The 108,881-nt window shown below is 63.6% G+C and carries 111 protein-coding genes, 1 tRNA gene, 2 pseudogenes and 1 riboswitch (1 of these 115 running past the window's edge); of the genes and pseudogenes, 49 read left to right on the plus strand and 65 right to left on the minus strand.

Annotated elements, in window-relative coordinates; all coding sequences use genetic code 11:
• Positions 1-13: 13 nt before the first annotated feature.
• Positions 14-493 carry a MarR family winged helix-turn-helix transcriptional regulator gene (locus OVA00_RS24775; RefSeq protein WP_268089778.1) on the minus strand — a complete coding sequence of 160 codons (480 nt, stop codon included), beginning with the start codon at positions 491-493 and terminating at the stop codon, positions 14-16.
• Between the two features lie 268 nt (positions 494-761).
• Between OVA00_RS24775 and OVA00_RS24780 the strand changes: the two genes are divergently transcribed.
• Positions 762-1,652 (plus strand): branched-chain amino acid aminotransferase, encoded by an 891-nt coding sequence (locus OVA00_RS24780; RefSeq protein ID WP_034788707.1) that lies wholly within the window; start codon positions 762-764, stop codon positions 1,650-1,652.
• 79 nt (positions 1,653-1,731) lie between these two features.
• Here the strand turns inward: OVA00_RS24780 and OVA00_RS24785 are convergent, their stop codons facing one another.
• Together OVA00_RS24785 and OVA00_RS24790 are read right to left on the minus strand one after the other, a co-directional pair.
• Positions 1,732-1,998, minus strand: a complete 267-nt coding sequence (locus tag OVA00_RS24785) for a hypothetical protein (protein ID WP_034788698.1) — start codon at positions 1,996-1,998, stop codon at positions 1,732-1,734.
• A 321-nt stretch (positions 1,999-2,319) separates the two neighbouring features.
• On the minus strand, positions 2,320-2,943 hold the full coding sequence (locus OVA00_RS24790) for a DUF1236 domain-containing protein (protein WP_090298497.1): 624 nt from the start codon (positions 2,941-2,943) through the stop codon (positions 2,320-2,322).
• A gap of 149 nt (positions 2,944-3,092) precedes the next feature.
• On the opposite strand from OVA00_RS24790, the gene OVA00_RS24795 reads away from it, so the two are divergent.
• Positions 3,093-3,260 (plus strand): hypothetical protein, encoded by a 168-nt coding sequence (locus OVA00_RS24795; protein WP_192357202.1) that lies wholly within the window; start codon positions 3,093-3,095, stop codon positions 3,258-3,260.
• A gap of 172 nt (positions 3,261-3,432) precedes the next feature.
• Positions 3,433-4,074 (plus strand): MBL fold metallo-hydrolase, encoded by a 642-nt coding sequence (locus OVA00_RS24800; protein WP_060581775.1) that lies wholly within the window; start codon positions 3,433-3,435, stop codon positions 4,072-4,074.
• Between the two features lie 76 nt (positions 4,075-4,150).
• Here the strand turns inward: OVA00_RS24800 and OVA00_RS24805 are convergent, their stop codons facing one another.
• Together OVA00_RS24805 and OVA00_RS24810 are read right to left on the minus strand one after the other, a co-directional pair.
• Complete coding sequence (locus OVA00_RS24805; protein WP_034788692.1) at positions 4,151-4,597, minus strand: BA14K family protein; 447 nt, start codon at positions 4,595-4,597, stop codon at positions 4,151-4,153.
• A gap of 144 nt (positions 4,598-4,741) precedes the next feature.
• Entirely contained in the window at positions 4,742-4,957 is a 216-nt protein-coding gene (locus OVA00_RS24810; protein WP_034788690.1) for a cold-shock protein, read from the minus strand.
• A 207-nt stretch (positions 4,958-5,164) separates the two neighbouring features.
• Here OVA00_RS24810 and OVA00_RS24815 point away from each other — a divergent pair, with 207 nt between their 5' ends.
• A complete protein-coding gene (locus OVA00_RS24815) occupies positions 5,165-5,437 on the plus strand; it encodes a hypothetical protein (RefSeq protein WP_127889314.1) in 273 nt (90 codons plus the stop codon).
• A gap of 198 nt (positions 5,438-5,635) precedes the next feature.
• Here OVA00_RS24815 and OVA00_RS24820 read toward each other — a convergent pair whose 3' ends face one another.
• Entirely contained in the window at positions 5,636-6,532 is an 897-nt protein-coding gene (locus OVA00_RS24820; protein WP_192438496.1) for a DMT family transporter, read from the minus strand.
• A 172-nt stretch (positions 6,533-6,704) separates the two neighbouring features.
• On the opposite strand from OVA00_RS24820, the gene OVA00_RS24825 reads away from it, so the two are divergent.
• A complete protein-coding gene (locus OVA00_RS24825) occupies positions 6,705-7,136 on the plus strand; it encodes a hypothetical protein (protein WP_268089779.1) in 432 nt (143 codons plus the stop codon).
• A gap of 18 nt (positions 7,137-7,154) precedes the next feature.
• Here OVA00_RS24825 and OVA00_RS24830 read toward each other — a convergent pair whose 3' ends face one another.
• From OVA00_RS24830 to OVA00_RS24840, 3 genes are all read right to left on the minus strand, one after another.
• The gene (locus OVA00_RS24830; RefSeq protein WP_268089780.1) at positions 7,155-8,342 is read right to left on the minus strand and encodes a PQQ-dependent sugar dehydrogenase; all 1,188 of its coding nucleotides are present in this window, start codon (positions 8,340-8,342) and stop codon (positions 7,155-7,157) included.
• Positions 8,343-8,426: 84 nt separating this feature from the next.
• Positions 8,427-9,095 carry a class GN sortase gene (locus OVA00_RS24835; RefSeq protein WP_442780558.1) on the minus strand — a complete coding sequence of 223 codons (669 nt, stop codon included), beginning with the start codon at positions 9,093-9,095 and terminating at the stop codon, positions 8,427-8,429.
• The gene (locus tag OVA00_RS24840) at positions 9,085-11,439 is read right to left on the minus strand and encodes a marine proteobacterial sortase target protein (protein WP_442780559.1); all 2,355 of its coding nucleotides are present in this window, start codon (positions 11,437-11,439) and stop codon (positions 9,085-9,087) included. The genes OVA00_RS24835 and OVA00_RS24840 overlap by 11 nt, the downstream gene beginning before the upstream one ends.
• A 458-nt stretch (positions 11,440-11,897) precedes the next feature.
• Between OVA00_RS24840 and OVA00_RS24845 the strand changes: the two genes are divergently transcribed.
• A complete protein-coding gene (locus OVA00_RS24845) occupies positions 11,898-13,100 on the plus strand; it encodes a pyridoxal phosphate-dependent aminotransferase (RefSeq protein ID WP_034788681.1) in 1,203 nt (400 codons plus the stop codon).
• 129 nt (positions 13,101-13,229) lie between these two features.
• Here OVA00_RS24845 and OVA00_RS24850 read toward each other — a convergent pair whose 3' ends face one another.
• The 3 genes from OVA00_RS24850 to OVA00_RS24860 form a co-directional block, all read right to left on the minus strand.
• Complete coding sequence (locus OVA00_RS24850; protein WP_060518687.1) at positions 13,230-13,535, minus strand: hypothetical protein; 306 nt, start codon at positions 13,533-13,535, stop codon at positions 13,230-13,232.
• 165 nt (positions 13,536-13,700) lie between these two features.
• Positions 13,701-14,567: an NAD(P)-dependent oxidoreductase gene (locus OVA00_RS24855; RefSeq protein WP_134886441.1), complete on the minus strand. Its 867-nt coding sequence runs from the start codon at positions 14,565-14,567 to the stop codon at positions 13,701-13,703.
• A gap of 38 nt (positions 14,568-14,605) precedes the next feature.
• Positions 14,606-15,367: an SDR family oxidoreductase gene (locus tag OVA00_RS24860; RefSeq protein WP_134886440.1), complete on the minus strand. Its 762-nt coding sequence runs from the start codon at positions 15,365-15,367 to the stop codon at positions 14,606-14,608.
• Between the two features lie 116 nt (positions 15,368-15,483).
• Here OVA00_RS24860 and OVA00_RS24865 point away from each other — a divergent pair, with 116 nt between their 5' ends.
• On the plus strand, positions 15,484-16,374 hold the full coding sequence (locus OVA00_RS24865; protein WP_060606786.1) for a LysR substrate-binding domain-containing protein: 891 nt from the start codon (positions 15,484-15,486) through the stop codon (positions 16,372-16,374).
• Positions 16,375-16,456: 82 nt separating this feature from the next.
• Here the strand turns inward: OVA00_RS24865 and carA are convergent, their stop codons facing one another.
• On the minus strand, positions 16,457-17,662 hold the full coding sequence (carA, locus tag OVA00_RS24870) for a glutamine-hydrolyzing carbamoyl-phosphate synthase small subunit (RefSeq protein WP_034788670.1): 1,206 nt from the start codon (positions 17,660-17,662) through the stop codon (positions 16,457-16,459).
• A 5-nt stretch (positions 17,663-17,667) separates the two neighbouring features.
• Complete coding sequence (locus OVA00_RS24875; protein ID WP_268089781.1) at positions 17,668-17,868, minus strand: hypothetical protein; 201 nt, start codon at positions 17,866-17,868, stop codon at positions 17,668-17,670.
• A 120-nt stretch (positions 17,869-17,988) separates the two neighbouring features.
• On the opposite strand from OVA00_RS24875, the gene OVA00_RS24880 reads away from it, so the two are divergent.
• Positions 17,989-18,438, plus strand: coding sequence for a GatB/YqeY domain-containing protein (locus tag OVA00_RS24880; RefSeq protein WP_034789028.1), 450 nt, complete (start codon positions 17,989-17,991; stop codon positions 18,436-18,438).
• Positions 18,439-18,444: 6 nt separating this feature from the next.
• Here OVA00_RS24880 and OVA00_RS24885 read toward each other — a convergent pair whose 3' ends face one another.
• Positions 18,445-19,350, minus strand: coding sequence for a hypothetical protein (locus tag OVA00_RS24885; RefSeq protein ID WP_268089782.1), 906 nt, complete (start codon positions 19,348-19,350; stop codon positions 18,445-18,447).
• Between the two features lie 215 nt (positions 19,351-19,565).
• Here OVA00_RS24885 and dnaG point away from each other — a divergent pair, with 215 nt between their 5' ends.
• On the plus strand, positions 19,566-21,578 hold the full coding sequence (gene dnaG, locus OVA00_RS24890; protein WP_268089783.1) for a DNA primase: 2,013 nt from the start codon (positions 19,566-19,568) through the stop codon (positions 21,576-21,578).
• Positions 21,579-21,630: 52 nt separating this feature from the next.
• Here the strand turns inward: dnaG and OVA00_RS24895 are convergent, their stop codons facing one another.
• Positions 21,631-22,470: a glycosyl transferase gene (locus OVA00_RS24895; RefSeq protein WP_442780560.1), complete on the minus strand. Its 840-nt coding sequence runs from the start codon at positions 22,468-22,470 to the stop codon at positions 21,631-21,633.
• Between the two features lie 194 nt (positions 22,471-22,664).
• Here OVA00_RS24895 and recQ point away from each other — a divergent pair, with 194 nt between their 5' ends.
• The 3 genes from recQ to tdh all read left to right on the plus strand — a co-directional run bounded on the left by recQ (position 22,665) and on the right by tdh (position 26,978).
• Positions 22,665-24,542 (plus strand): DNA helicase RecQ, encoded by a 1,878-nt coding sequence (gene recQ / locus OVA00_RS24900; protein WP_268089784.1) that lies wholly within the window; start codon positions 22,665-22,667, stop codon positions 24,540-24,542.
• Between the two features lie 202 nt (positions 24,543-24,744).
• Positions 24,745-25,932, plus strand: a complete 1,188-nt coding sequence (locus tag OVA00_RS24905; RefSeq protein ID WP_268089785.1) for a glycine C-acetyltransferase — start codon at positions 24,745-24,747, stop codon at positions 25,930-25,932.
• 11 nt (positions 25,933-25,943) lie between these two features.
• Complete coding sequence (gene tdh / locus OVA00_RS24910) at positions 25,944-26,978, plus strand: L-threonine 3-dehydrogenase (protein ID WP_060611193.1); 1,035 nt, start codon at positions 25,944-25,946, stop codon at positions 26,976-26,978.
• Positions 26,979-27,015: 37 nt separating this feature from the next.
• Here the strand turns inward: tdh and OVA00_RS24915 are convergent, their stop codons facing one another.
• Positions 27,016-27,474, minus strand: coding sequence for a hypothetical protein (locus OVA00_RS24915; protein WP_060516152.1), 459 nt, complete (start codon positions 27,472-27,474; stop codon positions 27,016-27,018).
• Between the two features lie 217 nt (positions 27,475-27,691).
• On the opposite strand from OVA00_RS24915, the gene OVA00_RS24920 reads away from it, so the two are divergent.
• From OVA00_RS24920 to OVA00_RS24930, 3 genes are all read left to right on the plus strand, one after another.
• Positions 27,692-28,036, plus strand: coding sequence for a GFA family protein (locus OVA00_RS24920; RefSeq protein WP_034803441.1), 345 nt, complete (start codon positions 27,692-27,694; stop codon positions 28,034-28,036).
• Positions 28,037-28,498: 462 nt separating this feature from the next.
• Positions 28,499-30,556, plus strand: a complete 2,058-nt coding sequence (rpoD, locus tag OVA00_RS24925; protein WP_034803439.1) for an RNA polymerase sigma factor RpoD — start codon at positions 28,499-28,501, stop codon at positions 30,554-30,556.
• Between the two features lie 193 nt (positions 30,557-30,749).
• Positions 30,750-31,043, plus strand: coding sequence for a GYD domain-containing protein (locus OVA00_RS24930; protein ID WP_034803438.1), 294 nt, complete (start codon positions 30,750-30,752; stop codon positions 31,041-31,043).
• 55 nt (positions 31,044-31,098) lie between these two features.
• Here the strand turns inward: OVA00_RS24930 and OVA00_RS24935 are convergent, their stop codons facing one another.
• A complete protein-coding gene (locus OVA00_RS24935; protein ID WP_268089786.1) occupies positions 31,099-31,944 on the minus strand; it encodes a DUF2066 domain-containing protein in 846 nt (281 codons plus the stop codon).
• Positions 31,920-32,333 (minus strand): lysozyme inhibitor LprI family protein, encoded by a 414-nt coding sequence (locus OVA00_RS24940; RefSeq protein WP_082566223.1) that lies wholly within the window; start codon positions 32,331-32,333, stop codon positions 31,920-31,922. Before OVA00_RS24940 ends, OVA00_RS24935 begins: the two co-directional genes overlap by 25 nt.
• Positions 32,334-32,584: 251 nt before the next feature.
• Here OVA00_RS24940 and OVA00_RS24945 point away from each other — a divergent pair, with 251 nt between their 5' ends.
• Positions 32,585-33,154: a transglycosylase SLT domain-containing protein gene (locus OVA00_RS24945; RefSeq protein WP_034803436.1), complete on the plus strand. Its 570-nt coding sequence runs from the start codon at positions 32,585-32,587 to the stop codon at positions 33,152-33,154.
• 44 nt (positions 33,155-33,198) lie between these two features.
• On the opposite strand, the gene OVA00_RS24950 is transcribed toward OVA00_RS24945, so the two are convergent.
• A complete protein-coding gene (locus tag OVA00_RS24950) occupies positions 33,199-33,651 on the minus strand; it encodes a VOC family protein (RefSeq protein ID WP_090294405.1) in 453 nt (150 codons plus the stop codon).
• Between the two features lie 159 nt (positions 33,652-33,810).
• Here OVA00_RS24950 and OVA00_RS24955 point away from each other — a divergent pair, with 159 nt between their 5' ends.
• From OVA00_RS24955 to OVA00_RS24970, 4 genes are all read left to right on the plus strand, one after another.
• The gene (locus OVA00_RS24955; protein ID WP_090294485.1) at positions 33,811-34,164 is read left to right on the plus strand and encodes a DUF1428 domain-containing protein; all 354 of its coding nucleotides are present in this window, start codon (positions 33,811-33,813) and stop codon (positions 34,162-34,164) included.
• A 127-nt stretch (positions 34,165-34,291) separates the two neighbouring features.
• Positions 34,292-34,714 (plus strand): secondary thiamine-phosphate synthase enzyme YjbQ, encoded by a 423-nt coding sequence (locus OVA00_RS24960; protein WP_112977233.1) that lies wholly within the window; start codon positions 34,292-34,294, stop codon positions 34,712-34,714.
• Between the two features lie 100 nt (positions 34,715-34,814).
• The gene (locus OVA00_RS24965; protein WP_034803432.1) at positions 34,815-35,219 is read left to right on the plus strand and encodes a ketosteroid isomerase-related protein; all 405 of its coding nucleotides are present in this window, start codon (positions 34,815-34,817) and stop codon (positions 35,217-35,219) included.
• 407 nt (positions 35,220-35,626) lie between these two features.
• Complete coding sequence (locus OVA00_RS24970) at positions 35,627-36,013, plus strand: hypothetical protein (protein WP_034803430.1); 387 nt, start codon at positions 35,627-35,629, stop codon at positions 36,011-36,013.
• A gap of 749 nt (positions 36,014-36,762) precedes the next feature.
• Here the strand turns inward: OVA00_RS24970 and OVA00_RS24975 are convergent.
• Positions 36,763-37,503 (minus strand): SIMPL domain-containing protein, encoded by a 741-nt coding sequence (locus tag OVA00_RS24975; RefSeq protein ID WP_034803426.1) that lies wholly within the window; start codon positions 37,501-37,503, stop codon positions 36,763-36,765.
• 259 nt (positions 37,504-37,762) lie between these two features.
• Here OVA00_RS24975 and OVA00_RS24980 point away from each other — a divergent pair.
• The 3 genes from OVA00_RS24980 to OVA00_RS24990 all read left to right on the plus strand — a co-directional run bounded on the left by OVA00_RS24980 (position 37,763) and on the right by OVA00_RS24990 (position 38,884).
• Positions 37,763-37,838: transfer RNA gene (locus OVA00_RS24980), tRNA-Ile, on the plus strand.
• 5 nt (positions 37,839-37,843) lie between these two features.
• A complete protein-coding gene (locus OVA00_RS24985) occupies positions 37,844-38,365 on the plus strand; it encodes an ATPase inhibitor subunit zeta (RefSeq protein ID WP_268089787.1) in 522 nt (173 codons plus the stop codon).
• A 120-nt stretch (positions 38,366-38,485) separates the two neighbouring features.
• A complete protein-coding gene (locus tag OVA00_RS24990) occupies positions 38,486-38,884 on the plus strand; it encodes a hypothetical protein (protein ID WP_268089788.1) in 399 nt (132 codons plus the stop codon).
• Here the strand turns inward: OVA00_RS24990 and OVA00_RS24995 are convergent.
• Together OVA00_RS24995 and OVA00_RS25000 are read right to left on the minus strand one after the other, a co-directional pair.
• Positions 38,881-40,071: a glycosyltransferase family 4 protein gene (locus OVA00_RS24995; protein WP_192339248.1), complete on the minus strand. Its 1,191-nt coding sequence runs from the start codon at positions 40,069-40,071 to the stop codon at positions 38,881-38,883. The genes OVA00_RS24990 and OVA00_RS24995 overlap by 4 nt on opposite strands.
• A 364-nt stretch (positions 40,072-40,435) precedes the next feature.
• Positions 40,436-40,858 (minus strand): hypothetical protein, encoded by a 423-nt coding sequence (locus OVA00_RS25000; protein WP_268089789.1) that lies wholly within the window; start codon positions 40,856-40,858, stop codon positions 40,436-40,438.
• 42 nt (positions 40,859-40,900) lie between these two features.
• On the opposite strand from OVA00_RS25000, the gene OVA00_RS25005 reads away from it, so the two are divergent.
• Together OVA00_RS25005 and OVA00_RS25010 are read left to right on the plus strand one after the other, a co-directional pair.
• Positions 40,901-41,254, plus strand: coding sequence for a hypothetical protein (locus OVA00_RS25005; RefSeq protein ID WP_034791958.1), 354 nt, complete (start codon positions 40,901-40,903; stop codon positions 41,252-41,254).
• A 186-nt stretch (positions 41,255-41,440) separates the two neighbouring features.
• Positions 41,441-42,457, plus strand: coding sequence for a glycoside hydrolase family 26 protein (locus OVA00_RS25010; RefSeq protein ID WP_268089790.1), 1,017 nt, complete (start codon positions 41,441-41,443; stop codon positions 42,455-42,457).
• A gap of 158 nt (positions 42,458-42,615) precedes the next feature.
• Here OVA00_RS25010 and OVA00_RS25015 read toward each other — a convergent pair whose 3' ends face one another.
• From OVA00_RS25015 to OVA00_RS25025, 3 genes are all read right to left on the minus strand, one after another.
• Positions 42,616-42,855 carry a DUF982 domain-containing protein gene (locus OVA00_RS25015; RefSeq protein ID WP_034791960.1) on the minus strand — a complete coding sequence of 80 codons (240 nt, stop codon included), beginning with the start codon at positions 42,853-42,855 and terminating at the stop codon, positions 42,616-42,618.
• A gap of 245 nt (positions 42,856-43,100) precedes the next feature.
• Positions 43,101-43,823: a GntR family transcriptional regulator gene (locus tag OVA00_RS25020; protein ID WP_090294484.1), complete on the minus strand. Its 723-nt coding sequence runs from the start codon at positions 43,821-43,823 to the stop codon at positions 43,101-43,103.
• 103 nt (positions 43,824-43,926) lie between these two features.
• A complete protein-coding gene (locus OVA00_RS25025; protein ID WP_268089791.1) occupies positions 43,927-44,721 on the minus strand; it encodes a DUF1194 domain-containing protein in 795 nt (264 codons plus the stop codon).
• Between the two features lie 147 nt (positions 44,722-44,868).
• Between OVA00_RS25025 and OVA00_RS25030 the strand changes: the two genes are divergently transcribed.
• Both OVA00_RS25030 and OVA00_RS25035 read left to right on the plus strand, forming a co-directional pair.
• Positions 44,869-46,215, plus strand: a complete 1,347-nt coding sequence (locus OVA00_RS25030; protein ID WP_268089792.1) for a glucoamylase family protein — start codon at positions 44,869-44,871, stop codon at positions 46,213-46,215.
• Between the two features lie 20 nt (positions 46,216-46,235).
• On the plus strand, positions 46,236-47,084 hold the full coding sequence (locus tag OVA00_RS25035) for a ferric iron reductase (RefSeq protein ID WP_268089793.1): 849 nt from the start codon (positions 46,236-46,238) through the stop codon (positions 47,082-47,084).
• 38 nt (positions 47,085-47,122) lie between these two features.
• Here the strand turns inward: OVA00_RS25035 and OVA00_RS25040 are convergent, their stop codons facing one another.
• From OVA00_RS25040 to OVA00_RS25050, 3 genes are all read right to left on the minus strand, one after another.
• Positions 47,123-47,920, minus strand: coding sequence for a CbtA family protein (locus OVA00_RS25040; RefSeq protein ID WP_110818702.1), 798 nt, complete (start codon positions 47,918-47,920; stop codon positions 47,123-47,125).
• A 197-nt stretch (positions 47,921-48,117) separates the two neighbouring features.
• A complete protein-coding gene (locus OVA00_RS25045; RefSeq protein WP_034791966.1) occupies positions 48,118-48,294 on the minus strand; it encodes a CbtB domain-containing protein in 177 nt (58 codons plus the stop codon).
• A gap of 41 nt (positions 48,295-48,335) precedes the next feature.
• Positions 48,336-48,597, minus strand: a riboswitch (cobalamin riboswitch).
• Positions 48,596-49,288, minus strand: coding sequence for a TetR/AcrR family transcriptional regulator (locus tag OVA00_RS25050; protein ID WP_268089794.1), 693 nt, complete (start codon positions 49,286-49,288; stop codon positions 48,596-48,598). (Overlaps the previous riboswitch by 2 nt.)
• 104 nt (positions 49,289-49,392) lie before the next feature.
• Between OVA00_RS25050 and OVA00_RS25055 the strand changes: the two genes are divergently transcribed.
• Both OVA00_RS25055 and OVA00_RS25060 read left to right on the plus strand, forming a co-directional pair.
• A complete protein-coding gene (locus tag OVA00_RS25055) occupies positions 49,393-50,223 on the plus strand; it encodes an NAD(P)H-binding protein (protein WP_060515857.1) in 831 nt (276 codons plus the stop codon).
• Positions 50,220-50,699, plus strand: a complete 480-nt coding sequence (locus OVA00_RS25060; protein ID WP_060582594.1) for an anthrone oxygenase family protein — start codon at positions 50,220-50,222, stop codon at positions 50,697-50,699. Before OVA00_RS25055 ends, OVA00_RS25060 begins: the two co-directional genes overlap by 4 nt.
• 69 nt (positions 50,700-50,768) lie before the next feature.
• Here the strand turns inward: OVA00_RS25060 and OVA00_RS25065 are convergent, their stop codons facing one another.
• The 3 genes from OVA00_RS25065 to OVA00_RS25075 are packed head-to-tail and all read right to left on the minus strand — an operon-like array spanning position 50,769 to position 52,560.
• Positions 50,769-51,335, minus strand: coding sequence for an SRPBCC family protein (locus OVA00_RS25065; RefSeq protein ID WP_090294387.1), 567 nt, complete (start codon positions 51,333-51,335; stop codon positions 50,769-50,771).
• Complete coding sequence (locus OVA00_RS25070) at positions 51,332-51,694, minus strand: ArsR/SmtB family transcription factor (RefSeq protein WP_268089795.1); 363 nt, start codon at positions 51,692-51,694, stop codon at positions 51,332-51,334. The genes OVA00_RS25065 and OVA00_RS25070 overlap by 4 nt, the downstream gene beginning before the upstream one ends.
• 50 nt (positions 51,695-51,744) lie before the next feature.
• Positions 51,745-52,560, minus strand: a complete 816-nt coding sequence (locus tag OVA00_RS25075) for a crotonase/enoyl-CoA hydratase family protein (RefSeq protein ID WP_268089796.1) — start codon at positions 52,558-52,560, stop codon at positions 51,745-51,747.
• Between the two features lie 83 nt (positions 52,561-52,643).
• Between OVA00_RS25075 and OVA00_RS25080 the strand changes: the two genes are divergently transcribed.
• Together OVA00_RS25080 and OVA00_RS25085 are read left to right on the plus strand one after the other, a co-directional pair.
• Complete coding sequence (locus tag OVA00_RS25080) at positions 52,644-53,243, plus strand: TetR/AcrR family transcriptional regulator (protein WP_127889295.1); 600 nt, start codon at positions 52,644-52,646, stop codon at positions 53,241-53,243.
• Between the two features lie 122 nt (positions 53,244-53,365).
• The gene (locus OVA00_RS25085) at positions 53,366-53,716 is read left to right on the plus strand and encodes a VOC family protein (RefSeq protein ID WP_034792008.1); all 351 of its coding nucleotides are present in this window, start codon (positions 53,366-53,368) and stop codon (positions 53,714-53,716) included.
• A gap of 328 nt (positions 53,717-54,044) precedes the next feature.
• Here the strand turns inward: OVA00_RS25085 and OVA00_RS25090 are convergent, their stop codons facing one another.
• The gene (locus tag OVA00_RS25090; protein ID WP_034792023.1) at positions 54,045-55,328 is read right to left on the minus strand and encodes a cystathionine gamma-synthase family protein; all 1,284 of its coding nucleotides are present in this window, start codon (positions 55,326-55,328) and stop codon (positions 54,045-54,047) included.
• Between the two features lie 126 nt (positions 55,329-55,454).
• On the opposite strand from OVA00_RS25090, the gene OVA00_RS25095 reads away from it, so the two are divergent.
• The 3 genes from OVA00_RS25095 (at position 55,455) to OVA00_RS25105 (ending at position 59,175) form a co-directional block, all read left to right on the plus strand.
• A complete protein-coding gene (locus tag OVA00_RS25095) occupies positions 55,455-55,913 on the plus strand; it encodes an Lrp/AsnC family transcriptional regulator (protein ID WP_034792047.1) in 459 nt (152 codons plus the stop codon).
• 137 nt (positions 55,914-56,050) lie between these two features.
• Positions 56,051-57,340: a mechanosensitive ion channel family protein gene (locus OVA00_RS25100; protein WP_060515860.1), complete on the plus strand. Its 1,290-nt coding sequence runs from the start codon at positions 56,051-56,053 to the stop codon at positions 57,338-57,340.
• Positions 57,341-57,489: 149 nt separating this feature from the next.
• Complete coding sequence (locus tag OVA00_RS25105) at positions 57,490-59,175, plus strand: alpha/beta hydrolase (protein ID WP_060515861.1); 1,686 nt, start codon at positions 57,490-57,492, stop codon at positions 59,173-59,175.
• On the opposite strand, the gene OVA00_RS25110 is transcribed toward OVA00_RS25105, so the two are convergent.
• Complete coding sequence (locus tag OVA00_RS25110; RefSeq protein ID WP_268089797.1) at positions 59,169-60,083, minus strand: LysR substrate-binding domain-containing protein; 915 nt, start codon at positions 60,081-60,083, stop codon at positions 59,169-59,171. The genes OVA00_RS25105 and OVA00_RS25110 overlap by 7 nt on opposite strands.
• Positions 60,084-60,219: 136 nt before the next feature.
• Here OVA00_RS25110 and OVA00_RS25115 point away from each other — a divergent pair, with 136 nt between their 5' ends.
• The 4 genes from OVA00_RS25115 to OVA00_RS25130 all read left to right on the plus strand — a co-directional run bounded on the left by OVA00_RS25115 (position 60,220) and on the right by OVA00_RS25130 (position 62,823).
• The gene (locus OVA00_RS25115) at positions 60,220-60,885 is read left to right on the plus strand and encodes a cysteine hydrolase family protein (protein ID WP_268089798.1); all 666 of its coding nucleotides are present in this window, start codon (positions 60,220-60,222) and stop codon (positions 60,883-60,885) included.
• 119 nt (positions 60,886-61,004) lie between these two features.
• A complete protein-coding gene (locus OVA00_RS25120) occupies positions 61,005-61,307 on the plus strand; it encodes a GYD domain-containing protein (RefSeq protein ID WP_034792064.1) in 303 nt (100 codons plus the stop codon).
• 11 nt (positions 61,308-61,318) lie between these two features.
• Positions 61,319-62,134, plus strand: a complete 816-nt coding sequence (locus OVA00_RS25125) for a transporter substrate-binding domain-containing protein (protein ID WP_268089799.1) — start codon at positions 61,319-61,321, stop codon at positions 62,132-62,134.
• A 17-nt stretch (positions 62,135-62,151) separates the two neighbouring features.
• A complete protein-coding gene (locus OVA00_RS25130) occupies positions 62,152-62,823 on the plus strand; it encodes an amino acid ABC transporter permease (protein ID WP_268089800.1) in 672 nt (223 codons plus the stop codon).
• Here OVA00_RS25130 and OVA00_RS25135 read toward each other — a convergent pair.
• Entirely contained in the window at positions 62,820-63,695 is an 876-nt protein-coding gene (locus OVA00_RS25135; RefSeq protein WP_268089801.1) for a LysR family transcriptional regulator, read from the minus strand. The two genes, OVA00_RS25130 and OVA00_RS25135, sit on opposite strands and share 4 nt — an antisense overlap.
• 123 nt (positions 63,696-63,818) lie before the next feature.
• Here OVA00_RS25135 and OVA00_RS25140 point away from each other — a divergent pair, with 123 nt between their 5' ends.
• The 3 genes from OVA00_RS25140 to OVA00_RS25150 all read left to right on the plus strand — a co-directional run bounded on the left by OVA00_RS25140 (position 63,819) and on the right by OVA00_RS25150 (position 70,072).
• The gene (locus OVA00_RS25140) at positions 63,819-66,266 is read left to right on the plus strand and encodes a GcvT family protein (protein WP_268089802.1); all 2,448 of its coding nucleotides are present in this window, start codon (positions 63,819-63,821) and stop codon (positions 66,264-66,266) included.
• Positions 66,263-68,710, plus strand: a complete 2,448-nt coding sequence (locus OVA00_RS25145) for a GcvT family protein (protein ID WP_268089803.1) — start codon at positions 66,263-66,265, stop codon at positions 68,708-68,710. The genes OVA00_RS25140 and OVA00_RS25145 overlap by 4 nt, the downstream gene beginning before the upstream one ends.
• Before the next feature lie 129 nt (positions 68,711-68,839).
• Positions 68,840-70,072 (plus strand): aromatic ring-hydroxylating oxygenase subunit alpha, encoded by a 1,233-nt coding sequence (locus tag OVA00_RS25150; protein WP_268089804.1) that lies wholly within the window; start codon positions 68,840-68,842, stop codon positions 70,070-70,072.
• A gap of 62 nt (positions 70,073-70,134) precedes the next feature.
• On the opposite strand, the gene OVA00_RS25155 is transcribed toward OVA00_RS25150, so the two are convergent.
• Positions 70,135-70,578: an Lrp/AsnC family transcriptional regulator gene (locus OVA00_RS25155; protein WP_226020607.1), complete on the minus strand. Its 444-nt coding sequence runs from the start codon at positions 70,576-70,578 to the stop codon at positions 70,135-70,137.
• A gap of 113 nt (positions 70,579-70,691) precedes the next feature.
• Between OVA00_RS25155 and OVA00_RS25160 the strand changes: the two genes are divergently transcribed.
• The gene (locus OVA00_RS25160; RefSeq protein ID WP_268089805.1) at positions 70,692-71,276 is read left to right on the plus strand and encodes a cysteine hydrolase family protein; all 585 of its coding nucleotides are present in this window, start codon (positions 70,692-70,694) and stop codon (positions 71,274-71,276) included.
• Between the two features lie 58 nt (positions 71,277-71,334).
• Here OVA00_RS25160 and OVA00_RS25165 read toward each other — a convergent pair whose 3' ends face one another.
• From OVA00_RS25165 to OVA00_RS25210, 10 genes are all read right to left on the minus strand, one after another.
• Positions 71,335-71,859, minus strand: coding sequence for a hypothetical protein (locus OVA00_RS25165; RefSeq protein WP_060515871.1), 525 nt, complete (start codon positions 71,857-71,859; stop codon positions 71,335-71,337).
• Between the two features lie 250 nt (positions 71,860-72,109).
• Positions 72,110-73,219 (minus strand): ABC transporter substrate-binding protein, encoded by a 1,110-nt coding sequence (locus tag OVA00_RS25170; protein ID WP_268090367.1) that lies wholly within the window; start codon positions 73,217-73,219, stop codon positions 72,110-72,112.
• Positions 73,220-73,252: 33 nt separating this feature from the next.
• Complete coding sequence (fhuF, locus tag OVA00_RS25175; RefSeq protein ID WP_112771210.1) at positions 73,253-73,912, minus strand: siderophore-iron reductase FhuF; 660 nt, start codon at positions 73,910-73,912, stop codon at positions 73,253-73,255.
• 333 nt (positions 73,913-74,245) lie between these two features.
• Positions 74,246-74,740: an ester cyclase gene (locus OVA00_RS25180; protein ID WP_268089806.1), complete on the minus strand. Its 495-nt coding sequence runs from the start codon at positions 74,738-74,740 to the stop codon at positions 74,246-74,248.
• A gap of 59 nt (positions 74,741-74,799) precedes the next feature.
• On the minus strand, positions 74,800-76,227 hold the full coding sequence (locus OVA00_RS25185) for a gamma-aminobutyraldehyde dehydrogenase (protein WP_268089807.1): 1,428 nt from the start codon (positions 76,225-76,227) through the stop codon (positions 74,800-74,802).
• Positions 76,228-76,251: 24 nt separating this feature from the next.
• Positions 76,252-77,064 carry an ABC transporter permease gene (locus OVA00_RS25190; RefSeq protein WP_034792091.1) on the minus strand — a complete coding sequence of 271 codons (813 nt, stop codon included), beginning with the start codon at positions 77,062-77,064 and terminating at the stop codon, positions 76,252-76,254.
• Positions 77,054-78,004 carry an ABC transporter permease gene (locus OVA00_RS25195; RefSeq protein WP_060515874.1) on the minus strand — a complete coding sequence of 317 codons (951 nt, stop codon included), beginning with the start codon at positions 78,002-78,004 and terminating at the stop codon, positions 77,054-77,056. Before OVA00_RS25195 ends, OVA00_RS25190 begins: the two co-directional genes overlap by 11 nt.
• Positions 78,001-78,999: an ABC transporter ATP-binding protein gene (locus tag OVA00_RS25200; RefSeq protein ID WP_029742593.1), complete on the minus strand. Its 999-nt coding sequence runs from the start codon at positions 78,997-78,999 to the stop codon at positions 78,001-78,003. Before OVA00_RS25200 ends, OVA00_RS25195 begins: the two co-directional genes overlap by 4 nt.
• 193 nt (positions 79,000-79,192) lie before the next feature.
• On the minus strand, positions 79,193-80,353 hold the full coding sequence (locus OVA00_RS25205; RefSeq protein ID WP_029742594.1) for an ABC transporter substrate-binding protein: 1,161 nt from the start codon (positions 80,351-80,353) through the stop codon (positions 79,193-79,195).
• Between the two features lie 183 nt (positions 80,354-80,536).
• Entirely contained in the window at positions 80,537-81,445 is a 909-nt protein-coding gene (locus tag OVA00_RS25210; RefSeq protein ID WP_029742595.1) for a LysR family transcriptional regulator, read from the minus strand.
• A gap of 179 nt (positions 81,446-81,624) precedes the next feature.
• Here OVA00_RS25210 and OVA00_RS25215 point away from each other — a divergent pair.
• Positions 81,625-82,525, plus strand: a pseudogene (locus tag OVA00_RS25215) (alpha/beta hydrolase).
• Positions 82,526-82,555: 30 nt separating this feature from the next.
• Here OVA00_RS25215 and msrA read toward each other — a convergent pair.
• On the minus strand, positions 82,556-83,275 hold the full coding sequence (msrA, locus tag OVA00_RS25220) for a peptide-methionine (S)-S-oxide reductase MsrA (RefSeq protein WP_268089808.1): 720 nt from the start codon (positions 83,273-83,275) through the stop codon (positions 82,556-82,558).
• 156 nt (positions 83,276-83,431) lie between these two features.
• On the opposite strand from msrA, the gene OVA00_RS25225 reads away from it, so the two are divergent.
• Both OVA00_RS25225 and OVA00_RS25230 read left to right on the plus strand, forming a co-directional pair.
• Positions 83,432-83,833, plus strand: a complete 402-nt coding sequence (locus tag OVA00_RS25225) for an ACT domain-containing protein (protein WP_029742599.1) — start codon at positions 83,432-83,434, stop codon at positions 83,831-83,833.
• A gap of 47 nt (positions 83,834-83,880) precedes the next feature.
• Positions 83,881-84,045, plus strand: coding sequence for a hypothetical protein (locus OVA00_RS25230; RefSeq protein WP_268089809.1), 165 nt, complete (start codon positions 83,881-83,883; stop codon positions 84,043-84,045).
• Between the two features lie 80 nt (positions 84,046-84,125).
• Here OVA00_RS25230 and OVA00_RS40070 read toward each other — a convergent pair.
• The 7 genes and pseudogenes from OVA00_RS40070 to OVA00_RS25260 form a co-directional block, all read right to left on the minus strand.
• Positions 84,126-84,266: pseudogene (locus tag OVA00_RS40070) on the minus strand (GFA family protein); the annotation flags it as partial.
• Between the two features lie 119 nt (positions 84,267-84,385).
• Positions 84,386-85,984 carry an MFS transporter gene (locus OVA00_RS25235; protein WP_049810956.1) on the minus strand — a complete coding sequence of 533 codons (1,599 nt, stop codon included), beginning with the start codon at positions 85,982-85,984 and terminating at the stop codon, positions 84,386-84,388.
• A complete protein-coding gene (locus OVA00_RS25240) occupies positions 85,977-86,441 on the minus strand; it encodes an SRPBCC family protein (RefSeq protein WP_268089810.1) in 465 nt (154 codons plus the stop codon). The genes OVA00_RS25235 and OVA00_RS25240 overlap by 8 nt, the downstream gene beginning before the upstream one ends.
• 162 nt (positions 86,442-86,603) lie before the next feature.
• Positions 86,604-87,167 carry a TetR/AcrR family transcriptional regulator gene (locus OVA00_RS25245; RefSeq protein ID WP_110818691.1) on the minus strand — a complete coding sequence of 188 codons (564 nt, stop codon included), beginning with the start codon at positions 87,165-87,167 and terminating at the stop codon, positions 86,604-86,606.
• A complete protein-coding gene (locus OVA00_RS25250) occupies positions 87,164-87,658 on the minus strand; it encodes an HPP family protein (protein ID WP_034792117.1) in 495 nt (164 codons plus the stop codon). The genes OVA00_RS25245 and OVA00_RS25250 overlap by 4 nt, the downstream gene beginning before the upstream one ends.
• 102 nt (positions 87,659-87,760) lie before the next feature.
• On the minus strand, positions 87,761-89,755 hold the full coding sequence (locus OVA00_RS25255) for a CocE/NonD family hydrolase (RefSeq protein ID WP_268089811.1): 1,995 nt from the start codon (positions 89,753-89,755) through the stop codon (positions 87,761-87,763).
• A gap of 74 nt (positions 89,756-89,829) precedes the next feature.
• Entirely contained in the window at positions 89,830-91,434 is a 1,605-nt protein-coding gene (locus OVA00_RS25260) for an ABC transporter substrate-binding protein (RefSeq protein ID WP_051659243.1), read from the minus strand.
• A gap of 162 nt (positions 91,435-91,596) precedes the next feature.
• On the opposite strand from OVA00_RS25260, the gene OVA00_RS25265 reads away from it, so the two are divergent.
• On the plus strand, positions 91,597-92,391 hold the full coding sequence (locus tag OVA00_RS25265) for a helix-turn-helix domain-containing protein (RefSeq protein WP_029742607.1): 795 nt from the start codon (positions 91,597-91,599) through the stop codon (positions 92,389-92,391).
• A 54-nt stretch (positions 92,392-92,445) separates the two neighbouring features.
• The gene (locus tag OVA00_RS25270; protein WP_268089812.1) at positions 92,446-92,787 is read left to right on the plus strand and encodes a hypothetical protein; all 342 of its coding nucleotides are present in this window, start codon (positions 92,446-92,448) and stop codon (positions 92,785-92,787) included.
• Positions 92,788-92,796: 9 nt separating this feature from the next.
• On the opposite strand, the gene OVA00_RS25275 is transcribed toward OVA00_RS25270, so the two are convergent.
• Entirely contained in the window at positions 92,797-94,248 is a 1,452-nt protein-coding gene (locus OVA00_RS25275; RefSeq protein ID WP_268089813.1) for a LuxR C-terminal-related transcriptional regulator, read from the minus strand.
• A 222-nt stretch (positions 94,249-94,470) separates the two neighbouring features.
• On the opposite strand from OVA00_RS25275, the gene OVA00_RS25280 reads away from it, so the two are divergent.
• A complete protein-coding gene (locus OVA00_RS25280; RefSeq protein ID WP_029742610.1) occupies positions 94,471-94,725 on the plus strand; it encodes a DUF1127 domain-containing protein in 255 nt (84 codons plus the stop codon).
• Between the two features lie 56 nt (positions 94,726-94,781).
• Here the strand turns inward: OVA00_RS25280 and OVA00_RS25285 are convergent, their stop codons facing one another.
• The 9 genes from OVA00_RS25285 to OVA00_RS25325 all read right to left on the minus strand — a co-directional run bounded on the left by OVA00_RS25285 (position 94,782) and on the right by OVA00_RS25325 (position 106,892).
• Entirely contained in the window at positions 94,782-96,413 is a 1,632-nt protein-coding gene (locus OVA00_RS25285; RefSeq protein WP_029742611.1) for an ABC transporter ATP-binding protein, read from the minus strand.
• On the minus strand, positions 96,406-97,233 hold the full coding sequence (locus OVA00_RS25290; protein WP_029742612.1) for an ABC transporter permease: 828 nt from the start codon (positions 97,231-97,233) through the stop codon (positions 96,406-96,408). Before OVA00_RS25290 ends, OVA00_RS25285 begins: the two co-directional genes overlap by 8 nt.
• Positions 97,230-98,366, minus strand: a complete 1,137-nt coding sequence (locus tag OVA00_RS25295) for an ABC transporter permease (RefSeq protein WP_029742613.1) — start codon at positions 98,364-98,366, stop codon at positions 97,230-97,232. The genes OVA00_RS25290 and OVA00_RS25295 overlap by 4 nt, the downstream gene beginning before the upstream one ends.
• Complete coding sequence (locus OVA00_RS25300) at positions 98,351-99,940, minus strand: ABC transporter substrate-binding protein (RefSeq protein ID WP_029742614.1); 1,590 nt, start codon at positions 99,938-99,940, stop codon at positions 98,351-98,353. Before OVA00_RS25300 ends, OVA00_RS25295 begins: the two co-directional genes overlap by 16 nt.
• A gap of 386 nt (positions 99,941-100,326) precedes the next feature.
• Entirely contained in the window at positions 100,327-101,109 is a 783-nt protein-coding gene (locus OVA00_RS25305) for a carnitinyl-CoA dehydratase (protein ID WP_029742615.1), read from the minus strand.
• Between the two features lie 5 nt (positions 101,110-101,114).
• A complete protein-coding gene (locus OVA00_RS25310; protein WP_268089814.1) occupies positions 101,115-103,172 on the minus strand; it encodes an acetate--CoA ligase family protein in 2,058 nt (685 codons plus the stop codon).
• Positions 103,173-103,179: 7 nt separating this feature from the next.
• Positions 103,180-104,340 carry an acyl-CoA dehydrogenase family protein gene (locus OVA00_RS25315; RefSeq protein WP_029742617.1) on the minus strand — a complete coding sequence of 387 codons (1,161 nt, stop codon included), beginning with the start codon at positions 104,338-104,340 and terminating at the stop codon, positions 103,180-103,182.
• Between the two features lie 139 nt (positions 104,341-104,479).
• Complete coding sequence (locus OVA00_RS25320) at positions 104,480-105,973, minus strand: carnitine 3-dehydrogenase (protein WP_192493349.1); 1,494 nt, start codon at positions 105,971-105,973, stop codon at positions 104,480-104,482.
• A gap of 16 nt (positions 105,974-105,989) precedes the next feature.
• Complete coding sequence (locus OVA00_RS25325) at positions 105,990-106,892, minus strand: 3-keto-5-aminohexanoate cleavage protein (protein WP_029742619.1); 903 nt, start codon at positions 106,890-106,892, stop codon at positions 105,990-105,992.
• Between the two features lie 108 nt (positions 106,893-107,000).
• Between OVA00_RS25325 and OVA00_RS25330 the strand changes: the two genes are divergently transcribed.
• Positions 107,001-107,972 carry a GlxA family transcriptional regulator gene (locus tag OVA00_RS25330; RefSeq protein ID WP_112771145.1) on the plus strand — a complete coding sequence of 324 codons (972 nt, stop codon included), beginning with the start codon at positions 107,001-107,003 and terminating at the stop codon, positions 107,970-107,972.
• A 45-nt stretch (positions 107,973-108,017) separates the two neighbouring features.
• Here OVA00_RS25330 and OVA00_RS25335 read toward each other — a convergent pair whose 3' ends face one another.
• Positions 108,018-108,881 carry the 3' portion of a LysR family transcriptional regulator gene (locus tag OVA00_RS25335; protein ID WP_268089815.1) on the minus strand. The gene runs 354 nt beyond the window's last position, so the window shows 864 of its 1,218 coding nt (coding positions 355-1,218); its start codon lies off the right edge, out of view; it ends in the stop codon at positions 108,018-108,020.

The raw sequence follows: 108,881 nt of genomic DNA on the forward strand, positions 1-108,881 counted from the left end.
GCTACGGCGGGCGTCAGTCTGCGGCGTTGTTCTTCATCCCGGCGAGAAAGCGCTTGACCGTTTCGCGCGCGCCCGGACCGGTTCTTGCCAATGCATCGGCTATGCGGCGGGACTGTGGCTCGGCAAGCGCACGCGCCAGTGCCTGGCCTTCTTCCGTCGTGTAGAGCATCCGCTGGCGCCGGTCTTCAGGGCCGGTTTCCTGGCGAATATACCCGGAGCCGATCAGTTGCTTCAGCACCCGGGCAAGGCTCTGCTTGGTAATCTTCAGCGTGTCCAGGAGGTCGGCGACTGTCATGCCCGGCTCGCGGTCGACAAAGTGCACGACGCGGTGGTGCGCCCGTCCGAAGCCGCTCTTTTCCAGGATCGCATCCGGGTCGGAGGTGAAGTCGCGATAGGCGAAGAAGAGCAGCTCGATGATCTCGAAATCGATCGTATCGTCATCGGCGGCGGCATCGTTCAGATACCGGGTGTTCTCTTTGGATTGGCCGGCCACGCGGTCATTTCCTTTCAGCCTGATTGCAACTTGCGAAACATTCGAAAAAATATGTCAGCTTTGTTGACATATTTTTACCATAGCATTAGCGTCCATGCTCGGTAAGCGAGACATTTGGCGTTGGCAACATCTGAAAGGATATGCCGTGCCGTTCCGATCGCAAATCCAAAATCACGAAATTGAATTTTCCCTCAATCAGTTTGCCGATAGACTGAAAGCAGGGCGATAATCAACTAAGAATGGCGCGCATGCGCCGGAGGATGACACCATGGCAGCGGTTCCTTTTGATCAGTTGGACGGACAGATCTGGTTCAACGGCGAGTTCGTCGCGTGGAAGGATGCCAAGATTCACGTGCTGACCCACGGCCTGCACTATGCCAGCGCGGTCTTTGAGGGCGAGCGCGCCTATGGCGGGCGCATCTTCAAGCTGACCGAGCACAACCAGCGCCTGCATCAGTCCGCCGAAATCCTCGGCTTCAAGATCCCTTATTCGGTGGAAGAACTGGACGCAGCCAGCGTCGAGCTTCTGAAGCGTCAGGGCTTCTCCGAGGCCTATGTGCGGCCGATCGCCTGGCGCGGCAGCGAGAGCATGGGCGTTTCGGCGCAGAACAACCGCATCAACGTCGCCATCGCCATCTGGCAGTGGGGCAGCTATTTCAACCCGGCCGAAAAGCTCAAGGGCATCCGGCTCGATATCGCAGAATATCGCCGCCCGGATCCGCAGACGGCACCTTCGAAGTCGAAAGCCGCCGGCCTCTACATGATCTGCACCATCTCCAAGCATGCGGCCGAGGCCAAGGGCTATGCGGACGCGATGATGCTGGATTACCGCGGCCGCGTGGCCGAAGCGACCGGTGCCAACATCTTCTTCGTCAAGGACGGCGTCATCCACACGCCGGTGCCGGATTGCTTCCTCGACGGCATCACCCGTCGCACGGTGATCGAGCTTGCCAAGCGCCGCGGCTATGAAGTGGTCGAGCGGGCGATCATGCCGGAGGAACTGTCCGGTTTCAGCGAATGCTTCCTCACCGGCTCGGCCGCCGAAGTGACGCCGGTTTCCGAAATCGGTCCTTACCGCTTCACGCCGGCGACGATCTGCGAAACGCTGATGAACGACTACATGAAGGAAGTCTATCCGGTTGCCGCGGCAGCCGAGTAACGGCATCCGGAATGCTCTCGAAAGCAGAAAAGGCGGCCCCCGGGCCGCCTTTTGTCTTGCTACGGATATGGTCGCAGAATTAGGCGGTCTTCCCCAAGAATTGCCCGACGATTCCGCTCAGTACGCCGCCGCCGACAAGGCCGCCGATGGCTTGCATGGCGAGACCGGTCGCGGCTGCTTCTCCGCCGAGCATCTGAATGAGGAACCCGCCGCCAAGGCCTCCAATGGCGCCGACGATGGTCCGTGCGACGACACCGAATGCCTGCTGCTTCAACACTGCGCTGGCCGCGTTCCCGCCGGCGGCCCCCGCGATCAATTGGGTAATGATAGGCATTAATGCTTCCATTGATCCCTCCGTGTCGTGGCTCGTCGTGGACGCGCCACTAAAAGCCGATGAGCCGGCATCAATAGGTTGAAGCCTATTCCGGATTATTGTCAATTTGAGTGAAATGACGTTGCGGCGCCCGCTTCGTAGCCAATTGAAATGGCTCGATTTTAGGCAGAGGCAACCTCTTACAGGCAAAGCGGGAAAACGAAGCCGGCGGCGGGGGCGGCTGGAGGGAATGACCTTGCCGCGCATGATTCGTGCCGTCGGGAGAGCGAGGGAGGGTAATGCAGGCACGTCGGGAACCCCCGGCAACCGAACGATTGCCGGGGGTCTCGATTGTTAGCGATAGACGTAGACGATGCGTCGCGTTGCCGGCTCGACCAGAACGGGCTGGCCGTTGATGCTGACATAGTCGTAGCTGTAGTCGGGAACGCGTTGAACGGCCACGGTCTGTGGCAGTTCGGCACCGACGACGACTTCACCATCGAGATAGACGGTCTCGCCGGGGTTGGACGTGACGTAGGTCCGCACATTTTCCGGCGGCACGATCGGGTCGATCTGTTCGACCGGGCCGATCAATTCGTCGCCGCTGCTGACGATCACGGGGTCATTGGGCTGCACTTCGTAGGTGACGGCCGGAATGGCCAGGTCGGACCGGCGCTCCTGGACCACGACGGCAGAACCGCCAAGATCCGTCGTCAGATACTGGGAATAGACCCAGCCGCGCACGCCGCCGACGTCAATGCGGCACCACTTGCTGCCTTCGATGCAGCCGTCGATAACCGCGGTGCTACCGCGGGTCGCAAGGCCGACTGTCGGATATTGAGGGCCCGGACCTGTGCGGATGTTAAGGTCCGTCACCGTGGTCGCGGTCATGGCTGCAAAGGCGGACGGCGTACCGATCGCCAACACCAAACCCGCGGCCGCAGCGGCTCGCAACAGGGGGCGGGTAAGCTTCACCATCGTGTTTCTCCTTATATTGACGAGGGCCAAACGCCAGCAAGCGCGCGGATGTTCCCCCGGGAACGTCACGAAATGTGACGCTGTGACATTCTCCAGCCGTTGCCGAGGGCAGGACACGCCAGGAGAACAGGCAACGGGAGAGGGACAAAATGCAGAATGCTCAGCCGAATCAGAACAACGTCGCCGCGCGCAGCCTGAAGCCGGTCGTTCGGATCGTCGTCGCCGCGGAGATCGCGATTTCGGCGCTGCTGATGACCACCGTGCAGTGGCCGGCACCCCAGCAGCTGTCTGCACCGCAAATAGCCTCGCTTCGCTGATTGGCGCTGTCACCGCCGCCAATTGCCGCTATAGGAAGATGACGAGATCCTAGAGCGCGTTGCGATCTTCCAGATTCGCTTCCTACGCTTTAGGTTCTGGATTTGTCGCATGTCGTTATCGCAATACCGCTCCCAAATTTTTGCGCGACATGCTCTAGAGAGGCACACGCGCATGTTACAGGCGGGCATCATCCCGGTTACCCATTTCGAGCAGAACTGCACCGTGCTGTTCGACAGCGAGACCAAGGAAGGCGTGATCGTCGATCCCGGCGGCGACGTCGATCTCATCCTGCAGACCATCCGCGAAAACGGCATCACGCTGAAGGCGATCTGGATCACCCACGGCCATATCGACCATGCCGGCGGCGCCAAGGAACTGAAGGACGCCCTCGGGCTCGAAATCATCGGTCCGCACAAGGACGACCTGCCGCTGCTCGAAAGGCTCGAAAGCCAGGCGGAGCGCTTCGGTCTGGCGATGAAGGTTCAGAACGTCATTCCCGATCGCTGGCTCGAAGAAGGCGACACGGTCTCCTTCGGCGACCATGTCTTCGAAGTCCTGCATTGCCCGGGCCATGCGCCGGGACACGTCGTCTATTTCAACCGGGCGCAGAACTTCGCCCATGTCGGCGACGTGCTCTTCCACGGCTCGATCGGCCGCACGGACCTGCCCGGCGGCAATCACCAGCAATTGCTCGATTCGATCCGCGACAAGATCCTGCCGCTCGGCGATAGCGTCGGCTTCATCTGCGGACATGGCCCGGGTGGTCAGATCGGCGAGGAGCGCCGCACCAATCCTTATCTGCGCGGGCTCTGAGCCACCACACACGCTCACGAAAAAAGCCCATGTCTCTATCAAGACATGGGCTTTTCGATTCTTACGCCGAACCTGATTAGCCGGCGGTGCAGAAGTAGCTGCGGCCGTCGTAGCCGCGGAAGGTGCCGCTATCCGGGTTGAACGAGCGGTAACGCTGCGCGCAGTAACGGTACCAGGACGGGGTCCAGGGCTCGAGCGAGCGGTAACCGCCACCATAGCTGTCGACGACGACAGGGCGTGCCTGGTAGACCGGGCGAGGGCGGTAGGCCGGACGCGGCTCGTAATAGTCGTATTCCGGTTCCGGATCGATGTAGACGCGCTCGTTGTAGCCGCCGTTGTAACGCGGCTGCGAAGCGATCGCGCCGCCGATCAGAGCGCCGGCAACGAGACCTGCTGCACCAGCTGCCCATGCATCGTCATTATTGTGGTGATGCCTGCCGCCTGCCTCGGCGGCGCCAAAGGTCGGGATGACCATAGCGGCTGCGGCGATCGAGAGAACGGCGGCTTTGATGAACTTGTTCATTTGGCTTCAATCCTTCGCATGGACCGGATCAACCCGGCCTTCATGATGGAGGAAGGTTAACGCGGCCAAACTGAACCGAGCCTGAACAAAAAAACCCGGCAAGAATGCCGGGCTTCAACTGGAATCTGTCAGCAGATAACGGCGTTAGCCGGCGATCTGCAGGTTGACCGCCTTCGGGCCTTTGCCGCGGCGATCCGGTTCGGTGTCGAAGCTTACCTTCTGGTTTTCCGTCAGACCGGTCAGGCCGGAAGCCTGGACCGCGGAAATGTGTACGAAGATATCTGCACCACCGTTGTCAGGCTTGATGAAACCAAAGCCCTTGTCGGTGTTGAAGAATTTTACAGTGCCAGTTTCGGCCATGCGTCAGGTCCTTTTCTCTCCACCCGTTTGACGGACGGGTAGCATTGCAATGTGCCCGGATGGGCGTTGGCAGGCAGTTCTCGACGTTTGAGGAAAGGGTCCTGGTTACCGCAGCCAGCCATTGGAAGGGCCGCATCTCTGCTTCCCATCGGTCTGGCCGCCCGGAGTTTTTGCGTCTCCGGCCCGCTTTTATTTCAAGATCTTCCCATGTTCGCAGATTGCCCGAACGAAAGTAAGATTGATGGGTTTATTTTGAATTGGCAAGCAAAACTTTTCGGGATTGGTATTGCGTCTTGTCATTGCTCAAAAATCGGTCATTTGCGGCTTTGTGGGGCGCTGCGCAAAATATATCGCAAGCTGTTGAAATCACAGCTTTTTGAAAACAATTGCTGCAAAATTGAGTGGTTTTCGCCGATTTCTCGTGCGCGGCGCGTAAAGCAGGCCAATCGCTTGGGATGCGTGCCGTCAGCAACTCCCTGATATGTTTGAGGCTTCTCACGTCGGCGGTTTCTTACGTAGATTTCTTGCAGAAAATCTAGAGCTCTCGGGCCGGGTCGAAAACGCAGGGCAAAGCTACGCCTTCGTTGCGAAGCAACGGGCCTATTGCCTGAACAACAGCAAGTAAAGCCTCAGTCCAGCGTCTTGGCGGTGGCGTGCCTATAGTTTCTTGAGGAGCCCTCAGGCAGGTGCTGCGGCGCGGCGGCCCTTCGTCAGTTCAGGCACGATCTCCACCGTCAGCATGGCGGCAAAGATGATGGCGCAGCCGGCATAACCGATCGGGGTGATGACTTCGCCAAGCAGGAGAACGCCGAAGAGGGCGGCAAAGAGTGCTTCGCTCGACAGGAAGATCGCAGCCTGCGGCGCCGTGGTGTAGCGCTGCCCGACGACCTGAAGAATGAAGGCAAGGCCGCTCGAAAAGATGCCGGCATAGAGGATCTCGAAGAGCGCGCCCTCTATGGCAGCGAAGCTCAGGGGCTCGGTCGTGACGGCGAGGGCGAAGCCGAGCACGGCGCAGACGGCGAACTGCGTCATCGACAGCAGCATCGGCCGGCCGCTGCTTGGGGCAAACAGGCCGATGAGCAGCAGTTGTACCGCCCAGAACAGGGCGCAGACCACGGTCAGGTAGTCGCCACCCGTCAGCGTCGACAGCGTGCCGCCGCTCAAGAGGAAAATGCCGAACAGCGCCATCAACGCCCCCGGCCAGATCACCCAATGCGGCTTGCGGCGCAAGAAGATCACCGTCAAGACCGGGACGAAGACGACGTAGAGACCGGTGAGGAAGCCGGAATTGGTGACGCTGGTGTCGAGCAGGCCGAATTGCTGCGTCACGGCGCCGGCAAAGAGCGCCAGGCCGATGAAGATGAAATTGCGCACGGTCGTCAGCTTGATCGGTTCGGCCGCGCGTTTCGTTTCGATGATGGCCAAGGGCATGGCGACCAGTGTCGCGATCGCAAAACGAAGCGCGATGAACCACAGCGGGCTGATCGCATCCATCGCCGTCGACTGTGCAACGAAGCCGGCGCCCCAGATGGCGCCTGAAATCAAAAGCAGCAGATTGGCCTGAATGCGCGACATGTCGTTCTCTCCTCGGACAGGCGCGTCTAGCAGTTGCGTTTTCGCCGGGCAAGGCTCATCGTCGCCACGGTTGGGCGGAGTTGTTGTCGATGGAAACGGCCGGAGACACGGTGCCGGGAGAGGGCGCCGAGGAGGGGGCTCAGCTCCTATCACCCATCGGAGATCGGCGACCATGAGCGATGCCGGCTATTCAGGCACGCCGCTCGGGCGCAAGCTGGGGCTGAAAGACGGGCAGCGGGCCCTGCTTCTTCGGGTTCCAGCCGGGCTCGATGCGATCAGCGGTTTTTCCGGCTTTCGCGCCAGCGAGACCGAGATCGGCACCGTGGCCGCGCGCGACATTGACTATGCGCATGTGTTTGAAACGGAGCGATCGGTTTTGGAAGAGCTCGCGCCGAAGCTGGCTGCGAGATTGAAGCCGGACGGCATGCTGTGGGTCTCCTGGCCAAAGAAGGCGTCGAAGCGGCCGACGACACTGACCGAGGACGTTTTGCGTGAAATCTTCCTGCCGCTCGGCCTTGTCGACGTGAAGGTTTGCGCGGTCGATGCCGTCTGGTCCGGGCTGAAATTCATGTTCCGGCGCGAGGTTCGCGATCGGCTATCGTGAACGTGCGGCGCGCACCGGCTATTGCGTCGCCGCCCGGGAGACCCTGAGCACGGCGCCGTCTTCCTCGTCCGTCACCATCAGCAAGGCGCCGTCGGGTGCCACCACGACGTCGCGGATGCGGCCGAATTCGCCGTCGAACAGCCGCTCCTCGGAGCCGATCGCGCCGCTGTCGTCGCGTTCGAGCCGGGCGAGCAATTGGTACTTCAGCGCCGCCACCAGAAGATCGCCATCCCATTCGGGAAACATCTCGCCGCGATAGACGGCAAGCGCGCCAGGCGCGATCGAGGGATCCCAATAGAAGAGCGGCTGATCGAGGCCTTCTTTCGCCGTACCTTCGCCGATCTCGGCGCCGGAATAGTCCTTGCCGTAGGTAATGACGGGCCAGCCGTAATTGTGGCCGGGCTTCGGATTGTTGATCTCGTCGCCGCCGCGCGCGCCGTGCTCGACCGTCAGAAGCGTGCCGTCCTTCGGATCGAAGGCGATGCCTTGAGGATTGCGGTGGCCCTTCGACCAGATCTCCGGCAGGCCGCCGGTGCCGCCGCGATAAGGATTCGATCCGGGAACGCTGCCGTCGGCATTGATATGCAGGATGGCGCCGGCATGATCGCGCGGGTCTTGCGCCCGGTCGCCTTCGCCGCGATCGCCGATGCCGAAGAAAAGGCTGCCATCGGGAGCGATTGCGATGCGCGAGCCGAAATGCTGGCCCTTGCCGGTAAACTTGCTCATCCGGAAGAGCTCCTTGACGTCGGTAAGCCCGGTTCCGTCGGCGGCGAGCTTTGCCCGTAGGACGACGGTGCCGTAGCCGCCTTTGCCGTTGGCGGCCATCGTCAAGTAGAGCGTCCGGGTTTCTGCAAAACGGGGATCGAGCGCGATGTCGAGCAGGCCGCCCTGGCCACGCTCGGCGACCTCGGGCACGCCCGTCAGCGGTTTCGAGAGCTTGCCGTCGCGCAGGATCCGCAGCCGACCCGGCCGCTCGCTGACGATCAGGCCGCCATCGGGGAGTGCCTCGACGGACCAGGGGTGTTCAAGCCCGGTCGCGAGCGTCTCGACACGCACGGTACCGTGCTCGCTCGGAAACTCGCGGGCATCCTGTGCCCCGGCGCTCGGAGGAGCAAACGTTGCCAGCGCAACGGACACGGCCAGGATTCCGACCGCACGCGACCGTTTGCCCGCCCGTCCCGATGTTCCAGCGCCCGTATGCCCCATTCCGTTTCTCCCGCACCGACTCGTTCAGCAGGCAAGCTGGGGCGATCGACGGAGCGGTTCAAGTCACATCCGATCAAAAGCGGTTTATTTCGAGATCGAGCCCGTGGTCAGCGGTACCGGACGCTGTTCGCCGATAAGTTCTGCATCGACGATGTAGCGCATCGGTCCCTGCTCGATCGCGTCGAAGGGCCAGCAGGTGGCGAGCGCCAGATGGTGGCCGCTGGCGGACGCGTTGATGCCGCTTTCGTCCCAGCGGGCAACCCGGCTTTCGCCGGCCCTAAACAGGAAGCGGCGGCCGTCCTTGCGGGTCAGCACCAGAAGGTCGCCGGGGTTGACGTCCTTCAGCCAGCGAAAATGCGTGTCGCGATGGGCGGCGATGACCGAGGTACCTTCGTCGCCGGGGAGCGGCGTCGTCGTCAACCAGGCGGGGCCGAAGGCCAGCGCTTCGCCGCTTGCGCCTTGGAGCACGATCGCCGAGCGGTTGATCCGAGGCGCCGAGATTTCCGCGGCCGTCTGGAAATCGGCCCAGGGCCAGGGCTTGCCATCCGGGTTGCCGTGCAGCTGCGCCTCGAAGGTACGCTTCAGAAGCACCTGCGAGACCTCGGCCTTGGCCTTCATGTAGAAGCCCTTGCCGATCAGAAGCAGACCGGCAAGGGCAATGAGCGAGATGATCGCGAGCACGATCGTTTCGACCGCCGAGAGGCGGGCGAGAAAGCCCGGCCGTGGCTCGGACTGATCCTTGTCAGCGGCCACGGCGGCGCACTCCGGCAAGCACGACGGCGGCGATCGGCGCCCGCCAGTAGACAAAGGTCGTGCCGGCAAGCAGAGCGAAGACGAGCAGCATCAGGCCGATCAGGATCTGCTTGTCGGCCTCCGTTGCCGTCTGCGGCAGGGCGACCTGGTTGTTGGCTTCCGCGAGCAGACCTGCCGCCCGCGCCGTCGGTGCGGCCAGCATGCGGTCGGCCGTGACCATCGCAAGCTTGGTTCGGCTTTCGAGCGCGGCGTCACGTTCGTTGACTTTGCCGGGGACAGTCTCGACAGGGGCTTCGCCGAAGACCTTTCCGAAGTCCCAGCCGGCGGGGAGATTGAGCGGCAGCTTCGTTTCGCTCAGGTTCTCGCTGGCGGGCCGCGACGGCGTCGCGTCGACGGCAACGAGGCTGGTCACGCGGGAGACCAGATGGTGGGCAAGTGCCACCGTCTCGATCCGCTTGTCGAGGGTCGCGGGGTCGGCGATCGTCGACGCGCTCGCTTCGAGGTCGTCGATCTTGCGGCGCGCCCAGAGCTTGGCGATGCCTTCGCCGGTCGAGGCCTTGGCGATGTCCATCTCCACCCGCCAGGGCTGGTCGCCGGCCTTGCCGAGGATCTGCATCTTGCCTTCGGGTGCGGTGCCGCCGAGTTCGGCCGTCAGCACCACGGGCTCGCCGCGATAAAGATCGGGCATCGGGTTGGGGGTGATGTCGCTCGCCGAGGCGCCCTCGAAGCTCGCGGCGATATCGGTCATTGCGGGGCTTTCGAGCTTGGTGAAAAGCTCGCCCATGCGCGCGGCGACCTCGCTCTCCGAGCCGATCAGCGTGAAGGTGCCGCGGCCATATTCGGCCGCCTTGGTCATGAAGTGGCTGTTCGGAGCAGAGCCGATGCCGACGGTGAAGACGCGAGCCTCGCCGCGGTTCTTCTGGATCTCCTCGAAAAGCTGCGTCTCGTTGCCGATCGCGCCGTCGGTCAGGAAGACCACCTGGCGAAGTGCGCCGGCCTGGACCGGTCCTTGCGTGCGAAGGGCCGCTTCCAGCGCCGGCAGCATCTCGGTGCCGCCATCGGCTGTCAGGCCGCGCACATAGGCGATTGCGTCCTCCCGCTTATCCGGTGTCGCTTCGACCAGCTCGGGGAAGTGTACCGACATGGTGTCGTCGAAGCGGATGACGTTGAAACGGTCCTCGGGCTTCAGCCTCGAGATCGCGAGCGCCAGGCTCTCCTTGGCTTGCTCCATCGACGGGCCGGCCATCGAGCCGGAATTGTCGATGACGAAGACGATCTCCCGCTTGACCGGCTTGGCGCCGGCCTCGTTTGCTGCTGCCGGCGGCGTGACGAAGGAAAGCAGATAGGTCTTGCCGCCGACCGTTTCGCGGAACAGGCCGGCATAGGGGCTCTTGCCCTCGATCGCCTTCCAGGTGAGCTCGAAGTCGCGATCGGCAGGCACGCTGTCGCCCTTCAGCGTCACGCGGCGGCTGAGATCGTCAAGATTGGCGATATCGACGTCGTGGTAGCCTGATTTCACTTCGCCGAGCGGGAAGCCGGCCTTGAGGTTCACCGTCAGTGTGACGGGGTTGATCCTGGCGTTCTCTTTGGGGTCGAGGACCGGCGCTTCGATCTTCTCGCGGTCGGGGACCGGGTCGCTGACGGCATAGCCGGTGCGGCTGTCGAGATCGACGGTCTGAACGATCGGCTGCGGGTTGTAGCGCGGCGCCACGACCATGGGGAAACGCAGCGAATAGAGGCCGTTCGATTGGCGGACCGCGCTCTGGTACTCGATCTGCACGACGACCGTTTCGCCGGGACCGATATTGGCGACCTGGTTGGTGAAGATGTTCGGGCGCTGCTGTTCGAGAAGCGCTGCCTTCTTGCCCTCGGCCTTTGCCTGCTCGTAAATCTCCCTGGCCGCCTCACGCGCCTTGATCTCACCCTCGATGAAGCGGTCGCCGATCTGCATCTTCAGCGTGTCGACGGCCGAATCCTCGGGCAGGGGAAAGACATAGGTGCCCTCAACCCAGCCCTTGCTCGGGTTCTCGAAGCGCTGGGTGACGCGGGTGCGCATGATCGGGCCGTTGACGTCGATCTGAACGTCGGTCGCAAGGCGCGGCGCCTCGACGAAATAGCCCGGCTCCTTCGACGGAAAGAGCAGGGCGCCGGTGCCGATGTCGTTGGGGCGAACGTAGCCCGCCAGCTGCCGCGGCTTGGCATCAGCAGTTTGCGCGGTCGCCTGGGTCATCAGGCCGATGAACATCAGGATGCAGGCGGCAAGGGCTGCGAGCGCCAGGTACATGCCCCAGCGCGCTTCGCTCTGCCGTGTCTTCATGGAAGCGATTTCGTCGTCGAGAAACATTGCATAACCCCCGTAATGCGAATGTGTTCGGATCATCGAAGGAAAAGCCCGGAAACCGGCTGTTGCTGGACGGAATTGCGGCGTTCCGCGACAGTTGTGGTGGCTAAATTATGGCATTTGAAAAATTGCGGGATTGCGCTGATTTTTTTGAATAAATCGCGATCACCAACCGTTTCTGGCCGTTACGTTTCGTGGCCGTTCGAACGGGTGCCACAATCCGTTTTGTCGGCGCTCGACGGACGGTGATGCATCGCTCGGTATCGCGACCTCCGATCGACGATGCTGATCGCATTCATGAAACTTTGTCATGGTGACGCTTTTTGCCCGCGTTTCCGGCGTTTTTGCCTATCCGGCGCTTGCAAGACCGGGCGTCTTTCGACATAGACCTAACCGCTATGGAGCCTGCCTTTTCGTTCCGTAGCGATCACCTCGTCTCGAAACGATCAGGACCTTCACCCATGGCCTTCCTTGCCGATGCCCTTTCCCGTGTAAAGCCTTCCGCCACCATCGCCGTTTCGCAGAAAGCCCGTGAGCTGAAAGCGAAAGGCCGCGATGTCATCGGCCTTGGCGCCGGTGAGCCGGACTTCGACACGCCCGACAATATCAAGAAGGCCGCCATCGACGCGATCAATCGCGGCGAGACGAAGTACACGCCGGTCTCCGGCATCCCGGAACTGCGCGAAGCGATCGCCAAGAAGTTCAAGCGCGAGAACAACCTCGACTACACCGCCGCCCAGACGATCGTCGGCACCGGCGGAAAGCAGATTCTTTTCAACGCCTTCATGGCGACGCTGAACGCTGGCGATGAAGTCGTCATCCCGGCGCCCTACTGGGTTTCCTACCCGGAGATGGTGGCGCTGTGCGGCGGCACGCCGGTGACGGTTTCGACCAAGCAGGAAAACAACTTCAAGCTCAAGGCCGAAGATCTGGACAAGGCGATCACGCCGAAGACCAAGTGGTTCATCTTCAACTCGCCGTCAAACCCGTCGGGTGCCGCCTACAGCCATGCCGAGCTGAAGGCGCTGACCGACGTGCTGATGAAGCACCCGCATGTCTGGATCCTCACCGACGACATGTACGAGCACCTGACCTATGGCGACTTCAAGTTCGCGACCCCGGTCGAGGTCGAGCCCGGTCTCTATGACCGCACGCTGACGATGAACGGCGTCTCCAAGGCCTATGCCATGACCGGCTGGCGCATCGGCTACGCCGCCGGCCCGCTGCAGCTGATCAAGGCCATGGACATGATCCAGGGCCAGCAGACCTCGGGCGCCACCTCGATCGCCCAGTGGGCGGCCGTCGAGGCGCTGAACGGCACGCAGGACTTCATTCCCGAAAACAAGAAGATCTTCGAAGGCCGCCGCGATCTCGTCGTGTCGATGCTGAACCAGGCCAAGGGCATTTCGTGCCCGACGCCCGAAGGCGCCTTCTACGTCTATCCGTCCTGCGCCGGCTTGATCGGCAAGACCGCGCCGTCGGGCAAGGTGATCGAGACGGACGAAGACTTCGTCTCCGAGCTGCTCGAATCCGAAGGCGTCGCCGTCGTCCACGGTTCGGCCTTCGGCCTCGGCCCGAACTTCCGCATCTCCTATGCGACCTCGGAAGCCCAGCTCGAGGAAGCCTGCCGCCGCATCCAGCGTTTCTGCGCCGCCTGCAAGTAAGCGCGGGCGACCGTCTTTCAAAAAAAGAACCCGCCGGCAACGGCGGGTTTTTTCGTTCGTAAACCGATTCAACCGTTGGCCATACTGATTCAAGTCAGCCGGCTAAGGCCTTGAAATCAGGTTTCATTCTCAGGCGCCGGGAACCTCGTCGTCGCCAACGATGCCACCCTCGCTTTCGAGGATCGAGAGGCGGCGGGCCTCTGAGCGGGTGAACTTCAGCCGTACGCCGATGCCGCGTTCGCCCTCCGGCAGAAACACCGCGCCGGCATTTTCGAGCGCATGCTTCAACGAGAGGATCACGGCGTCGCCGGGTTTCTCCAGCTTGCGCTCGAACTTGAGGATCGTCTCCTCGTCGACGCCGGAAAAGCTTGAAAGCATTTCGCGCGAAATTTCGATCAGCGCCCTGGCGGCGCGGCACTGTGGACCTGTAATCATCGTCACCTCCAGTTGCGGTGAGGATGCGCGAAGGGTGGCCGAGGGTCAACAACAAGCAGATGGCCCGCGGCGTTTCGACCGCGGGCCATCTGCTTGTTGTTTGCTTGCGGCGCGTTGGCGAGCATCATCGGCGTGCGCTTGCATCCGGACCGCTGGGGCCGCCCTCTATTTGCCCCGCATCGCCTCGATGAGGCCGGAGGCCTCGTCGCTGCCAAAGCCGGCGGCGAGGCGCTTTTTTGCCAGCCTTTCGATCGGCTCCATGAAGGCCGGATCGATGCCCAGGCTGCGGCTTGCGGCAACGATGTTGGTGATCGCCACCGACTGCATTGAGAGGTTCGACATCACGTCGCGGCCGTGGTCGCCGCTGTCGATCCGTTCGGCATAATCAGGCAGCGCCGTCATCATCGCGGCAAGCCAGGGCTCGACCAGCGGCAGGAACTGCTTCGCGGTGAAGCCGACGCTGCCGGCGAGCGCCGTTGCGTGCAGATAGCCGCCGAAGAGACCGTACATCGCCGACAGCAAGGCGAGGTCGCTGACCGCGGCGAGAACAGGATCCTCGCCGAGATAGTGGCTCTGGCCGAAGGCGGCCAATTGCTCCCTGGTTTTTTCGAAAGCATCGGCGCTGCCACTACAGAGAATGAAGGCATCCGGTGTGCCGATCATCGGCGGCGTCGCCATGATTCCTCCGTCGAGATAGCGTGCGCCGAACGCTTCAAGGCGGGCCGCGACCGCCCGGACTTCATCCGGGCGACCGTTGGTGAGGTTGATGACGGTCTTGCCTGCGAGCATGGGGCCGACATCTGCCAGCGTCGTTTCGACGGCGGCGTAGTCGGTGAGGCATAGGATGAGGATATCGCTGGCCGCAATGGCTTCGGTGACCGTTGCTGCCCGGCGAGCGCCGCGGGCAACCAGCGCGTCGGCCCGCGCGGACGTACGGTTCCAGACGGTGGCGGTGTTGCCCGCGTCGATGAGGGTTTTGGCAAGTGCCGTGCCCATGGCGCCGAGGCCGATGATGGCGATGGATTTGGACATCGTGATTCTCCGCTCCTGGTTCCCCGCTCTGGCCCGCTTCAGGCCGCCGGCGACAATTGCTGGCCGAGGCCACCGTCGACGGTGAGGCGTGCGCCGGTGGTGAAGGTGGCATCGAAGGCGAGGAACAGCACGGCGCGGGCGACTTCGTCCGCCGTGCCGTTGCGGCCCATCGGGGTGATCGCATCGCCGAGCGCCTTGAACTCGGCACGTTCGGCGTCGGTGACGCCCGCCACGCCCTTGGTCGGCGTATCGATGAAGCCGGGGCTGACCGAGTTGACCCTTATGCCGCGCGGCAGAAGCTCGGCGGCAAAGACGGAGGCAAACGAGATCAGCGCCGCCTTGCTGCCGCTATAGACCGCCATTCCCGGATGGCCGCCGACATCAGCAACCGACGAGGTAAAGACGATCGAGCCGCCGTCGCGGATCAGCGGCGCCAGCCGCTGGACGGTGAAAAAGGCACCCTTGGTGTTGATGGTGAACTGGCGATCGTAGGAGGCCTCCGTCACCTGGTCGAATGGCTCGAGCAGCGATGTGCCGGCGTTGACGTGCAGGAGATCGATCGAACCCAGCTTCTGCCCGACCGTCGCCCCGAGCACAGCGATCTCGCCGAGATCGGCGACATCTGACTTTACCGCATGAACGCGGTCGCCGAAGCGCTGCTGGATCCGGGCGAGGTTCTCTTCGTTGTTTCCGGTCAGAAGCACCTCGGCGCCGCCGTCGACGAGCCGCTCGACCGTCGCCAGACCCATGCCATGCGTGCCGCCGATGACGACGGCTTTCTTGTCTTGATAGATACCCATTGTCTTTTCCTTCGATATCAGGCCTCGATGAGGAAGAGATAATTTCGTGGACGATATTGCGTAAGACGGGCAAACGTGGATGTATCGTCCACGCTTGTAGACATTGGAGGCCCGCGATGCGCAATCTCAACGACTTCATCGTCTTTGCCCATGTGGTCGATCACAAGGGGTTCGCGCCGGCGGCGCGGGCGCTGAACGTGCCGAAATCGACGCTGAGCAAGCGCGTGGCCGAGTTGGAAAAGACGCTTGGTGTCCGGCTGATCAACCGAACTTCGCGTCGCTTCACCGTGACGGAGATAGGCGAGGATTTCTACCGGCATGCCTCGGCGATGTTGATAGAGGCGGAGGCGGCCGAAGCCATCGTCAAGGGGCGCCTTGCCGAACCGAGCGGAACGGTGAGGATCACCGCCTCTGTGCCGACGGCTCAGATGATGCTGGCGGGGCTGCTGCCGCCGCTGGCGCAGGCCTATCCCAAGATGCGGGTGATGCTGCACGCGACGGACCGTTTCGTCGATGTGGTGCAGGAGGGCTTCGACATCGCAGTGCGCGATCACTTCGCACCGTTGCCCGATTCCGGCATGGTGCAGCGGCGGGTGGCAAACGATGCCATCCTGCTCGTGGCAGCGCCCGCCTACCTGGAAAATCGCGGGCACCCGCGCGAACCGAGCGACCTTTCGCGCCACGACGGGCTGCTGGCCTCCCTGACCTCGGAGGGATGGACGATGCGCAACGACGCGGGCGTGGTCGTCAGGGTGCGCCCCATGCCGCGGTTCCTCGCAGACGAATCCAACGTGTTGCTCGAGGCCGCCGTCTCCGGTCTTGGCATCACCGCGCTACCGAGAAAGATCTGTCGGGCGGCAATCGAGGCTGGAAGTCTTGTGCGTGTGCTTGCCGATTGGGAGGCAGGCAGCGTGACGACGACGCTGTTGATGCCGCATCGGCGCGGGCAATTGCCGTCGGTTCGCGCCGTCGTCGACTTCATCGTCACGCATCTGCCAGGAGAGTGAGGCCGGGCGGCAGCGAAGGCGCATGCTCGAAAAGAAAAGGCCCGCTCGGAGCGGGCCTTCGAAGCTTGTCTCGGTCGGTCGCTTAGCGCTCTGCGAGCGCCGGTTCGCCCTTCTTCTCGCGCACGAGGTTCATGAAGCGGCGGAAGAGATAGTGGCTGTCCTGCGGGCCGGGGGAGGCTTCCGGGTGGTGCTGGACCGAGAACACCGGCTTGCCGGCGACGCGCAGGCCGCAATTGGTGCCGTCGAAGAGCGAAATGTGAGTCTCATCAACACCCTGCGGCAGCGACTTCGAATCCACCGCGAAGCCGTGGTTCATCGAGACGATCTCGACCTTGCCGGTGGTGTGGTCCTTGACCGGATGGTTGGCGCCGTGGTGGCCCTGGTGCATCTTTTCGGTCTTGCCGCCGAGTGCCAGCGCCAGCATCTGGTGGCCGAGGCAGATGCCGAAGACCGGGATGTCGGTCTTGAGCAGGTCCTGGATGACCGGCACGGCGTATTTTCCGGTTGCTGCCGGGTCGCCGGGGCCGTTCGACAGGAAGATGCCGTCCGGCTTCTGCGCCAGCACTTCGTCGGCGCTGGTCGTGGCCGGCATGACCGTGACGCGGGCGTTGAGGCCGGCAAAGAGGCGCAGGATGTTGCGCTTCACGCCGTAGTCGAGCGCGACGATATGGTAGGCGGCATCGGTTTCGCCGAGCGTCGAATAACCTTCGTTCCAGACCCACGGCTGCTCGTCCCAGCGCGACGACTGGCCGGAGGTCGCGACCTTGGCAAGGTCGAGGCCCTCAAGGCCGCTCCAGGCCTTGGCTTCCTTCTTCAGCGTCTCGATATCGAAGACGCCCGAGGGGTCGTGGGCGATGACGGCGTTCGGCATGCCGTTTTCTCGGATCCAGGCAGTAAGCGCGCGGGTGTCGATGCCGCAAAGGCCGATGATGCCGCGGGCCTTCAGCCAGGCGTCGAGGTGCTTGGCGGCGCGGTAGTTGGACGGCTCGGTGATGTCGGCCTTGAAGATGACGCCGACCGCGCCGTGGCGTGCTGCCGGCGTCAGGTCTTCGATGTCTTCGTCATTGGCGCCGATGTTGCCGATGTGCGGGAAGGTGAAGGTGACGATCTGGCCGAGATAGGAGGGGTCCGTCAGAATTTCCTGGTAGCCCGTCAGCGCCGTGTTGAAGCAGACCTCCGCCTGCACTTTGCCGGTCGCGCCGATGCCCTTGCCCTCGATCACGGTGCCGTCGGCCAGAACGAGCAGTGCGGTTGGTTTTTCAGTGGTCCATGCGGGTGTCGCGGTCATCGTTCCTATCCCGTTGCGGCGCGAAGCGGGGGCTTGAAAGCCCGGCAGTCGATCGCCATTTCTTTGCTCAGGCATGGACGCGCGGAAACCCCGCGGAAAAGTGCTCTCATGCCGATGTTGTGCAGGTGCGGGAAAATACCCAAAGCGCTTAGCCGGGTCAACCGGCCGCTGTGAATTGTCGGGAAATAAAATTCCTTGTAATTCAAGCGGTTGCGTATTCCGTTTGATTGCGCCTGTCACACTGGTTTAAGACGACGACAACAATGATGGTTTCGAACCGGTTCCGGGCAGAGCACCGCGGGCCGGTTTTGACATGGAGTATGGACATGCGCGACCTGTTCGCTAACGCACTGAAGGAAGCCCTCAAAGCCAAGGACGCACGGCGTACCTCGACCGTGCGGCTGATCCAGGCGGCGATCAAGGATCGGGACATTGCCAATCGGGGCCTCGGCAAGGACCCGGTCAGCGATGACGACATCCTGCAGATCCTCGCCAAGATGATCAAGCAGCGCGAAGAATCGGCTCGTATCTACGACGACGCCGGCCGGCCGGAGCTTGCCGCGCAGGAGCGTGAGGAAATCGTCATCATCAACCAGTTCCTGCCGGCCCAGCTTCCGGAGGCAAAGGTGAAGGAACTCTGCGCCTCGGTCATCGCCGAAACCGGCGCACATGGCCTGCGTGATATGGGCAAGTGCATGAACGTGCTCAAGGAGCGCTATCCCGGCCAGATGGACTTCGCCAAGGCCTCCGGCCTGGTGAAGGAACTGCTCAAGTAGCTCCGCTCAAGTCAGTGCCGCCGCCCGTTGCGATAAGACGGGCGTCGCCACCTCGGCTTTCGCCGGAAACGTCGCTTCGAATGCGCGATCGATGAGCGCGAACTTCTCCGCCTGATAATCCCAGTATTCACGGATGAAGGCTTTGGACAGCCAGACCGCGCCGCGTCCGGGCGACCGCTCCCACCCCATATTGCCCAAAAGGGCTGCCTTGTCGAAGATCCGCTTGAGGTGGGTCTTGGAGATGATGAAGCGTTCGCTGAGATCGCTCGGCGAAACCGGCCCGATGGCGAGGCGCTCTGCCTCGGGGTCGAAGGCGCCGATGCGGGAAAAGAGATCGTCCATCACCACGCCCCCGGAATTGACCCAGGTGAAGAGGTCGAAGGTCGGGCCTGGACGACGGACCGTGTCGTTGCCGACAAGCGCGTGGGCGACGGCGGCCTGCAGCCGGCCGAACTGGGCCTGCTCTTCGCTTAGCCGTGCCAGCCGCGACTGGCCATCGAAGGCGTCGAGGATGGCCAGATGGGACTGCATCCATTTCCAGACATAGTCGAGTGCTGCCTCGGTAGGCTCCAGCGGCCGGCTGCGCTTGTCTGGCTGCACCGTGATGTAGCGGGCGAAGCGGTAGGTAACCATTTCCTGCACGAAGGATGCCGCGGTGTTGCGGCTGGCGATCCCGTGCATGACGGCATAGTTGATGAAACGGCCGCTGTAGAGGCCGCTCGAGGGATCATCCGGATCGCGGTCGTGATAAAGTGCAAGCCCGGATTGGGCCATCAGCCAGCGCTGCTGCGAGGCAAAGATCGAGGCGAGCCGCGGGTTTGCCGCATACATCTCCACCATGCCGCGCGCATAGCTCAGCACCGCGCCGAAGAAAGCCGGACTGGAGGCGAGCACTTTGACGGAAATGGCCATGGCAAGTGATCCAATTCGAGACGGCGAATTGATCCTTTTCGTCAAAGGGGTGTCAAGTGCTACTTTTGGTCTTCAGAAAATATTCATACACAACTTTTGATTGGCCGTCCGGCGTGCGATTCCCGTTTCGCTCCTGTGAATAGCGTGCAAGCAGGATCACTGTTGTAGCGCCCGCCGGCCATGCCGCCTATATGGAGGATCGACCAGAGGTATCCATGCGCTTTTCACAGTCCTTTCTTGACGAGATACGCGATCGCGTTCCGATTTCGGACGTGATTGCCAAGCGCGTTAGCTGGGACCGGCGCAAGACCAACGTCTCGCGCGGCGACTATTGGGCCTGCTGCCCCTTTCACGGCGAGAAGTCGCCGAGCTTTCACTGCGAGGACCGCAAGGGCCGCTACCATTGCTTCGGCTGCGGTGTCTCGGGTGACCACTTCCGCTTTCTCACCGATCTCGAAGGCCTGAGCTTTCCCGAAGCCGTGCAGCAGATCGCTGACATGGCGGGCGTTGCCATGCCGCAACCGGATCCGCAGGCAGAGCGCCGGGAGAAGGAACGTACAAGCCTGCTCGACGTGATGGAGCTGGCGACCGCGTACTTCGAGGACCAACTCCAGACGGCCAACGGCGCCAAGGCGCGCGCCTATCTGCGCGAGCGCGGGCTGACGGGGCGCACGATCGAGACCTTTCGTTTGGGCTACGCGCCCGACAGCCGCAACGCGCTCAAGGAACATCTCGCCGGCAAGGGCGTCGGCAAGGAACAGATCGAGGCCTGCGGCCTCGTTGTGCACGGGCCGGACGTGCCGGTTTCCTACGACCGGTTCCGCGACCGCATCATGTTCCCGATCCTGTCGTCGCGCGAGAAGGTCATCGCGTTTGGCGGCCGCGCCATGTCGCCGGACGCGCCGGCCAAGTATCTGAACTCGAACGAGACCGAGCTCTTCCACAAGGGCAACGTGCTCTACAATTTCGCCCGCGCGCGCCGTGCTTCGCAAGGAGCCGCACGTGACGTCGGGCAGGACGATGCGGCCGGAACGATCATCGCCGTCGAAGGCTACATGGACGTGATCGCGCTGCATCAGGCGGGCGTCGAAAACGCCGTTGCGCCGCTCGGCACGGCGCTCACCGAAAACCAGCTCGATCTCTTGTGGAAGATGACGTCGCAGCCGGTGCTCTGCTTCGACGGCGATGGGGCGGGCATTCGTGCCGCAAACCGCGGCGTCGACCTGGCGCTGCCGCATCTGAAGCCCGGCCGTTCGGTCCGCTTCGCCATGCTTCCGGACGGGAAGGATCCCGACGACCTCGTGCGTCAGGAGGGCCGTGGACCCTTCGACAAGGTGCTCGCCAACGCCCGTTCGCTCGCCGAGATGGTCTGGCAGCGCGAGATCCAGGGCGGCGCTTTCGACACGCCGGAAAAGCGCGCCGAGCTCGAAGCACGGCTGAAGCAGGTGACATCCGTGATCGCCGACGAAAGCGTGCGCCGGCACTATGGCCAGGACATGCGCGACCGGCTTCACGCCTTCCTGCCATCCTCAGGGGCAGGGCGGGGCGAGCGGCGTCCGTTTGAACGCGGCGGCCGGCAGGGCGGTGGCGGCGGAGCACGCGGCGCTGGTCAGCCACGGGGGCCGAATGCGAGCGGGCCGACGGCAATCTCCGACCGGCTGGCGCGCTCGACACTGGTCAGCGGACAGCAGGTGGCGCCGCTTCTGAGAGAGAGCGTTCTGGCACTCACCATCGTCAACCATCCGCAATTGCTGTTCGACGAATATGACGAGATCTCGACGATCGAGTTCGACCACCGCGAGCTGCAGCGCTGCTGGGCGGCGGTGCTGAACGCTGCGGCTGCGCAGGGGCCGCGGTTGAACCGCGAGGATCTGCTCGAACAATTGCAGGCGGAGGGTTTTGGTGCGCTGATTGCCGCGATCGACCAGCAGATCCGCTATGCGCGGCTCTGGACCGCGACAACGGCGGCCGCGCCCGAGGACGCCCGCGAAGGATATCTGCAGGCGCTGGCACTGCACCAGCGCTCGAAGGCATTGCACTGGCAGGTGCGCGAGCTCGAACGCGAACTGGCCCATGCGACCGAGGAGGGCGACCTCGAAGCCGTGCCACAGCTTTTGCGCACGCTTCAGGAAGTGCAGCACGAAGTGACGCGGCTTGAAAACCAGGAAGCGATCATCGAAGGCTTTGGCGTGCTTTCAGGCCGCGTGAAGGGGCCGGCGGCGCGCTAGCTGCTGGGTTTTCCCCGCAGCGAAAGCAGGCCTGTTCTCGGCGAAGTCTCGACTATTCGCGCCAATGATCGGCCACCCATGGCGATGGGCGAAGGTAGTGCCGGAGATAGCGAAACGCATTCTTCTCGTAACGGTCGGATGCAAACAGCCCGAGGATATGGCCAAGCGGGGTGGAGACCTTGTCCTTCTTGCCGAAGCGGCCTTGGATCGCATGCTGCGGCAGGAGGTTGCGCGGGAACAGCACGACGCGCGCGTCCTTGGGCAGTCGGGGTGCCAGGAAAAAGTTGAGCGGGAACGGCCGGCGGCAGTCCTGCCGGAAATGCAGGACCCAGCGGCGGGGGAAAAGTTTGGTCCCGCCCGGCGCATTGCGCGTGACGAAGCGCTGCTCGAAACGGTATTCGTCGGCAATGCCTTGCGGGTCGGCGCGGAACTTCTCCTGCAACGGCACCAGCTTGCCGACTGGATAGCGAAACAGCGAGGTCTGGCCGAGGCGCTCGAACGGCGTCGTCTGGTTACGGGCGAGGATGACGTCGTCCGGTTCTCCCTCCTCGAAGAAACCATCGAGCGATCCGACGATGACCAGGTCGAGGTCCAGGAACAGGACGGGGCCTTTGAGATTGCCGAGCTTCGGCCCCCACAGCCGCGACTTCTGCCAGATGCCGGGCGTGTTCTTGGGCATTTCGCCGATGTCCAGCGGCGGCAAATCCTCGCACAGGATTTCTGGACGCAGGCCGTCGCGATTGTCGGTAAAGCAGGTGAAGGTGAAGGGCGGGGTGATGTTGCGCGCCACCATGGCGTAGAGCCGGTTGATGAACGGTGCGCCGTACTTCGTACCCCAGTTGATGCAGATGATCTGCTTGACGCCGCCGCTCGCCGCTAGAATATTTGCCATAATCACGTCCCGATTTCTGCGCGCCACTAAAGTACCGATGCGTTATCAAGGTCAAGCTGTCGGGGCAATCCCCGGTGAAGCGCAGCAGGGCCTGCGGGGAAAAACAGCCCTTGTCTCTTCAGTTGCGGCAAGGGCTATGGCATTGCCTGCACATCTGGCCATGATGGCCTAAGCTGATTCCCGAAGGAGATGTGATGGAGTTCGTCGAAAGGGCGACGCCCTCAAGAAGCGCTGCCAGCAAGCTCTTCGACGAAGCCGGCCAGGCACCGCTCGACGTGCTGAAACGCGTCTATGGCTATTCTGCCTTTCGCGGCAAGCAGCAGGCAGTGGTCGAGCATGTGACCGCTGGCGGCGATGCCGTCGTTCTCTTTCCGACCGGCGCCGGCAAGTCGCTCTGCTTCCAGATCCCGGCGCTCTGCCGGCCCGGATTGGGTGTCGTCGTCTCGCCGCTGATCGCGCTGATGCGCGATCAGGTGGAGGCGCTGAAACAGCTTGGCGTCAATGCGGCTGCGCTGAATTCGTCGCTGACGCGCGAAGAGGCGATTGCGGTCAGGCGCCAGATCCACGACGGCACGCTCGACCTTCTCTATGTGACGCCGGAGCGGACCGTCACCGACGGCTTCGCCGATCTCATAGGCAATGCCCGAATCGCGCTTTTTGCCATCGACGAGGCGCACTGCGTTTCGCAATGGGGCCATGATTTCCGCCCCGAGTACCGCGCGCTCGGATTACTAGCCGAGCGCTATCCCGGCGTGCCGCGCATCGCGCTCACTGCCACCGCCGATCCGCACACCCGCGACGACATCGTCGAGCGGCTGGCGCTCAGCAATGCCGAGGTGTTTACCACCAGCTTCGACCGGCCGAACATCGCCTATGAAATCGTCGAGCGCGACCAGCCGCGCCAGCAATTGCTGCGCTTTCTCTCCCGCTTCAAAGGGGCGTCCGGCATCGTCTATTGCCTGTCGCGCGCCAAGGTCGAGGACACGGCCGAATGGCTGAACGCGCAAGGCATCCGGGCGCTGCCCTATCATGCCGGCATGGACCGCACGCTCCGCGACAGGCATCAGGACGCCTTCCTGAAAGAAGAGAGCCTTTGCCTCGTTGCGACCGTCGCTTTCGGCATGGGCATCGACAAGCCCGACGTGCGTTATGTCGCCCATCTCGACCTGCCGGGATCGGTGGAGGCCTATTACCAGGAGACCGGCCGCGCCGGTCGTGACGGGCAGCCCTCTGAGGTCTGGATGGCCTATGGCATGGCCGATGTGCTGCAGCGCCGCCGGATGATCGACGAGGGTGGAGCGGCGGATGACATCAAGCGCATCGAGCGCGGCAAGCTCAACGCGCTCTTGGCGATCTGCGAGACGGCGGGCTGCCGCCGCCAGGCGATCCTTGCGCATTTCGGCGAGGCCCATCCCGGCTGTTGCGGCCATTGCGACACCTGCCTGAAGCCGGTCGAGACCTGGGACGGGACGGAAGCGGCGATCAAGGCGCTGGCCGCGGTCTATCGCACCGGCGAGCGCTTCGGCACCGGCCATGTGGTCGATGTGCTCATGGGCACGGTCAACGAGAAGACCGAGCGCTTCGGCCATGTCGACATGCCCGTCTTCGGCGCCGGCAAGGACCTGCCGGCTCGCACCTGGCAATCGGTCTTCCGGCAATTGCTGGCGGCGGGCCTGATCAGCGTCGACCACGCGGCCTTCGGCGCGATGAAGCTCGAGGCGGAGGCGCGTGCGGTGTTCAAGCGCGAGCGCCAGGTGTTTTTCCGCAAGGACCGCCCGACCTCGGGCAAGGCGGCGCGCGGCGCCAAGTCGGGATCGCAGCGCGAACGGGCAGATCTGGCCGGTTCCGATCTCGAACTTTTCGAATTGCTGCGCGCCGAGCGCTTCTCGATCGCCAAGGATCTGAACGTCCCGCCCTATGTCGTCTTCCCCGATGCGACCTTGATTGCGCTTGCCAAGGAACGTCCGCGCGACCTCGACGAACTGCTCGACATTCCCGGTATCGGCGAAAGCAAACGCGAACGCTACGGCGAGGCATTTCTGGCGGTCATTGACGGGTATCTCGACGGGTGAAGGCGGTAGGCCCCCGCGTCTCCGTCGTCGGAAAATGTCTGTGGCGAAGCGCTTCGCGACACAATATGTCCGGCCCGCCATCGCGCCTTGAAATGGCCTGTCGTTTTTACGCTGGATGCGGCCGAGCGCCGGATTTTGCTGCAAGTCAAAAGCCGTCATGATACTCGTCAGGCACGCGATGTTTTCTTGAAGCGAGAGCGCCATGACTTCAGCCTTTCTCACCCATCTCCGTTTAGAACTCGAGGGCCTGAAGACGGCCGGGTTGTACAAGTCGGAGCGTGTGATCACCTCGAAGCAGGCAGGTGAGATCGAAGTCGCCTCGGGCGAGCGGGTGCTCAACTTCTGCGCCAACAACTATCTCGGCCTTGCCGACAGTGAAGAGCTGGCCGAGGCCGGCAAACAGGCGCTCGACCGCTACGGTTACGGCATGGCCTCGGTGCGCTTCATCTGCGGCACGCAGGAGGAGCATAAACAGCTGGAGGCGCGCATTTCGTCCTTCCTCGGCCTGGAAGACACGATCCTCTATTCCTCCTGTTTCGACGCCAATGGCGGCCTGTTCGAAACGCTGCTCGGCGAAGAGGATGCGATCATCTCCGACGCGCTCAACCACGCCTCGATCATCGACGGCGTGCGGCTGTCGAAGGCCAGGCGCTTCCGCTATGCCAACAACGACATGGCGGCGCTGGAGGAGGAACTGAAGAAGGCCGAGGGCAGCCGCTTCAAGCTGATCGCCACGGACGGCGTGTTCTCGATGGATGGCATCATCGCCAATCTTAAGGGCGTCTGCGACCTCGCCGACAAATATGGCGCCATGGTCATGGTCGACGACAGCCATGCGGTCGGCTTCGTCGGGAAGAACGGCCGCGGCTCGGCCGAACATTGTGGCGTCGAGGGCCGGATCGACATCATCACCGGCACGCTCGGCAAGGCGCTCGGCGGTGCCTCGGGCGGCTACACCTCGGCCAAGGCCGAAGTCGTCGACTGGCTCAGGCAGCGCTCGCGCCCTTATCTGTTTTCCAACACCCTGGCGCCGGTCATTGCCGCCGCCTCGCTCAAAGTCTTCGACCTGATCGACAACGGCGATGCCTTGCGCGAACGGCTCTATGCCAATGCGGCGCTGTTCCGCACCGAGATGACCAAGCTCGGCTTCACGCTGGCCGGTGAGGGCCACCCGATCATCCCGGTGATGCTCGGTGATGCCGCACTCGCCCAGGAGATGGCGGCGCGCATGCTGAAGAAGGGCGTCTATGTCATCGGCTTCTCCTTCCCGGTGGTGCCGAAGGGCCAGGCGCGCATCCGCACGCAGATGTCGGCAGCGCATAGTGAAGCGGACGTCCGGCGGGCAATCGCCGCCTTCGAAGAGGTCGGCCGCGACCTCGGCGTGATCTGAGGGAGAGACTGATGACGAACATGATGAAGGCGCTGGTGAAGTCGAAGCCGGAAGAGGGCCTCTGGATGGAGCGCGTGCCGGTGCCGGAGATCGGCCCGAACGACGTGCTGATCAAGGTGAAGAAATCGGCGATCTGCGGCACCGACGTGCACATCTGGAACTGGGACCAGTGGGCGCAAAAAACCATTCCGGTGCCGATGGTCGTCGGTCATGAGTTCATGGGCGAGATTGCCGAGGTCGGCTCGGCCGTCACCAAGTACCATGTCGGCGAGCGGGTCTCGGGCGAGGGCCATATCGTCTGCGGCAAGTGCCGCAACTGCCGGGCCGGCCGCGGGCATCTGTGCCGCAACACGCTCGGCGTCGGCGTCAACCGGCCGGGTTCGTTCGGCGAGTTCGTCTGCCTGCCGGAGTATAACGTCGTGCCGATCCCGGAGGATGTGCCCGACGAGATCGCGGCGATCTTCGATCCGTTCGGCAATGCGGTGCACACGGCACTCTCCTTCGATCTCGTCGGCGAGGACGTGCTGGTGACCGGCGCCGGTCCGATCGGCATCATGGGGGCGCTGGTCGCCAAGCGTTCGGGCGCGCGCAAGGTGGTGATCACCGACATCAACCCGACGCGGCTGGCGCTCGCGAAAAGCGTCGGCATCGACCATGTCGTCGATGCGTCGAAGGAAAACCTTGCCGACGTGATGAAGGCGATCGGCATGACCGAAGGTTTTGACGTCGGGCTGGAAATGTCGGGAGCGGCCCCTGCCTTCCGCGACATGATCGACAAGATGAACAATGGCGGCAAGATCGCCATCCTCGGCATCGCGCCGGCCGGCTTCGAGATCGACTGGAACAAGGTGATCTTCAAGATGCTCAACCTCAAGGGCATCTATGGCCGCGAGATGTTCGAGACCTGGTACAAGATGATCGCCTTCGTGCAGGGCGGGCTCGACCTTGCCCCCGTCATCACCCACCGCATCAAGATCGACGAGTTCCGCGACGGCTTTCAGGCCATGCGCTCCGGCAATTCCGGAAAGGTCGTCATGGACTGGTAAGGCCGCAAGGGCCGCCGTACCCGTGAGGGGCGGCGGCTCAGTTGGCGAGGCCGAACTGGATCTCGATCTCGTGATAGCGGGCGCCCTGGCCCGCCCAGCGGTGGTAAATCTCGCGGCTCTCGCCGGAGAAATTGTGCCTGGACATCTCGATCTTTGCGACCAGCGGCGCGTAGCCCTGGGTGAAAAGGCTGCGCATCGGACCCTGGTGCAGCGTGGACGCCACCATGATCGGCTCCAGTTCGATCAGATCGAGCGCGCCGCGATAATCCTTGCCGCCCGTGACCGGGCGGCAGATGCGCCAGTCGAACGGCGTCTTGGCGTTTTTCGGTAGATCGTTCGCGATAAAGATCCAGGGGCCTGCGGGCATCATTCCTGCACGTTCCATCTCCGCCTCGATGAGAGGCGCCAGCATGGCGCTCTCCGTCTTGACGTCTGGAATGGTGAGCCGCCGACCGATCGATAACACCCGCATGGCGTCGGTTTCCTTGATGAGCATTCGAGCCTCCGTTTCGGTGCGAAGGTCCTGCGCGATCAGGTCAAGCGCAAGCAAAAAGCCGGAATAATCTTGCGATTTTTTCTCGACAATGGGCTCCTTCGGGAATCGTTTTGCGTGCACATGCCTTGCTGGCGCCTGCGCTTGCTTGAGGGCAGGGAGGCTCTATCTTGATGGCAGTGGAGACGTTGTCGCACCGGGAAGTAGAGGAGATGCATGCATGCGTTATGAGGGAAGCTGTCATTGCGGCAAGATCGCCTTCGAGGTGGAAGGGGAATTTGGCGAAGCGATCGACTGCAATTGCTCGCTCTGCCGTCGTCGCGGCGGACTGCTCGCCTTCGTTGCCCGCGACAAGCTGACGCTGACGACGCCGGAAGCGGACCTCTCGACCTATGTCTTCAACAAACATGTGATCCAGCACCGGTTCTGCGACACCTGCGGAATCGCGCCATTCGGTGAGGGCGACGGGCCGCATGGGAAGATGGCGGCGATCAACCTGCGCTGCCTGCCGGAGTTCGATATCGAGGCGGTGAAAGTCGTCAAATACGACGGCCGATCGGTTTAGTACCGGACCGAAAAATGCAGTCCTGGTTGCGCGTGCGCATATGGCACAACGAGACCTTGCCGATTAAATTGTTGCTACCCTTGTCTTTTGGCGGGCAGCGCCTACATCTTCAGCGGAAGCTGATAAACCCCAAAAAGCGACAGGAACGGTGATTTTTACCGAATCATCCGGTTTTTCAGCGGAAATGCTTGACGGGATCGAAAATTCTGGGAATCACCATTTCCGAATAAGAAATGGCGAGATGACACGGCGGTTAGGGAATCATGCCAGAGACGTTTCAGTGGCAGGACTGTCGGAGCTTGTCCGCTTTGCCACGAGTACACTCGTGGTTAAACAGGAATTAAACATCATCCCGTTACGTCAGGGGAAATGATTCGGTGGCGGGTGCGCGGCGCACCCGGACCTTCGAGCGGCATTGGCACCGGGCTCACGCCGGTTGCGACAAGGAAAGCGACGAACTAAATGGCAACCAAAGTCAAAGAAAACGAAGAAGCTGACGTAGAACGCGAAGGCGCTCCGGACGGCCCGCTTCTCGATCTTTCCGATGACGCTGTCAAGAAGATGATCAAGGCCGCCAAGAAGCGCGGCTACGTGACGATGGACGAGCTGAACTCCGTCCTTCCGTCCGAGGAAGTCACCTCCGAACAGATCGAAGACACGATGGCAATGCTGTCCGACATGGGCATCAACGTGATCGAGGACGAGGAAGCCGAAGAAGCTGCCGGCGGCGGCGACGATGAGGCCAGCGACGACGATAACGAAAGCGAAGGCGGCGAACTGGCCCCTTCCAGCGGTACTTCGCTTGCGACCAGCAAGAAGAAGGAACCGACTGATCGCACCGACGACCCGGTTCGCATGTACCTGCGCGAAATGGGTTCGGTCGAGCTTCTTTCGCGCGAAGGCGAAATCGCGATTGCCAAGCGCATCGAGGCTGGCCGCGAGACAATGATCGCCGGTCTCTGTGAGAGCCCGCTGACCTTCCAGGCGCTGATTATCTGGCGCGACGAACTGAACGAAGGCCAGACGCTTCTGCGCGAGATCATCGATCTCGAGACCACCTATTCCGGTCCCGAGGCCAAGGCTGCTCCGCAGTTCCAGAGCCCGGAAAAGATCGAGGCCGACCGCAAGGCTGCCGAGGAAAAGGAAAAGACCCGCAAGGTTCGCTCGCCTGCCAACGACGACGACATCACCAATGTCGGCGGCGATGTCATGCCGGCCGAGGAGGAAGAGGAAGACGACGACGAGTCGAACCTCTCGCTCGCCGCCATGGAAGCGGAACTGCGCCCGCAGGTCATGGAAACCCTCGACATCATCGCGGAGACCTACAAGAAGCTGCGCAAGCTGCAGGACCAGCAGGTGGAAGCCCGCCTTGCTGCCACCGGCACGCTGTCGCCCGCCCAGGAGCGCCGCTACAAGGAACTCAAGGACGAGCTGATCAAGGCGGTCAAGTCGCTGTCGCTCAACCAGAACCGCGTCGACAGCCTGGTCGAGCAGCTCTACGACATCTCCAAGCGCCTGATGCAGAACGAAGGCCGCCTGCTGCGCCTTGCCGAAAGCTATGGCGTCAAGCGCGACTCGTTCCTGGAACAGTATTCGGGCGCCGAACTCGACCCGAACTGGATGAAGTCGATCAGCAACCTGGCCGGCAAGGGCTGGAAGGAATTCGCCAAGAGCGAAAACCAGACGATCCGCGACATCCGCCAGGAGATCCAGAATCTGGCCACGGAAACCGGCATCTCGATCGCCGAGTTCCGCCGCATCGTTTCGATGGTGCAGAAGGGCGAGCGCGAAGCGCGTATCGCCAAGAAGGAAATGGTCGAAGCGAACCTGCGCCTCGTCATCTCCATCGCCAAGAAGTACACCAACCGCGGCCTGCAGTTCCTCGATCTCATCCAGGAAGGCAACATCGGCCTGATGAAGGCGGTCGACAAGTTCGAATACCGCCGCGGTTACAAGTTCTCGACCTATGCCACCTGGTGGATCCGTCAGGCGATCACCCGGTCGATCGCCGACCAGGCCCGCACGATCCGCATCCCGGTGCACATGATCGAGACGATCAACAAGATCGTCCGCACCTCGCGCCAGATGCTGCACGAGATCGGCCGCGAGCCGACGCCGGAAGAACTGGCCGAAAAGCTCGCCATGCCGCTCGAAAAGGTCCGCAAGGTCCTGAAGATCGCCAAGGAGCCGATCTCGCTCGAAACGCCTGTCGGTGACGAAGAGGATTCGCACCTCGGCGATTTCATCGAGGACAAGAACGCACTGCTGCCGATCGACGCCGCCATCCAGGCGAACCTGCGCGAGACAACCACCCGCGTTCTCGCCTCGCTGACGCCGCGCGAAGAGCGCGTTCTGCGCATGCGCTTCGGCATCGGCATGAACACCGACCACACGCTCGAAGAAGTCGGCCAGCAGTTCTCGGTTACCCGCGAACGTATCCGTCAGATCGAGGCGAAGGCCCTCCGCAAGCTCAAGCATCCGAGCCGCTCCAGGAAGCTCAGAAGCTTCCTCGACAGCTAAAGTCGGGTACATGGAAAGATCGAAAGCCGGGCCACGTGCCCGGCTTTTTCGTTTCCGCCTCACCCATGCGATTTATTGTGGGCGCTTTCGCCGGGGAGTATAGTCGCCCCTTCGCAGTAATCTGGGGCACCCCGTCTTGTACGCGGGAGCAATCGCACCGCGGGCGTGAAGCGTGCCCCCGTGGAGGTGTCAGATGACGACGTATGTCATGCTCCTCAACTGGACCGAGCAGGGCGTCAAGAATGTGCGTGATTCCCCGAAGAGGCTCGACCTCGCACGGAATGTGCTCGGCGAGATGGGCGGTTCCTTCAAGCATTTCTTCCTGACCATGGGCGACTACGACATGGTGGCCATCGTCGAAGCGCCTGACGATGCGGTGGCCGCACGCTTCGCGCTCACGCTTGGCATGGCCGGCAATGTGCGCTCGACGACGCTGAAAGCCTTCCCTGAGGCTGCCTATCGCGAACTGATCGCCTCGCTTGGATGAACGGCCGGTGTTGCGGCCGTGAGGATAATCGCGGCCACAACGTCAGATGCCTCGTTCACGGCGCACCGTTTCCCGAGAGGATGCGGGCCGCGCCGCGCATGGCGTTGCGAAAGGCGTCGTCAAAGCTGATGCCGCTCAACTGCCAGCGGTAACGCTTGCCGCCCGCGTCCATCTGCCATTGGGCGATCCAGCCACGGGCGGCGTCGGACCAGACGAGCGCGCCGAGGAGCGGCACGTCGCCGTCGGTTTGTGTCACGGGTGAAAAGAGCTGTGCCGGATCCGCTTGCGGCAGGGTGTCGAGCGCGGGTTTCCGGGCAGTTACGGTCGCCGCATCCGGCAGCACGGTCGAAAGCGCCAGCGGCTTTGCAGCTGCCTCAAGCGAATCCGCCATATAGGGGCTTTCACTGCCGTCGCGTGTCAGCACGAAGCGGCGCTTCTGGTCCTTGACCGCCAGCCATACGGCGATCGCCGGGCGAGGGGAGAGCCATGGCTTGCGGCCGAGTTCTGCGAGAAGCGGATCCAGCGTTGCTGGCTGGTACCGGCAGGTGAGGTCATGCGGGCGGTCGTGCGTGCCCTGTTCGTCATGGATCGGGATGCCTTCGAGGCGATCGCGATAGGAGAAGGTCGAGACGAAGCTGCCGGCCTTGGCCTCCGCTGCAGCAAACCGGGGCGCCTCCGTGATCGTCGGATCGCCGGATAGTTTGACGAGCACTTCACGCAGGCATTCGCGAAAACCGATCGCACGATTGGCCTCACCCGTGCCGGTGACGATCGCGTCACTGCGATAAAGCGCGTCGATATCTGCCGCCCCGGCGTTGCTGCCGGCGTGGCAGAGAAGCGCCGCTACGAGCGCCGTGACCGTCGCTCTTTTCCGGATCAGTTTGCCGGCGGCAGGACGCAACTGAGATCGCCCTCCTCACAGCTCAGATAGGTCTTGAAGTCGGCGACGCGCTTCTGTGTGCGATCGTCGCGGCATTCAAGCGTGATCATCGGCTGGGCGGAGCCGCCGGCAACGCCCGAGCTTGCGAAATCGCATTCGGCATCGCGATAGGCGATCCAGGCCCTTTGCGCGGCAACCAGCAGCTTCGTCTTGTCGGCATCGTCCTTCAGGCGTCCCTGGATTTGCTTGTAAAGGGCGTTCAGTTCGGCGTCGGAGGCCTTCAGCGCCTTGTCGGCGCAGGCATTCATCGTCGCCTGGTCGCTCGCATCGGCGCATTCGTCGGCGCGCGCGAGGCCAGTCGCGGCGAACAAGCCGGTGAAGGCGAGCACCATCAAGGCGGATATTTTCATCGATACGCTCCTTTGCGCCCAATGGCTGGCGCGGCATGTCTCCCGTGGATCGTAAAACCTCCGGTGGCGAAAGTTCAATGGCCGGGCCTTCGATGGTTCTCCTTTGAATCAAAAGAGATCCTTAAGGTTTACGTTTTATCAATCTCTGGAGCGCCGCGGCCCCGACGGGCGGCCCGTGGTGTTCGAGCATTTTTCCCGCGGCATTGCCTTGCGCGCAATCGCCGTGCTGCGGGGAAGCAAGAGGTTCTGCGATGCGTTGCGTATTTGTCGTCGTCCTCCTGTTGCTGGCCGGCTGCGGAACGGTGCCGAGAGACACCCGGAATGCCTGCGCGGTTTTCGAGCAGCAAGATGGCCTTTTCAACAATTGGCGCCGGGAAGCCTATAGCGCCCAGCGTGAATACGGCGTGCCCGTGCCGATCCTGATGGCGACGATCTACACCGAATCCGGCTTCCGCCATAATGCCCGTCCGCCACGCACCAAGCTTTTCGGCTTCATCCCCTGGACGCGCGCTTCGACCGCCTACGGCTATTCCCAGGCGCTCGACGGCACCTGGGCGCGCTATCAGAGCGAGACCGGCCGCTGGGCGGCGCGGCGTTCGGACTTCGGCGACGCGATCCGCTTCATCGCCTGGTACCATCGCGAAAGTGCCCAGCGGAACGGCATCGCCCTCAACGACGCCTACAGGCTCTACATCGCCTATTACCATGGCCACGGCGGCTATTCCCGAGGCAACTGGAGCGATACGGCCAAGAACGGCGCCAAGCGGGCGGCCGGCATGGCCCAGGTCTACAGCAAGCAGCTCAGAGGTTGCGGCAGCTAACGCCGCAGCCCGGTTGAGCCGGCGCCAGGGGACCGTTCTTCCGCTTAACCAGCGGCTGCGCGATCAAGTTCCGCGACATCGATCTTCACCATGCCCATCATCGCCTGCTGGGCGCGGGCGGCACGCGCCGGATCAGGATCGCCGAGGTGGCGCATCAGGGCGTCCGGGATGATCTGCCAGGAAAGACCGAACCTGTCCTTCAGCCAGCCGCAATGCTGCGGCGTGCCGCCGTCCAAGAGCCTTTCCCAGAAGTAGTCGACTTCCGCCTGGTCGGTGCAGCGCAGGAAGAACGACACGGCCTCGCTGAACTTGAAATGCGGCCCGCCGTTGAGCCCCATGAAGTGCTGCCCCTCGATCTCGAAGGATGCGGTAAAGGCCCTGCCGTCGGGGCCCCGCTTCACGTCGGTGATGCGGGTGTTGCGGAAAATGTCGGTGTAGAAAGTGATGGCGTCCTCCAGCTGATCGTCGAACCAGAGAAACGGCGTGATCTTCTGCATGGGTGTCTCCCGATTTGGATGCTACCGGCCAAGGACGAACGGGGAAGCGCGGTTCCGACAAAAGCAGCGCCGCACTTGAAAGAAAATTCCGTCCCGATGTCGGAACTCTTGGCCGTCCTGCGTCCTATGCTCGTAGAACGAACAGAGGAGACTATGTCGATGACCTATGTGGATGGCTTTATCGTTGCCGTGCCGAAGGCGAATATCGAGGCCTACAAGGCGATGGCGAAGGCGGCGGGTGAAGTGTGGATGGAGCACGGCGCGCTCGCCTACAACGAATGCCTGGCGGATGACGCGCCCTATGGCGAAGTGACGTCCTTTCCCCGCTCGGTGCAGGCCAAGGACGATGAGACGGTGGTGTTCTCCTGGATCACCTACAAATCCCGCGCCGAGCGCGACGCGATCGTTGCCAAGGTCATGGCCGATCCGCGGCTGCAGGGCGATGCCTGGAAGCAGGTGTTCGACGGCAAGCGCATGATCTATGGCGGCTTCGAGGCCTTCCTGGAGATGTAGGCGCTGTTTGCGCGACGGATTGCGGCAGATCGCCTTGGACCGGGAGCGGTCCGGGGATAGAAGCATTGGGCATATCACCGGGTCGCACCGCTTCTCAGGCGGATGCGACCGCCTGCCGGAGGCCTTCATGCCGCAAACGCGCATCACCATCGCCACCCATGGCCAGGGGCTCTATGAATTTACCGACGAGGCGGCGGCCTTCGTACGCGCCAACGCCGACTGCGAGGGGCTGCTCACGGTCTTCGTGCGGCACACCTCCTGTTCGCTTCTCATCCAGGAGAACGCTGACCCGGACGTGAAGCGCGATCTGGACGCCTTTTTTCGCCGCCTCGTGCCGCCTTCCTCGGATACCTCCATGCGCTGGATCGTGCACACCCAGGAAGGCCCCGACGATATGCCGGCACATATCAAGGCGGCGTTGACGCCGGTATCGCTCGGCATTCCCGTCAGTGGTGGCCGGATGCTCACCGGCACCTGGCAGGGGCTCTACCTCTTCGAGCATCGCGACCGCCCGCATCGCCGCGAGATCGTCCTGCATCTTTCCGCCTGATTGGCCGGCGCCGACGATTGAACGGCGGCGAAAGGGTTCTAGATAAAGGGGCGAGAGCAAGGGCTTGGGAACCGGCCTTCGAGGCTAGGGAGGAACCGGAATGACCGATGCACAGACGATTGCCAGCGGCTTTATCGAGGCGCTGAACCAGCGGGATTTCGAGGCGCTGGCGCGGCTCGTGCATGAGGACATAGAACTCGATTCGCTGACCGGTCAACGCACCGTCGGCGTCGGCCCCTTGCGCGCCTGGCTGATGAACTATCTGCGCCGTTTCGACGAGCAGTTCGGAGACGTGGTGCTGATGCGCGATGCCTTCGGCCAGCGCGTGGCCGCCGATTTGACGGTACGGGGCACCTACCGCGAGACCATGGAAGGCTTTCCCCCTGCGACTGGCCAGAGCTACTCCATTCCCAGCGTGCTCGTCTTCGAGATCGAGGACGGCGCCATCACCCGCCTCAGCCATTATCGCAATATTCGCGTCTTTGAGCGGGCGCTTGCCGGCTGAGCGACGCGTAGCCGACCGCTCCTGACGGTCGCGCCCCTTCATTTTCAAGTTTTCTTACTGACCGCCGGATGACCGATCATGTCTTGATCGGGAAAATACGGGCGCGAATCACCTCTGGCACGCCGATGACGGCGGCTGATTCGCCGCTTGTCCAAGCGCAGGCGAAGGCGCGTCCCAGCGCCTTGGCCGCGGTCAAAGCCCTTCGAAATACTTGTTTATAAGCAATGCCTTATCTACTGTGACTTGCACGAAAGTCTCCTCCACGCGCGTGTGGTCATCACGTTCTGGCAATCTGAACGTCCCATGAACATCGGGTTCCGCTGTCGTTCAGCTTGGCGACCCTATTCTCTGATCAATCGCTTGGGACGGTGATTGCCCCTCGAACCCTTCAAGCTTGGAGAGATCTTATGAAGAACCGCCTTTTTAACGCCGCTGCCGCCGCCGTCATCGGACTTACCGGCCTGCTGGGTGCCGCCTCCACCGCTTCGGCGGAATCGATCGAATTCGGTTTCGGCCCGCGCGGTGGCGTCGATGTCCAGTATCGCGACTACGACGGCGGCTACGGTGACGAGCGCGACTGGGGTCGCGGCCGTGACCGCCACTGGGACCGTGACCGCCGCGGCCGTTGCGCGCCCTGGATGGCCGTCGACAAGGCCCGCGATCGTGGACTCCGCCGCGCCTATGTCGCCGACGTCTCTTCGCGCCGCGTCGTCGTCGAAGGCCGTCGCCACGGCCAACGCCAGACGATCGTGTTTGCGAACGCCCGCGGCTGCCCGACGATCGGCCGCTGGTAACACCTAAGCAATCTTCCCGCCTCGTCTCCCCCGGCCGGCGGAAGAATGGCCCCTCATGCCAAGGCATGGGGGGCTTTTTGTTTGACGCCGCAGCGACCAAGGGGCGCCGGTTGCGCGCAGCCCTGGTCGGGACGCGTGAACGAAGCGAAGTGGATCAGGCCGACAGCGCGGTCCACACGTGCGAATCGTCCGCTCGGGCGATCGTCGTGTCAGGCACCGTAGTTGCCGAACCGACGGCAAGGCTCCGGCCGGTTTGCCCTCTAGCATTGCCAGACGAATGAACGCGCGGCGCAATTCCATCGCGGACATCTGCGGCCTAGGCATCGGCTGATCTTCTTCAGACCGGATCCAGCCCATGTGTCAGCCATCGCCCGGAACACCTGCCAAGGATCTCCTCGACCGAACACTCGGGACCAACGATCCATGCGATGTGGCTGGAGGTCCGCTTTAGCGGCGAGGATGACGAGGACGTGAAGGCGAGGGCGACGCCAGGCGGAGATCGCGGAGCGGTCGCGGGCGATGCCGCAGGGCGAGGGACGGCAGCAAATCGCGCGCGGGAAGCGATGTCAAAGCAGGTGCCGGCAAATTTAAGCCTGGAGGTCGGACGGCGTTCAGCGCCGGGCCCAGTCTTAGTCGAGTGCATCGCGATCACCAGCGCCCAAAAGAAAAGCCCCCGGCACCGATCCTTGGCACCAGGGGCGTTCGATCGTTGAACGCCCGCGCTTGGCCGCGGGCGTTGCTGACAAGCCTTACTGCTTGATTTCGAAGGTCACGTTGACCGTCACGTTGTAGCTGTTTTCGCCGGTTGCGACCGGAACGGCGTCGGCGGCATATTCCTTGGCCATGCCGGCGCGCATCATCGGCACCGGCTCGGGGCGGAAGCCCTGCTCGGAGATGTTGACGATCTTGCCGACCGAGACGCCGGCCGCTTCGGCCAGCACCTTGGCCTTCTCAACGGCATCGGCAACGGCTGCCTTGCGCGCTTCGGTGATCACGGCTTCCGGCTTGTCGTTGGTGAACTGTACGCCGCCACCCTGGTTGACGCCGAGCGAAACCGACTTGTCGATCACTTCGCCGAGCTTGGCGAGATCGCGAACGCGGACGCTGACGCCGTTCGTCACCTGGTAGCCGATCAACTCCGGCGCGCGGTTGCTGCCGTCGGTGTTGGTCGGGTAGCTGTATTGCGGGTTGAGCATGAAGCCGCTCGTCTGCAGGTCGCGATCGGCAATGCCGCCGTCCTTCAGCGCCTTCAGCACTTCGGCCATGGTCTTGTTGTTGGCGTCCAGCGCTTCACGCGCGGTCTTGCCATCCTTGACGACGCTCAGCTGCAGGACTGCCATGTCCGGCGCGGTCGTCGCGCGGCCTTCGCCGGCAACGACGATGGTGGCCTTGTCCTTGTCCGTCTCCTGCGCCTGAGCGGCGGCAACGCCAGCAAAAGCTGCGGCGAAGGCGGCGATCGAAAGCGTGCGGGCAGTGCGTGTGGAAATCATCTTCAATGTCTCTCCGGTTGTTCCGTCCCAAGCGTCTTCTTGGCTATCGATTGTGTGAGCATTGCGGCAATGGCTTGTCCGCAAAAAGGTTTTCCGCTAGAGCCTTGGCCACCCGCAAACTGCCATTGGTTCGCGGGCCTGGATCACGACGGTGCCACGCCTCGTTCAGAAGCGCAAAGGCCACCGTAGCACTTAAAGTTGCTGCCCCGTGTCTTATCCCTGGACCGTTACGGTTTAAGGACAGGAGCGGATCCAGAGTGGGCCTGTAGCTCAATGGTTAGAGCCGGCGGCTCATAACCGCTTGGTTGGGGGTTCGAGTCCCTCCGGGCCCACCAGTCACTTGCGAACATTGAATTTTCTAGGTTTTCTGGCTGATTTTTGCCCAGATTTGATGTGCGCGCAGATTTGGGACACTTCCAGCGACTTTGCACGACGCGAAATTGCGCACGGCATGTTCCGCCAACGTCGGATAATCCAACCCTCTTCCTCGTGGTTTCTGCTAGGATGGCCGGCCAGGCAGCAATGGAGAATTTCGATGGCTGGTCCGGGCGCGGAAATGGTGCGAATCGTACGTCGCAACAAGCTGGTTGGCTTTTGGGCGGCGGAGAAACTGGCCCTTGCCGGCGAAAATGCCAAGACCTACTCGGATGGTCTTGCGATGGCGGCGCTGGAGGTCGAACGCAGCGACATTCTTGCGATCATTCGAAGAGACTTTGACGCGGCAGGCGTGGTCCAGTCGGATGACGACATTCTGGCGGTCATGAACGTTTGCTGGCTGGAGGCGGGAAAACGAACAAAGGGGTCAGACGGCAGCGATGCAGCGCTGGTGCAGATTGCACGTCACCTCATGCAAGGATCGTGAGCGACGGATCCTCTCCGGCGCAACAGCTATTCGGGTGCCACGAACGTCGATGCCGGCAAGCTGCTGGTCAACGGCAACCAGTCGATTGCAACCGGACTGACGACGGTTGGTTCTGGTGCCGTGCCCGGCGGCAGCGGCACGATCGGCGGCAGCGTCGTCGTGAACGACCGCGGCACGCTGGCGCCCGGCAACAGCCCGGGAACGTTGACGATCAATGGCAATCTGTCGCTCGCTGCCGCTTCCTTCCTCGATTTCGAATTCGGCCAGGCCAATGTCGCCGGTGGCGCGCTCAACGATCTTGTCGATGTCGGTGGCAACCTGGTGCTCGACGCCACGCTCAACGTTTCCGTCCCCTCCGGCGGCAGCTTCGGCGCCGGCATCTACCGGGTCTTCAACTGCGGCGGCACGCTGACCAACATTGGTCTACAAAGCGCTCGCCTGTCACGACCGCTTTGTCAGGACATACCCTTTCCGAGGCCACGTTCGCAGTTGTCTCCGCTAACGCGGCCAGATCCTTAGCCGGAAGCGGGGATGGCCCGGGGCTTCATCGTGGCCCTCGGGGTGCTCGAGTTTTCCAGTGCCGAAAGTGCCGCGGCGTCCCATTGGGAGAGGATATGTTCGGCGTCGTAGCGTCTGACATTGGCTTCGGCGTTGGCCGCGAGACGGGCGCGCAGGGTCTCGTCGCCCATCAGGTTGGAGAGGGCTTCGGCCAGGGCGTTGATGTCGCCGTTTTCGACGAGAATGCCGTCGTCGCCGTTGGCAATCATGTCGGTCGGGCCCCATTCGCAGGCGAAGGAGACGACGGGGAGGCCTGCGGCCATCGCTTCAAGCAGGGCGATGCCCCAGCCTTCGTAGCGGGATGACAGGACGAAGAGGTCGGCGGTTTCGACCCAGAGACCGGGTTTCGCGGTGACGCCGGGCATTTCCACCCGGTCGGCCAATCCGAGCGCGTTGCGCTGGGCTTCCAGCGCTTTTCTCGCCTCGCCTTCGCCCCAGATGACGAGCTTCCATTCGGGGTGGTCGCTGGCCACCTTTGCGAAGGCTTCGAGCAGCAGATCGAAGCCCTTTTGCTCAGTCAGGCGCCCGACGGCGGTGAGCACATTGTTGCCGCGCTTCTTTTGCCAGCCGTCGGGCAGATTGATCGCATTGGCGATCACCCGGCTGGAGCGGCGAACATTCGGCGGGAAATAGTCCAGCGCACCCTTGGTCATCGTCACCAGCGCAAAGGCGCGCGGGTAGAGACGAAGCTGCAGCCATTTCCAGAAGGGGCCGAAGGGCTGCACCGCCGGGTTGTTGCGCTCGGACACGATCACCGGAAGCCTGAGGCCTCGTGTTGCGAGCAGCGTCAACACGTTCGTGCGCGTCAGGAAGCTCAGCACGAAGTCGGGACGGGTGCGGCTGATCGTCGAGCGCAGTCGGTAGAGCCGCCTTGCCACCAGCCAGGCGGCCCGCAGCTTGCCAGCCTTCTGAACCGGCACGTCGAGTCGCTCGATGGTGACGCGCGGATCGAGCCTGTAATAGGGTTCGGAGGTCGGCGCTTCGAGTGTAATGACCGTGACGGTGCAGCCGAGGCGGGCCCAGTGGCTGGCAACGAGACTGACGACGTGCTCGGTGCCGCCGGCGCCGAGTGCAGAAACAATGATGGTTATGCGCGCGCCAGCGATGCCGGCGGCTCCGACGATGTCGGCACCTGTATCTTGATCCAATTTGGATTGCCCCTCGCTCTCCGCTTGCTATTATTAACAACTCCTTAAATTCGCGCAATGGGACTTTCGCAGTGTGGTAAACGCGCTGGCGAACAGCCGATCGCGGCTGGCCGGCGCGCAGTTCGCATGTCCCATCGGCAAGGCAAGACCAGACGTTGGAGGGCCTCAGCCCGTGCAATGGGCGCCGAGGACGGGGCGGGTTGAAGCGGCGCGCGGGGGACGGTGTCGTCTCTGGGAATACCGGGCGGCTGGTGCTCGCAGGGCTACCGTGCGCGCAAAAAAATGCCCGCGGAAGGCGGGCAGTTTTGGAGTGGGCGCATACGCTCAAACATGTTGCGCCTCGCTCCAAGGTGGCCGTCAGAGGTCAAGGATCCGTAAATGCGCGATAGCTAAAAATAGCGAATGGCAGCGGCCCGTCGTCCCCGCCAGCCGCCGCCGTCCGGATTCCAGCGGAGAACCGGTGGCTGGGGTCGATTTTTTGTCCGGGGACATCAGCCGTAGCATCGGCCGGATATTGCCACCGGGCGTGGTGGCGCGGAAGCGGCAGAGACGGGTCGCCGTTCGCCGATGCCGTGATACAGGGGGTCTGGCAAGCCTTTGCTTTTCCGTATTTGTTTCGCTCATAGCCCGCGCCGATGCCTGCGTCCGCCGTCCGCAAGGCGTCGATGTTCGCCAGAGCAGGGCGAAAGTGGCGGCACAACCATGGCGGAATCTCTAAGAAAGGAATTGTTAATTTAAGCAATGAATAATGAAAAAGGGGGTTGAAGATCGCCGCCTTTTCGCCCAAAGGAAGCCCCAGGCGGCTGGACCGCTATTCGAAAGGACGTTTATGCGAATCAAAACCGCATGTGCCGGCGTAGGCCGCACCGCCGTTTCGGGTTTCAAGTTTCTCGTACCGACGACATCAGTTCTAAGCCTCCTGCTTCTGTCCGCCGGCTGCTCGTCGACGGTCGTCAGCGAAACGCCGCTGTTTGCATCGGGCCATTCGAGTGCCTATGCGAGCCCTTCGATCAAGGTCCGCAAGGAAGAGAAGCAGCTGAAGATCGCCGAGGCGGATGAAGACATCGTCGAGCCGGCACCGACGCGCAGGCGCACGGCAACCTACCTCGGCCGCGCGCCCTATATCTGCTCGCCGAGCGGCTTCGGGCGCACGTCGCACTGTTTCCTCAGAGCCTCGCTCTAACAGTCTGTCGCGTTCTGGAAGGCAGGCGCAATCGATCATGGAGACGGGGCGGTTGCCAGCCTTGGCGGCGGCCTTTTTGCCATCCGGGCATGACGCCCACGGCCTCGCGATCGCACCGGCTTCCAGCGCGCAGCAAGCCATGTCTGGTTTTATGCGGTGCCAGATGTGGCACGCCGGAGAAAATCGTTGCCTATTGCTGTCCCAAGATCGGTCCTCGGTGCCGGCGCGCTGGCGCTTCTGGCGGTTGCCGGAGTCACGCCGGGCCGCGCGCAGGATCCCGTAGACGGTATCGACCGGTCGCTGACGACCGCCGCCATCACGCCTGAGGCAAGGGAGCGGGAAACACGCACGGTCGAAATCGGTGTTTACGATCCGCAAGATGCGGTCGCATCCAGCGACGCGCTGACACTCGAGCATGTCTTCGTCTACTGGCAGAAGCCGGATCGGGCGCAGCTGAATCGGAAGTTCGCAAATGCCGCGCGACAGGGGCGGGCGCTGATGCTTTCAGTCGAGCCCTATACCCATGCCGCCGACTGGCGCGCCGGCGGCAACCGGCTGTTTGCCGATATCGGCAAGGGCCGCTTCGATCGCGAGATTACCGATATTTGCACGCGCGCCGCCGACTTCCGCGGGCGGGTCTACGTTCGCTGGGGCCATGAGATGGAAGAGCCCGGCGAGCGCTATCCCTGGGCGCGGCGCGACAGCGAAGGCTACAAGACGGCGTTCCGCTACTTCGTCAGCAAGTGCCGGGAACTCGCGCCGGCCGCCCGCTACGTCTGGTCGCCGAAGGGCCATCGCAATCTCGCGGCCTATTATCCGGGCGACGACGTCGTCGATGCGATCGGCATCCCTGTCTGGGGACTGCAGAAGATGGACGTCGACTATTGGGGTCGCGAGCGTCGCTTCGGCGAAGCGCTCAAGGAAAAGTACCAGCGCGTTTCGCGTTACGGCAAGCCCGTGATCGTTGCCGAACTCGGGGTCTCCGGCTCGGCCGATTACAAGCGTGCATGGTATGCCGAAATCCTGGATCAGCAGACCTACCGCCAGGCCTTCCCGCTTCTGACGACCGTCGTCTTCTTCAACGACAAGGAGCCGTACAAGTGGCCGCTCGGTTACGGAGCGCCGGACTGGCGGCTCGACAAGGCGGCGCTCAAGGCGCTTGCCGACCGTGGACCGAAGGAAGCGGCCGAACTCGCCGACTGATCGCCGCGCGTGGCATGAAATCTTGCTGATCGCAGCTGAGATGCTTTCGGTCGGGGCGATGCGCCGATCGTCCTTCGGCGCATCGTGAAAGCTTCAAACTCCGAGCCCTTGATATCCCGGATCACCTTTGCGGTTCCGGATCATCCCGGTCGCCCGGATCAGGCCAGCAACAGGCCCGATTCCCGGGCGGCTGCGGCAAAGCAGCGGCTCGCCCGGTCCGTACTCGTCAATCCATCCAGCGCATCCAGGCAGCGCCTGAGGGCTGCGCGATATTCCCGGCCACGACGGCCCGGCCACTGCCTGAGCAGTTCCACGGCTTCGAACACCGTTCTGACCACGGTCTGCCGTCGTGCCGAAAGTTTCAGGGGGATGGGAGTGGGAAAGAGTTTCTCGCTCATTGCATTCCTCGTTCACAGTCTTTTCGAGCGAGAGGGCAACGCGAGAGCAGCGGGATGGTTCCATGTTGTCGACCGATTTTATTCGCGCTGACGGCAGGCGAGTTCTCTCCGGCTTTGCGAACCTGATCTTTTGGTTGCGTCGCTTTTGCCGACGGCGGACGAAGGGAGGTGCGGCGGGGAGCTCCATCGAGCTCGGACCGATGTTGAAAAGCTTTGAAAATCCAGGCCCGGCGCAGGTGGCGGCACTAGAGTTCCAGCGCTGCCTTGAGGTCGGTCGACTTCAGAACGCGCAGGTCGAGGTCGGCTTCGATATGGTCGATGTGGTGGACCATCAGCCGCGCCGCCGCGTCGATGTCGCCCCGCTCGATCGCGTTGACGATCTCGTCGTGTTCGCTGTGGCCGCAGCTCGAAACGGTCGATTGTCCGTAAAGCGCGATGACCAGCGAGGAGCGGGCGACGAGCTCGTCCATGAAGCGGCGCAGAATGGTGTTGCCCGAGAGGTCGGCAAGCGCCAGGTGGAAATCGCCCGATGCCTTGATTTCCGCACGACGGGCCGATTGACCGCGCTGTTCGGTCAGTTGGCGCTCGGCTGCCAGCATGCGCCTGAGTTCGGAAAGCTCCGCCTTGCCGATCTGGGCGGCGGCGGCGCGCACGACGCCGGGCTCGATCAGCCGGCGGGTCGCAAAGATCTGGCGCGCCTCGTCGATCGAAGGGTGCGCAACGAAGGCGCCGCGGTTCTTCTCGACGTTGACGAGGCCCTCATAGGACAGCGCCTGCAGGGCGGCGCGCACCAGCGTTCGGCTGACGTTGAAGAGTTCGCCGACGTCGCTTTCCGAAAGCTTCGTGCCAGGCGCAAGCCGCCGCTCGACGATCGCATCGCGCAATGTATCGCGGATGTGCTGACTGCCGGTGTCGGTGGTCGGGTCTGTGGCCAGGTCGGCCTGATGGGGCGTGGTGGTCAAGGACATGAATCGATCCGCGAAGCAACGCGCCATCTTATCGTCGGACGAAGCGAAGGGAAACGACAATCTGACGCGCAAAGGTTGCGCGGGATCGTCAAGTCAAACGAGGCTACTTGTCGAGCTCCGGATAGACCCGGTCGAGGAAGCCCGGCCGCAATTTCTCGCCGATCAGGCAATCGGGCGCCGGGAAGGCATCGACATAGCGTATGGTCGGCGGCGGTGGCAGGCCGCTGACTTCGAGCACCAGTTTCTGGCGGATCGCGATGGAGAAATCTTCGGGCTCGTGCACCGGCAGCACGAAGGAGCCGGGGCCGCCGATGACACATTCGGCATAATATTGGTCAAGCGGGCCGGTCGAAACCGACGGGCGGACGAGGATGGCAAGCCCGTTGATGGTGATGCCGCGCGTGATCGCGATCTCGCGGGCTGGAAGCACCGGCGGGCCGATGTTGTTCGGCCCGTCGCCGGAGATGTCGATGACCCTTCGCACGCCGCTGAACGCGTTGGAATCGATCAGCGCCGTGCCATAGGTGATGGCGTTGGAGATGGAGGTGCCGCGGCGTGTGCCGACCGGCCGCGCTTCGATCAGCTTGGCGAAGGCGTCGGCGTCGGCGGCATTGTCGATGACCTTCCAGGCGACAACGGAGGACTCGTTCACCGTTCCGGCCCATTCGAAATAGCCGATGGCGATCTTGCCCAGCTGGCCGCTTTCGACCGCATCAAGGAAGTCGCGATGCCGGAGTGCCTCGACATAGCCGGCCCTCTGGATGCGGGCCTCGTCGAGATCCATCGAGCCGGACATGTCGACCGCCAGGATCAGTTCGACGTCGACATTCGTCGCCTCGGCGGTCGATGGGCTCGGGCCACCACTCAATGAAAGGAGTAACGCCAACACGCTCAACATCGCTTCAACCAGTCATTGCGCGCGGTCAGATTAGAAGACTGTAACACAAGATTGGATTTCGGCGACCGTTTGGGTGTAGTTGGCCTTCACTAAAGAGTGATTTTGCCGGGTCCTGCATGAGGCCGGAGGTCGGACAGGAAAGGCGAAATGCCGCAGCGTACGGAAAATACTGAGCGATTTCAGATCGATCGATTGCAGCAGGCGGCGTTCGGGTATTTCCTCGAACATTCGGATCCGGTCACCGGACTGATCGCCGACACCGCGTTGCCGGGCGCGCCGGCGAGCATCGCTGCGACCGGCTTCGGCCTTTCCTGCTATCCCATCGGCGTCGAGCGCGGCTGGCTTTCGCGCAGCGACGCGGCGCGGCGGGTGGCGACGACCCTGCGCTTCCTTGTCCAAAGCCCGCAGTCCCGCCACCGGCAGGCGACCGGCTATCGCGGCTTCTACCATCACTTCCTCGACATGCGGACCGGTGAGCGCACCTGGCAGAGCGAGCTTTCGACCGTCGATACGGCGCTGCTGATCGCCGGCTGCCTGACCGCCTCTGCATATTTTTACGGTAGGGATGCGGACGAATGCGAGATCCGCGCGCTTGCCGATCGGCTCTATGCGCGGGTGGACTGGCGCTGGGCGCTCAATCGGGGCGACACGCTGACGATGGGCTGGCGGCCGCCGGGGCGGTTCTTGAAGCATCGCTGGCGGGGTTACAGCGAAGCGCTGCTGCTCTATGTGCTGGCACTCGGCGCGCCCGACCATTCGATCGAACCGGAGCACTATGCGGCCTTTGCCGAGGGCCATGACTGGATTCCGGTCGACGGCCGGCCGCATCTGCATGCGGCCCCACTCTTCATCCATCTCTTTCCGCAGGCCTGGCTCGATCTACGCGGGCTTTCCGACCGGCCGATGCGAGAGCGGGGGACGGACTATTTCGAGAATACCCGACGCGCCATCGCCTTGCAGCGGGACCATGCGCGCTCCAATCCCGGCGGTTTCGCCGGATATGGCGAGGACCTGTGGGGCCTGAGCGCCTGCCATGCGCCCCGCGGCCGGCTGCGGCTTGCGGATGGGCGCCAGCAGCGGCTTTTCGGCTATGTGAACCGCGGCGCACCCTACGGCCTTGATGACGGCACGCTCGTGCCCTGGGCGCCGCTTGCCTGCCTGCCGTTCGAGCCGGATGCGGCGCAGGCCTCCCTCGTGCATATGGCAGACAGTTATTCGGGACTTTTGAGCGAAGGGCGCTTTCCCGGCGGCTTTAACCCGAGCCTGGCCGCCGGCGTAGGCCCGGAGGGCTGGATCGATGCGCGGGTCGTCGGTCTTGACCAGGGCCTCGTTGTCATGATGATCGAGAACTGGCAAAGCGGCCTTAGCTGGGCGCTGATGCGCAGCATGCCGGCGATCCGCCTCGGCCTTGAACGGGCGGGCTTCGACGGTGGCTGGCTGCAGGAGGGGGAAGGCGCGTGTGGTAATCCGCCCGCATCCCGCGCCAGAGGATGAGAATGGACGACGGAGACGGCATGCGCTTGAACGACCACCGGCCGACAGCGGAGACCGCGGCGTTTGCGCCGCAGGCGCTGGCCGTCGCCGACCATCTGCGTACCCAGTTTCCCGAGGCTGCCGTCTCGCTCGGGCCGGCGGCCAGTGATTTCAGCGCGCCGGGCGACTTCTGGGCTGCGGGCAGCGCTGGCCTTGAGGCGGGGCTCGCCTATCAGGATTTCTTCGGGGTCGGCATGACCGACCGGATCCGGGCGGCGCATCTGATCGCCTTCTATAGCCGCCAGCTGAGCGTGGTCCTTGGCGCGTTCCATCTCGGCGCCGGGTTGCAGGCGGAGGTGGCCGGCATTCGTTTCGAGGATTGGACGCGGCTTCACCGTGGCGTCGAGGTCGCGGGCAAGCGCTATCATTTTCGCCTGCATCCGCCGGCCACGGAGCGCCAGGGTGGCGAAGGCGTCAGCGCATTCGAACAGGGCTTCATCGCCCATCTGGCACCCGTCGTTGCGGTTCTGAAAGCGCGAGCAGGGCTGTCGAGCGGGGCGCAATGGCGGCTCGCGGCCGATGCCCTGGCCGGCGCGTTCCTGGAAATCGGCCGCGCGATCGGCGACGAGGCGCGCGGCATGGCCGAGGCGCTGGCGATCGTCAAACGACCGGGTTCGCGGCTCTACTCAGAGGAGCTCTGCTACGAGCAGATCGCGGCTCTCGATCCGGCAAGCGGCGCTGAGCTGTCGCGCCAGTATCGGATCCGTTGCGGCTGCTGTCTCTACTTCAAGACGGAAGGGGGCAGGTTCTGCGACACTTGCGTGCTGCTGGAGCCGGAAGATCGCCGCGCGCGGCTGGCGGCGCATCTCATGCAAAACGGCGGGACCTGAACCCCGCCGTCGCTTTGCTGACGATCTGTGATCAGTGATCACTGTGCCTTGACGAAGCGCTCGTTGATGAAGCCGGAGACGACGCCGAGCACGATCCAGAAGGCAAGCGTGGTGGCGAGTGCGGCAACCGCAAACTCGGCGCCGAGCACGGCCGGAACGTTGCTGGTGATATCGAGCGGCTGCGGCGCCCCGTAGACATGGGGTGCTGCGATCAGCACCAGGCCTGCGACCTTGGAGACGATCTCCTCGCGCAGGACGACGAGATAGAGGCCGACGGCGGAGAGCGCCACGGTCACCAGCCACCAGGTCTGGCGGTCGCCGAGTTCGGCTGCCGGAAAGCCCGGCAGTTCCGGCGGCAGACCGATCGCCGGCAGCATGTGCACCGCAAGCCAGCCGCAGGCGCCCCACAGCGCGCCGTTCCTGAGCGTGATCGGGTAGCCGATCACCAGGCTGACGCCGGCGAGCAGCAGGCCGAAGCCGGAACCTGTGACGAGGTTCGCCATCAGCGTGCCGGAGAAGCGGCTCATGCCGAACATGATGCCGCCTTCCTCATGCTCGCCCTCATGGGCATAGGCCGGGGTGATCGGCGACAAAGCGTCGAGAAAGGCGCCGAACGGCGACACGGCTTTGAGCGACGAATGCTGGTCGTGGTTTTCTGCGGCCGGCTGTGCCGCACCCGGCTGGGCGGCGGGCTGTTCGGTAGCGGCCGGTGCCTCGCCTTCGAATTCTTCTGCATGCAGGATCAGCGGTGTGACGCGCAGTTCCTGGGCGCCGGTCATGAAGACACCGGCAATCAATCCAGCCACGATCGCGGCCAGAAGCGTTCTGACAATCATCTTGAAATCCCTCGATAACGACAAAAGCCACGCCCTGTGGCGTGGTCCTTGAGCCTTCCCATTTTCCCTATGCTGCGGATGGCCTTCGCGCGCCGGAAAAACCGGGATGCACGCAGGCCTCCATCCGGCTCGGGCCGGATGCGTTCAGGTCCGCAGATTGTTCGATGCGGAACGTTGGTCACGTTCCGGCGCATCGGTCAGTGGCAGGGAAAGCCGTAGGAGTGGCGGGTGTCGTGCGCCGTGTCGTGCAGCACTGCCGAGTTGGCAAGGCCGGCGCCAAAGACGAGGAATGCGCCGATGAAGAGCGCAATGACGCCAGCGGTCAGACGATCGCTGAGGGAGAGCGGGGTGCTCGAAATGGTAGACGTAGCCATGACAACCTCCGTGATGGCATCGGGAAATTCCCGGTTGGGCCCTATGCCCGTATCGAGTGGCAGGTTTCCTGGCTCACGGCGTTGGGCTCGATGCCCTCGATCTGCCTCGCCTTCCCAGCTCGGCCGCCCTCTCGCGGTCTTGCCAGTGGCTTCTTCCGGATCGCCCCGGAACGGTGGATCGACGTCGCTCTACAGTCGCGGGGTCGGCCGTGATTTGAATGCCCAGCTTGGGTCCATCCGTCACATTCCCGTTTACTCCCGAAACACGTTCGCGTCCCGGGAACCAATCGATCCCAGATGATTAGGATTGTGTCATGGAGTTGTCAATTGAGTGCGCGCCGCCGCGCGGTCCATCCGCGACAAAATCCTTGATGGTCATGCGTTTGTAGGCTTCGACGAGCTGGTCACCCTCGGCCCGGTCGACCGAGACTGCAAGTCGCATGGTGCAGTCGCCGAGATGCATGATCAGGAAGGCGGCGCTGTCGATCTCTTCGCGCGGCGTCTCCGGCACAAGGCGGGCCCAGACATCGGCAAGCAGCTTTCCGCCGGCGCGGCTTTGCGCAAGATCGATCTCGCGCAGCGCCTTGTCGGCCTGCATCGCCGACCAGATGTCGCGCATGACCGGCTCGGCGAGGAACATGTCGTAGTAGATGTCGAACAGCAGCGAGAAGGCGTCGCGCAGTTCGGCTATCGACGTGACCTTGGCCAGTTCGGCCGCGATGCACTCGTTGCAGACCGCATTGTAGCGCTCGGCCAGCGTGCGCACGATTGCCGCCTTGTCGGGAAAGTACTGATACAGCGAGCCGATCGAAATCCCCGCCTTTTCAGCGACTTCGCTCATGCGCATGGCGTCGCTGCCCTTCTCCTGGATGAGCGCCGTCGCGCAGGCAAGGATCTGCTCGACGCGCTCGCGGCTGCGCTTCTGGCTCGGCGTCCGGCGCAGCGCAGGCTCGTCGTCAGCGGGAAGCGTGGCGGGACTTGCATCTGGAATCATGAGTAATGCTCACATTTTGACTTGACTCTTAAAATACGAGGATTTATCACATTTGCAAATGTGAGAGATGCTCATGTTTGTTGGTGGAACCTCAGGAGGAAACGATGTCTCAGAAAGTCACACTGGTTTTGGGCGGTACCGGCAAGACGGGGCGGCGGGTGGCCGATCGCCTTCGGGAGCGGGGCATAGCGGTCCGCATCGGCGCCCGTTCGGCGTCGCCTTCCTTCGATTGGACGGATGAGGCGACCTGGACGCCCGCCCTTGAAAATGTCGATCGCATCTATGTCTGCTACCAGCCCGATCTGGCGGTGCCGGGCGCCGTCGACGTCATCGCCAAGTTCTCGAGTCTTGCCGTTCGCTCCGGCATCAAACGGCTGGTGCTCCTGTCGGGCCGCGGCGAGGACGAGGCGGAAGCCTCCGAGCGTGCGCTGCAGGCTTCCGGCGCCGACTGGACGGTCATCCGGGGCAGCTGGTTCTTCGAGAACTTCGACGAAGGCTTCCTGGCCGACGGCGTGGTGAGTGGTTCGGTCTTCCTGCCGGTGGACGAGGTTACCGAGCCCTTCGTCAGTTGCGACGACATTGCCGACGTGGCGGTTGAGGCCCTTCTGGACGATGCGCATATCGGCAAGGTCTATGCCTTGACCGGCCCGCGCCTGATGACCTTTGCCCAGGCCGTCGCCGAGATCGCCGCGGCCGCCAACCGTCGGATCTCTTATCAGGCCATTCCGGTTTCCGACTTCGCAGCGCATCTCAAGGCGGACGGCGTGCCGGATGACTATGTCGAACTCATCCGCTATCTCTTCACCTCGGTGCTCGACGGACGCAATTCCAGCATGACGTCCGATGTCGAGCGCGTGCTTGGGCGGCGTCCGCGCGACTTTGCCGATTACGCCCGGGAAACCGCAGCAACTGGTGTTTGGAGTCTTGCCGCATGATCCCGCTGATCCCCGCTCTGGCGTTTGCCGCCGCGATCGGTTCCGGCCTGATGGCCGGGCTTTTCTTCATCTTCTCGGTCTGCATCATGCAGGCCCTGTCGCGGCTGCCGCCGGAGCAGGGGATCGCCGCGATGAACGCCATCAATGTCGTGATCCAGAACCCGATCTTCCTCAGCGCCTTCATGGGCACGGCGCTGCTCGCCCTGGCGCTCGTCGTCGTCGCCTTCATCTCGGGGGGCGAGGGCAGGTGGTGGCTTGCCGCCGGTGGCATTGCCTATGTCGTTGGCGTGCTGCTGGTGACCATTGTCTTCAACGTGCCGATGAATGACGCGCTCGCCGCGGCAGCCCCCGGTCAGGCGGCGACCGATCTCTGGCGTGAGCGCTATCTGACCGATTGGGTCTGGTGGAACCACGTGCGCACATGGGCCTCGATCGGCGCGCTGGCGTTTTTCGTTCTCGGTTTCGCCCGCACCTGACGAAAAGCGCCGGCAAGTCGATCCTTGCCGGCGCCTGCACGCGCCTTGACCTTCAAGCACATCCCGCCGTCAGGGCTTCGGAATACGCGCGTCGTATTGCGCTTCAAGGTCGGCAAACTTGCTCCAGAAGGCTGCCGGCTTTTCGCCTTCGAGCAGAGCGCGCAAAATGTCGAGGTGCACGTGCCAGCCGGCGGAGAAGCTGGTCATGACCGCGCGGTCGGCGATGCGCTTATGGGTGACGACGAGCAGCACCTTGTCGCCGCGGGGGCTGAGCTCGAAGCGGACCTCCGACGGGGTGCCGGTCTCTTCGTTCCAGGTATAGGCCAGTAGTCGTGGCGGCTCCCAGGCGAGCACGTGGCCGTAATTGCGCACCTCGCCGGCGTGCTCGGCGTATTTCTGCGGTGGCCGATCGTCCTCCGTCGTCAGTTCCGAATGGCGGAAGACGTGCTCGACCTCGGCCCCTTCCTTCGATCCGATCGTTCCGGACGCCATCCAGAGCCGGCGCTTGCTTTCCTCCGTCAGATAGGACCAGACCCGCTCGATCGGGCCGGGAAGCAGGCGCTCGATGCGCACCGCGTCCGGTGCGACGACACGGCCGTAATCGGCGCCGGCAAAGGCTGTGGCAGACGAAGTCATGGCTTTTCCTCCGGATCAGTTTGGATTGTGGCGTCTTCGGCGAGAAGCAGCGCCTCGAGTGCGTCGATGCGGGTGCGCCAGAAGGCTTCGTAGTGGCGCATCCATTCCATGCCGGCATGCATCGGCGCGGCATCGAGCCGGCACACATGCGTGCGACCTTTCACTTCGCGGCGCACCAGACCTGCTCCTTCCAGCACCTTGATGTGCTTCGATGCCGCGGCCAGCGAGATCGAGAACGGCGCCGCAAGCTCGCCCACCAGTCTTTCGCCCTGCGAAAGGTCCTGGAGCATGGCGCGCCGCGTCGGGTCCGAAAGCGCGTGAAACACGGTATCGAGATGTGCGTTCTGATATTCAACCATATTGTTGAATATCCTCTCGCTCGACCTAATTGTCAACCGTTCGGTTGAATTTAAAAGTATCGCGAAAAGAGACCAGGCCGCGGTGGGTCGTCGTGGAGGCGCCGCCCCTTCCAGGCGGCAAGCGCATCGGCAAGATCGTCGGTCGGCACCATCTGGGCAAACTGTTCGCTTTCGACCAGCAGCCCCTCGGCGATCGACATGTTGAGGCCGCGGGTGACGGCGGTGATAATCGAGCGCACTGCAAGCGGGGAGTGGCCCATGATGCGTTTTGCCAGGTCACGGGCGGCCGACATCAGTTCCTCATGAGCGACGACATGGTTGACGAGCCCCAGCTCCAGCGCGCGATCGGCCAAGAAATCCTCGCCTGTCAGCAGCAGTTCAAGCGCGCGCTTGCGGCCGGCGAGCCGCGGCAGGCGCTGGGTGCCGCCGAAGGTCGGCGGCATGCCGAGCTTGATTTCCGGTTTGGCAAAACGCGCCTGGTCGCTTGCAACAGCGAGATGCACCGCTTCGGTGATCTCGCAGCCGCCGCCATAAGCAAGCCCGTTGACGGCAGCGATGACCGGCTTCGGAAAGGCTTCGAGCCGGGCCGTCAGGCCCTGGCCGCGACGGACGAAATCGCGCACGGCCGGGTTTACGCCCTTGGCCACGCTTTCCGAGAACTCATGGATATCGCCGCCGGCGGAAAAGGCGCGGTCGCCGGTGCCGGTGATGATCACGGCGCCGACGCCGTCGTTCGCTTCGATCTGTTCGAGAAGGCTCATGAGCCGGTCGATCAGCTCGTAGTTCAGCGCGTTGAGTTTCTCTGGGCGGTTGAGAGTGAGGAGGGCGATGCCCTCGGAAATCTGCATCAGCACGGTGTTCGACATGGTTGCTCTCCGGCAGGTGTTGACGGGGAGAGGCTAGGTGAGGGAAGATGCCATGTATATTCACTAGTCGGTATACATGAGAGATGGCGAAAGCAGAGAAATCGACCCGGGACCTGATCGTCGCAGCGGCGGAAAAGCTGTTTTATGCCGAGGGCATCCGCGCCGTCAGCGTCGATGCGGTGGCGGAAGCCGCGGGCGTGACCAAACGCACGCTCTACTATCATTTCGACAGCAAGGACGAGCTGATCGCCGCCTATCTCGAAGGCCGCGACCAGCCCAATCTGAAACTCTTCCGCAAGTGGTTCGACGCGGGCGACGGGGACATTGCCGACAAGGTCGAGGCGATCTTCGTCAACCTGGCGCGGGCGGCGCGCCATCCGAAATGGAAGGGCTGTGGCTTCCTGCGCACCTCCGCCGAGCTTGCCAACATGCCCGGTCATCCGGCGATCCGCATCGGTGCCGCCCACAAGAAGAAGTTCGAGGCCTGGATTGCCGAGACCTTTACCGAAGCCGGTGTCGCCGAGCCGGCCGTGCTGGCAAAGCAGATCCTGCTGCTGCTCGACGGCAGTTTCGCGGTCGTGCTGCTGCACCGGGATCCAAGCTACATGGAGGTGGCGGGCAAGGCTGCGGCGACGCTTGTGCGGGTGGCGCTTGCCGGCGCCAACGGAAAGGGGACATCCTGACGCGCTGCAACTTCCGCTTCAAACGGCTGCCATCGGCAGGCAGTATAGGATGCAGTGCCAGGAGCCGAACAACCATTGAGCGCCGGTGTGGCCGCGTTGCGGCTCAACGGAGGAGGAAATCCATGACAGTCAAGCGTATCGTCTCAAACCTCTACGCCCCGGACCCGCAAGTGGCGCGCGCCTTCTACGGCGACCTGCTTGAACTCGACGTGGTGATGGATCACGGCTGGATCCTGACCTTTGCCGCCGAGGGCAAGGCCGCGATGCCACAGGTGAGCATCGCCAGCGAGGGCGGCAACGATACGCCGGTGCCGGTGCTTTCGATCGAGGTGGACGATGTCGACCGGGCCTATCAGCGAGCCAAGGCCGCCGGTGTCGAGATCGTCTACGACATCACCAACGAGCCCTGGGGCGTGCGCCGTTTCTACATGCGCGACCCGTTCGGCAATATCGTCAACATCCTGGCGCACTGAGCAATTCCAGGAAAAGTGCGCAGCGGTTTTCCGTCCGGAATTGCGCCAGCCAAGCGAGCGAATTCCAGGAAAAGTGCGCAGCGGTTTTCCGTCCGGAATTGCGCCAGCCAAGCGAGCGAATTCCAGGAAAAGTGCGCAGCGGTTTTCCGTCCGGAATTGCGCCAGCCAAGCGAGCGAATTCCAGGAAAAGTGCGCAGCGGTTTTCCGTCCGGAATTGCGCCAGCCAAGCGAGCGAATTCCAGGAAAAGTGCGCAGCGGTTTTCCGTCCGGAATTGCGTCCTTGCAAACTCGCGAAGGATGCCGCCGGCTGGACCGGCGGCCTCTTGCATCAGGCGAGCGACAGCGCGTTTGAAAGATCGGCCACGAGGTCGTCGGGATGCTCGATACCGATCGACAGGCGGATGGTCGATTCCAGCACGCCGATGCGGTGGCGCACCTCGATCGGCACGCCAGAATGGGTCATCGCCGCCGGGTGGCTGGCGAGCGATTCCGTGCCGCCGAGGCTGACGGCGAGCTTGAAGATCTGCAGCGCATTGAGGAAGCGGAAGGCCGCCTCCTGGCCGCCAGCGATATCGAAGGAGAAGGTCGAGCCAGCGCCGGTGCACTGCGTCTTGAAAGTGCGGCCGACCGGCGTGTCCTCGCCGTGGAAGGGCAGGTAGTGGATACGCTCGACCTTCGGGTGGTCGTGCAGGAATTCGGCGACGATGCGGGCATTGTCGTCGGCCTTCTGCATGCGCACCGCCAGCGTTTCGAGCGAACGGCCGAGCATCCAGCAGGAATGCGGATCGAGCTGCGTGCCGATCGCACCGCGTAGCGCCTTTACCTGCTTCATCACCGCCTTGGAGCCGAGCGCGGCGCCGGCGATCAGGTCGGAGTGACCACCGACATACTTGGTCAGCGAATAGAGCGAGATGTCGGCGCCGTGCTCGATCGGCCGCTGGAAGACGGGCCCAAGCAGCGTGTTGTCGCAGGCGACGATCGGGGTATGGCCCTGCTTCCTGCCGATCGCATCGGCAACGCGGCGGATCATGGCGACGTCGACGAGGCTATTGGTCGGGTTCGCCGGCGTCTCGATCAGGATCACCGAGACCCGGCCCTTGGCCATCGCCTCTTCTGCGGCGGCGCTGACGGCCGCCTCGTTCACGCCATCGGCAAAACCGACGGCGGAAACGCCGAGATTGAGGAAGGTGCGGGCAAGCAGCGTCTCGGTGCCGCCATAGAGCGGCTGGCTGTGCAGCACCGCGTCGCCCGGCTTGACGAAGGCGAGCAGCGTCGTGGCGATCGCCGACATGCCCGACGAGAACAGTGCGCAGCTTTCGGTGCGCTCGTAGACGGCGAGACGGTCTTCGACGATCTCGCTGTTCGGGTGGTTGAAGCGCGAATAGACGAGGCCGGCGCCGACACCCGCCGGCGGTTCCTTCCGGCCGGAGACAAAGTCGAAGAAGTCGCGGCCCTCTTCGGCGGAGCGGAAGACGAAGGTGGAGGTCAGAAAGACCGGAGGTTTGACCGCGCCCTCCGACAGTTCCGGATCGTAGCCATAGTTCAGCATCTGCGTTTCAGGATGCAGCTTGTGGTTTCCGATGTGGGTTTTGGAGGGATGCGGTGCGGTCATGGCTTGTCTCCTCAAGCGAAGCGGACTCGACTGACAGGCAAATTATATCAGATGCTTGGACCGATCCTTGCTATTTCCGGCGGGATCGCCTTGAGTTGCGCAAAGATTTGGCTGAGTTGAGAAGATATGGCGCAGAAAATTGCCGACGAGACGGATCGCAGGATTTTGAAGGAACTGGTGGCGGATGCCCGCCTGACCAACAACGAGCTCGCCGAGCGGGTGGGGCTCTCGGCGTCGCCCTGTCTGCGTCGGCTACGGCGGCTGGAGGAGACCGGGGTCATCCGCGGCTATACGGCTTTGGTCGATCCCGCAGTCGACGGTTGGACGATGACGGCGATTGCGACCGTCACGCTCAGCCGCCAGCACGAAGACGAGATCGTCATGTTCGAAGAGGCGGTGCGCGGCTGGGACGAGGTGCTCGAATGCCATCTGGTGACCGGCTCGCGCGACTACGTGCTGAAGGTGATGAGCGCCGGCCTCGATCAGTACGAGCGTTTCATCAAGGAGAAGATCGCAAGGCTCAAATGCGTCGCCTCGATCGAGACGAGTTTCGTGATGAACACGATCAAGGAGCGGCGGGTCTAGCGCCAACCCCTCCATAAACCTCTGAAGCGGTTCGATAATCGTCCATCCGGCTTTGAAACCATCAGGGATGCCCTAGATTCGAGTTAGGAGGGCGTCCCACACGCTCGGCGGGCGCCTTGCTCTCTCGGAGAGAGACGATGGATTTCGCAACAGCGCTCGATGCCGCCGCTTCCTGGCTACAGACGGTCTTTTTGAACGAGTGGACCTATTATCAGCTCGCCATCATCGTCGCCGGCTACCTGGTCTGCGGCGCACTGGCGAAGCGGATAGAGCCGCGGGTCGAAGCCCGAGCCCGTCTGATCAAGGGCAATCCGGATCTCTTGCGGGTCATCATCGCCTTCATGCGGCGGCTGCGGTGGCTGTTTCTGATCGTCTGGCTCTGGATTGCCGACGGCATGATCCTGCGCTTTGGCTGGCCGTCCTATCGCTGGCTGGTGGCGACCGCGCTGACGCTGACGGCGGCGTGGTTCGTCATCTCGGTGCTCACACGCATCATACGCAACCAGATGCTGGCGCGCGTCACCGCCGTCGTCGGCTGGATCTATTTTGCGCTCTATGCGGTCGGGCTCGACCGGGTGATCCTGACGACACTTGATGGCGTTGCCATCAATCTCGGTGCGGTTCGCCTGTCGCTGCTGCTCGTCCTGAAAGCCATCGTGCTCTCCGCCGCGCTGATCTGGCTTGCCGTTTTGATCGGCAATGTCTCGTCGCACTGGATCCAGCGGTCAGCGGACCTGACACCCTCCTTCAAGGTGCTGATCAGCAAGCTGGTCAAGATTGCACTGATTGGCTTTGCCGGCGCAATCGCGCTATCGGCCACCGGCATCGACCTGACGGCGCTGACGGTTTTTTCCGGGGCGGTCGGTGTCGGCATCGGTTTCGGTCTGCAGAAGGTGGTTTCCAACTTCATCTCCGGCATCATCATCCTGCTCGACAAATCCATCAAGCCGGGCGACACGATCACGCTCGGCGATACCTTCGGGTCCGTGCGCGACCTGCGCTCCCGCTTCGTCTCCGTCATCACCCGGGACGGCAAGGAATACCTCATTCCAAACGAGGATTTCATCTCGCAGCAGGTGGTGAACTGGTCGTTCTCCAGCGACTTCGTCCGCATCGAGGTCGATTTCGGCACCTCCTATGACAGCGACCCGCACGAGGTGGCGCGCATCGCCATCGAGACCGCCGCATCGCTGCCGCGGGTGGCGAGCAGCTACGCCCAGCCGGTGTGCTGGATGACGGGTTTCGGCGCCTCGTCGCTCGATTTCAAGCTGAGGTTCTGGATCTCCGACCCGAGCAACGGGCTCACCAACATTCGCGGCCAGGTGCTGATGGCGCTCTGGGATGCGTTCAAGGCGGCGGGCATTTCGATCCCGTTCCCGCACCGTGAAATCATCATGAAGACGCCGGTCGAGGTCACCCGGGTTTAGGGGCCGAAGTGCCCGTCGACCGGTTCGCGTCAGGGTCTCTTGCGGTTGTAAGCGATTGACTGGACACGCCGGGGAAGCGACATTGCCGGCGCCGGAACAGCCCGCAGTCGTTCCGGTGACCGTGCCAGCATCAGTGGGGACCCGACGCCATGGACCATCTTCAACAAACGCCGCTGTCGAGGTTGCCGATGCCGCGTTTTCTCTCGACGCTGCTGGCATCGTTCTCGACCACGGGGCTCATCGTCGGCGTCTTCTTCTTTGCCATGTCGCTGACGCCGAGCCTCATCCCGCGGCCCTATGTGGTGCAGGCGGTGATTTCGGGCCTGTCGCTTTCCGCCGGCTATGCGATCGGCGTACTGTTGCGCTGGCTGTGGTCCTTGCTCGACCTGCCGGAGATCCGCGGCCGCACAGGCCTTACGGTGAAGGTGCTAGCGGCGCTCGGCTGCACCGCGGTTGCGCTCGCCTTCCTCTGGAGGACCGCCTACTGGCAGAACACGGTGCGGCAGATCATGGGGCTCGACCCGGTCGAAAGTGCTGAGCCGTTCAAGCTCGGGCTGATCGCGGCCCTCGTGTTTGTCGCCATCGTGCTCATCGCGCGCCTGTTCCGCTTGACCTTCCGGTTTCTGACCCGCCGCTTCGAGCATGTGCTGACACGGCCGCTGGCGAAGGTCGCTGGCGTGGTCGCGGCGCTGGCGCTTTTCTGGTCTGCGGCCGATGGCGTTATCTTCCGGTATGCGCTGCATGCGGCCGACAGCTCGTTCCAGCGGTTGGACGCGCTGATCGATCCGGATGTCGCGCCGCCGACCGATCCGTTGAAGACCGGCAGCAACGCGTCGCTGATGACGTGGGACGCACTCGGCCGCCAAGGGCGCCAGTTCATCGCTTCCGGTCCGGCGGCGAAGGACATCGCCGGCTTCTTCGGCGGAGAGGCAAAAGAGCCATTGCGCGTCTATGCCGGCCTCAATTCGGCCGAGACCGCCAAGGAGCGGGCGAAGCTCGCGCTGGAGGAATTGAAGCGCGTCGGCGGCTTCGAGCGCACGAACCTTCTGATCGTGGTGCCGACCGGCACCGGCTGGATCGATCCGCCCGGCCTCGATTCGCTCGAATATCTGATGAAGGGCGATGTCGCCAGCGTCGCTGTGCAGTATTCCTATCTCACGAGCTGGCTGTCGCTGCTGGTCGAGCCGGAATATGGCGCGGAGACGGCCGATGCGCTCTTCGATGCGGTCTATGGCTACTGGACGACGTTGCCGAAGGACAGAAGGCCGAAGCTCTATCTCTATGGCCTCAGCCTCGGCTCGATGAACTCGCAAGGCTCGGTCGATCCCTTCGATATCATCAGCGATCCGTTCCAGGGCGCGCTCTGGGTCGGCTCGCCGTTCCCGACCAAGACCTGGCTGCAGATCACCCGAAACCGCAATCCGGGCTCGCCGGAGTGGCGGCCGCTTTATCGCGACGGCTCGGTGATCCGTTTCACCAATCAGGAGAATGCGCTGAACATCCCGGGCGCGACCTGGGGCAATGTCCGCATCGTCTATCTGCAATATGCCAGTGACCCGATCACCTTCTTCGATCCATATTCCTTCTACCGCGAGCCCGACTGGATGAAGGCGCCGCGCGGTGCCGACGTCTCTCCTGCGCTCAGATGGTTCCCCGTCGTCACCATGTTCCAGTTGCTTGCCGACATGGCGCTCGCGACGACCTCGCCGATCGGCTACGGCCATGTCTATGCGCCGGAGCACTATATCGACGCGTGGATGCAGGTGATGGCACCGGCTGATGTCAGCGAGGCGGACGCCGAGCGGCTGAAGGCGCTGCTCAAGGGTCGCTACTGAACCTGCTTGTCGCCGGACCGCTCGCCACGCAGGTGCGCGGCGATCTGGTTGGCGAAGGCCTGGATCAGCGGCTCCTCCGCCTTTTCCGTCGGGCAGAGCAGATAGTAGCCGGCCGAGGCCGGTATCGCCGTCGGGAAGGGCTGGATCAGGCGTCCTTCGTAGAGATAGGAGCGTGTCAGCACGTCGGAGACGAGCGCGATGCCCTGGCCCTGTAGCGCCGAGGCGACGGCGATCGCGACCGATTGCACCCGCACGCTCCGGCTGCCTTCGAGCGAAATGCGCGATGCGGCCGACCAGCGCGTCCATTCCCGGCCGTCATCCTCATGCAGCAGCGTGACGTCGCGCAGCTTCCGCTCGCGCAGCGGGCCTTCGAGCCGGGGGAAGAGGAGCGGCGAGCAGACCGTCCTGAGCTTCACGTCGCTGACTGGCTGCCACCACAGGCCGTCGAAGGGCGGATTGTCGTAGACGACGGCGAGATCGACATCGTCCCAGACGACGTCGCTGGCGCGGATGCAATTGCGCATCGAAAGATCGGTGACGCCGCGCGCACCCGCGAACTGTACGAGGAGGCCGGCCATCCAGGCAATCGCGAGCGCCGGGGGCAGGCCGACCGTCAGCTTGCGCTGGTGGCTTTCGAGCCGTCGGTCGGTGCCGTCCTCCACGGCGGCGGCAAGGTTGCCGATCGCGTGGGAAACCGTCTGCGCGAACTCGCGGCCGGCGGCCGTGAGCTTGATGTTGCGGCCGGATTTTTCAAGCAGCGTCAGGCCGGTCGTCTCCGAGAGCCGGCGCAGCTGCAGCGACACGGCGCCGGGACTCAAGCCGAGCTCATCCGCCGCCTGGCGCACGGAACCGATGCGCGCGACCGCCTCGAACGCCCGGATATAGGGCAGGAAATGCAACGCCTTCACGTGAGCCCTCCCGCTCTGATCGCGCCCCTCACGGCGTGAAATCGTTTAGCCAGACTGCACAATATCAAGCATAAAAAATCGCTATTCCCAATCGATTTTTGCTCCTATGAATCGGGCCTGAGAGAGGGAGAACACAATGATCGAGGCACAACCGTTTGATTTTCCTTATGATGGAAAGCTGGTTCCGGCGCAGACGGCGCTGATGGTGATCGATCTGCAGATCGACTTCTGCTCGGCCAACGGTTACTTCGCCTCGATGGGCTACGATCCGGCGCCGCTGGCCGCGATCGTGCCCGCGGTCAACCGGGTGATTGCGGCCGCACGGCAAGCCGGCTGCCTGATCATCCACACGCGCCAGGGCTACCGCGCCGATCTCGCCGACATGACGCCTTACGAGAAATGGCGGCGCAAGCGCTCCGGACTTGAGAACACGCAGGTGCTTTTGCGTTCCAGCCCCGGCTTCCAGTTGCTTCCGGAACTCGATGTCGCCGACACCGACGTCATCATCGACAAGACCTGCAACAGTTCCTTCACCTATACGGATCTCGAGCATGTCTTGAGATCCCAGGGCATCACCCACATGCTCTTTACCGGCTGCACCACGGACGTTTGCGTGCATACGACGCTGCGCGAAGCCTGCGACCGCAATTTCCAGTGCCTGACGATTTCAGACTGCTGCGCCAGCGGCGAGCAGTGGGCGCATGAGGCGGCGATCAACATGATCTCGATCGAGAACGGCATCTTCGGCACGGTCTCGACCAGTGATGCCGTTATTGCCGGACTGGCCAAGGCCGCCCGCTAGCGCTCTGGCACCGCGCAATTCCGGGCGAAAAGCCGCTTCACGCTTCTCCTGGAATTGCTCCAGGCGCGGTCCTCACATTTCCAAAGCCTTTTGCCAACCGTTCAACGGAATGATGCCCCATGCAAAGATACATCTCGCTGATGCGACTGACCTCGAAAGGACTGGCCGAGCTTGCCGATAGTGGCAGCCGGCGCAAGGTGAGCGAGGATCGGGTCGCAGCGCTCGGCGGCCGCTCGGTCGCCTTCTATGCCACGCTCGGGACCTATGACTTCGTCCAGGTTTTCGAGATGCCGGACAATGCGTCGATGATGCAATACGTGCTGACGGCGCGGCGCGACGGCTTTGTGGATCCGCTCATCCTTCCCGCCTTCGACAGCCAGACCTATGGCGACATCGTCGGCCGCGTTTCACCAGCACAATGAGGGGAATGAAGATGATCAGACTGGCATCCTGCGCAACCCTTCTGACGACCGCCGTGCTTTCGGCCGGCGCCGCACAGGCCGAGCCGCCGGCTTTCGCCGCCGATGGAGAGGTTGGCGTGTGCACCACCGCGGCCTTTCCGCCGCTCTCCTTCAAGGAACATCCGGCCGATGCGAAGCCGACCGGCATCGACATCGAGATCGCCGAAGCGTTGGCCGCGCAATGGAATGCGAAGGTGAACTACACCGTCACCGAATTCGCCGGCCTCTTGCCGACGCTCGGGGCAGGGCGCTGCGACGTCATCGTCAGCGGCATCTACATCAACGCCAAGCGGCGCGAGACCTATGACGGCGTGCCCTACATGAAATCGGCGACCGCCATGGTCACCAAAGCGGGCAGCGATACGATCAAGGCGCCGGAGGATCTCAGCGGTAAGGTCATCGCGCTCGAAGCCGGCGCCTACTACAAGGAAGAGCGGATCGGGCCCTTAAACGAGGCGCTCGCGGCCAAGGGCCTGCCGCCGGTCGATGTGCAGGAATACCCGACCCAGCAGGCCGCCTACCAGCAGGTGCTCGTCGGCCGCGTCGATGCGACCGTAACGGAAGAGGCGGAGGGCGCCTATCGCGCGTCGCGCTCCGACGGCGCGCTCACGCTCCCCTATATCTGGGCCTCGGATTTCAAATACGGCATCTACAGCCGCCGTGACGATGGCGATGCAGCCGCGGTGAAGGCAGGGCTGAAGGCGCTCAAGGAGAAGGGCTTCTTCGGCGATCTCGCCAGGAAATACGGGCTCGATCCGGCGCTCTTCGACGTCGACTACGACTCCTGAGCGAAAGGAGGCGGGGCATGAACTTCGATACGAAACTGTTTTTCGATGCCCTGACCATGCCCGTCATGTTGCAGGGGGCGGGCATCGCCATCCTGCTGTCGATCCTGGTGCAGGCGGCGTCGTTCCTGCTCTGCCTGCCGCTGGCCGTCGCGCTCAATTCGATGGCGGCGGTCAGGCGCACAGCGGCGCAGGTCTATGTCTGGCTGTTTCGCTCGGCGCCGCTGATCCTCGTGCTCCTGATCGTCTGGAACGGCGCGCCGCAGCTTTTTCCGGGCTTGACGCGGGCGCCCTGGTACACGCCCTTCGTCGCTGCCTTCATCGCGTTTACGCTGGTGACGGCAGCCTACATGGCGGAGGCGATGCGCGGGGCGCTTGCGGCGATCGGCCAGGGGCAGACGGACGCCGCCCGCGCGCTTGGGCTCAATCGCTGGCAGACCTTCTTTCTGGTGATCCTGCCGCAGGCGCTCAGGATCGTCATGCCGGTGCTGGTCAACGAATTCATCAACCTGATCAAGCTGACGTCGCTCGCCTACGTGATCTCGATGCGCGAGATCATGGCGGTCGTCAACGACGCGATCGCCTCCAGCTTCCGCTTCGTCGAGTGGTATTCGGCAGCGCTGGTCTACTATCTCGCGATTGTTTCGATCCTGATGTTTCTGCAGCGGCTGATTCAACGCCGCATGGCTTAACCCGTTTCCGAATTCGGCACCGGCAGCGTTGCAAGCAGATCGGCCATGGCGGCGATGATCTTGCGGTGCTGGTGGGCGTGGCGGGTGCGCAGGCTGGTGGCGGCATAGACCGTTTGCGGGATGACGGGCGCGTCCTGAACGCGCGCAGTAAATCCATCGTCCGCCAGCCGCTCGGCCGTTGCTGCCGTCACGTAGGCCGATCCGCCGAGTGTGCGAAGCAGCCGGGTGATCGCCATGTTCTGGCCGGCGGCAAGCAGCGCTGCGGAGAGATGCGGCAGCGCCAGCCGGTGGGCGCGATCGAAGCCTGGCGAATAGCTTGAGCGGATGTAGCTCTCGGAGCGGATCTCGGCGAGCATCTGCGCCTCCGTGCTCACCATCACGTAATGCAGATCGCCGATCCTTTCGTAATAGAGATCGGGCAGGTAGTGGGGCGTGTAGAGGATCGCCAGATCCAGGTCGCCAGCGCCGAGATCGCGGTTCATCTGGTTGGAGTAGTCCGCCTCCATATAGATCTCGATGCCGGGCAGCTCCCGGCGGATCGTTGCCATCCATTCCCCGGCAAAGGCTTCCGCCAGATCATGCTGGACACCAAGCCGCATGGAGCGCTCCAGCGCGCCGGCATTGGTGACCGCGCGTGTGGCCTCATGCCATTGGTTTTGCAGGGCTTTTGCGTAATCTAGAAAGCGCAGGCCGGCGGCCGTCGGCACGGTGCCGCCCTTGTTGCGGGTAAAGAGCTTGCGGTTGAACTGCGCTTCCAGTGCCTTCACCCGATGTGAGACGGTCGACTGGGTGAGATTCAGGCGCTCGGCGGTGCGGTTGAAGGAGCGGCTCTCCATCAGGTCCAGGAAGGTTTCGATCAGCTCCACCTGCATGCCGTTCTCTCCCGCTGCAATCGCTCCAATCTAATCGAAAACATCGATCAATAAAGCCTGTTTCCGTTGCTTGATGGCGCCCGGCTTCACCGGCAAGAATTCGCCAAAACGAGGGAACAGTTGATGTCGAATTTGCCGTCGCACGCACGCGTCGTGATCATCGGTGGGGGAGCGATCGGGGCTTCCTCGCTTTACCATCTCGCCAAGGCCGGCTGGACCGACTGCGTGCTTCTGGAAAAGAACGAGCTGACGGCGGGCTCCACCTGGCATGCCGCCGGCAACGTGCCGACGTTTTCGTCCTCCTGGTCGATCATGAACATGCAGCGCTATTCGGCGTCGCTCTATCGTGACCTCGGCGCGCTCGTCGATTACCCGATGAACTATCACGTGACCGGCTCGATCCGGCTCGGCCATTCGAAGGAGCGGCTGCAGGAGTTCAAACGCGTCGTCGGCATGGGGCGCTACCAGGGCATGGATCTCGATATCCTGTCGCCCGACGAGATGCGCGCCCGCTATCCGTTTCTCGAGACACACGAGCTGACCGGCGCGCTCTACGATCCCTATGACGGCGACATCGACCCGGCGCAGCTGACCCAGGCGCTCGCCAAGGGCGCGCGCGACATGGGCGCCAAGATCATCCGCTTCTGTCCGGTCACGGGCGCGCGCCGCGAAAACGACGAATGGATCATCTCTACGCCGCAGGGCGAGATCCGCTGCGAATACGTCGTCAACGCCGCCGGCTACTACGCCCGCGAGGTCGGCAAGATGTTCGGCCGCGACGTGCCGATGATGGTGATGAGCCATCAGTACATCCTGTTCGACGAAATTCCGGAACTCGCCGCCTGGTCGAAGGAGGCCGGCCACAAGCTGCCGCTGCTTCGTGACGTCGACAGCTCCTACTATCTCCGCCAGGAGAAGAACGGCATGAACCTCGGGCCCTACGAGCGCAACTGTCGCGCCCACTGGGTAACGCCCGACGACCCGATGCCGGAGGACTTTTCGTTCCAGCTCTTCCCCGACGATCTCGACCGGCTGGAATGGTATTTGAACGATGCCGTCGAACGCGTGCCGATCCTCGGCACCGCCGGCCTGTCGCGGATCATCAACGGCCCGATCCCCTATGCGCCCGACGGCAACCCGCTGATCGGCCCGATGCCGGGCGTGCCGAACGCCTTCGAGGCCTGCGTCTTCACCTTCGGCATCTGCCAGGCGGGCGGCGCCGGCAAGGTGCTGGCCGAATGGATCACCGAAGGGCAGACCGAGTGGGACATGTGGTCCTGCGATCCGCGCCGCTACACCGACCATACCGACCAGGACTATTGCATCGCCAAGGGCAAGGAGATTTACGGCCACGAATATGCGATGCATTTCCCGAAGCATTACTGGCCAGCCGGGCGCGGCAAAAAGTTATCGCCGATCCACGACCGGATCGCAGCACTCGGCGCCCAGTTCAAGCCCTATAACGGCTGGGAGCGCGCCATGTGGTACGCGAAGCCCGGCGACGACACCTCCGAAGAGGCTACGCAAACCTGGGGCCGCGAAGGGCCTTGGGCGGAGCGCATCAAGGAGGAGTGCCTGGCCGTGCGCGATGCTGCCGGCATTCTCGACCTGCCAGGGTTCTCGCGCTTCCGGGTGAAGGGCGAGGGCGCGACCGCATGGCTTTCCGGCCTCATCACCGGCCGCGTGCCGAAGCCTGGCCGCATTGGTCTTGCCTATTTCGCCGACGACAAGGGCCGCATCGTCACCGAAATGTCGGTCATGATGATCGACGAGGATTTCTTCTTCCTGATCACCGCCGCGACGGCGCAGTGGCACGATTTCGAGTGGCTGACGAAGCACCGGTCGGCAGACGCCGCCTTCACCATCGACGACGTCACCAAGTCCTTCTCCTGCCAGATCCTGACCGGGCCAAAATCGCGCGCGATCCTCGCCGAGGTCAGCGAAGCGGATCTCGCCAAGGGCTGGCTCACGCACCAGACGGCGCAGATCGCCGGGCGCTATTGCCAACTCGTGCGCGTCTCCTTCGCCGGTGAACTCGGTTGGGAGATCCATACCAAGGTGGAGGATACGGCCGCCATCTTCGACGCCGTCTGGGCGGCCGGTCAGAAGCATGGCCTCAAACCCTTCGGCATGGAAGCGCTCGACAGTCTGCGCATCGAGAAGGGCTATCGCGCCTGGAAGGGCGATCTGTCGACCGACTACACCATCCTGCAGGGTGGGCTGGAGCGCTTCGTCGACTGGGGCAAGCCCGGCTTCAAGGGCAAGGCGGCGCTGGAGCGTGAAAAGCAGCAGGGCGTCAGCAAGCGCTTCGTCACGCTGACGGTCGCCGCCGACGGCTGCGACGCGCCCTATATGTCGACGCTCTGGTCCGACGGCCAGGTTGTCGGCGAGACGACCTCGGGCAACTGGGGCTACCGCGTCGGCAAGTCGATCGCGCTCGGCATGCTGCGCGCCGACCTTGCCGTGCCCGGCAAGGAAATCGAGGTCGAGATCTTCGGCGATCGCTTTAAGGCGACGGTCGAGGCGGACCAACCGCTCTGGGATCCCTCCAATGAAAGACTGCGCGCATGAGCAAGCCCATTCCCTCGAAAGCCCGCGCAGTCATCATCGGTGGCGGCGTCTCCGGCTGTTCCGTCGCCTATCACCTCGCCAAGCTCGGCTGGACCGATGTGGTTCTGCTTGAGCGCAAGCAGCTGACCTCCGGTACCACCTGGCATGCGGCCGGTCTGATCGGTCAGCTTCGCGCCTCGCAGAACATGACGCGGCTCGCGAAATACTCGGCCGACCTCTACGTCAAGCTCGAGGCCGAAACCGGCATTTCCACCGGCATGCGCCAGAACGGCTCGATCACCGTGGCACTGACGGAGGAGCGCAAGGAGGAGATCTATCGCCAGGCGTCGCTGGCGCGTGCCTTCAATGTCGACGTGCGCGAGATCACGCCTGACGAAGTGAAGGCGATGTATCCGCACCTCAACACCTCGGATGTGAAGGCGGCGGTGCATCTGCCGCTCGATGGCCAGTGCGACCCGGCCAATATCGCCATGGCGCTCGCCAAGGGTGCCCGCCAGAACGGCGCGACGATCATCGAGGGTGTCAAGGTGACCTCCGTCCTGAAGAAGGACGGCCGGGTCACCGGCGTCACCTGCGAGCAGAACGGCGAGAGCTACACGATCGAGACCGATCATGTCGTCAACTGCGCTGGTATGTGGGGCAGGGAGTTTGCGCGGCAATCGGGCGTCACGGTGCCGCTGCACGCCTGCGAGCATTTCTACATCGTCACCGAGGCGATTCCGGAGCTGAAGCGCCTGCCGGTTCTGCGCGTGCCGGACGAGTGCACCTACTACAAGGAAGATGCCGGCAAGATGCTGATCGGGGCCTTCGAGCTCAAGGCCAAGCCCTGGGGAATGGGCGGCATCCGCGAGGATTTCTGCTTCGACCAGTTGCCGGACGATTTCGACCACTTCGCGCCGATCCTCGAAATGGCGGTCAACCGCATGCCGATGCTGGAAACGGCTGGGATCCATACCTTCTTCAACGGCCCGGAAAGCTTTACGCCCGACGACCGCTACTATCTCGGCGAAGCGCCGGAGGTGAAGGGATACTGGGTCGCGGCCGGCTACAATTCGATCGGCATCGTTTCCTCGGGCGGCGCCGGCATGGCGCTCGCCCAATGGATGAATGACGGCGAGCCGCCCTTCGATCTCTGGGAGGTGGATATCCGCCGGGCGCAGCCGTTCCAGAAGAACCGCGCGTATTTGAAAGACCGCGTCTCGGAAACGCTCGGCCTGCTCTACGCCGACCATTTCCCCTATCGCCAGATGGCGACCGCGCGCGGGGTGCGCCGTTCGCCGCTGCACGAGCATCTGAAAGCCCGCGGCGCTGTCTTCGGTGAAGTCGCCGGATGGGAACGCGCCAACTGGTTTGCGAAGGAAGGCCAGGGGCGCGAGTACCGCTATTCATGGAAGCGGCAGAACTGGTTCGAGAACCAGAGGGACGAGCATCTTGCGGTGCGAAACGGCGTCGGCCTGTTCGACATGACCTCCTTCGGGAAGATCCGGGTTGAAGGGCGCGATGCGCTTTCCTTCCTGCAGCGGCTCTGCGCCAACGAGATGAACGTCGAGCCCGGCCGGATCGTCTATACCCAGATGCTCAACGCCCGCGGCGGCATCGAGAGCGACCTGACGGTGACGCGGCTGTCGGAAACCGCCTTCCTGCTAGTCGTGCCCGGCGCCACGCTCCAGCGCGACCTCGCCTGGCTGCGCAAGCATCTGACGGACGAGTTCGTGGTGATCACCGATGTCGGCGCTGGCGAAAGTGTGCTCTGCGTCATGGGGCCGAAGGCGCGTGAGCTCATGCAGAAGGTGAGCCCGAACGATTTTTCCAACGCGGGGCATCCGTTCGGCACGGCGCGCGAGATCGAGGTCGGCATGGGCCTCGCCCGTGCCCACCGCGTCACCTATGTCGGCGAGCTCGGCTGGGAGCTCTATGTCTCGACCGACCAGACGGCGCATGTGTTCGAGGCGCTGGAGGCGGCGGGGCAGGACCTGGGCCTCAAGCTCTGCGGCATCCACACACTGGATAGCTGCCGCATCGAAAAGGCCTTCCGCCATTTCGGCCACGACATCACCGACGAAGATCATGTGCTCGAAGCCGGGCTCGGCTTTACGGTCAAGGCCGACAAGGGCGATTTCATCGGCCGCGAAGCGGTGCTCGCCAAGCACAATCGCGGGCTTTCGCGCCGGCTGGTGCAGTTTCGGCTCTCGGATCCAGAGCCGCTGCTCTTCCACAACGAGGCGATCGTTCGCGACGGCAAGATCGTCGGCACGATCACGTCAGGCAATTACGGCCACCACCTCGGCGGCGCCATCGGCCTCGGCTACGTGCCCTCGGAAGGCGAGAGCGCAGAGGACGTGCTCGGATCAAGCTTCGAGATCGAGATCGCCGGAACGCGGGTGAAGGCGGAGGCGTCGTTGAAGCCGATGTACGACCCGCGGGCGGAGCGGGTGCGGATGTAGGCAGGCGTTGGGTGGCGTGCCTGGCGCTTGAGACAGCCCCTCACCGCGCGGATGAGGGGCCCTTCGAGGCACAACGAAAATACGCGTGCCGGATCGCGGGTTTCCGGTCTTCTTTCTGGAGTTCAGTCCATGCTCGCATCGGAGCTTAAGGATACGACAGTTGCGGGCGACCGCATCGATCAGCTGGTCGCCGGCCATCGTCCGGGCCATGGGCTTGCCCGCGCCTTCTACCTCGACCCGGAGATCTATGAACGGGACCTCGAGCGAGTTTTTCGGCGTCACTGGCATTGCGTCGCCCATGAAAGCGCGATCCCCAACGCCAATGATTTCGAGGTCTTCCGCATGGCCTCCGAGCAGGTGATCGTCACCCGTACGGCAAGCGGCGAGATCCATGCGATGCTCAATGTCTGCCGTCATCGCGGGGCCGAGGTCTGCACCAAGGACAAGGGCAATGCCCGTGCCTTCGTCTGTCCCTACCATGCCTGGACCTATGGCAATGATGGCGCGCTGAAGGCGGCGCGGCTGATGCCCAAGGACTTCAAGCGCGAGGACCACGGCCTGAAGAAGCTCAACGTGCGTGTCGTCGAAGGATTGATCTTCATCTCCTTTGCCGCCGAGCCGCTTGATTTCTCCGAAGTCGAGCGCCTGTTGCGTGCGACCTGCGGCCAGTATGGCTGGGGTTCGGCGAAGATCGCCCATCGTCAGAGCTATGCGATCGACGCCAACTGGAAGCTTGCGGTCGAAAACTATGTCGAGTGCTACCATTGCGGGCCGGCGCATCCGGAATATTCCGAAACCCATGCGCTGGAACAGCCGCTGCACCTGATCGAGGAACTGAACGCCAGGATGGAGGCGCGCACCTGCGCGCTCGGCATCGAGGTCGCCTCCGGCAATCACTGGCAGAATTCCACCGGCGGCAAGGAGACCATTCATGCCTTCCGCTACGCGCTCTATGATGGCGTCCAGACCGGCAGCAAGGACGGGCAGGCGCTGAGCACGCTGATGGGCCGCTTCACCGATTTCGACGGCGGCGTCACCTCGATCCATCTGGGCGGCACCACCTTCCTCGTCTGCTATCCGGACCACGGCATGATCTACCGCTTCATCCCGAAGACGGCCGAAACCTCGGAGATGGAGCTGATCTGGCTCGTCGACGGCAAGGCCGAGGAGGGGCGCGACTACGATCTGGAAAAGCTCACCTGGCTCTGGAAGGTGACGACCGACGAGGACAAGGCGATCATCGAGCACACCGCTCGGGGCGTGCGCTCGCACTACTTTGTGCCAGGCCCAATCGCGCCGATGGAGCAGAACGAGCTGCGCTACATCAACTGGTATCTCGACGAGATCAGCCGGCCGGCCTGAGCGGCAAGCTGCAGGCAAATCGCGTCGCCGGTGAAAGCGTGCCGGCGACGCATTTCGTTTGCCTAGTCCCGCCGGTTGAAATGCGTCCTCAGCGCCACGTGCGTCTGCACCGTCGCGACGCCCGGGATGATCGATATCTGGCGGCGGATGGTGTCGAGATCGCCGTTGGAGGCGCATTCGACCAGCACCATCAGGTCGGTGGCGCCGGCGAGCGACCAGCAGGTGACGATGGGCGGCATGGCCGAGAGATGCGGCACGATATGGTCGCAGTTCTTGCCGGGCTGGAAAGTGATCGCGATCAGCGATTTGACGGTCGGGCTCTGGTCTTCGATGCCGAGGCGGATGGTGTAGCCGGCAATCACGCCCTTGGATTCCAGCCGTCGCAGCCGGTCATGGGCCGCGCTGCGCGAAAGGCCGCTGTGGCGGGCCAGTGCCACCAGGCTCTGGCGCGAATCCTGTCTGAGAGCCGCCAAGAGCAGGCGATCCTTTTCATCGATTTCCGTCAAAACGTCGCCTCCTTGTCGCCATTTCCGGACATATGTCCGGTCAGACGTCATCATGTCCAGTGAAATCGGACGATATGCAAGATAGCGTCTCCCTACAACCAAGGAGCCTTGCCATGCCCAAAATGAGTGTCCCCGACAACGCCGTGCTGCTGCCGATCGACATGCAGCAGGCCTTTGACAGCGCCCCCTGGCCGCGTCGCTGGAATGAGGCGGTCGACAGCAACGGCCTTGCGCTCCTTGCCGCCTGGCGGGCAAGCGGCCGACCAGTCATTCACGTGCGCCACGACAGCGTCATGCCCGGCTCGACGCTTTCCCTCGGCGCGCCCGGCAACGGCTTCCGGCCGGGCTTCGGACCGATGGGAGACGAGGCACTCGTCACCAAGGGCGTCAACGCCGCCTTTATCGGTACCGACCTCGACTTGCGCCTGCGTCGTCTCGGCGTCGAGACGGTCGTCGCCTTCGGCATTTCTACCGACATGTGCGTCTCGACCTCGGTGCGCGTCGGCGCCAATCTCGGCTACCGCATGATCCTCGTCGAGGATGCCTGCGATTGTTTCGACCAGCCGGACGGCGAAGGCGGAGCGATCTCGGCGCGGGAAATCCACCGCGCCCACGTGGCGACCTTGCGGGCGGAATTTGCCGAGGTGTTGTCGACGGCGAAGCTCGTCGAGGCGTTGCAGCGACCGGCAGCGGCTTGACGGTCGGGCGCGGGCAGACGGGGCTACCGTTCAGGTGCTTCCGCTCCCGCGCCGCCGACTACCGGTTGGCGCCGCGGACTTCCTGGATCTCGGTCGTCCATTTCGGCGCCGTCAGGCTTTCGCCCTCGCGGTTGGGGAAGGTGAGGAAGGTTTCGAACGAACGGCTCTGGCCCGCCGGCACGCGGGCGAGGATGAGTGCGGTGTCGTTGCCGATCGTCTCGCAATTGCCGTCAGGGCAGTTTTCGAGCGTTACCGCGAGGCGGAAATATTCGAGCAGTTGCGGCCCTTTGTTCGTCACCGTGCCGCGCAGCCGGAAGCTTCTCTCCGGCTGGCTCTGTTCGAAGGTCAGGCCTTCGAGGGCAACGTCGGCGGCCGTGAGGCCGGCCGGTTGGGTCGTCTCAACGGGCGGGGGCGCGGCCGGCGTGCGACCGTCGCGGTCGGCAAACCAGATGATGAAGGCGACGAGCAGGCCGAGCGCCACGGCGACGGAGAGGATCGGTTCGGCCCAATGACGAAAGCGGCTGAAGCGCGCTGCCAGATACACCACGACAAGACCCAGCGGTAACGCGATCAACCATAGCATCAAGATCCTCCTCAACCCCGCATCATTCCTTGGTCCGGAATCGACGCAACAGAGAAATCGTGCAGCCGATCAACGTGTTACAGCGACGCTCGCATTTTGGAACGGCGCGCTACACCACCTGGCCTTTATATAGGGTGGGCGCCCACTGGCAACACGCCGGGGCGTCGGACGAAAGGAAGCACCCTGACGAATTGGTGAACACGCATGACGATGCCGCGTGGGTCCGCGCTCGCGTGTACAGGACGTCTCCCTATCTGTTGGGTGTCAGGTCCACCCAGTAGGTGCCCTCGAAGGGCACCGCGGCGAAGCGGGCGTTGATCTCGGCAAGGCTCTTCTGGGGGTCGAGATCGCCGAACAGATCCGGCCGGATCCAGGTGGCGAAGGCTTCGGCGGCGACGATGTTGAGCGGGATCGCATTGAAGAAGTTCCAGAGACCGTGCACGCGCTTTTCCTCGACGGCGCGGATGGTCTTCAGCGCCGGCGCCTCGATGGTGCGGGCCAGCGTCTCGCGCGCTTCGTCTTCGCTGACGCCGGGGCCGATCGAGAGCGTGCCGTATTTGCCGCCGGGCGAGGAGGTGGCGATATAGATTTCCGGATTGGCGGCCATGATCGCCTCGGCGTTGACGGTGCCGCCCGGCCGCGGCAGCACGCCTTCGGCAAAATTGCGGCCGCCGGCCACCGTCAGGAATTCGCCGAGACCGCCGGTGCCATAGGCCCAGCAACAGCGGTCGGGTTGGGGGAAGGCGTCCATCAGCACCAGCGGGCGCGGTTCCGGCTTGGCGGCGATGCGGTCGCGGATCAGCTTGAGCTTGCCCTCGTAGAACCGGGCGAAAGCTTCTGCCTGTTCGTCCCGTTCGAGGATGCGGCCGAGCAGACGCATCATGCGCGGCGTGCCGGTCAGCGCGTCGTTGTTGAAATCGACCACCACCACGGGCACGCCGATGCCGGTCAGATACTCAATGGCGCGCCTGCCGGACTCGGTGTCGGATTGCCAGTTATTGAGCAGCGCGAGATCGGCCTTCACCGTCAGCAGCGTCTCGAAGGAGAGGCCCGGGCCGGTGCCATCGTCGATCTGCGGCACGTCGGCGATATCAGGAAACTTACGCCGGAAGCTCTCGTAGATCTCGGGGTTGTCGGTCTTCATGTCGCCGGACCAGGCCGCAAGCAGGCTGACGGGATCGGGATGGATGAGCGACAGGGCGACGAGATTGAAGCCGCTTCCAAGCAGGATCGCCTTCGGCTTTGCCGGTATCGTCACCTCGCGGCCGACCGCATCGGTGACGGTCATCGGCCAGTTGCTTTCGGCGCGGGCGGAGACAGCAAAGAGCAGGGCGGTGATGAAAACGAGCGTCAGCCGCAGGGCGGCCGGGAAGAGGAAGCGGGAAGACAAAACCTATTGGTTCCTTTGGCTTGGGAGGGCGCAGAGGCTGCCGCAGCTCGGGACGCCGGGCAGCAGATAGCGCAGGCAGCAGATCTTGCGCCGGCAGACACGGGCGCCATCTTCCTCCTCGTGCCGCAGGCAATCGAAGAAGGGATTGGGTGTGCCGTCCGGCAGGGACTTGCTGCCGATCAGCGCGTCGGCCTGCGCGTTCAGCGGCTCGATGCCGGAGGCGCGCAGCGCATAGTCGATATAGACGAGCGCATTGTTCCAGGCGAGCTTCGGGGCGATGCCGCCGACGGACTTGAGATAGCTGACGACCTCACGCAGATGCCCCTGCATCAGGGGGGCAAGCGTGGCGAAAACGTCGCTATCGTCCGCTTTCTGCCAGTCGCCCGGTGTGGCGACACCGAAGGTTCGCGGCAGGCCATCCTCGGCGAGCGCCACCTTCATCTGATCGAAGGCGACGGGCAGCACCTGATCGTCAAGCACGCGCGCGACGAGATAGGGAATGGTGAGGCTCGAAAAATAGTAGAGCGACCACATGGAGGCGACGGCACGGCGGTCGCTGGCGCCGGATTTCTCCGTGTAGATATCGAGCGCGCGGTCGAAGGCGCCGGAGGCAAAGAAGTCCGGCAGCGCCATGCCGTCGGAAAGCTCGTCCGAGAGCACCATCTTCTCATTGCACCAGGCATGGGTGCCGGCAAAGGCGGCCGACAGCGCCTTGGGGCCGCCTGTCGCGACGACCGGTTCGGACACGGCCGCCGTCAAGACGTCACCCGCGCGCGGGTAAGCCCGATCGGAAATGGAGCCTTGGAAGAACGCCGTCCTGCAAGCATGCGATACCTTCTGAGCGTGGTCAGAAACTCATAAGGTGATCGTGTTACTCAAGATTTTTTCCGGTGCAAGTCATTTATGAGTTTTGTATTCATGATTTGAAGCCAAGAGACGATGGCCGGAAGCCGAAGCCTGCGGCCATCGAAGCGGCGAAACGGCCGCTCGGCTCGCCTACTGCATCAGACCGAGCTGCTTGTAAAAGCCGAGCGCGTCGTAATAGTCGTTCTGGGCGGCGATCTTGCCATCCTTGACGGTGAAGACCGAGGCGCCGGTGAACTTGAAGCTCTTGTTGGTCACGGCCGTGCCGTCGGCCCAGGCGCCCGAATTGGTGCCGGAGAACTCCCATTCGAAGGAGACTTTGTCGCCGCTAGCGATCGGATCACCCTTCATGGTCCAGACGGCATCAGGCACCGCGTTCAGGAAATTGTCGATGACGCCGGTCTTGGCGGCATCCTTGCCGGTGACCGGCTTGCCGACCGACGCGTCGTAATAGGTGACGTCATCGGCGAAGTAGGATGCGGCCTTGCTCGAGTCATGGGCATTCCAGGCCGCGACATAGGCCGCGACCACATCCGGCGGCGCGTCGGCGGCAAACGCCGCCGGCGTGAGCACGAGGGCGCTGAGGCCGAGGGCTCCAGCGGCAACAAGCAATTGACGACGGTACATCGCAAACTCCTCCCGTTTGTTTCGTTTGCATGCATTCTCCGCGCCCGGGGCGGTGAGCCTCAGCCGTGGTTGATCATGATGTGGCGAACGGCGGTGTAGTCCTCGAGCGCGTAGACCGACATGTCCTTGCCGTAGCCCGACTGCTTGACGCCGCCATGCGGCATCTCGTTGGTCAGCATGAAGTGGGTGTTGATCCAGGTGCAGCCATATTGCAGGCGGGAGGCGACCTTCATCGCCCGGGAAATGTCCTTGGTCCAGACGGAGGAGGCGAGGCCATAGTCGCTGTCGTTGGCCCAGGCGACGGCATCGTCCTTGCCGGTGAAGCGGGTAACGGAGACGACGGGGCCGAAGACTTCGCGGCGCACGATCTCGTCTTCCTGCGTGGCGCCGGCCACAACCGTCGGCTGGAAGAAGAAGCCGTCCGAGCTGCCGGCGGCACCGCCGGTGGTGATCTCGATGTGCTTCTGGTCGGCAGCGCGCTCGACGAAGCTCGCAACGCGATCGCGCTGGCGGCGCGAAATCAGCGGGCCGATCTCGTTTTCGGTGTCGTCGGCGAGGTTGTAGCGGATGGTCGAGACGGCCGAGGTGAGGTCGGCGACCAGCTTCTCGTAGATACCGGCTTCGGCATAGATGCGGCAGGCGGCGGTGCAGTCCTGGCCGGCATTGTAATAGCCGAAGGTGCGGATGCCGTTGACAACCGCTTCGAGGTCGGCGTCGTCATAGACGATGACCGGGGCCTTGCCGCCGAGCTCCAGATGGGTGCGTTTCACGGTCTTGGCGGCCGCCGCCAGCACTTTCTTGCCGGTAGCGATATCGCCGGTGATCGAGACCATCGAAATCTTCGGATGGTTGATCAGCGCATTGCCGACGGTTTCGCCGCGGCCGCTGACAACATTGACCACGCCTTCCGGCAGGATGTCGGCAAGCACCCGCGCGAGCTTCAGCGCCGTCAGCGGCGTCTGTTCGGATGGCTTGAAGACGACGGTGTTGCCGCCGGCGATCGCCGGCGCCAGCTTCCAGGCCATCATCATCAGCGGATAGTTCCACGGCGCGATCGAGCCGACGATGCCGATCGGATCGCGGCGGATCATCGAGGTGTGGCCGGGCAGGTATTCGCCTGCGGTCGGGGCGTGCAGGTTGCGCACGGCGCCGGCAAAGAAACGCCAGCAGTCGACGATCGCCGGCAGTTCGTCGTTCTTGACCGCATTGATCGGCTTACCGCAGTTGAGCGCCTCGAGCGCTGCAAAGCCGTCCGCATCCTTCTCGATCGCATCGGCGATCTTCAAGAGATAGTTGGAGCGTTCGGCCGGTGTCGTCTGCGACCAGCTGGTGAAGGCGCTTTCAGCGGCGTCGACGGCCGCCTCGACCTGGGCATGCGAGGCTTCCGGCAGATCGACGATCTTGCCGCCCGTCCGCGGGTTCAGGATGTGTTCGTCGGCCTCGGTGCCGGCCTCGAAGCGCGATCCGATCAGCAGTTGGGTGTCCATGTCTGTTCTCCCTTGATAGTCGAGTTATTTGCCGGCGCCGGCGATCTGGTCGCCGTCGCGGGTGAGGTAGTAGGCGCCGAGGATCGGCAGGAAAGTGACGAGCACCACGACCATGGCAACCACATTGGTCACCGGCCGCTGGCGCGGGCGGATCAGCTCTTCGAGCATCCAGATCGGCAGCGTGGACTGCTGGCCGGCAGTGAAGGTGGTAACGATCACCTCGTCGAAGGAGAGCGCGAAGGCGAGCATGCCGCCGGCAAGCAGAGCCGTGCCGATGTTCGGCAGGATGATGTAGCGGAAGGTCTGGAAGCCGTCGGCGCCAAGGTCCATCGAGGCCTCGATCAGCGAGCCGGAAATCCGCCGGAAGCGGGCGACCGCATTGTTGTAGACAACGACGATGCAGAAGGTCGCGTGGCCGAGCACGATGGTCCAGAAGGAAAACGGAATATCGGCCATCGAGAAGGCGGAGCGCAGCGCAATGCCGGTGATGATGCCGGGCAACGCGATCGGCAGGATGACGAGCAGCGAGACCGTCTCGCGGCCGAAGAAGCGCGTCTGGCTGACGGCTGCGGCGCAGAGCGTGCCGAGCACCAGCGCGACCGCGGTTGCGATCGAGGCGACCTTGACCGAAAGCGTTAGCGCCGCCCAGACGTCGGGCCGGTTCCAGGCAACGGCGAACCATTGCGTCGTCAGCCCCGGCGGCGGGAACTGGTAGCTCTTTTCCTCGGTCGTGAACGCGTAGAGAAAGATCAGGAGGATCGGCAGGTGCAGGAAGGCGAGGCCGGCGGCGGCCGCAATCTTCAGGCCCATCGGTGAGCGGTTTCGTTCAGAGCGCATCGAAGGCTCCCATGCGTTTGGCGACGAAGAGGTACGCGCCCATGATGACGATCGGGACGACCGTGAATGCGGCGGCCAGCGGGATGTTGCCGGCCGTGCCCTGCTGGGCATAGACGGCCTGGCCAATGAAGAGGCGCGACGAGCCGACGATCTGCGGGATGATGTAGTCGCCGAGCGTCAGCGAGAAGGTGAAGATCGAGCCGGCGACAATGCCGGGCAGGGCCAGCGGAAAGAGCACGTAGCGGAAGGTCTGGGCCGGCGTGCCGCCGAGATCGGAGGACGCCTCGATCAGGTTGCCGGGGACGCGCTCCAGCGCTGCCTGGATCGGCAGGATCATGAAGGGCAGCCAGACATAGACGAAGACGATGAAGGTGCCGGTGTAGCTGACCGAGAGCGAGTTGCCACCGACCACGGGTAGCGACAGCCAGCCGTCGAGCAGCCACATGAGATGCAGCTTTTCGAAGAACCAGGTGAGGATGCCCTCCTTGGCCAAAATCAGCTTCCAGGCATAGATCTTGACCAGATAGCTCGACCAGAGCGGCAGCATCACGCCGAGATAGAAGAGCACCTTCCATTTCCCCTGTGCGTAGCGCGCGGCGTAATAGGCGATCGGGAAGGCGATGACGGCGGAAGCGACGGTGACGGTCGCCGCCATCAGCACGGTGCGCAGGATAATGTCGAGATTGGTTTCGCTGAGCAGTTGGCGATAGGTCGCGAGCGTGAACTCGTAGTTAATCAGGCCCGAGAAATCGTCGATCGAGAAGAAGCTCTGGAGCAGAAGCGCAAACAGCGAGCCGAGATAAACGACGCCGAGCCAGAGCAGCGGCGGGGCGAGCATGATCAACAGAAGCAGATGCGGGTGCTTCCAGAAGAAGTCCGACAGGCGGCCGGCGGGGCCTCGGCGTTCAGGCAGAACGAGGGGTTCGGCAAAGGCGGTCATGCGTCCTCCATCGGGTGCAGCTCGTTTGCGGCAAAGCTGATGGTGACGGGGCTGCCGAGCGCGGGCACGGCGAGCGCTGCGGGGCTGGCGACCGCGACGCGGGCGCCATCGACATCGACGACGACACGGTTGACGGCACCGAGGAAGCTATGGGCCGAGACGGTGCCCGAGAGGCTGAGCGCGCCATCTACCGGCTGGGCGAGGACGATCGCTTCGGGACGTAGGCTCGCAAAGGGTGCCTTCAGCCCGAGCCGCTGGCAGAGCTTTTGCGGCAGCACGTTGGACGAGCCGACGAAATCTGCGACAAACCGCGTCTTCGGCTGCTTGTAGACGTCTTCCGGGCTGCCAAGCTGCTGGATGCGGCCATCGTTGAAGACGGCGATGCGGTCGGCCATCGACAACGCCTCGCCCTGGTCGTGGGTGACGAAGACGAAGGTGATGCCGAGCGACTTCTGCAGGCTCTTCAGTTCCTCCTGCATCTGCTCGCGCAGCTTCAGATCGAGCGCGCCGAGCGGCTCGTCGAGGAGCAACACCTTGGGCTTGTTGACAAGTGCCCGGGCGAGCGCCACGCGCTGGCGCTGGCCGCCGGAGAGTTGCCCGGGACGGCGGGTGCCATAGCCCGGCAGCTTGACCATGGCGAGTGCGTCCTCGGCCGCCTTGCGCCGCTCCTCGCGGCCGACACCCTTGACCATCAGCCCATAGGCGACGTTGTCGAGGATCGAGAGGTGCGGGAAGAGCGCGTAGTCCTGGAAGACGGTGTTGACGCTGCGGCGATAGGGCGGCACGCCCTCCGCCGTTTCGCCGAAGATCTCGATATGGCCGCCGGTCGGCTGCTCGAAGCCGGCCATCAGGCGCAGGCAGGTGGTCTTGCCGGAGCCTGAGGGGCCGAGCATGGCGAAGAACTCGCCCTCGGCAATCTCGAGGTTCACGCCATCAACGGCGCGCACGGCGCCGAAGTGGCGGGAAACATTGTCGAAGAGAACGGCGGTGGTCATTGTATGGCTCCGGGAAATGTGGCCCCTCATCCGCCCTGCCGGCGTCTTCTCCCCGCAGGCGGGGCGAAGGGGACGTGCGGCGGGCGTCTTGCCTCAAGTTCACGCCCTACGGTTTGGCCGAGGGCGTTCCCTCTCCCAGCGTGCGGGGAGAGGGTCAGGGTGAGGGGCAAATGCTTGCGATAGGTCTGACGGCTTAGCGGCCGCCGATCACGCCGATATAGTCGGAGACCCAGCGGTGATAGGGCACGCATTCGCCCTGGCTTTCACACTTCGTCACCGGCGTCTTCCAGAACTTGACCTTGTCGAAGTCCTCGTAGCCGTTGGTCTTGCAGCCGGCGTCGGTCAAGAGTTCGTTGCCCTTGCAGGCCGCACCGACCGACGGGTTGGCGCCGAACCAGGCGGAGACGTCGCCCTGGACCTTCGGCGACAGCGAGTGCTCCATCCACATATAGGCGCAGTTCGGATGCTGGCTGTCGGCGTGCAGCATGGTGGTGTCGGCCCATCCGGTCACGCCTTCTTCCGGAATGGTCGAGGCGATCGGCAGCTTCTCGGCTTCCATCAGGTTGACCTGGAACGGCCAGGAGCCGGAGGCGACGACGCCTTCGTTCTTGAAGTCGTCGATCTGGATCATCGCGTCGTGCCAGTAGCGGCCGACGATCTTGCGCTGGCCGCGCAGCAGCTCGAGCGCTGCCTTGTACTGGTCTTCATTGAGTTCGTAGGGGTCCTTGATGCCGAGTTCCGGCTTGTGCTTCATCAGGTAGTTGGCAGCGTCGGCCACATGGATCGGGCCGTCATAGGCCTGGACGCGGCCCTTGTTGGACTTGCCGTCGGGCAGGTTCATTTCCTCGAAGACGACGTTCCAGCTCTTCGGCGCTTCGCCCTTGAAGGCGTCCTTGTTGTACATCAGCACGTTCGGGCCCCAGACGTAGGGCGTGCCGTAGTGGACGCCATTGACTGTGTACCAGGGTGCGTTCTGCATGCGCTCGTCGATCGTCTTCCAACTCGGGATGAGATCGGTGTTGATCGGCTGGACGCGCTTGCCGGCGACGAGGCGCAGCGAGGCGTCGCCCGAGGCGGTGACAAGGTCGAAGCCGCCTTCGTTCATCAGCGCCACCATTTCGTCCGAGGTGGCGGCGGTCTTGACCGAGACCTTGCAGCCGGTCTGCTTTTCGAAATCCGTGACCCAGTCATAGGCCTTGTCGGTCTCGCCGCGTTCGATGTAGCCGGCCCAGGCGACGATGGAGAGTTCGCCTTCGCCCTTGCCGAGTTCCTTCAGCGGCTCCTGCGCGAAGGCCGGGGCGACAAGGCCGAGCGACAGGGTCAATGCCGTGCAAGATTTGAGCATCTGCTTCATCTGAATTCTCCCAGTTTTGAGCCGCGTTTTGCGGCTTCGTTCCCAGGATGAAGCGTGCCTTCATTTCACCGTATTCGCAAATTCATTAAACAGAATGTCGCTTTCGGTTTTTCCGATATCGGTCACCCACCGGCACGCCAAAGGTGTGGCCAGTGTCGGGAGAAGACTAATAAATCTAGTGAATTAGCGCGGTCTGGCGCTTCTCAGCGCTTCGGCGATGCCGACGAAATCGCGCGCCGATTGTGGCAGGCCGGAGCCCTTGCGCCAGACCATGCCGACCTGCACGACGGGAAGCGCGCCCGACACGTCGCGACTCTCGATGCGGTCGCCTTCCAGCGACCAGGGGCGGTAGACGAGGTCAGGCAAAAGCGCGATGCCGGCGCCTGTCGCCACCAGGCTGCGCACCGCTTCGACCGAGCGGGTGCGGAAGGCGACATGCGGGCGGGCGCCAAGTGCGGACAAAAGCTTGCCGGTGTTCTCCTCGATTTCGTCCACTGTCAGCATGATCAGCGGTTCCTTGGCGATATCGCTGACGGAGATGATGTCGGCGCTGACCAAGGGATGTCCGATCGGCAGCCACAGGCGATAGGGCGAGGTCTCCAAAATCTCCGCCTGCAGCGCCATGCGGTCGCGCAGGTTGGATATGACCATGACGGCGACATCGAGCTCGCCGCCGATCAGCAGATGTTCGAGATAGGAGCCGTTGTCCTCGATGGCGCTGACTTCCACGCCGGGGCAGGCGCGGCGGTATCGCGCCAGCAGATCGGAGAGCACGTAACCGGCCACAAGCGAGGTGACGCCGAGGTTGAGCTTGCCGCCGGTTTCCTCGCGGCTGTCGGAAAAGCTGCGGCGGGCGTCCGAGACATTGGAGAGGATCTTGGTGGCGTGGCGCAGGAACTGGTGGCCGTTGTGGGTGATCGACAGGCCGCGCGGATGCCGGTCGAAGAGCTCGACGCCGAGATCGCCTTCCAGCTCCTTGATCGCCTCGGTGATCGAGGATTGCGAGATCGACAGGTTCTGCGCCGCACGGGTGATCGACCCCTGTTCGGCGACGGCGACGAAATATTGCAACTGTCTGAAAGTGAAGGCCATGGCGAGAGTTAATAGGTGCGAGGCAGGGCTGGCAAGCGGGTGGCCGATGCAACCGGATCGACCGCCGATTTTTTCCCGTCATGTCGGTTTTCGGACAGAGAGCCGGAACGCCGGTGCTAAGCTGCAGGCGACTTCGGGATTGCAGGGAGGACGACGTGGATCAGGTGACCAAGCGGCCGATGCCGACGGAGGAGGGGATCCTCGCCTTTCATCGCCGCTGCGAGGACTTCTATCCCGCCGACGCGGTCGATGCCTCGATCGAACAGCAGCGCAAATGGTATGACGCGCTCTGCGCCGAATTCGATGCGCCGAGCCCGGCCGGGCTGACGCGCATGGATGAACTCGTCGACGGCCTTATCCCGACCCGGCGCTACCGGCCGGCCAAGGTCTCGAGCGAAACGCGCATCTATTACATCCATGGCGGCGGCTTCGTCGTCGGTTCGCTCGACAGCCATGATGCGATCTGTGCCGAGCTTGCGAATTTCGCTCAGGCCGAGCTGGTCTCGGTCGATTATCGGCTCGCGCCGGAGCATGTCTGGCCGGCTGCCTTTGACGACAGCTACGCAGTGCTGCAACACCTCCTGTCCGACGGCCGCCCGGTCGTCGTGGCCGGCGACAGCGCCGGCGGCAATCTCACGGCTGGCATCGTTCTCAAGGCGCGGGCGGAAAGGCTTTCCGGCATCGTTTGGCCAGGTGCTGATCTATCCCGGCCTTGGCGGCGATCTCGTGTCGGGTTCCTATGCCGACATGGCGGAGGCGCCGGGACTGACGACCGCCGATGTCAGCTACTATCGCGATATCCTCAAGGCGCCGGCGGACAATCCCTTCGCCGCGCCGCTAGCGGAAACGGATCTCTCGGGCCTGCCGCCGAGCTATGTAACCGGCGCCTTCTTTGACCCCTTGCGCGACGATGCCCGCCTCTATGCGGCGCGGCTTGCCATGGCGGGCGTGAACGTCACCTTCCGCGAGGAGCCGCAGATGATCCATGCGTGGCTGAGGGCGCGGCACATGAGCGAGGGCGCGCGCGAAGGCTTTCGCCGGCTGGCGGAAGGCGTGGCGGTCCTTGTCGGAACGCGTTGACGACCTGCTGTGTCCGTTTGTGAAGCGGACCTAGCTCTTCGCCTTGAACACCAGCACCGGATTTGCCTGGAAGGCCTCGGGGAACAGGGTTCTCAAGTTCTCGATCTTCGGCAGGTCGTTGTAGACGATATAGGGGTGCGTCGGGTTTCGCGTCAGGAAATCCTGATGATAGTCCTCGGCAGCGTAGAAGCCCTTGAAGGGCGAAACCTGCGTGACGATCCTTGCCGGGAAGGCGGCTGATTTGCCGAGCTGGGCCATATAGGCATCGGCGATCCGCTTCTGTTCATCGGTGACGGTAAAGAGCGCCGATCGATACTGCGGGCCGTGATCCGGCCCCTGATAGTTGAGTTGGGTCGGATTGTGGGCGACGGAGAAGAACACCTGCAGCAGCCGGCCATAGGTGACGTCGCGCGGATCGAAGGTCACTTCCACCGCCTCCGCATGGCCGGTCTTGCCGCCGCTCACGGTTTCGTAGTCGGCGGTTGCCGCGGTGCCGCCGGAATAGCCGGAGACCGCTTTCTTCACGCCCTTAAGGTGCTGGAAGACGCCCTGCACGCCCCAGAAACAGCCGCCGGCAAAGACGGCGATTTCGGTCGAAGCGGATGACTTCTCGTCGAGTGACGGCGGCGGGATGACGACGGCCGGCTCCTGGGCGGCGGCGATGGGCGAAAACGCCAGCAACGCGGCGAAGGCCGCGGTCAATCTTGTGAGGGATCTGTCAGAGGTTTGTACCGACTTGCTGCGCGCCATCGCGTCCTCCCGTCGCCCGGCTCCAGCGCCGGCGTTCGATGACCTCATGTTTTCATGGGATTGGCAACGGTCAAATCGCGATCGCGTGCTTCACGCCAACGTGACGATCCGATACCAGTGGGCAAGCACGAGGCGCCGAGAACGAGGGACGATGACATGGCCGGAGAAACGGATCTCGCGAAACTGCTTTCGACGATGAACCCGGTGCTGTTTCCGCAGACCTACGTCTATTGTACCGTCGCCTATCAGGATCAGGCGCGCTACCAGGCGCTGGAGGCGCTTGCCACCTATCGCGAGGACGAGGGGCTGACCCTGGTCGTTACCCGCGCGGCCGCCGACGAGGCCGGGCTCGCCTATGGTCCGCTGCTTCGCCGCATCACGCTCAACGTGCATTCGGCGCTCGAGGCCGTGGGGCTGACGGCGGCCGTTTCGGCAGCGCTGACGCGCGAGGGCATCAGCGCCAATGTGATCGCCGCCTATTACCATGACCACATCTTCGTGCCGGAAGCCGATGCCGAGCGAGCGCTCGATGCGCTCCGGGCGCTGACCGTCGCCTGACTGGCCGTGTGCGCTCACATGAAGCGCGTGTCGGCGGGCGCGTTGAAGTGGTCGTCATCGCGGCCGTTTTCGTAGATGATCGGCGCCTCGGCAAGTTCCGCGTCGCTGACGCCATCGAGGCAGGCGACATTGACCGCGTAGAAATGGCCGATGAAATCCTTGTGGTAGCCACGCGAGAAGGGCCGGACACCGCAGCGGCTGCAAAAAAATGATCGACGTCGCCCTCGATCCAGCTCGAATTGTCGGCCCGGTAGCTCGTCAGCCGGTCCTTGCTTGACGTGATCTCGAATTCTTCGCGCAGCGCAAAGGCCTTCTGCATGCGCGTCTTGGCGCAGAAGGAGCAGTTGCAGCGGCGGATGCCCTCGGCGAGATCAAGCTGGCATTCGAAGGCGATGGCGCCGCAATGGCAGCTGCCGCGATAGAGCTTCTTCATCGGTTTCCTCCCTGGGATTGGACGCAGATCATCGCCCGCCGGCCATATGGCCGGCGCCGCTTGATATTGCGGTACTTTGCGTTTCCTGCCCGGCGTTTGGCGTCTGGCGCCGGGCACCGTTAACCGGCGTTGCCCGAAGGCGCCGGCTGATCGGCGGCCACCTGCGCCTTGCCGTCACCGTCATCGCTGGCCTTGCGCAGGAGCAGGAAGGCGATGAGTGCGGTGCCGAGCGATAGCAGCACGCAGATCGAGGCGGTGAAGGCGAAGGACTGAGTGAAGACGTCGCGCGCCGCCGTCAGCAGCCGTTCGGCTTCTGCAGGTGGCAGGTCGGCAGCCACCGCGACCGCTCCGCCGAGCGTCTGCCGGGCGGCGGCAACGGTTTCCTCCGGCAGGCCGGTGACCACCAGCTGGTCCATGCGGCCGCGATAGGCGGAGGTCAGCAGGCTGCCGAGCACGGCAATGCCGAGCGCGCCGCCGAACTCGAAGCTGGTCTCCGAGATCGCCGAGGCGGCGCCGGCGCGCTCCGGCGGGGCAGAGCCAACGATCATATCCGTCGTCAGCGTGCCGACCGGGGCAAAACCGAGGCAGAGCACAACGAGGCCTGTGGTGACGAGAAGCGGGCTGCTTGTGGTGCCGACCTGGGTGCAGATGGCAAAGCCGATCGCCGTCAGCACGAAGCCCGCTGCAATCAGGTTGGAGGCGGCAAAACGGGTGGCAAGCATAGGCACGGTCATCGAGGCGACGATCATCGCCACACCCGTCGGCACCGACCAGAGACCGGCGACGAAGGGCGTGAGCCCGAGCACCAGCTGCAGGTACTGCGCCACGAACAGGAAAGCGCCGAAGCCGACGAAGAGACCGAGGATATTGACACCAAGGGCGGCGCTGAAGGCCGGCGTCCTGAACAGCGCGAGGTCGATCAGCGGATCGGCGAGACGAAGCTGGCGCCGCGCAAACAGGATCGCGACGACGATGCCGAGCAGGATCAAGAAGACTGCGATCGTATCGAACCCGGCCTCGGCGATGTGCTTCATGCCGTAGATCACCGAAAGCACGGCGACGAGCGACTGGGCGGCGCTGACGAGATCGATCCGGCCGGCCTCGGGATCGCGGAATTCCGGCAGGAGGATCGGCCCGAGGATGAGGATCAGCACCATGACCGGCACGGCGAGCAGGAAGACCGAGCCCCACCAGAACTGCGACAGCATCAGCCCGCCGACCACGGGGCCGATGGCGCCGCCGGCCGAGAAGCTGGCGATCCACACCCCGATCGCAAACGTGCGCTGGCGGTCGTCGAGGAACATGTTGCGGATGAGCGAGAGGGTGGAGGGCGCAAGTGTTGCTGCCGCGACACCAAGCACCGCGCGCGCGATGATCAGCGTCTCGGCATTCCAGGCGAAGGCGGCGAAGATCGACGCCAGGCCAAAGGCGACCGAGCCGATCATCAGCAGGCGCCGGCGGCCGATGCGGTCGCCGAGCGTGCCCATGGTGATCAGCGAGCCTGCGACCATGAAGCCGTAGATATCGATGATCCAGAGAAGCTGGGCGGCGGAGGGCTTGAGCTGTTCGGCAAGCTGCGGGACCGCGAGGTTCAGCACCGTCAGGTCCATGGAATAGAGCATGCAGGGCAGCGCCAGCACGGCGAGCCCGATCCATTCGCGCCGGGTCGCCTTCGGACCGGGCGCGTTTTCGGTTTCAAGGTTCGAAATCTCAGACATGGTCGACGTAATCCCTGAGCCGCTCGAGGCACTCGCCCCAGCCATCCTGGTGCGAGTCGCGCTCTTCGACGGTCTCGAATGGTGTTTGCTGGAAGGTGAGCCGCGTCTTGCCGCCGATATCGGCGAAGGAAACGGTGATCAGCGTGTCGCTGCCGGGCTCGCCGTCTTCGTCCCAGGCGAAGGTGAAGACCAGCTTCTCGGGCTTGCGCACTTCGCGAAAGATGCCGCTCATCCAATAGTCCTGGCCTTCGGGCGAGCGGATGCAGGCGCGCCAGGCCCCGCCCGGACGGAAGTCCATGTTGACCGAATGCGGCGTGAAGTCCTGCGGTCCCCACCAGCGCAACAGGTGCTCCGGCGTCGACCAGACCTTGAAGACGAGGTTTATCGGCGCCTCGAAGTCGCGCACGATTTCCAGGCTGATATCCTTGCGTGCTGCGTTTGCGGTCGCCGCTGTCATGAATCCTCCTCCTCCGGGCGCCCCAATACGCCCAGTCTTTAACCGTAGAGTTATTTAACTTAGCGGTTAATATCCGTGCGAAAAGGCGATTGTCAAGGCAGGCTCAAGCCCCGATCTGATTTTTGTCAATTTGGGCGGGGGAGGAAGGGTGGTCGCTTGCTTTTACGATGATACGGGCAGGCGCGCCTTGAGGCGGGCCAGCACCCGGACGAAGGCGCCGGGGTCCTCGAGGCTTCGGGCAAGGATCAGCGCGCCCTGGATGCCGCCGACGATTTCCTCGGCAAGGCCGTCGCACTCGGCGGCCGGTGTGCCGGCGCGTTCAAGCGTTGCGGATAGATCGGCACGCCAATCGGAGAAATAGCGGTTGAGTTCGCGGGCGAAGCGGTCGTGTGCGCCGCTCGTAGCGATCACCCCCATCAGGCAGAGGCGTCGGCCCTGGCGAAAGTAGCCGTCGACGGCGGCAAACATCGCGCCCAGCGCTGCGGCCGGGTCTTCCGCATTGCGTAGTGGCTCGAAGATGTGCGTGCGGAACCAGGCGGCGATATCGCCAAGCACGGCCTCTGCCATCTCCTCCTTCCCGCCGGGGAAGAAGTGGTAGAGGCTGCCTTTGCCAAGCCCGGTCTTCTCGGTGATCAGGCTGAGGCTGGTGCCGTCATAACCGTGCTCGCGGAAGATTTCCGCAAGCATGGCGATCACGTCCTTTCGCTCAGCGACGACGCGGCTCATGCGGGCTTCCTCGCGAGCGGATACTCGACCTTGGCGAAGCGGTGGAACAGCGCGCCAACGGCGACGAGAATAAGCGAGCCGGTCAGCACCGGGAAGAGCAGGAATTCGAAGCCGGGATCGGCGGCGAAGACGACGAGCGGGTTGGCGCCTGCCGGCGGATGGGTGATGCGCAATGCCGCCATCAGCGCGATCGCCGCGCCGACGGCGATGGCGACCGCCCACCATTCATTCGGAAAGACGGTTCTGAGGATCAGGCCGACGAGGGTGGCGACGAAGTGGCCGCCGACGACGTTGGCCGGCTGCGACAGCGGGCTCGCCGTGACGGAAAAGATCAGCACGCAGCTGGCGCCGAAGGGCGCCATCAACATGGGGTGGCCGACAAGGCCGGTGAGGGCGCCGACGGCGGCGATGGCGACGAGGCCGCCGATGCCGGCAATCAAGCCGCGGTTGATATGAACGGGAGGCTGATGACGCGAGAAGAAATGGCGCATTGTTGTACCAATCAGTAAACTCTTTACTGATTGGTACAATTACTTGTGTGAGATGTCAATGCGGGGGCGGGGCAGCGCGTTGGAACCGGCCGCCCGTACCCTTCACATGAAGTCGCGGGGGATCCGCTTCTTGAAATGCTTCTCGAAAATCCGTGTCTCGCCCTCATAGGCGACGACCTCTGCCTCGGTGATCCACTCGCTTTTCGTGCAGTGGAGCGTCGAGGTCGAGACGGTACGCACAGACCAGCCCTCGCGCTTGGCAACACAGGTCCAGGTCGAGGTTCCGATCATCGACGAGGGGTCGTCCGGCGCGATCGACCAGGTCTCGTCGCGGATATCCTGGGTGGCAAGGCCCGTATCCGGATGTTCTGAAAGCCCGGTGTCCTCGTAGATACGGTAATGGGTCATGCCGTGGGTCATGTCGCGCTCGACGGTGCGGCTCGAAATACCGCGCGTCAGCTCGCGATACTTTGGCAGCGGGTCGGGGTTCTCCGGCTCGGGCACGGCGATCTCCCTGTGGGCGCCGAGCAGGGGAAGGGCGAGCGAGAGGCTTGCTGTGTCGATCGAAAGGCCCGGATCGGTCGGGGTGGGAAGGATCAGCGGCCAATAGGAGGTCGAGAGCGACACCCGGATGCGATTTCCCGCGCGGAAGCGGTAGCCGCAGGCATCGAGCGTAAGCGTGATGCGCGTCTTGCGCCCGGGCTCCATGGCGCGCGGCTGGGCGTTGCCGTCGCGATGCGAAAGGTTGAGCACGCCGAAGGCGACGCGGGTGGCGGTACCGTCAGGATGCGCGTCGACGAGGCGCACGGCGAGATTGGCGGTCGGCTCCTGGCAGGTGACGTCGACGGTCAGCGTTGGCTGGCCGAGATAGTCGGCGGCTTCCAGTAGCGGTGCCGTCTCGAAGGTGAGCGAGCCGGCATCGTCGATGCGCTGGTCGCCGGCCATTTCGGCATCGGGCTTCAGCGTGAAATACTCGCCGGATGCCGTGCCGGTATCGAGTGGCGATTTCAGGTAGACCTCGCCGATGCCGGTGCCGCCGGCCGACGGCGTCAGCCGGCCGTCATGGGAGATGCCGAAGAGCTGCATTTCCGGCGTTGCCCAGGCGTCCTTCGCCACCCAGCGGCCGGGATCGCTGTCACGCCGGAGCGACGGGCGGGGCCCGTCGAGAATATAGGCGCGCACCTGTGGCCCGTTCTCGGCGCCGTTTTCCTCGTCGCGCAGCCAGCGGTTCCACCAGCGGATCGCCTCGCCGTGGAAATCGGCGCGCGGCTTCGGAAAGGCGAAATGCGGGTACTTGTGCACCCAGGGGCCGATCAGCGCCTTGGTCTTGTCCCCAAGGCCTTCGACCGCCTTCAAGGGCGTGTTGCGGTAGCCGTCGGCCCAGCCGGCGATGACCAGCGCGGGGATCCCAACCCTGTCGAAATCTTCGCAGATCGATCCGTGCTGCCAGAATTCGTCGCGACGCTGGTGCTCCAGCCATTCCTCCATGAAGAAGGGCTCCTTCTCCAGCCGCTCCATCCACATCTGCTTCCAACGGTCGCCGACGATGGCGGGATCCGGCGAGCGCGACTGGTAGCCGAGCATGGTCGCCGCCCAGGACAGCTGGGCGGAGAGGTGGCAGCCGTTCTTGTAGTGGATGTCGTCGTTGTAGCGGTCGACGGTCGAGGCGATGGAGATGACGGCTTTCAGCGCCGGCGGCTTCAAGGCCGCGACCTGCAGGCAGTTGAAGCCGCCCCAGGAGATGCCCATCATGCCGACCTTGCCGTTTGACCAGGGCTGGGCGGCGATCCATTCGACGATCTCGCAACCGTCGGAAAGCTCGCGCGGCGTATATTCGCCGTCGATCACGCCTTCGCTTTCGCCGGAGCCTCTGATGTCGACGCGCACGCCGGCAATGCCGGCGGCGGCAAACACGGGATAGGTGGATTCGTCACGCAGGCTCGTGCCGCCCTGCTTGCGGTAGGGCAGGTATTCGAGCACGGCCGGAACCGGATCGGCCTCCGTGCCGGCCGGCATCCAGATGCGGGCGGCAAGCTCGGTGCCGTCCTTCAGCCGGATCCATTCGTTTTCGATGACTGTGAATTCGCGCTCTGACATGTGGTTCCAACGATCTCTTTGTTTTCTCGGGAAATGCCGGACGCGAGCCCGCGTCCGGCTTTCGTCGCAATGGCTTAGCTGTCGAACCAGACGCGGCTGCCGACGTAGCCGTTCGAGAGATCGTTGCCGATGTCGTCGACGAAGCCCTTGAGCGAAGCCGAGGCGGCGTTCACGTAATCGTTGAAGACGGGCAGGATCAGGCCGCCTTCGTCGCGCACCGTCATCGCCATGGTGTGGTACATTTCCTTGCGCTTGGCCTCGTCGAGCTCGGAGCGGGCCTGCAGCAGGAGCTTGTCGAAATCCTCGCGCTTGAAGCGGGTGTCGTTCCATTCGGCGGTCGAGAGATAGGAGGTCGAGTAGCGCGAATCCTGCGTCGGCCGGCCGCCCCAATAGGAGGCGCAGAAGGGCTGCACGTTCCAGACATTGGTCCAGTAGCCGTCTTCCGGCTCGCGGCGCACTTCGATCTCGATGCCCGCCTTCTTGGCGCTTTCCTGGAAGAGCACCGCGGCGTCGGCAGCACCCGGGAAGGCGGCGTCGGAGGTGCGCAGCAGGATCGGCCGGTCATGGCCGGACTTCTTGAAGTGGAAGGCCGCCTTGTCCGGGTCATAGGCGCGCTGCTCGATGCCTTCGGGCGCCAGCGCATAGTTGCCGTTGACGGGATAGTCGTTGCCGAGCGTGCCGAAGCCGCCGAGCACCCGGTCGAGGATCGCCTGTCGATCGACCGCATATTTCAGCGCCAGTCTGAGGTCGTTGTTGTCGAAGGGCGCGGTGTCGCAATGCATCAGGAAGCTGTAGAAGCCCTTGCCGGAGGTCCTGAGGATCTCGACGCGCGGGGCGCGCTTCAGGAGCGGCACGGTCTTCGGGTCGATGTTGTTGATGAAGTGGACCTGGCCGGAAGAAAGTGCTGCGATGCGCGCCGTCGTGTCGTTCATCACGATGATCTCGACACTGTCGACGAAGCCGCGGTCCGAGCGCCAGTCATCGGCGTTCTTCTCGAAGGTGGCGCGCAGGCCTGCCTCGTAGCTTGCAAGCTTGTAGGGGCCGGTACCAACAGGCGAGGCCGGATTGTCGACGCCGCCCTTCGGCTGGATGATCAGGTGATAGTCGGTCAGAAGCAGCGGCAGGTCGGCATTGCCTTCGGTGAGCGTCAGCACCAGGCTGCCTGCCTTCTCCTCGATCGTCTTGATCGAGCGCATCAGCCCGAGCGCGCCGGACTTCGAGCCTTCGTCCGCATGGCGCTTCAGCGTGGCGACGACGTCGGCAACGGTCAGCTTGCTGCCGTCGTGGAAGCTCACGTCGCCGCGGATCTTGAAGGTCCACTCGGACGCATCGGCCGAGGGCTCCCAAGATTCGGCAAGCGCCGGCAGGGGCGCGCCGGTCTTCGGGTCGGATTCGACCAGCGTATCACCCCAGAGGTGACCGATGACGAAGGAAACGGAACCGCTATAGGCGGCCGGGTCGAGCGAGTCCGTCGTGGCGCCGCCCTTGAGACCGAGCTTCAGATGGCCGCCACGCTTCGGCTCCTGAGCCCTTGCGTCCGTGGCGGCGAGCGTGCCGCCGAAACCGGCCGCAAGGCCCAATGCTGCCGTGCCGGCCAGGAAGCCGCGCCGGCTGAGGCCGGTCGAGGCAAGGCTCGCGGGGATAAGGAGGCCGTCAGGACGCTTCGTGAATTCGGTCATTCTAGGGTTCCCTTTGGAGTGATGCTTGTTAGGGAAAACCTAGCGTTTGCCGACCGGCACACAATTTCGCGACTTGACGCTTCTTTACGCTCTTTTACGCTACCTGAATGCTTCCTGCTCGACAGGGATTGGAAGCGCGTTGAATGGGGTTCGAAAAGCATCGTGCAGGACATCGACATCTTCGCCGCCAATCTCAAGTTTGCCTGTGCGACGCGACGGTCGATCTCGCAGATCTGCCGCGAAATCGGCATTAACCGCCAGCAGTTCAACCGCTACATCGGTGGCGAGGCGCGGCCATCGGCGCACAATGTGGCGCGCATTGCCCGCTTCTTCGGGCTTTCGGCCGAAGACTTCGCGTTGCCGGCCAAACAGTTCGAGGCGCGCATGACGCGCCCCGATCGGGACCGCTCGGATGCCGGCCTGCTGCTTGAGGGTTTCCCGGGCGACATCGCGGGCCTCCGGCGCCATGTCGGCTACTACCAGACCTATCACGTGTCGCTCTCCTGGCCGGGGCTGGTCGTCTGCTCCTGCGCCCGGATCTACGAGGAGGCAGGCTCGATCCGGGTGAAATCGATCGAGCGCATCCGCGATCCCGCAAACGAGATCCAGCAGTTCTCAAAATATGTCGGCCTCGTCACTCTCTGGCGAAACCGCATCTTCATCGCCGAGCGCAGCATCGGGCGCGAGCCGATGCTGGCGCAGACCATCCTTCTGCCGTTCGAAGTGCATCAGCGGGTCTATCTGCGCGGCACCACCATGGGGGTCTCCTGGCGCAAGGAAAACCTGCCTTACGCGTCCCGGATGATCTGGCGCTCGCTCGGGGCGCAGCCGGATCTGCGGCAGATGCTCTCACGCTGCGGCGTGCTGTCCTTCGGCTCGCGGCACTTGCCGCAGACGGTGCGAGCCTTCCTCGATACGCCCGATGCCGAGCTCTTGACCGTGCCGACCGAATATTGAGGCGGCGTCGCCATGTGGTAGGTTTCGCCGAACGCACCGATCGAGGAGGGGATCATGAAATCTGCTTTGGCCGCTATCGCCTGCCTTTGCTTCGCATTGCCGATGTCACCGGCAAAGGCCGAGGAGGCACGTGCGCCGATCCCGTCCTGTGCGCTTTCGGGTGCGTCCAGCGTGATGATCGGCGGGCAGCCGGCGCTCAGGCCTTCCGATGTCGCCAATTGCCCGCCGGAACTCTACGAGGTGGTGCCGAGCATCATGGTCGAAGGCCAGCCGGTGGTGCACTTCCGCGCCGGCAGCGGCGAAAAGGGCGACTGCTCGGCCAGGGGCGAGGCGACGGTGACCTTCGAAGGCGAGGCGGCGCAGAGGGTGGGCGACGTCGATTGCCGGCAGAAGTGACAGCTATCGTCAGACGAGCCTGGCCAACCGGGCACCCTCCCGAACGGCCGAAAGCGCCGGCGGATTGGAGATGGGATAGCCGGCAATGAAGCCCTCGACCGTGAACGACGGGAACTGGGTTTGCAGCCGCGATACGACCTCTGCCGCTTCCTCCATCTCGCCAAGGTACGCGTGTGCCATCGCCTGGAACATCAGTGTGTTCGGCGATTCCTGCGAACTCTTTTCAAGCGCGGACAAGCACGCGCGATAGCGCCCGACGACGAAGAGAACGCGCGCGAACATGCCGTGGTACCAGGGCGGGCCGAGCGGGTTGAGCGAGAGGGCGCGCTCGATGAAGGGAATCCCGTCGGCGGGATCGCCGACGATCAGGGCCTTGGCTCCCGCGAGCAGCGCCAGCGTATCGGCGTTGTTTCTGCCATATTCGAGCGCCCGGGCGTGGGCCTCGGCGGCACCCGCCAGATCACCGATGCAGGCTTTGAAATCGCCGATACAGGTATGGCCGGCCGGATCCGTCGGATCGAGCCGCAGCGCCTCCTCGGCGGCGCTGCGCCAGTTCTTTCTTGCGCTTTCGAGGTCGTCGCCGAAGCCGTTCGCCGCCTGGATGGAATGGGCATAGGCAAGTTCGGTCCAGGCGCGCGCCCGCCCCGGATCGAGCTCGATCGAGCGCGTCAGCAATTGCATGGCGGCGGCGTTGCCATCGGGGCTGAAGCGATTGTGCTGTTCGACGCCCAGCAGGAAGTAGTCATAGGCCTGCAGGCTGCCCGGCGGCTTTTGCCGGCTCGCCTTGCGGCCGATGGCGGCCAGCGTGCCGAAGCAGCCGGCGAGCACGTTGATGACGCTTTCGGTGAGGCTGTCCTGCAGCGTCAGCACGTCCTCCATCGTGCGCTCGTAGCGCTCGCTCCAGAGCGTCATGCCGGTGCGGGTATCGGAAAGCTGGATCGTCAGGCGGACCCGCCGGTCGTCCGCGCGCAGCTGCCCGGTGATGGCATAGGTGGCGCCGACCGCCTGGACGTGGTCTTCGAAGCTTTCCGGCCGGTTGCCGAGCAGCTTCATTGTGTGGAAGGCGATCACGGGCAGATCGGCGAAGCGCGCGAGATCGACGCAGATGTCGGATGACAGCCCGTCGGCGAAACGGCGCCAGCGCTCCTCCGGATTGAGGCTTTCAATGGGAAAGACCGCGAGCGTCGGCGAGGCGGGCTCGGCGTCGCGCAACGGCGCGACCGCCTCGGTCGCCGTCCTGCCGGCCACCATCTGCGCGACCGCGGCGGCAAGCTCGATCTTGTTGCGAACGCCAAGCTTGCCGTAGATCGTCGCCAGATGCGTGCGCACCGTCGACGGCGCGATAAACAGCGCCTCGCCGATTTCGCGATAGGTCAGGCCGGCGGCAAAACGCTCGGCCACGGCGCGCTCGCGGTCTGACAAGGCTTCGGTGGCGACCTGTGGTGTCGGGATACGGTTCATGGCTGCTTCCTGCCATCTGACCGGGCCGTTTTCAATGGCGACATAAGGCAAGGTGCCACAGTGCCTCTTGCGCGTCCAACGGGGCGCGCGGTGCTGCAGGCAAAATACTACAAATGCAGGAGAGGAAAACACAGCAGCTGCGCGATGTGGGACGCGTTCCACGGGCCTAGAGTTCCGACAGTGTTTCAACGCCCTGAAGGGCAGGAAGAGGTGGGAACGGCGATGAGCAGCCTGCTTTCGGGAATGTCCGATTTCTATCACGCCGTCCGGCTGGATCTCAACCAGCCGGCCAAGCATCTGGCCGACAGCCTCGGCCGCCACGATCCTTTCCGGATCCTTGTCGTCTGGGAGGACCGCGTTCGCGTCCGCGAGCAACTTCAGCTCATGGCGGATCAATATCCGGAGCGGCTCAAGGATATCGGGATGACGAGGGCTGAGGTTCGCGCAGAGACGAGCAAGGCCTTCTGGCAACGCTGAGCTTGCCTGACGAAGGCATGAGACGGCGGCACGCGATCGTGCCGCCGTCTCGTTTTTCAGTTGCCGGCGCTTTCCATGCGGCGTGTCTTCAGCACCCGCTCCAGCCAGCCGATTTCCATCTCCGGAACCGACTTCAACAGCAGATCCGTGTAGTCGTCGAAGGGTGGCGACAGCACCTTCGACTTCGGCCCGAAGCGCACGAGGCGGCCGCGATGCATGACCGCGACGCTGTCGGCGATCGCCCGCACGATGGCGATGTCGTGGGTGATAAAGACATAGGAAACAGCGGTTTCCTCCTGAAGCTTCAGAAGCAGATTCAGGATGCCTTCGGCCACAAGCGGATCGAGTGCCGACGTCGGCTCGTCGCAGAGGATCAGCTCCGGTTTGGCGGCGAGCGCCCTTGCGATCGCCACGCGCTGCTTCTGGCCGCCCGAAAGTTCGGCCGGATAACGATCGAGGAAACGCGTTCCCATTTCGATCTGGTCGAGCAGTTCCTTGACCCGCTCCGTCTTCTTCTGGCCGTGCATGCCGAAGTAGAAGGAGAGCGGTCGACCGACGATGTCTCGCACCGTCTGGCGCGGGTTCATCGCCGTATCGGCCATCTGGTAGATCATCTGGATGCGGCGGAGCTCGTCGTTGCTGCGGCCTTTCAGCGCCCGCGGCAGCTCCTTGCCCTCGAAGGTGATGCGCCCCTCGGTCGGCGGCAAAAGCCCGGTGATGACGCGGGCAAGGGTGGACTTGCCCGAGCCGCTTTCGCCGACGATCGCCAGTGTCTGGCCTTTCGGCAGATGCATCGAGACATCATGCAGCACCTTGAAGCCGTTGGCATAGCCGGCGCTGATATGCTCGATCTTCAACTGCGTCCCGGTCTGGTCGGCGGCTTCCTCGCGTTTCGTCTGGCGGACGCTGACGAGTGCCCGGGTGTAATCCTCGCGCGGCTCTTCGATGATCTGCTTCGTCGAGCCGTACTCCACCGTCTTGCCATGGCGCAGCACCATGATGTCGTCGGAGATCTGGGCGACGACGGCGAGGTCGTGGGTGATGTAGAGGGCTGCCGTGTGCGTCTCCTCGATCGCATGCTTGATCGCGGCGAGCACGTCGATCTGGGTGGTGACGTCGAGCGCGGTCGTCGGCTCGTCGAAGACGATCAGTTCCGGGTTGGGGCAGAGCGCCATGGCGGTCATCGCGCGCTGCAACTGGCCGCCGGAGACCTGGTGCGGATAACGCTCGCCAAAGGTTTCCGGATTGGGCAGGCCCAGCACGCGGAAGAGATAGAGCGCCCGCTTCTTAGCCTCCTCGCGGCTCATGATGCCGTGGCGGAGCGACGCCTCGATCACCTGGTCGCCAAGCCGATGCGCCGGATTGAAGGCGGCCGCTGCCGATTGCGCGACGTAGCAGACGCGGGCGCCGCGGATCGAGCGGATGCCGTTCTTGTCGAGCGTCAGAATGTCCTTGCCGTCGAGCAGGACCTGGCCGCCAGTGATGCGCACGCCGCCGCGGCCATAGGCGAGCGCCGAAAGGCCGATGGTCGACTTGCCGGCGCCGGACTCGCCGATGAGGCCGAGCACCTTGCCCTTCTGAACGTCGAAGGAGACGCCCTCGACGAGGGTGACGACCTTCGGCGGTTCGCCCGGCGGGTAGCTGGTCGCTTCGATCTTCAAGTTCTTGACGGAGAGCATCTCAGGCATCGCCGCGTCCTCCCTTGAGGCTCGAGGTTCTCTTCATCAGCCAGTCGACCACGAGGTTGACGCAGATCGCGAGCGTCGCGATCGCAGCACCGGGTATGAGCGCTGCCGAAATGCCGAAGATGATGCCGTCCTTGTTGTCCTTGACCATGCCGCCCCAGTCCGCTGCCGGCGGCTGGATGCCGAGGCCGAGGAAGGAGAGGGTGGAGAGGAACAGGATCGAGAAGGCGAAGCGCAGGCCGAATTCGGCCAAGAGCGGCGACAGTGTGTTCGGCAGGATCTCGCGGAAGATGATCCAGAGCGAACCTTCTCCACGCAGCCTTGCCGCCTCGACGAACTCCATGACCGCGACATCGAGCGCCACGGCGCGGCCGATGCGGAAGACGCGGGTACTGTCGAGCACCGCCATCACCAGGATCAGGATCCACAGATGCTGCGGCAGGACGGCGAGAACGACGAGGGCGAAAATGAGCGTCGGAATCGCCATCATCAGGTCGTTGAAGCGGGAAAACAGCTGGTCCGTGAAACCACCGACAACAGCGGCGGTGAAGCTCAGGATCATGCCGAGCGAGAAGGAAAGCACGGTTGCCGCAAATGCCACGAAGATGGTGGTGCGGGCGCCATAGATCAGACGCGACAGCAGGTCGCGGCCGAGATTGTCGGTGCCGAGCAGGAAGTCGCCGCCGGCCGGAAGCCAGACGTCGCCGACCACGTCGCGTTCGCCGAAGGGGGCGATGACAGGCGCAAAGAGGGCGCAGAAGATCGCAATCGCGATGCCGGCGATGCCGATCCAGGCGCTGAAGGGGATGGATCTCAGGTTCATCGCGGATGCCTCAGTCTCGGGTTGGCGATGATCGCGAGAATGTCGGCCGCCATGTTCAGGAAGATGTAGAAGGCGGCAAAGATCAGACCGCAGGCCTGAACGACCGGCATGTCGCGCACGGTCACCGCATCCACCATATATTGGCCCATGCCCGGATAGACGAAGACCACTTCGACCACGACGACGCCGACCACGAGATAGGCCAGGTTGAGCGCAATGACGTTGATGACCGGCGCCACCGCATTGGGGGCGGCGTGACGCGCGATGATGCGGAACATGCCGAGGCCCTTCAGCTCCGCCGTCTCGACATAGGCCGACGACATGACGTTGAGGATCGCCGCGCGGGTCATGCGCATCATGTGGGCGAGAACGACGAGAACGAGGGTCGCGACGGGAAGCGCGATCGCCGAGAGACGTTCGGTGAAGCTCATGCTGTCATAGACGGTCGCGGGGAAGGTCGCGACGCCGTATTTGACGGCGAAGAACATGATCAGGAGATAGCCGACGAAGAACTCGGGCAGCGAGATCGCCGCGAGCGAGACGACGTTGATGATCTTGTCGGGCAGCCGGTTGCGGAACTGCACCGCCAGCATGCCGAGGCCGACGGCGAGCGGTACGGAGACGAGGGCTGCGAAGAAGGCAAGGAACAGGGAGTTGCCGAGGCGCTTGGAAATCTGCTCGCCGACCGAATTCTTGCTCGCCCAGGAAGTGCCGAAATCGCCTTGGACAGCGCCGCCGAGCCAGGAGACGTAGCGTTCGGTCCAGGGCCGGTCGAGGCCGAGATCCTTGCGGATGTTTTCGACCGCCTGCGGCGTTGCCGACTGGCCGAGATAGGTGGTGGCGAAGTCGCCGGGAAGCGCCTCGATGCCGCCGAAGATCATCAGCGATACGGCGAAGAGAAGGCCGACGCTCAAGCCGAGGCGCTGCAGGATCAGCGCCGCGAGCGGGCGGCGGAAGGTGAAGCGCCGCCAGAAGGTGCCGCCGATTTCACCATTCGAGGGATTGGCGGCAGGGTTGGGTTTTGCTGGTACTCCGGAAAGTTCGGCAGACCGCGGGTGTGTTGCACCCGCGGTTCCATCCGTCGGAACCGGACCAGTGAGCGGTCCGCTTTCCATCATCATGCGTCCAGCCATACCCGGGTTGCGACATAGCCGTTCGACATGTCGTTGCCGATGTCATGCACGTAGCCTTTCACCTGCTTGGTGGAGGCGTTCACGAAGTCGTTGAACATCGGCAGGATCAGGCCGCCTTCGTCACGCACCATCATGGCCATGGTGCGGTACATGTCCTTGCGCTTGGCCTCGTCGAGTTCCGAGCGGGCCTCGAGCAGGATCTTGTCGAAATCCGGACGCTTGAAGCGGGTGTCGTTCCAGTCCGCGGTCGAAAGATAGGCGGTGGAGTACATCTGGTCCTGGGTCGGACGGCCGCCCCAGTAGGAAGTGGAGAAGGGCTGCACGTTCCAGACGTTGGTCCAGTAGCCGTCACCCGGCTCGCGCTTGACCTCGATCTCGATGCCCGCCTTCTTGGCGCTTTCCTGGTAGAGCACCGCTGCATCGACAGCACCCGGGAAGGCGACGTCGGAGGTGCGCAGCAGTACCGGACCGCTGTGGCCGGACTTCTTATAGTGGAAGGCCGCCTTGTCCGGATCATAGGCACGCTGCTCGATGCCTTCGGGGAAGAGGGCGTAGGTGTCGTTGATCGGGAAGTCGTTGCCGACCTTGCCGTAACCGCCGAGGATGCGCTGGACCATGGTCTCGCGGTCCATCGAATATTTCAGCGCCATGCGCAGGTCGTTGTTGTCGAAGGGTGCGGTGTTGCAATGCATGATGAACACGTAGTGGCCGCGGCCGGACGTGTTCAGGATCTCGACCGTCGGCGCCTTCTTCAGAAGGTTGACCGTCTTCGGATCGACGCGGTTGATGTAGTGCACCTGGCCGGAGGAAAGCGCGGCGATGCGGGCCGTGGCGTCGTTCATGGCGATCAGCTCGACCGAGTCCACATAGCCGCGGTCGGTGCGCCAGTCGTCGGCATTCTTCTCGAAGGTGGCACGAACGCCGGCTTCGAAGCTCGTCACCTTGAAGGGGCCGGTGCCGATCATCGCGTCCGGCTTGTCGATGCCGCCGCCCGGCTGGATGATGAGGTGATAGTCGGTCAGAAGCAGCGGCAGGTCGGCATTGCCTTCGGTCAGCACGAGCACCAGCTTGTCGCCGTCGGCCTTGATTTCCTTGATCGACTTCATCACGCCGAGCGCGCCGGATTCAGACTTTTCGTCGGTGTGGCGCTGCAGCGTCTTGATGACGTCGTCGAGCGTCAGCTCCTTGCCGTCGTGGAATTTTACGCCCTTGCGGATGGTAAAGGTCCAGGTCGACGCGTCGGTCGAGGGCTCCCAGGATTCGGCGAGTGCCGGCACCGGCGCGCCGGTCGTCGGGTGGCTTTCGACGAGCATGTCGCCCCAGTTGCGGCCGACGACGAACATGAATTGCGACAGCGCCTTGGCCGGGTCCTTCGAGTCGGTGGCGGCAGCGCCTTCGAGACCGAGTTTCAGGTGACCGCCGCGCTTCGGCTCCTGCGCTGCAGCGCTGGTGGCAAACAAAGTGCCGGCCGTCGAGGCGAGAATGCCGGCTGCTGCCGCGCGGCCCAAAAACTCGCGCCGGTTCATCTTGCCGAGCATGACCTGTCGTGTGAGGTAATCCTTGTAATCGCTCATTCCCCTGTTCCCTTTTCTCGTCGGCATTCGCCGTTCGTTGTGGTTGGTAGAGATTGCTGCGTACAGCCATTGTATCGATGGCTTCGGACTGGGCCGGAGGGCCGCTTGTTTTCTTCCGGGTTCTTGTCTCTCCTTCCTTCTGGCCGGGCGTCCTTCGTTCAGATCGATAAGCGTAATCGCTGGAACTCTTGTTGTAACGCCCTAAATTACAATTTATTTCCATAAGCATGGCTTATGGACACGTGTTTAATGGCGCGCGATGTTGCCCGCGCGTCTCGTCACGTTCCGGTGCCGGTCCATCCGGCTCTGTTGCCTGCGCCGCCAAGGGTTGGCGGTGCTCTTCGAAGCGGGTTGCGGGCGGAAACCGCACGCACTCTCGTTCGGTCTCAGCGCCCCTTCCACACGGGGTCGCGCTTCTCCGCGAAGGCGCGCGCGCCCTCCAGCTGGTCTTCGCTCGAATAGAGAATATCGACGGTTTTGAACTGCCGCTGGGTGATCTTGTTCATGGTCGTCTGGAAGGCTTCGCCCTCGGCGGCGCGGACCACTTCCTTGATCGCCGCATAGACCAGCGGCGGGCCGCTTTCGAGCAGGCGGGCGAGCTCCCAGGCGCGCTCCATCAGTTTGCCTGCCGGCAGGATCTCGTTGACGAAGCCCCAGCGGTGGGCTTCCTGCACGTCGAGCCAGCGGCCGGTCAGAAGCATGTCCATGGCGATGTGATAGGGGATGCGCTTCGGCAGCTTGATCGAGGCAGCATCGGCAACGGTGCCGGAGCGGATTTCGGGCAACGCGAAGGTCGCGTGTTCGGCGGCAAGGATCAGGTCGGTCGAAAGCGCGATCTCGAGGCCGCCGCCGCAGCAGATGCCGTTGATCGCGGCGATGATCGGCTTGTTGAGATCGCGCAGTTCCTGCATGCCGCCGAAGCCGCCGACGCCGTAGTCACCATCGACCGCGTCACCGTCGGCAGCAGCCTTCAGGTCCCATCCCGGACAGAAGAATTTTTCACCGGCGCCGGTGATGATCGCGACACGTAGGCTGTCGTCGTCGCGGAAGTCGCGGAAGATCTCGCCCATGACCCGGCTGGTTTTCAGGTCGATGGCGTTCGCCTTCGGCCGGTCGATCGTGACTTCCAGAATACCGCCTTCGCGGCGTGTGAGGATCGGTCCGGTCATGAGGGTCAGTTCCTCCGGCGAATGAGAGCGTCGGCGGCAACGGCACCCTGACCGTTCGGCAACACCATCAATGGATTGATATCCAGTTCTTCGAGTTTCGAAGCGTTTGCAACGACATAGGATGCCGCTGCCGCGACAGCCGCGGTTAAAGCGGCGTAATCGGCAGCAGGCGCGCCGCGATAACCGTCGAGCAGCTTGCGGATCTTCAGCCCGCCGATTGCTTCCCCGATCGCTTCCGGCGTCGTCGGCAGCGTCAGGATGGCGGAATCATCGAGCAGTTCCACGAGGATGCCGCCGGCACCGATCGTCAAAACCGGGCCGGCGACGGGGTCGCGCATGGCGCCGATAATGAGCTCGGCGACCGGTTTCGCCACCATCTTCTCGACAAGGTACCCGGAGGTGACGGCGGCCATGGCCTTGGCCGCCGCAAGGACGTCCGCGCGGCTCGCAAGGTTGAGCTTCACGGCACCCGCTTCGGTCTTGTGGGCGACGCCGAGGCCTTTCAGCACGACCGGGAAACCGAGCGCTTCGGCAGCGTCTGCGGCTTCTTCGGCGGTTGCTGCGGTCTTGCCCTTCGGCACGGTCAGGCCGGCGGCAGCAAGCTCCACCTTGGCCTCGTGTTCGCTGAGCGTGATGGCTTCACCGGCAGCGGCGACACCGCCATCGTGCAGGCGGGGCGGGACGGGCTTGGCCCAGGCGGTGCCGATCTCGGCGGCCGTCTCGATGGCTGCCAGTGCTTCCTCGATGCCGAAGAAGGGCACGACACCCGCCTTCATCAGGAAGAGGGCGGTGGCTTCCGGCATGTTTTCGCCAAGGCTGGCGACGATGCCGGCGCGGGCACCCGTTGCCCGGGCCGCGTCGATCACCGCATGGCAGGTGGTTTCCCAGTCTGCCGGGTCGCAGCGGTCAAGGCGCGGGAAGTCGAGCACGAGCAGGTTGATCGCGTAGCCGCCCTTCATCATGGCGGTAAAGGCGGTGGTCTGCTTCTCGCGGTTGCCCCAGACGAAGGTGTGGTAGTCGAGCGGGTTGGCGATCGTCACCATCTCGCCGAGCGCATCCTTCAGCAGCTTCTTCTGCTCGTCGCGCAAGGGCCGGTAATTGACCCGGTAGCGCTCGCCGGCATCCGCCATCAGCGAGGCCTCGCCGCCGGAGCAGCTCATCGAGGAGATGTCGTTGCTCTCGAGTGGGCCTGCCACATGCAGCAGCTTCAGCGTTTCCAAGAGCGCCGGCAACGTGTCGACGCGGCCGATGCCGAGGCGGGCAAGAAGCGCCGAGGAGACGCGGTCGTTGCCGGCAAGCGATGCGGTGTGCGACACCGTCGCAAGCTGTGCCGCTTCCGACTTGCCGACCTTCAGCGTCACGACCGGTTTGCCGAGTTCGCGCGCGCGCGTCGCCAGCCGCTCGAGGGCAGCAACGCTGTCGAAACCCTCGATATGCAGGCCGACGGCGGTGACGCGCGGGTCTTCGAGCACGGCGCAGGCGATGTCGGAGAGGCCCGTCTGCGCCTGGTTGCCGGCGGTCATGACATAGGCAAGCGGCAGACCGCGCGCCTGCATCGAAATGTTGCAGGCGATGTTGGAGGACTGCGTCAGGATCGCGACGCCTTTTTCGACGCGTTGCATGCCGTGCTGGTCCGGCCAGAGCAGGGCGCCATCGAGCATGTTGATGAAGCCGTAGCAATTCGGCCCGACGATCGGCATGTCGCCGGCAGCCGCCACCAGCGCCTCCTGCATGTCGTTGCCGTCGTCAAGCTCGCTTGCCGCCTCGCGAAAGCCGGAGGCGTAGCAGACGGCGCCGCCGGCGCCGCGGCTCGCAAGATCGCGGATGATATCGATCGTCAGCTGCCGGTTGACGCCGACGAAGGAGGCATCCGGTGCGCCTGGCAGTTCTGCCACCGAGCGATAGCACTTGCGGCCGAGGATTTCGGCTTCGCGCGGGTGCACCGGCCAGATCTCACCGGTAAAGCCCATCTTGTCGCATTGCTCGATGACACGCCGGGCTTCCTTGCCGCCGAAGACGGCGATGGTGCGCGGGCGGATGAGGCGGTCGAGGGAGCGTATCATCGGCCGATCACGCTCCCAGCGGCCGCAGCAGGTCGCGGCTGATGATGTGGCGCTGGATTTCAGACGTGCCGTCCCAGATGCGTTCGACGCGAGCGTCGCGCCAGAAGCGGGCGAGCGGCAGGTCGTCCATCAGGCCCATGCCGCCGAAGATCTGGATCGCCTCGTCGGTGACGCGGGCGAGCATCTCGGTGGCAAAAACCTTGGCCGAGGCAATCTCGCGGTTCGAGGGCAGGCCGTTATCGAGCCGCCAGGCGGCCGAAAGGGTCAGGAGGTCGGCGGCGTCGATCTCGGTGATCATGTCGGCGAGCTTGAAGGAGACGCCCTGGTTGGCACCGATCGGCTTGCCGAACTGCTTGCGTTCGGCGGCGTAATTCAGCGCATAGTCGAAGGCGCGACGGGCACGGCCGACCGAAGTCGCCGCCACCGTCAGGCGGGTGGCGAACAGCCAGTCGTTGGCGACGTCGAAACCCTTGTGCACCTCGCCGAGGATTTGGGCGGAGGGCAGGCGGCAATCGTCGAAGGTCAGGACACAGTTGTTGTAGCCGCGGTGCGATACGGAATTGTAGCCCTTGCGGATCTCGAAGCCGGGCGTGCCGCGATCGACGAGAAAGCAGGTGATCTTCTTCTTCGGGCCGCGCGGCGTATCCTCTTCGCCGGTCGCGATGAAGACGATGACGAAATCGGCGATGTCGGCGTGGCTGATGAAATGCTTCGTGCCGTTGACGATCCAGTCGTCGCCGTCCTTGCGGGCAAAGCACTTCATGCCGCGCACGTCCGAGCCGGCGTCCGGCTCGGTCATCGCAAGCGCATCGAACTTGTCACCTTTGACGGCCGGCAGCAGGTACTTTTCGCGCTGCTCGGCGTTGCAGGCCATCAGGATGCCAGAGGGGCGACCGAAGAAGACGGTCAGGCCCATGGAGCCGCGGCCAAGCTCGCGCTCGACCAGGGTGAAGGAGGTGTGATCGAGACCGGCGCCGCCGACTTCCTCCGGGAAATTACAGCCGAAGAAGCCGATCTCCTTGCATTTGCGGGCGATCTCCTGACCGAGTTCGCGCGGCACTACGCCGGTGCGCTCGACCTCGTCCTCATGCGGATAGATTTCCGTTTCGACGAAGCTCCTGACCGTATCGACGATCATCTGCTGTTCTTCGGTCAGTGCGAAGTTCATTGTGTTGTTCCCCTCGTTTTCGCGCCGCTGACGTCGGTGCCGCAAACGATGGCCGCCTCCTCAAGCGTCCTTCGGCTGCGGTTTGCGGCTCCGCCGGAAGGCGAAGCTGCCTGTTGTTGCTGGCCTGCCGCTGTTGCGGTCAGGCGCGCTTCTGGCCGACGAAGCGTCCGGCACCATCGGGCGTCGGCAGTTGCGCGTGGGCTTCAGTGATCGCGCGGAGCTTGCTCAGCACCGCCTCGGGTGCCGCGACCGCCTTGCCGGCCTTGCTGTCGACATGCAGCATCATCTGTTCGGCGGTGGCGACGGCCTCGTTGGTTGCGGCGTTGTAGATCGTCGAAAAGATGTGCAGACGCTTATCGTCCGACGACAGGACCTGGCAGGTCGAGTAGAGCGCCTCGCCGAGCTTGGCTTCGCCAAGGTTCCGGATATGGGTCTCGACCGTGTAGTAGCTGTGACCGTCGCGGACATAGTCGAGGTCGACGCCGATCAGGCGCAGCACGCCGTCGGAGGTGTCGCCGAAGACCTGGAGATAACGGTGCTCGGTCATGTGGCCGTTGTAATCGACCCAGGCGGCGCTGACCTTGGTGTCGAGGATGCGCAGCGGCTTGACGTCGCCGAGGTCGGCTTCCGGCTTCCGGGCGTTGGCCCAGAGCTTGGCCTCGAAATCGGCAAGCAGCTTGCCCGCACCCCAGCCTTCGCCGCCGTTACCGGATTTCAGCGCATGCATGATGCCGACGAGGTTTTCGTCGCGGATGCGTTCGAGCTCGCGGATCGAGCGACCGGCGGCCTGCGCGTCCGACTGGGCGCCGATCTTTTCGACCAACGCATCGTCGAGGTCGACGACGTCGGTGAACTTCGTCCAGGGCCATTTCAGGCAGGGGCCGAACTGGGCGAGGAAGTGGCGCATGCCGGCCTCGCCGCCGGCGATGCGGTAGGTCTCGAACAGGCCCATCTGCGCCCAGCGCATGCCGAAGGAATAACGCATGACGTTGTCGAGCGTTTCGGTATCGCAGATGTCGTCCTGGATCAGCCAGAGCGCCTCGCGCCAGAGCGCCTCGAGCAGGCGGTCGCCAACGAAGGCCTCGATCTCCTTGGCGATGACGACGCCCTTCATGCCGATCTGCTCGACGCCCTGCATGGCGCGCTCGATCGTCGCCTTCGACGTCTTCTTGCCGCCGACGAGCTCGACGAGCGGCAAGAGGTAGACGGGGTTGTAGGGATGCGCCACGAACATGCGCTCGGGGTGGTGCATCTCGGACTGCAGGTCGGAGGGCAAAAGGCCTGAGGTGGAGGACCCGATCAGCGCATCGGGCCTTGCGGCGGCATCGATCTTGGTGATCACGCCGCGCTTCAGTTCCAGCCGCTCCGGCACGCTTTCCTGAATCCAGTCAGCACCTTCGACCGCTTCCTCGATGCTCTTGCAGAAGGTGAGTTTTCCCTTCGGCGGCAACGGCGCCATGGTCAGCATGGCATAGGCGCGCTCGGCATTGGCCATGACTTCGCCGATGATGCGCTCGGCTTCCGGATGCGGGTCGAAGATTTTTACGTCGATGCCGGCAAGCGCAAAGCGCGCCACCCAGGCGCCGCCGATGACGCCGCCGCCGACGCAGGCTGCTTTGGTGATAAAGCTCATGGTGTCCAGTCCTTGCTCAGCGCTTCGTCAGCTTCAGTTTCTCGCGGACCTCTTTCGGTCCGATGATCTTGGCGCCCATGCCCTCGATGACGCCAACCGCCTTTTCGACGAGCTGACCGTTGGTGGCGAGCTGGCCCTTGCCGATATAGAGGTTGTCTTCGAGGCCGACGCGGACGTTGCCGCCGGCAAGGATGGCTGCGGCCGGATAGGCGAGCGCGTTGCGGCCGATAGAGAAGGCGGAGAAGGTCCAGTTGGCGGGCACGTTGTTGACCATGGCCATGAAGGTGTTGAGGTCGTCGGGCGCGCCCCACGGAATGCCCATGCAGAGCTGGATCAAGACCGGATCCTCGATCAGGCCTTCCTCGACCAGCTGCTTGGCAAACCAGAGGTGGCCGGTGTCGAAGGCTTCGATCTCCGGACGCACGCCAAGGGCGGTCATCTGGCGGGCCATTTCGCGCAGCATCGACGGCGTGTTGGTCATGACGTAGTCGCCGAGCGAAAAGTTCATGGTGCCACAGTCGAGCGTGCAGATTTCCGGCAGACATTCGGCCACGTGGGCGACGCGCTCGGTGGCGCCGGCCATGTCGGTGCCTTTCTCGCTGAGCGGAAGCGGGCTTTCGACGTTGCCGAAGATCAGGTCCCCGCCCATGCCGGCGGTCAGGTTCAGCACCATGTCGACATCGGCAGAGCGGATACGGTCAGTCACTTCCCTGTAGAGATCGAGCCTGCGGGCCGGCGCGCCGGTCTCCGGATCGCGGACGTGGCAGTGGACCACGGCAGCGCCGGCCTTGGCCGCCTCGACAGCCGCTTCGGCGATCTGTTTCGGCGTGATCGGCACGTGGCTGGACTTTGAAACGGTGTCTCCCGAGCCGGTGACGGCACAGGTGATGAATACCTCGCGGTTCATGCTGAGCGGCATTGCTGTCTCCCTTTTATTGCGCCCATTACGAGCCAAGAAAGACCGCGTTGCTTTTCATTATCGGCTTCATTCTATACATTATCGGCGACAGAGTGGAGAAGTTTGGGCATGGATCAGAACGTTTCGCAGGTGCAGCACGTCGATGTCCTGGTGCTGCCGGAGACCAATCTGATCCTCGTTGCCTCAGTCATCGAGCCGATGCGTGCCGCCAACCGCATTGCCGGCCGCCCGCTCTACGACTGGACGATCTTCAGCCCCGACGGTGCGCCGATCGAAACGAAGAGCGGCATCCCCATTCCGGTCTCCGGTATCTTCCGGCCGCAGCGCGAGACGTCGCCGCTTTTCATCCTCTCGAGCTACAACTGGCAGCGCAGCGCCACTTCGCAGCTAAAGATGCTGCTCTCGCAGACCGCGCGGCACCGCGAGCTGATGGCCGGCATCGAATCCGGCTCCTGGCTGCTTGCCGAGACCAGCCTGCTCGACAATTTCAAGGCGACGACCCACTGGGAGGATTTCGAGGATTTCACCGCTGCCTACCCGCAGGTGACGATGGTGCGCGAGCGCTTCGTCATCGACGGCAAGCGCATCACGACCGGTGGCTCGCTGCCGACGCTCGACCTGATGCTGGAGCTGATCCGCCGGGCGCATGGCTATTCGCTGGCACTCGAAGTCTCCCGCCTCTTCATCTACGAGCAGGAGCGCACCCGCGGCGATCTCCTGCAGATGCCGACGATCGGCAACATGCGCATCCTCGATCCACGCGTCGGTGCCGCCGTCAAGCTGATGGAGGAAACGGTGGAAGCGCCCTTGACGCTCGCCAGGCTCGCCCGCCGCATCGGCGTCAGCACCCGGCATCTGCAAGATCTCTTTCGCGACACGATGGGCGTTGCGCCGCACGAGCACTACCTGGCGCTTCGTCTCAATGCGGCGCGGCGCAAGGTGATCGAGACGCGGATGGAATTTGCTGACATTGCCGCGATCTCCGGCTTCAACTCGTCGTCTTCTTTCTCGCGCAGCTACAGGGCGCACTACCGTGAAAGCCCGAGCGAAACGCGCAGGCGGCTGAAGCTGAAGAGCTGAGCGCGCGCTTCAAGTATCGATTCAAGTGGGAATTTCAGAGTCGTTTCAGACGTTTGGCGGCCGATGATCAGGAACTGATTCCGCCGGCGATCTCGTCTCGGTGCTCATCTTCATCATCGAAATCATCAACTCGCCGATCTCGGCGGCGAAGGCGCCGCGCGGCCAGACGAGTGTCAGCGACTGCCGATAGGCGGGGCCGAGCCGGATCATGGCTGGCGGGCGATGCACGCGGGCGAGCGAGGATTGCGGCAGCACCGAGAGATAGCCGTGCTGGCGAACGAGGTTGATGATGACGGGGATGGAATCGACCTCGACGAGGGTGATGCGCCGCCGTTCGGCTTCATCAAGCGTGTCGTCGAGGAAGCGCGCGGCCTCGCGGCGAAGGCCGCTCCGGACGCTCGGCACCGCGATCGGGCAGGCGGCGAGCAGCCGGGGCAGGTTGCCGCCCAGTTCCGAAAGGGCGGAGGCTGGCCCCGCCAGCACCAGCGGCGTCTGCGACACCAGCCGGCCGTCGCAGTCGGCCGGGATCTCGGCGACATCGAGCAGCGCGGCATCGAACCGTCGGCTGCGAAGGCCGACGAGCAGTTCGTCGGCCGTGGTGCTGGAAATGAACAGTGGTTGGCGCGGGCGGGCGCGGTGCCAGTTCGCCGTCAGGGCCGCCAGCATGCGGGCGATCTCGCTTTCCGGACCAAGCGGCATGACGGCGCCGAGCCGCCAGGTGGCGACGTCGCGGCGAAAGCGGTCGGCAGAGGCGTGGGTCAGCCGCGCCCAGATATCGAGCAGGGCCTCGCTGAGAGGAATGATCCGCTCCGCGGTTGGCGTAGAGAGGACCCCGCCATGGGAGCGTTCGAACAGCCTGGTGCCGAGATGGCGTTCGAGATCCGCCATCTGCCGCGTCAGTTGCGGCTG

Origin of the sequence: Ensifer sp. SL37 (genome assembly GCF_026672675.1) — a bacterium.
Lineage (GTDB): Bacteria > Pseudomonadota > Alphaproteobacteria > Rhizobiales > Rhizobiaceae > Ensifer > Ensifer adhaerens.

What these genes read in the sequence shown, in the direction of transcription:
- OVA00_RS25205 (WP_029742594.1), bottom strand. Translation starts at nt 80,353, where the DNA reads ATGAAGCAGATGCTCAAATCTTGCACGGCATTGACCCTGTCGCTCGGC.
- OVA00_RS25300 (WP_029742614.1), bottom strand. Translation starts at nt 99,940, where the DNA reads ATGAGCGATTACAAGGATTACCTCACACGACAGGTCATGCTCGGCAAG.
- OVA00_RS25250 (WP_034792117.1), bottom strand. Translation starts at nt 87,658, where the DNA reads ATGCGCCATTTCTTCTCGCGTCATCAGCCTCCCGTTCATATCAACCGC.
- OVA00_RS24930 (WP_034803438.1), top strand. Translation starts at nt 30,750, where the DNA reads ATGACGACGTATGTCATGCTCCTCAACTGGACCGAGCAGGGCGTCAAG.
- OVA00_RS24965 (WP_034803432.1), top strand. Translation starts at nt 34,815, where the DNA reads ATGACCGATGCACAGACGATTGCCAGCGGCTTTATCGAGGCGCTGAAC.
- OVA00_RS25055 (WP_060515857.1), top strand. Translation starts at nt 49,393, where the DNA reads ATGTCTCAGAAAGTCACACTGGTTTTGGGCGGTACCGGCAAGACGGGG.
- OVA00_RS25030 (WP_268089792.1), top strand. Translation starts at nt 44,869, where the DNA reads ATGCCGCAGCGTACGGAAAATACTGAGCGATTTCAGATCGATCGATTG.
- OVA00_RS25270 (WP_268089812.1), top strand. Translation starts at nt 92,446, where the DNA reads ATGAAATCTGCTTTGGCCGCTATCGCCTGCCTTTGCTTCGCATTGCCG.
- OVA00_RS24815 (WP_127889314.1), top strand. Translation starts at nt 5,165, where the DNA reads ATGTTCGCAGATTGCCCGAACGAAAGTAAGATTGATGGGTTTATTTTG.
- OVA00_RS24855 (WP_134886441.1), bottom strand. Translation starts at nt 14,567, where the DNA reads ATGTCCAAATCCATCGCCATCATCGGCCTCGGCGCCATGGGCACGGCA.
- OVA00_RS24960 (WP_112977233.1), top strand. Translation starts at nt 34,292, where the DNA reads ATGCCGCAAACGCGCATCACCATCGCCACCCATGGCCAGGGGCTCTAT.
- OVA00_RS25235 (WP_049810956.1), bottom strand. Translation starts at nt 85,984, where the DNA reads ATGTCTGAGATTTCGAACCTTGAAACCGAAAACGCGCCCGGTCCGAAG.
- OVA00_RS25145 (WP_268089803.1), top strand. Translation starts at nt 66,263, where the DNA reads ATGAGCAAGCCCATTCCCTCGAAAGCCCGCGCAGTCATCATCGGTGGC.
- OVA00_RS25085 (WP_034792008.1), top strand. Translation starts at nt 53,366, where the DNA reads ATGACAGTCAAGCGTATCGTCTCAAACCTCTACGCCCCGGACCCGCAA.
- OVA00_RS25240 (WP_268089810.1), bottom strand. Translation starts at nt 86,441, where the DNA reads ATGACAGCGGCGACCGCAAACGCAGCACGCAAGGATATCAGCCTGGAA.
- OVA00_RS25305 (WP_029742615.1), bottom strand. Translation starts at nt 101,109, where the DNA reads ATGACCGGACCGATCCTCACACGCCGCGAAGGCGGTATTCTGGAAGTC.
- OVA00_RS24975 (WP_034803426.1), bottom strand. Translation starts at nt 37,503, where the DNA reads ATGATTTCCACACGCACTGCCCGCACGCTTTCGATCGCCGCCTTCGCC.
- carA (WP_034788670.1), bottom strand. Translation starts at nt 17,662, where the DNA reads ATGACCGCGACACCCGCATGGACCACTGAAAAACCAACCGCACTGCTC.
- OVA00_RS25315 (WP_029742617.1), bottom strand. Translation starts at nt 104,340, where the DNA reads ATGAACTTCGCACTGACCGAAGAACAGCAGATGATCGTCGATACGGTC.
- OVA00_RS24805 (WP_034788692.1), bottom strand. Translation starts at nt 4,597, where the DNA reads ATGAACAAGTTCATCAAAGCCGCCGTTCTCTCGATCGCCGCAGCCGCT.
- recQ (WP_268089784.1), top strand. Translation starts at nt 22,665, where the DNA reads ATGGAGTTCGTCGAAAGGGCGACGCCCTCAAGAAGCGCTGCCAGCAAG.
- OVA00_RS25275 (WP_268089813.1), bottom strand. Translation starts at nt 94,248, where the DNA reads ATGAACCGTATCCCGACACCACAGGTCGCCACCGAAGCCTTGTCAGAC.
- OVA00_RS25260 (WP_051659243.1), bottom strand. Translation starts at nt 91,434, where the DNA reads ATGACCGAATTCACGAAGCGTCCTGACGGCCTCCTTATCCCCGCGAGC.
- OVA00_RS24915 (WP_060516152.1), bottom strand. Translation starts at nt 27,474, where the DNA reads ATGCTCATCAAGGAAACCGACGCCATGCGGGTGTTATCGATCGGTCGG.
- OVA00_RS24840 (WP_442780559.1), bottom strand. Translation starts at nt 11,439, where the DNA reads ATGTTTCTCGACGACGAAATCGCTTCCATGAAGACACGGCAGAGCGAA.
- OVA00_RS24920 (WP_034803441.1), top strand. Translation starts at nt 27,692, where the DNA reads ATGCGTTATGAGGGAAGCTGTCATTGCGGCAAGATCGCCTTCGAGGTG.
- OVA00_RS25065 (WP_090294387.1), bottom strand. Translation starts at nt 51,335, where the DNA reads ATGACTTCGTCTGCCACAGCCTTTGCCGGCGCCGATTACGGCCGTGTC.
- OVA00_RS25080 (WP_127889295.1), top strand. Translation starts at nt 52,644, where the DNA reads ATGGCGAAAGCAGAGAAATCGACCCGGGACCTGATCGTCGCAGCGGCG.
- OVA00_RS25015 (WP_034791960.1), bottom strand. Translation starts at nt 42,855, where the DNA reads ATGAGCGAGAAACTCTTTCCCACTCCCATCCCCCTGAAACTTTCGGCA.
- OVA00_RS24905 (WP_268089785.1), top strand. Translation starts at nt 24,745, where the DNA reads ATGACTTCAGCCTTTCTCACCCATCTCCGTTTAGAACTCGAGGGCCTG.
- OVA00_RS25180 (WP_268089806.1), bottom strand. Translation starts at nt 74,740, where the DNA reads ATGTACCGTCGTCAATTGCTTGTTGCCGCTGGAGCCCTCGGCCTCAGC.
- OVA00_RS25150 (WP_268089804.1), top strand. Translation starts at nt 68,840, where the DNA reads ATGCTCGCATCGGAGCTTAAGGATACGACAGTTGCGGGCGACCGCATC.
- OVA00_RS24955 (WP_090294485.1), top strand. Translation starts at nt 33,811, where the DNA reads ATGACCTATGTGGATGGCTTTATCGTTGCCGTGCCGAAGGCGAATATC.
- OVA00_RS24860 (WP_134886440.1), bottom strand. Translation starts at nt 15,367, where the DNA reads ATGGGTATCTATCAAGACAAGAAAGCCGTCGTCATCGGCGGCACGCAT.
- msrA (WP_268089808.1), bottom strand. Translation starts at nt 83,275, where the DNA reads ATGGCGCGCAGCAAGTCGGTACAAACCTCTGACAGATCCCTCACAAGA.
- OVA00_RS24845 (WP_034788681.1), top strand. Translation starts at nt 11,898, where the DNA reads ATGGCCTTCCTTGCCGATGCCCTTTCCCGTGTAAAGCCTTCCGCCACC.
- OVA00_RS25290 (WP_029742612.1), bottom strand. Translation starts at nt 97,233, where the DNA reads ATGAACCTGAGATCCATCCCCTTCAGCGCCTGGATCGGCATCGCCGGC.
- OVA00_RS25100 (WP_060515860.1), top strand. Translation starts at nt 56,051, where the DNA reads ATGGATTTCGCAACAGCGCTCGATGCCGCCGCTTCCTGGCTACAGACG.
- OVA00_RS25045 (WP_034791966.1), bottom strand. Translation starts at nt 48,294, where the DNA reads ATGGCTACGTCTACCATTTCGAGCACCCCGCTCTCCCTCAGCGATCGT.
- OVA00_RS25210 (WP_029742595.1), bottom strand. Translation starts at nt 81,445, where the DNA reads ATGGCCTTCACTTTCAGACAGTTGCAATATTTCGTCGCCGTCGCCGAA.
- OVA00_RS24940 (WP_082566223.1), bottom strand. Translation starts at nt 32,333, where the DNA reads ATGAAAATATCCGCCTTGATGGTGCTCGCCTTCACCGGCTTGTTCGCC.
- OVA00_RS24950 (WP_090294405.1), bottom strand. Translation starts at nt 33,651, where the DNA reads ATGCAGAAGATCACGCCGTTTCTCTGGTTCGACGATCAGCTGGAGGAC.
- OVA00_RS24780 (WP_034788707.1), top strand. Translation starts at nt 762, where the DNA reads ATGGCAGCGGTTCCTTTTGATCAGTTGGACGGACAGATCTGGTTCAAC.
- OVA00_RS25130 (WP_268089800.1), top strand. Translation starts at nt 62,152, where the DNA reads ATGAACTTCGATACGAAACTGTTTTTCGATGCCCTGACCATGCCCGTC.
- OVA00_RS25115 (WP_268089798.1), top strand. Translation starts at nt 60,220, where the DNA reads ATGATCGAGGCACAACCGTTTGATTTTCCTTATGATGGAAAGCTGGTT.
- OVA00_RS24895 (WP_442780560.1), bottom strand. Translation starts at nt 22,470, where the DNA reads ATGGCAAATATTCTAGCGGCGAGCGGCGGCGTCAAGCAGATCATCTGC.
- OVA00_RS24885 (WP_268089782.1), bottom strand. Translation starts at nt 19,350, where the DNA reads ATGGCCATTTCCGTCAAAGTGCTCGCCTCCAGTCCGGCTTTCTTCGGC.
- OVA00_RS25200 (WP_029742593.1), bottom strand. Translation starts at nt 78,999, where the DNA reads ATGACCACCGCCGTTCTCTTCGACAATGTTTCCCGCCACTTCGGCGCC.
- OVA00_RS25135 (WP_268089801.1), bottom strand. Translation starts at nt 63,695, where the DNA reads ATGCAGGTGGAGCTGATCGAAACCTTCCTGGACCTGATGGAGAGCCGC.
- OVA00_RS25140 (WP_268089802.1), top strand. Translation starts at nt 63,819, where the DNA reads ATGTCGAATTTGCCGTCGCACGCACGCGTCGTGATCATCGGTGGGGGA.
- OVA00_RS25320 (WP_192493349.1), bottom strand. Translation starts at nt 105,973, where the DNA reads ATGAGCTTTATCACCAAAGCAGCCTGCGTCGGCGGCGGCGTCATCGGC.
- OVA00_RS24795 (WP_192357202.1), top strand. Translation starts at nt 3,093, where the DNA reads ATGCAGAATGCTCAGCCGAATCAGAACAACGTCGCCGCGCGCAGCCTG.
- OVA00_RS25190 (WP_034792091.1), bottom strand. Translation starts at nt 77,064, where the DNA reads ATGCGCTCTGAACGAAACCGCTCACCGATGGGCCTGAAGATTGCGGCC.
- OVA00_RS25245 (WP_110818691.1), bottom strand. Translation starts at nt 87,167, where the DNA reads ATGAGCCGCGTCGTCGCTGAGCGAAAGGACGTGATCGCCATGCTTGCG.
- OVA00_RS25310 (WP_268089814.1), bottom strand. Translation starts at nt 103,172, where the DNA reads ATGATACGCTCCCTCGACCGCCTCATCCGCCCGCGCACCATCGCCGTC.
- OVA00_RS25060 (WP_060582594.1), top strand. Translation starts at nt 50,220, where the DNA reads ATGATCCCGCTGATCCCCGCTCTGGCGTTTGCCGCCGCGATCGGTTCC.
- OVA00_RS24785 (WP_034788698.1), bottom strand. Translation starts at nt 1,998, where the DNA reads ATGGAAGCATTAATGCCTATCATTACCCAATTGATCGCGGGGGCCGCC.
- OVA00_RS24970 (WP_034803430.1), top strand. Translation starts at nt 35,627, where the DNA reads ATGAAGAACCGCCTTTTTAACGCCGCTGCCGCCGCCGTCATCGGACTT.
- OVA00_RS25120 (WP_034792064.1), top strand. Translation starts at nt 61,005, where the DNA reads ATGCAAAGATACATCTCGCTGATGCGACTGACCTCGAAAGGACTGGCC.
- OVA00_RS25225 (WP_029742599.1), top strand. Translation starts at nt 83,432, where the DNA reads ATGGCCGGAGAAACGGATCTCGCGAAACTGCTTTCGACGATGAACCCG.
- tdh (WP_060611193.1), top strand. Translation starts at nt 25,944, where the DNA reads ATGACGAACATGATGAAGGCGCTGGTGAAGTCGAAGCCGGAAGAGGGC.
- OVA00_RS25005 (WP_034791958.1), top strand. Translation starts at nt 40,901, where the DNA reads ATGCGAATCAAAACCGCATGTGCCGGCGTAGGCCGCACCGCCGTTTCG.
- OVA00_RS24820 (WP_192438496.1), bottom strand. Translation starts at nt 6,532, where the DNA reads ATGTCGCGCATTCAGGCCAATCTGCTGCTTTTGATTTCAGGCGCCATC.
- OVA00_RS25185 (WP_268089807.1), bottom strand. Translation starts at nt 76,227, where the DNA reads ATGGACACCCAACTGCTGATCGGATCGCGCTTCGAGGCCGGCACCGAG.
- OVA00_RS25070 (WP_268089795.1), bottom strand. Translation starts at nt 51,694, where the DNA reads ATGGTTGAATATCAGAACGCACATCTCGATACCGTGTTTCACGCGCTT.
- OVA00_RS24865 (WP_060606786.1), top strand. Translation starts at nt 15,484, where the DNA reads ATGCGCAATCTCAACGACTTCATCGTCTTTGCCCATGTGGTCGATCAC.
- OVA00_RS25285 (WP_029742611.1), bottom strand. Translation starts at nt 96,413, where the DNA reads ATGCCTGAGATGCTCTCCGTCAAGAACTTGAAGATCGAAGCGACCAGC.
- OVA00_RS25025 (WP_268089791.1), bottom strand. Translation starts at nt 44,721, where the DNA reads ATGTTGAGCGTGTTGGCGTTACTCCTTTCATTGAGTGGTGGCCCGAGC.
- rpoD (WP_034803439.1), top strand. Translation starts at nt 28,499, where the DNA reads ATGGCAACCAAAGTCAAAGAAAACGAAGAAGCTGACGTAGAACGCGAA.
- OVA00_RS24790 (WP_090298497.1), bottom strand. Translation starts at nt 2,943, where the DNA reads ATGGTGAAGCTTACCCGCCCCCTGTTGCGAGCCGCTGCGGCCGCGGGT.
- OVA00_RS25325 (WP_029742619.1), bottom strand. Translation starts at nt 106,892, where the DNA reads ATGCCGCTCAGCATGAACCGCGAGGTATTCATCACCTGTGCCGTCACC.
- OVA00_RS25020 (WP_090294484.1), bottom strand. Translation starts at nt 43,823, where the DNA reads ATGTCCTTGACCACCACGCCCCATCAGGCCGACCTGGCCACAGACCCG.
- OVA00_RS25330 (WP_112771145.1), top strand. Translation starts at nt 107,001, where the DNA reads ATGGATCAGAACGTTTCGCAGGTGCAGCACGTCGATGTCCTGGTGCTG.
- OVA00_RS25075 (WP_268089796.1), bottom strand. Translation starts at nt 52,560, where the DNA reads ATGTCGAACACCGTGCTGATGCAGATTTCCGAGGGCATCGCCCTCCTC.
- OVA00_RS24880 (WP_034789028.1), top strand. Translation starts at nt 17,989, where the DNA reads ATGCGCGACCTGTTCGCTAACGCACTGAAGGAAGCCCTCAAAGCCAAG.
- OVA00_RS25050 (WP_268089794.1), bottom strand. Translation starts at nt 49,288, where the DNA reads ATGATTCCAGATGCAAGTCCCGCCACGCTTCCCGCTGACGACGAGCCT.
- OVA00_RS25095 (WP_034792047.1), top strand. Translation starts at nt 55,455, where the DNA reads ATGGCGCAGAAAATTGCCGACGAGACGGATCGCAGGATTTTGAAGGAA.
- OVA00_RS24945 (WP_034803436.1), top strand. Translation starts at nt 32,585, where the DNA reads ATGCGTTGCGTATTTGTCGTCGTCCTCCTGTTGCTGGCCGGCTGCGGA.
- OVA00_RS25195 (WP_060515874.1), bottom strand. Translation starts at nt 78,004, where the DNA reads ATGACCGCCTTTGCCGAACCCCTCGTTCTGCCTGAACGCCGAGGCCCC.
- OVA00_RS24850 (WP_060518687.1), bottom strand. Translation starts at nt 13,535, where the DNA reads ATGATTACAGGTCCACAGTGCCGCGCCGCCAGGGCGCTGATCGAAATT.
- OVA00_RS25125 (WP_268089799.1), top strand. Translation starts at nt 61,319, where the DNA reads ATGATCAGACTGGCATCCTGCGCAACCCTTCTGACGACCGCCGTGCTT.
- OVA00_RS25090 (WP_034792023.1), bottom strand. Translation starts at nt 55,328, where the DNA reads ATGACCGCACCGCATCCCTCCAAAACCCACATCGGAAACCACAAGCTG.
- OVA00_RS25035 (WP_268089793.1), top strand. Translation starts at nt 46,236, where the DNA reads ATGCGCTTGAACGACCACCGGCCGACAGCGGAGACCGCGGCGTTTGCG.
- OVA00_RS25295 (WP_029742613.1), bottom strand. Translation starts at nt 98,366, where the DNA reads ATGGCTGGACGCATGATGATGGAAAGCGGACCGCTCACTGGTCCGGTT.
- OVA00_RS25160 (WP_268089805.1), top strand. Translation starts at nt 70,692, where the DNA reads ATGCCCAAAATGAGTGTCCCCGACAACGCCGTGCTGCTGCCGATCGAC.
- OVA00_RS25255 (WP_268089811.1), bottom strand. Translation starts at nt 89,755, where the DNA reads ATGTCAGAGCGCGAATTCACAGTCATCGAAAACGAATGGATCCGGCTG.
- fhuF (WP_112771210.1), bottom strand. Translation starts at nt 73,912, where the DNA reads ATGGTGCTCTCGGACGAGCTTTCCGACGGCATGGCGCTGCCGGACTTC.
- dnaG (WP_268089783.1), top strand. Translation starts at nt 19,566, where the DNA reads ATGCGCTTTTCACAGTCCTTTCTTGACGAGATACGCGATCGCGTTCCG.
- OVA00_RS25280 (WP_029742610.1), top strand. Translation starts at nt 94,471, where the DNA reads ATGAGCAGCCTGCTTTCGGGAATGTCCGATTTCTATCACGCCGTCCGG.
- OVA00_RS24800 (WP_060581775.1), top strand. Translation starts at nt 3,433, where the DNA reads ATGTTACAGGCGGGCATCATCCCGGTTACCCATTTCGAGCAGAACTGC.
- OVA00_RS24830 (WP_268089780.1), bottom strand. Translation starts at nt 8,342, where the DNA reads ATGGGGCATACGGGCGCTGGAACATCGGGACGGGCGGGCAAACGGTCG.
- OVA00_RS24810 (WP_034788690.1), bottom strand. Translation starts at nt 4,957, where the DNA reads ATGGCCGAAACTGGCACTGTAAAATTCTTCAACACCGACAAGGGCTTT.
- OVA00_RS25105 (WP_060515861.1), top strand. Translation starts at nt 57,490, where the DNA reads ATGGACCATCTTCAACAAACGCCGCTGTCGAGGTTGCCGATGCCGCGT.
- OVA00_RS24825 (WP_268089779.1), top strand. Translation starts at nt 6,705, where the DNA reads ATGAGCGATGCCGGCTATTCAGGCACGCCGCTCGGGCGCAAGCTGGGG.
- OVA00_RS25040 (WP_110818702.1), bottom strand. Translation starts at nt 47,920, where the DNA reads ATGATTGTCAGAACGCTTCTGGCCGCGATCGTGGCTGGATTGATTGCC.
- OVA00_RS25165 (WP_060515871.1), bottom strand. Translation starts at nt 71,859, where the DNA reads ATGCTATGGTTGATCGCGTTACCGCTGGGTCTTGTCGTGGTGTATCTG.